The organism is Leptolyngbya sp. FACHB-671 (genome assembly GCF_014695745.1).
Taxonomy (GTDB): domain Bacteria; phylum Cyanobacteriota; class Cyanobacteriia; order Elainellales; family Elainellaceae; genus JAAUTN01.
This window is the reverse complement of the sequence record NZ_JACJOV010000162.1, coordinates 1-94,203: the sequence shown is the minus strand read 5'-3', so window position 1 is coordinate 94,203 and position 94,203 is coordinate 1. Positions and strand designations below refer to the sequence as shown.

89 protein-coding genes, 1 rRNA gene and 2 pseudogenes are annotated in these 94,203 nt (G+C 49.1%); 45 read left to right on the top strand and 47 right to left on the bottom strand.

Annotation, left to right across the window (positions count from 1 at the left end):
- Window positions 1-256: 256 nt before the first annotated feature.
- Window positions 257-1,624 carry a serine hydroxymethyltransferase gene (gene glyA / locus H6F93_RS30410; RefSeq protein ID WP_524538044.1) on the bottom strand — a complete coding sequence of 456 codons (1,368 nt, stop codon included), beginning with the start codon at window positions 1,622-1,624 and terminating at the stop codon, window positions 257-259.
- Window positions 1,625-1,817: 193 nt separating this feature from the next.
- On the opposite strand from glyA, the gene H6F93_RS30405 reads away from it, so the two are divergent.
- Window positions 1,818-2,015, top strand: a complete 198-nt coding sequence (locus H6F93_RS30405; RefSeq protein ID WP_190689294.1) for a hypothetical protein — start codon at window positions 1,818-1,820, stop codon at window positions 2,013-2,015.
- Between the two features lie 124 nt (window positions 2,016-2,139).
- Complete coding sequence (locus H6F93_RS30400) at window positions 2,140-2,631, top strand: Tic20 family protein (RefSeq protein ID WP_190642811.1); 492 nt, start codon at window positions 2,140-2,142, stop codon at window positions 2,629-2,631.
- A gap of 123 nt (window positions 2,632-2,754) precedes the next feature.
- On the opposite strand, the gene H6F93_RS30395 is transcribed toward H6F93_RS30400, so the two are convergent.
- The 3 genes from H6F93_RS30395 to H6F93_RS30385 form a co-directional block, all read right to left on the bottom strand.
- The gene (locus H6F93_RS30395) at window positions 2,755-2,943 is read right to left on the bottom strand and encodes a hypothetical protein (protein ID WP_190689292.1); all 189 of its coding nucleotides are present in this window, start codon (window positions 2,941-2,943) and stop codon (window positions 2,755-2,757) included.
- Window positions 2,944-3,327: 384 nt separating this feature from the next.
- Window positions 3,328-4,992 (bottom strand): Ppx/GppA phosphatase family protein, encoded by a 1,665-nt coding sequence (locus H6F93_RS30390; RefSeq protein ID WP_190689290.1) that lies wholly within the window; start codon window positions 4,990-4,992, stop codon window positions 3,328-3,330.
- A 427-nt stretch (window positions 4,993-5,419) separates the two neighbouring features.
- Window positions 5,420-5,830 carry a thiol-disulfide oxidoreductase DCC family protein gene (locus tag H6F93_RS30385; RefSeq protein WP_190689288.1) on the bottom strand — a complete coding sequence of 137 codons (411 nt, stop codon included), beginning with the start codon at window positions 5,828-5,830 and terminating at the stop codon, window positions 5,420-5,422.
- A gap of 238 nt (window positions 5,831-6,068) precedes the next feature.
- Here H6F93_RS30385 and H6F93_RS30380 point away from each other — a divergent pair, with 238 nt between their 5' ends.
- The 5 genes from H6F93_RS30380 to H6F93_RS30360 all read left to right on the top strand — a co-directional run bounded on the left by H6F93_RS30380 (window position 6,069) and on the right by H6F93_RS30360 (window position 11,114).
- Window positions 6,069-7,133 carry a PstS family phosphate ABC transporter substrate-binding protein gene (locus tag H6F93_RS30380; RefSeq protein WP_190642815.1) on the top strand — a complete coding sequence of 355 codons (1,065 nt, stop codon included), beginning with the start codon at window positions 6,069-6,071 and terminating at the stop codon, window positions 7,131-7,133.
- Between the two features lie 110 nt (window positions 7,134-7,243).
- Entirely contained in the window at window positions 7,244-8,185 is a 942-nt protein-coding gene (gene pstC, locus H6F93_RS30375) for a phosphate ABC transporter permease subunit PstC (protein WP_190689286.1), read from the top strand.
- The gene (gene pstA, locus H6F93_RS30370) at window positions 8,182-9,102 is read left to right on the top strand and encodes a phosphate ABC transporter permease PstA (protein ID WP_190642817.1); all 921 of its coding nucleotides are present in this window, start codon (window positions 8,182-8,184) and stop codon (window positions 9,100-9,102) included. Before pstC ends, pstA begins: the two co-directional genes overlap by 4 nt.
- Window positions 9,103-9,164: 62 nt before the next feature.
- Window positions 9,165-9,971, top strand: a complete 807-nt coding sequence (gene pstB / locus H6F93_RS30365) for a phosphate ABC transporter ATP-binding protein PstB (RefSeq protein WP_190689282.1) — start codon at window positions 9,165-9,167, stop codon at window positions 9,969-9,971.
- A 108-nt stretch (window positions 9,972-10,079) separates the two neighbouring features.
- Window positions 10,080-11,114, top strand: coding sequence for an alpha/beta fold hydrolase (locus H6F93_RS30360; protein ID WP_524538046.1), 1,035 nt, complete (start codon window positions 10,080-10,082; stop codon window positions 11,112-11,114).
- 190 nt (window positions 11,115-11,304) lie between these two features.
- Here the strand turns inward: H6F93_RS30360 and H6F93_RS30355 are convergent, their stop codons facing one another.
- From H6F93_RS30355 to H6F93_RS30345, 3 genes are all read right to left on the bottom strand, one after another.
- Window positions 11,305-12,747 carry an LCP family protein gene (locus H6F93_RS30355; protein WP_524538043.1) on the bottom strand — a complete coding sequence of 481 codons (1,443 nt, stop codon included), beginning with the start codon at window positions 12,745-12,747 and terminating at the stop codon, window positions 11,305-11,307.
- Window positions 12,748-12,956: 209 nt separating this feature from the next.
- Window positions 12,957-13,316 carry a hypothetical protein gene (locus H6F93_RS30350; RefSeq protein WP_190644735.1) on the bottom strand — a complete coding sequence of 120 codons (360 nt, stop codon included), beginning with the start codon at window positions 13,314-13,316 and terminating at the stop codon, window positions 12,957-12,959.
- A gap of 161 nt (window positions 13,317-13,477) precedes the next feature.
- A complete protein-coding gene (locus H6F93_RS30345) occupies window positions 13,478-14,764 on the bottom strand; it encodes a serpin family protein (RefSeq protein WP_190689279.1) in 1,287 nt (428 codons plus the stop codon).
- A gap of 138 nt (window positions 14,765-14,902) precedes the next feature.
- Between H6F93_RS30345 and H6F93_RS30340 the strand changes: the two genes are divergently transcribed.
- The 3 genes from H6F93_RS30340 to H6F93_RS30330 all read left to right on the top strand — a co-directional run bounded on the left by H6F93_RS30340 (window position 14,903) and on the right by H6F93_RS30330 (window position 15,885).
- Window positions 14,903-15,103 carry a hypothetical protein gene (locus H6F93_RS30340; protein ID WP_190644733.1) on the top strand — a complete coding sequence of 67 codons (201 nt, stop codon included), beginning with the start codon at window positions 14,903-14,905 and terminating at the stop codon, window positions 15,101-15,103.
- Window positions 15,104-15,173: 70 nt separating this feature from the next.
- Entirely contained in the window at window positions 15,174-15,497 is a 324-nt protein-coding gene (locus H6F93_RS30335) for a hypothetical protein (protein WP_190644732.1), read from the top strand.
- Between the two features lie 184 nt (window positions 15,498-15,681).
- On the top strand, window positions 15,682-15,885 hold the full coding sequence (locus H6F93_RS30330) for a hypothetical protein (protein ID WP_190644731.1): 204 nt from the start codon (window positions 15,682-15,684) through the stop codon (window positions 15,883-15,885).
- On the opposite strand, the gene mutS is transcribed toward H6F93_RS30330, so the two are convergent.
- The 3 genes and pseudogenes from mutS to H6F93_RS34375 all read right to left on the bottom strand — a co-directional run bounded on the left by mutS (window position 15,869) and on the right by H6F93_RS34375 (window position 19,550).
- The gene (gene mutS / locus H6F93_RS30325; protein WP_190689276.1) at window positions 15,869-18,670 is read right to left on the bottom strand and encodes a DNA mismatch repair protein MutS; all 2,802 of its coding nucleotides are present in this window, start codon (window positions 18,668-18,670) and stop codon (window positions 15,869-15,871) included. The two genes, H6F93_RS30330 and mutS, sit on opposite strands and share 17 nt — an antisense overlap.
- A gap of 39 nt (window positions 18,671-18,709) precedes the next feature.
- Window positions 18,710-18,895, bottom strand: a pseudogene (locus tag H6F93_RS34380) (DUF4351 domain-containing protein); the annotation flags it as partial.
- Window positions 18,896-18,986: 91 nt separating this feature from the next.
- Entirely contained in the window at window positions 18,987-19,550 is a 564-nt protein-coding gene (locus H6F93_RS34375; RefSeq protein ID WP_242043697.1) for an RpnC/YadD family protein, read from the bottom strand.
- 106 nt (window positions 19,551-19,656) lie between these two features.
- Between H6F93_RS34375 and H6F93_RS30315 the strand changes: the two genes are divergently transcribed.
- Window positions 19,657-20,649, top strand: coding sequence for an endonuclease/exonuclease/phosphatase family protein (locus tag H6F93_RS30315; protein ID WP_190644728.1), 993 nt, complete (start codon window positions 19,657-19,659; stop codon window positions 20,647-20,649).
- Window positions 20,650-20,813: 164 nt separating this feature from the next.
- Here H6F93_RS30315 and rpe read toward each other — a convergent pair whose 3' ends face one another.
- Window positions 20,814-21,521: a ribulose-phosphate 3-epimerase gene (gene rpe / locus H6F93_RS30310; protein WP_190644727.1), complete on the bottom strand. Its 708-nt coding sequence runs from the start codon at window positions 21,519-21,521 to the stop codon at window positions 20,814-20,816.
- A 128-nt stretch (window positions 21,522-21,649) separates the two neighbouring features.
- On the opposite strand from rpe, the gene H6F93_RS30305 reads away from it, so the two are divergent.
- Window positions 21,650-23,260, top strand: coding sequence for a S8 family serine peptidase (locus H6F93_RS30305; RefSeq protein WP_524538042.1), 1,611 nt, complete (start codon window positions 21,650-21,652; stop codon window positions 23,258-23,260).
- Between the two features lie 358 nt (window positions 23,261-23,618).
- Here H6F93_RS30305 and H6F93_RS30300 read toward each other — a convergent pair whose 3' ends face one another.
- Together H6F93_RS30300 and recN are read right to left on the bottom strand one after the other, a co-directional pair.
- Window positions 23,619-24,272, bottom strand: coding sequence for a hypothetical protein (locus tag H6F93_RS30300; protein ID WP_190689273.1), 654 nt, complete (start codon window positions 24,270-24,272; stop codon window positions 23,619-23,621).
- Between the two features lie 338 nt (window positions 24,273-24,610).
- Window positions 24,611-26,440 (bottom strand): DNA repair protein RecN, encoded by a 1,830-nt coding sequence (recN, locus tag H6F93_RS30295; protein WP_190689270.1) that lies wholly within the window; start codon window positions 26,438-26,440, stop codon window positions 24,611-24,613.
- A 470-nt stretch (window positions 26,441-26,910) separates the two neighbouring features.
- Here recN and H6F93_RS30290 point away from each other — a divergent pair, with 470 nt between their 5' ends.
- Together H6F93_RS30290 and H6F93_RS30285 are read left to right on the top strand one after the other, a co-directional pair.
- The gene (locus H6F93_RS30290; protein ID WP_190689267.1) at window positions 26,911-28,950 is read left to right on the top strand and encodes an ABC1 kinase family protein; all 2,040 of its coding nucleotides are present in this window, start codon (window positions 26,911-26,913) and stop codon (window positions 28,948-28,950) included.
- A 380-nt stretch (window positions 28,951-29,330) separates the two neighbouring features.
- Window positions 29,331-31,187: a hypothetical protein gene (locus tag H6F93_RS30285; RefSeq protein WP_190689264.1), complete on the top strand. Its 1,857-nt coding sequence runs from the start codon at window positions 29,331-29,333 to the stop codon at window positions 31,185-31,187.
- A gap of 73 nt (window positions 31,188-31,260) precedes the next feature.
- Here H6F93_RS30285 and H6F93_RS30280 read toward each other — a convergent pair whose 3' ends face one another.
- Window positions 31,261-32,049: an ABC transporter permease gene (locus H6F93_RS30280; RefSeq protein ID WP_199314205.1), complete on the bottom strand. Its 789-nt coding sequence runs from the start codon at window positions 32,047-32,049 to the stop codon at window positions 31,261-31,263.
- 204 nt (window positions 32,050-32,253) lie between these two features.
- Here H6F93_RS30280 and H6F93_RS30275 point away from each other — a divergent pair, with 204 nt between their 5' ends.
- The 4 genes from H6F93_RS30275 (at window position 32,254) to H6F93_RS30260 (ending at window position 35,000) form a co-directional block, all read left to right on the top strand.
- Window positions 32,254-32,562: an SWEET family sugar transporter gene (locus H6F93_RS30275; protein ID WP_190644722.1), complete on the top strand. Its 309-nt coding sequence runs from the start codon at window positions 32,254-32,256 to the stop codon at window positions 32,560-32,562.
- A gap of 138 nt (window positions 32,563-32,700) precedes the next feature.
- Complete coding sequence (locus tag H6F93_RS30270; protein WP_190644721.1) at window positions 32,701-33,213, top strand: hypothetical protein; 513 nt, start codon at window positions 32,701-32,703, stop codon at window positions 33,211-33,213.
- A 44-nt stretch (window positions 33,214-33,257) separates the two neighbouring features.
- Entirely contained in the window at window positions 33,258-33,968 is a 711-nt protein-coding gene (locus H6F93_RS30265; RefSeq protein ID WP_190689261.1) for a DUF1995 family protein, read from the top strand.
- Window positions 33,969-34,244: 276 nt separating this feature from the next.
- A complete protein-coding gene (locus tag H6F93_RS30260; RefSeq protein WP_524538041.1) occupies window positions 34,245-35,000 on the top strand; it encodes a metallophosphoesterase family protein in 756 nt (251 codons plus the stop codon).
- A gap of 155 nt (window positions 35,001-35,155) precedes the next feature.
- Here the strand turns inward: H6F93_RS30260 and H6F93_RS30255 are convergent, their stop codons facing one another.
- Window positions 35,156-37,276, bottom strand: coding sequence for a DNA polymerase III subunit gamma/tau (locus tag H6F93_RS30255; protein WP_190689255.1), 2,121 nt, complete (start codon window positions 37,274-37,276; stop codon window positions 35,156-35,158).
- 266 nt (window positions 37,277-37,542) lie between these two features.
- Between H6F93_RS30255 and H6F93_RS30250 the strand changes: the two genes are divergently transcribed.
- Window positions 37,543-38,139, top strand: coding sequence for a rhomboid family intramembrane serine protease (locus H6F93_RS30250; RefSeq protein ID WP_190689252.1), 597 nt, complete (start codon window positions 37,543-37,545; stop codon window positions 38,137-38,139).
- Between the two features lie 46 nt (window positions 38,140-38,185).
- Here the strand turns inward: H6F93_RS30250 and H6F93_RS30245 are convergent, their stop codons facing one another.
- From H6F93_RS30245 to H6F93_RS30240, 3 genes are read right to left on the bottom strand one after another with little or no spacing between them, the layout of a single operon-like run.
- Window positions 38,186-38,923: a 4'-phosphopantetheinyl transferase family protein gene (locus H6F93_RS30245; RefSeq protein ID WP_199314199.1), complete on the bottom strand. Its 738-nt coding sequence runs from the start codon at window positions 38,921-38,923 to the stop codon at window positions 38,186-38,188.
- A complete protein-coding gene (locus H6F93_RS36000; RefSeq protein WP_524538045.1) occupies window positions 38,904-38,966 on the bottom strand; it encodes a DUF6887 family protein in 63 nt (20 codons plus the stop codon). Before H6F93_RS36000 ends, H6F93_RS30245 begins: the two co-directional genes overlap by 20 nt.
- Before the next feature lies 1 nt (window position 38,967).
- Window positions 38,968-40,470 (bottom strand): MFS transporter, encoded by a 1,503-nt coding sequence (locus H6F93_RS30240; protein WP_190689249.1) that lies wholly within the window; start codon window positions 40,468-40,470, stop codon window positions 38,968-38,970.
- 295 nt (window positions 40,471-40,765) lie between these two features.
- On the opposite strand from H6F93_RS30240, the gene H6F93_RS30235 reads away from it, so the two are divergent.
- Complete coding sequence (locus tag H6F93_RS30235) at window positions 40,766-41,284, top strand: phosphoribosyltransferase (RefSeq protein ID WP_190644715.1); 519 nt, start codon at window positions 40,766-40,768, stop codon at window positions 41,282-41,284.
- Here the strand turns inward: H6F93_RS30235 and H6F93_RS30230 are convergent.
- A complete protein-coding gene (locus H6F93_RS30230) occupies window positions 41,241-42,938 on the bottom strand; it encodes a sensor histidine kinase (protein WP_190689246.1) in 1,698 nt (565 codons plus the stop codon). The two genes, H6F93_RS30235 and H6F93_RS30230, sit on opposite strands and share 44 nt — an antisense overlap.
- A gap of 623 nt (window positions 42,939-43,561) precedes the next feature.
- Here H6F93_RS30230 and H6F93_RS30225 point away from each other — a divergent pair.
- Window positions 43,562-44,026 carry a cyclic di-GMP-binding domain-containing protein, MshE-related gene (locus tag H6F93_RS30225; RefSeq protein WP_190689244.1) on the top strand — a complete coding sequence of 155 codons (465 nt, stop codon included), beginning with the start codon at window positions 43,562-43,564 and terminating at the stop codon, window positions 44,024-44,026.
- Between the two features lie 149 nt (window positions 44,027-44,175).
- On the opposite strand, the gene H6F93_RS30220 is transcribed toward H6F93_RS30225, so the two are convergent.
- Window positions 44,176-45,213, bottom strand: coding sequence for an AEC family transporter (locus tag H6F93_RS30220; protein WP_190689241.1), 1,038 nt, complete (start codon window positions 45,211-45,213; stop codon window positions 44,176-44,178).
- A 94-nt stretch (window positions 45,214-45,307) separates the two neighbouring features.
- On the opposite strand from H6F93_RS30220, the gene H6F93_RS30215 reads away from it, so the two are divergent.
- Window positions 45,308-46,120, top strand: coding sequence for a M15 family metallopeptidase (locus H6F93_RS30215; protein ID WP_347277380.1), 813 nt, complete (start codon window positions 45,308-45,310; stop codon window positions 46,118-46,120).
- 3 nt (window positions 46,121-46,123) lie between these two features.
- Complete coding sequence (locus H6F93_RS30210; RefSeq protein ID WP_190689237.1) at window positions 46,124-46,807, top strand: ATP-dependent Zn protease; 684 nt, start codon at window positions 46,124-46,126, stop codon at window positions 46,805-46,807.
- Between the two features lie 83 nt (window positions 46,808-46,890).
- Here H6F93_RS30210 and H6F93_RS30205 read toward each other — a convergent pair whose 3' ends face one another.
- From H6F93_RS30205 to H6F93_RS30175, 7 genes are all read right to left on the bottom strand, one after another.
- On the bottom strand, window positions 46,891-47,271 hold the full coding sequence (locus H6F93_RS30205; RefSeq protein ID WP_190644710.1) for a hypothetical protein: 381 nt from the start codon (window positions 47,269-47,271) through the stop codon (window positions 46,891-46,893).
- 32 nt (window positions 47,272-47,303) lie between these two features.
- Window positions 47,304-49,022 carry an AarF/UbiB family protein gene (locus H6F93_RS30200; protein WP_190689234.1) on the bottom strand — a complete coding sequence of 573 codons (1,719 nt, stop codon included), beginning with the start codon at window positions 49,020-49,022 and terminating at the stop codon, window positions 47,304-47,306.
- A gap of 371 nt (window positions 49,023-49,393) precedes the next feature.
- Window positions 49,394-51,187 (bottom strand): PhnE/PtxC family ABC transporter permease, encoded by a 1,794-nt coding sequence (locus H6F93_RS30195; protein WP_190689232.1) that lies wholly within the window; start codon window positions 51,185-51,187, stop codon window positions 49,394-49,396.
- A gap of 5 nt (window positions 51,188-51,192) precedes the next feature.
- The gene (locus H6F93_RS30190) at window positions 51,193-51,945 is read right to left on the bottom strand and encodes a phosphonate ABC transporter ATP-binding protein (RefSeq protein ID WP_190689229.1); all 753 of its coding nucleotides are present in this window, start codon (window positions 51,943-51,945) and stop codon (window positions 51,193-51,195) included.
- Window positions 51,942-52,856: a putative selenate ABC transporter substrate-binding protein gene (locus H6F93_RS30185; protein WP_190689225.1), complete on the bottom strand. Its 915-nt coding sequence runs from the start codon at window positions 52,854-52,856 to the stop codon at window positions 51,942-51,944. Before H6F93_RS30185 ends, H6F93_RS30190 begins: the two co-directional genes overlap by 4 nt.
- Window positions 52,857-52,998: 142 nt before the next feature.
- Window positions 52,999-53,187 (bottom strand): hypothetical protein, encoded by a 189-nt coding sequence (locus H6F93_RS30180; RefSeq protein WP_190644706.1) that lies wholly within the window; start codon window positions 53,185-53,187, stop codon window positions 52,999-53,001.
- Window positions 53,188-53,324: 137 nt separating this feature from the next.
- On the bottom strand, window positions 53,325-53,837 hold the full coding sequence (locus H6F93_RS30175) for a DUF4347 domain-containing protein (RefSeq protein ID WP_190644705.1): 513 nt from the start codon (window positions 53,835-53,837) through the stop codon (window positions 53,325-53,327).
- A gap of 207 nt (window positions 53,838-54,044) precedes the next feature.
- On the opposite strand from H6F93_RS30175, the gene H6F93_RS30170 reads away from it, so the two are divergent.
- Both H6F93_RS30170 and tsaB read left to right on the top strand, forming a co-directional pair.
- The gene (locus tag H6F93_RS30170) at window positions 54,045-56,003 is read left to right on the top strand and encodes a WD40 repeat domain-containing serine/threonine-protein kinase (protein ID WP_199314198.1); all 1,959 of its coding nucleotides are present in this window, start codon (window positions 54,045-54,047) and stop codon (window positions 56,001-56,003) included.
- 86 nt (window positions 56,004-56,089) lie between these two features.
- Entirely contained in the window at window positions 56,090-56,752 is a 663-nt protein-coding gene (gene tsaB, locus H6F93_RS30165) for a tRNA (adenosine(37)-N6)-threonylcarbamoyltransferase complex dimerization subunit type 1 TsaB (RefSeq protein WP_242043696.1), read from the top strand.
- 9 nt (window positions 56,753-56,761) lie between these two features.
- Here tsaB and lptC read toward each other — a convergent pair whose 3' ends face one another.
- The 3 genes from lptC to metG form a co-directional block, all read right to left on the bottom strand.
- Window positions 56,762-57,919 (bottom strand): LPS export ABC transporter periplasmic protein LptC, encoded by a 1,158-nt coding sequence (gene lptC, locus H6F93_RS30160; protein ID WP_190644702.1) that lies wholly within the window; start codon window positions 57,917-57,919, stop codon window positions 56,762-56,764.
- A 4-nt stretch (window positions 57,920-57,923) separates the two neighbouring features.
- A complete protein-coding gene (locus H6F93_RS30155; protein ID WP_190644701.1) occupies window positions 57,924-58,529 on the bottom strand; it encodes a LabA-like NYN domain-containing protein in 606 nt (201 codons plus the stop codon).
- Between the two features lie 110 nt (window positions 58,530-58,639).
- Window positions 58,640-60,232, bottom strand: a complete 1,593-nt coding sequence (metG, locus tag H6F93_RS30150; protein ID WP_190689218.1) for a methionine--tRNA ligase — start codon at window positions 60,230-60,232, stop codon at window positions 58,640-58,642.
- A 580-nt stretch (window positions 60,233-60,812) separates the two neighbouring features.
- Here metG and H6F93_RS30145 point away from each other — a divergent pair.
- Together H6F93_RS30145 and H6F93_RS30140 are read left to right on the top strand one after the other, a co-directional pair.
- Window positions 60,813-61,532 carry a lysophospholipid acyltransferase family protein gene (locus tag H6F93_RS30145; RefSeq protein ID WP_190689214.1) on the top strand — a complete coding sequence of 240 codons (720 nt, stop codon included), beginning with the start codon at window positions 60,813-60,815 and terminating at the stop codon, window positions 61,530-61,532.
- Between the two features lies 1 nt (window position 61,533).
- The gene (locus tag H6F93_RS30140; protein ID WP_190689211.1) at window positions 61,534-62,373 is read left to right on the top strand and encodes an alpha/beta fold hydrolase; all 840 of its coding nucleotides are present in this window, start codon (window positions 61,534-61,536) and stop codon (window positions 62,371-62,373) included.
- Window positions 62,374-62,435: 62 nt separating this feature from the next.
- Here H6F93_RS30140 and H6F93_RS30135 read toward each other — a convergent pair whose 3' ends face one another.
- Both H6F93_RS30135 and H6F93_RS30130 read right to left on the bottom strand, forming a co-directional pair.
- Complete coding sequence (locus tag H6F93_RS30135) at window positions 62,436-63,161, bottom strand: phycobilisome rod-core linker polypeptide (protein ID WP_190689208.1); 726 nt, start codon at window positions 63,159-63,161, stop codon at window positions 62,436-62,438.
- An 80-nt stretch (window positions 63,162-63,241) separates the two neighbouring features.
- Window positions 63,242-63,715 (bottom strand): bilin-binding protein, encoded by a 474-nt coding sequence (locus H6F93_RS30130; protein ID WP_190689203.1) that lies wholly within the window; start codon window positions 63,713-63,715, stop codon window positions 63,242-63,244.
- Window positions 63,716-64,021: 306 nt separating this feature from the next.
- Here H6F93_RS30130 and H6F93_RS30125 point away from each other — a divergent pair, with 306 nt between their 5' ends.
- Window positions 64,022-64,240 carry a hypothetical protein gene (locus tag H6F93_RS30125; protein WP_190644695.1) on the top strand — a complete coding sequence of 73 codons (219 nt, stop codon included), beginning with the start codon at window positions 64,022-64,024 and terminating at the stop codon, window positions 64,238-64,240.
- Window positions 64,241-64,266: 26 nt separating this feature from the next.
- Window positions 64,267-64,908: an ABC transporter permease subunit gene (locus H6F93_RS30120; RefSeq protein ID WP_190644694.1), complete on the top strand. Its 642-nt coding sequence runs from the start codon at window positions 64,267-64,269 to the stop codon at window positions 64,906-64,908.
- A gap of 53 nt (window positions 64,909-64,961) precedes the next feature.
- Here the strand turns inward: H6F93_RS30120 and H6F93_RS30115 are convergent, their stop codons facing one another.
- On the bottom strand, window positions 64,962-65,642 hold the full coding sequence (locus H6F93_RS30115; RefSeq protein WP_190644693.1) for an ABC transporter permease: 681 nt from the start codon (window positions 65,640-65,642) through the stop codon (window positions 64,962-64,964).
- A gap of 77 nt (window positions 65,643-65,719) precedes the next feature.
- Between H6F93_RS30115 and H6F93_RS30110 the strand changes: the two genes are divergently transcribed.
- Both H6F93_RS30110 and H6F93_RS30105 read left to right on the top strand, forming a co-directional pair.
- Window positions 65,720-67,339 (top strand): Ycf46 family AAA ATPase, encoded by a 1,620-nt coding sequence (locus tag H6F93_RS30110; protein ID WP_190689200.1) that lies wholly within the window; start codon window positions 65,720-65,722, stop codon window positions 67,337-67,339.
- A gap of 45 nt (window positions 67,340-67,384) precedes the next feature.
- Complete coding sequence (locus H6F93_RS30105; RefSeq protein WP_190689197.1) at window positions 67,385-67,792, top strand: DUF1257 domain-containing protein; 408 nt, start codon at window positions 67,385-67,387, stop codon at window positions 67,790-67,792.
- 104 nt (window positions 67,793-67,896) lie between these two features.
- Here H6F93_RS30105 and H6F93_RS30100 read toward each other — a convergent pair whose 3' ends face one another.
- Window positions 67,897-69,210 carry a metallopeptidase TldD-related protein gene (locus H6F93_RS30100; protein WP_190689194.1) on the bottom strand — a complete coding sequence of 438 codons (1,314 nt, stop codon included), beginning with the start codon at window positions 69,208-69,210 and terminating at the stop codon, window positions 67,897-67,899.
- A gap of 39 nt (window positions 69,211-69,249) precedes the next feature.
- The gene (locus H6F93_RS30095) at window positions 69,250-69,777 is read right to left on the bottom strand and encodes a hypothetical protein (protein WP_190689191.1); all 528 of its coding nucleotides are present in this window, start codon (window positions 69,775-69,777) and stop codon (window positions 69,250-69,252) included.
- Window positions 69,778-70,076: 299 nt separating this feature from the next.
- On the opposite strand from H6F93_RS30095, the gene H6F93_RS30090 reads away from it, so the two are divergent.
- Entirely contained in the window at window positions 70,077-70,481 is a 405-nt protein-coding gene (locus H6F93_RS30090) for a hypothetical protein (RefSeq protein WP_190689188.1), read from the top strand.
- 27 nt (window positions 70,482-70,508) lie between these two features.
- On the opposite strand, the pseudogene H6F93_RS30085 reads toward H6F93_RS30090, so the two are convergent.
- The 7 genes and pseudogenes from H6F93_RS30085 to phoU all read right to left on the bottom strand — a co-directional run.
- Window positions 70,509-71,408: pseudogene (locus H6F93_RS30085) on the bottom strand (alpha/beta hydrolase); the annotation flags it as partial.
- Window positions 71,409-71,719: 311 nt separating this feature from the next.
- Window positions 71,720-72,625 carry an acetylglutamate kinase gene (argB, locus tag H6F93_RS30080; RefSeq protein WP_190644686.1) on the bottom strand — a complete coding sequence of 302 codons (906 nt, stop codon included), beginning with the start codon at window positions 72,623-72,625 and terminating at the stop codon, window positions 71,720-71,722.
- A gap of 84 nt (window positions 72,626-72,709) precedes the next feature.
- Complete coding sequence (locus H6F93_RS30075; RefSeq protein ID WP_190644685.1) at window positions 72,710-73,312, bottom strand: shikimate kinase; 603 nt, start codon at window positions 73,310-73,312, stop codon at window positions 72,710-72,712.
- Between the two features lie 82 nt (window positions 73,313-73,394).
- Window positions 73,395-74,294, bottom strand: coding sequence for a LapA family protein (locus tag H6F93_RS30070; protein WP_190689181.1), 900 nt, complete (start codon window positions 74,292-74,294; stop codon window positions 73,395-73,397).
- A gap of 170 nt (window positions 74,295-74,464) precedes the next feature.
- A complete protein-coding gene (locus tag H6F93_RS30065; protein ID WP_190689178.1) occupies window positions 74,465-75,118 on the bottom strand; it encodes a UbiX family flavin prenyltransferase in 654 nt (217 codons plus the stop codon).
- 41 nt (window positions 75,119-75,159) lie between these two features.
- A complete protein-coding gene (locus tag H6F93_RS30060) occupies window positions 75,160-77,559 on the bottom strand; it encodes a ribonuclease R family protein (RefSeq protein ID WP_190689175.1) in 2,400 nt (799 codons plus the stop codon).
- A gap of 615 nt (window positions 77,560-78,174) precedes the next feature.
- Window positions 78,175-78,828: a phosphate signaling complex protein PhoU gene (phoU, locus tag H6F93_RS30055; protein ID WP_190644681.1), complete on the bottom strand. Its 654-nt coding sequence runs from the start codon at window positions 78,826-78,828 to the stop codon at window positions 78,175-78,177.
- A 360-nt stretch (window positions 78,829-79,188) separates the two neighbouring features.
- Here phoU and psaM point away from each other — a divergent pair, with 360 nt between their 5' ends.
- From psaM to H6F93_RS29995, 12 genes are all read left to right on the top strand, one after another.
- Window positions 79,189-79,284, top strand: a complete 96-nt coding sequence (gene psaM, locus H6F93_RS30050) for a photosystem I reaction center subunit XII (RefSeq protein ID WP_190644680.1) — start codon at window positions 79,189-79,191, stop codon at window positions 79,282-79,284.
- 408 nt (window positions 79,285-79,692) lie between these two features.
- Window positions 79,693-80,100, top strand: a complete 408-nt coding sequence (locus tag H6F93_RS30045) for a slr1601 family putative cell division protein (protein ID WP_190644679.1) — start codon at window positions 79,693-79,695, stop codon at window positions 80,098-80,100.
- A 114-nt stretch (window positions 80,101-80,214) separates the two neighbouring features.
- Window positions 80,215-81,003, top strand: a complete 789-nt coding sequence (locus tag H6F93_RS30040) for a hypothetical protein (RefSeq protein ID WP_190689172.1) — start codon at window positions 80,215-80,217, stop codon at window positions 81,001-81,003.
- 187 nt (window positions 81,004-81,190) lie between these two features.
- Complete coding sequence (gene hppD / locus H6F93_RS30035) at window positions 81,191-82,321, top strand: 4-hydroxyphenylpyruvate dioxygenase (protein ID WP_190644677.1); 1,131 nt, start codon at window positions 81,191-81,193, stop codon at window positions 82,319-82,321.
- A 268-nt stretch (window positions 82,322-82,589) separates the two neighbouring features.
- Window positions 82,590-83,207: a transcriptional repressor LexA gene (lexA, locus tag H6F93_RS30030; RefSeq protein WP_190689169.1), complete on the top strand. Its 618-nt coding sequence runs from the start codon at window positions 82,590-82,592 to the stop codon at window positions 83,205-83,207.
- A 378-nt stretch (window positions 83,208-83,585) separates the two neighbouring features.
- A complete protein-coding gene (locus H6F93_RS30025) occupies window positions 83,586-83,954 on the top strand; it encodes a lipopolysaccharide assembly protein LapA domain-containing protein (protein WP_190644675.1) in 369 nt (122 codons plus the stop codon).
- A gap of 32 nt (window positions 83,955-83,986) precedes the next feature.
- Window positions 83,987-84,124: a hypothetical protein gene (locus tag H6F93_RS30020; protein ID WP_190644674.1), complete on the top strand. Its 138-nt coding sequence runs from the start codon at window positions 83,987-83,989 to the stop codon at window positions 84,122-84,124.
- 11 nt (window positions 84,125-84,135) lie between these two features.
- The gene (locus H6F93_RS30015) at window positions 84,136-84,993 is read left to right on the top strand and encodes a segregation/condensation protein A (protein ID WP_190644673.1); all 858 of its coding nucleotides are present in this window, start codon (window positions 84,136-84,138) and stop codon (window positions 84,991-84,993) included.
- A 246-nt stretch (window positions 84,994-85,239) separates the two neighbouring features.
- A complete protein-coding gene (locus H6F93_RS30010) occupies window positions 85,240-86,403 on the top strand; it encodes a nucleotidyltransferase family protein (protein ID WP_190644672.1) in 1,164 nt (387 codons plus the stop codon).
- A 203-nt stretch (window positions 86,404-86,606) separates the two neighbouring features.
- Window positions 86,607-87,158, top strand: coding sequence for an FHA domain-containing protein (locus H6F93_RS30005; protein ID WP_190689166.1), 552 nt, complete (start codon window positions 86,607-86,609; stop codon window positions 87,156-87,158).
- Window positions 87,159-87,184: 26 nt separating this feature from the next.
- Window positions 87,185-89,182, top strand: a complete 1,998-nt coding sequence (locus tag H6F93_RS30000) for an FHA domain-containing protein (RefSeq protein WP_190689163.1) — start codon at window positions 87,185-87,187, stop codon at window positions 89,180-89,182.
- Between the two features lie 33 nt (window positions 89,183-89,215).
- On the top strand, window positions 89,216-89,641 hold the full coding sequence (locus H6F93_RS29995) for a hypothetical protein (protein ID WP_190644669.1): 426 nt from the start codon (window positions 89,216-89,218) through the stop codon (window positions 89,639-89,641).
- Between the two features lie 18 nt (window positions 89,642-89,659).
- Here the strand turns inward: H6F93_RS29995 and H6F93_RS29990 are convergent, their stop codons facing one another.
- The 4 genes from H6F93_RS29990 to H6F93_RS29975 form a co-directional block, all read right to left on the bottom strand.
- Window positions 89,660-90,043, bottom strand: coding sequence for a DUF8817 family protein (locus H6F93_RS29990; protein ID WP_190689161.1), 384 nt, complete (start codon window positions 90,041-90,043; stop codon window positions 89,660-89,662).
- A gap of 48 nt (window positions 90,044-90,091) precedes the next feature.
- A complete protein-coding gene (locus H6F93_RS35995; protein WP_190689156.1) occupies window positions 90,092-91,165 on the bottom strand; it encodes a hypothetical protein in 1,074 nt (357 codons plus the stop codon).
- A complete protein-coding gene (gene menA / locus H6F93_RS29980) occupies window positions 91,162-92,058 on the bottom strand; it encodes a 2-carboxy-1,4-naphthoquinone phytyltransferase (protein WP_190689151.1) in 897 nt (298 codons plus the stop codon). Before menA ends, H6F93_RS35995 begins: the two co-directional genes overlap by 4 nt.
- A gap of 239 nt (window positions 92,059-92,297) precedes the next feature.
- Window positions 92,298-92,480: a hypothetical protein gene (locus tag H6F93_RS29975; RefSeq protein WP_190689149.1), complete on the bottom strand. Its 183-nt coding sequence runs from the start codon at window positions 92,478-92,480 to the stop codon at window positions 92,298-92,300.
- 111 nt (window positions 92,481-92,591) lie between these two features.
- Between H6F93_RS29975 and H6F93_RS29970 the strand changes: the two genes are divergently transcribed.
- Complete coding sequence (locus tag H6F93_RS29970; RefSeq protein ID WP_190689147.1) at window positions 92,592-94,007, top strand: isochorismate synthase; 1,416 nt, start codon at window positions 92,592-92,594, stop codon at window positions 94,005-94,007.
- Window positions 94,008-94,102: 95 nt separating this feature from the next.
- Here the strand turns inward: H6F93_RS29970 and rrf are convergent.
- A 5S ribosomal RNA gene (gene rrf / locus H6F93_RS29965) occupies window positions 94,103-94,203 on the bottom strand; the annotation flags it as partial.

The window sequence follows — 94,203 nt, the reverse complement described above, 5'->3', positions numbered from 1 at the left end:
ACTCAAGAGCAGACTGTTATCCCACTATTTGATTGGGCAACTCAAATCACCCACTCTTGCTATGAAATTGGGCTAAGCTGACCACCACATTTAGTACATCTGCGTAAGTCCTGTTTTCTTTTCCAATGGGGCTTCTTGACACAAGGTGTGGCTTTCTCAACCCCTGAGATGTGTTTAAAAACTTAAATAAAAAAAGTTGATTTTTCGAGCATTGAACACGAAAAATCAACTTTATAAAGCAACCTTGGCTAGGTAATTAGCCCAAGTGGGGATAGAGGGGGAAGCGATCGCACAAGGCTGCAACTCGCTGTCGGCAGTTTTGAGCTACTGCCTCATCTTCTGGGTTTAAAAGGCGATCGGCAATAATATTAGCGATTTCGGTAAACTCTGGTGTACCCATGCCGCGAGTGGTCATTGCAGGTGAGCCAAGTCGCAGTCCACTCGTGACAAAAGGTGATTCTGGGTCAAAGGGCACCGTATTTTTGTTTGCCGTAATGTTGACTCCACTTACAAGTTGGTCTGCCCGCTTACCCGTCATGCCGACAGAGCGCAAGTCAACCAAAATTAGATGATTGTCAGTGCCGCCTGAAACTAGCTTAAATCCACGCTCCTGGAGTTGCGTTGCCATTGCCTGAGCATTGCGGATCACTTGAGCTGAGTAGGTTTTGAATTCAGGTTGAAGGGCTTCACCAAAGGCAACGGCTTTCCCTGCGATCACATGCTCTAGTGGCCCACCCTGAGAACCTGGAAAGACAGCTTTGTCCAGTTTTTTGCCCAGTTCTGCATCACGGGTCAAAATCAAGCCACCCCGTGGTCCACGCAGCGTTTTATGGGTGGTGGTGGTGACGACATCGCAATAGGGTAGTGGATTGGGGTGATGTCCGGTTGCGACTAATCCGGCGATATGGGCAATGTCGGCTAGCAGCAAGGCCCCAACTTCGTCAGCGATCGCCCTGAACTGGTCAAACCGAATCACTCGTGGATAAGCCGAATACCCGCAAATCAATAGCTTAGGACGATGTTTTAGCGCCAGATCTCTTATCTGGTCGTAGTCAAGCTGCTCTGTTTCTGCACTAACGCCGTAGTGCTGCACCTTAAACCACTTGCCCGACACATTGACTGGGGAACCGTGCGTCAAATGCCCACCATGAGACAAATCCATGCCCATGATTGTGTCACCTGGCTCTAGCAGGGACAGGAAAACCGCAAAGTTTGCCTGTGCGCCAGAATGAGGTTGGACGTTGGCATGGGCTGCGCCAAACAGCTCTTTTGCGCGATCAATTGCAATTTGCTCGATTTGATCAACAAATTCACAACCGCCGTAGTAGCGCTTTTGGGGCAAACCCTCTGCATATTTGTTAGTCAATACGGAACCTTGAGCAGCCAGCACTGAGGGAGACGTAAAGTTCTCACTCGCAATCAGTTCTAGGTGATCACGCTGGCGCTGGAGTTCGTTCTGAATCAAGCCAGCAACCGCCGGATCGGTTTTTTCTACAAAATCTAAATTAGTTTGAACGGTCGTTTTAGCTACAGCTTGAGTCACAGACAAACCCCCAAATCCACAATTCAGCACAGTTTCATTCACGGTAGCCGGATTGATGATCAACCGTTCTTGGCTGCTCACAATTCACAAGCTAATTTATCCTGAGTTAATGATCATAACGCTTCACTGCATCGACTTCATGGGTTGGATCAGCCATTCAAGTCTTTTCATTAAGGACTCGTTAAAGTATGTAATACCCTTGACAACTCCTCTAAAGGAGTAGCTTAAGATTAGAGCTAGTGGGCTAGGCTTACCCGCTTAAGGTAGGTGCTTCATGCTAGTCATCTTGATGGAAAATCAGCTGCTCTCTCCCCATCAAGTTTGTCAAACTTGCTTGATGGCTAGTCAAACCGGACAACCTCGCTGGCAGCAAGGTCAGCTTTTGTGCGGTCGTTCTCTTGGTAAGGTGACTGACAGTCAACCCGATCAATTTGAGTGTCAGATGGGATTCCGAATTGCGAACATTGAGTGATTGAATCAGCCCTGTCCTACTCCAAGTACCCGCTTGGACAGATTTTTGTTGACTGGGCGACTGCGCTATCCTGGTCTTAGTGTAGAAATGTAAGAAAGTAGCCCCAATTTGAGGAGAGCAAAACATGAGCTGGCGTGGCTCCACTAACCCCAAGGATCGCTTTTTCGCTTGTCTGCCCTATCTTTTGCCCCTGATTGATGGGCTAGCTTTTGGTATATATTTCTTCCGGCAGTTTCCTGCGCTTGAAGTAATTCTTCTGCCCCTAACTCCAATTTTGCTAGTTTACAGCACCATAGATAGGGCTTTATTTGGATTTGGTGGATTGATCGTATTCTTTGCTTTGTTCCTGCTTGTAGTCAGGAACGAAAGCATTAACCACTTCATCCGGTTCAATGCGATGCAAGCGATCTTGTTAGACATCATTCTAGTTTTGTGCAAATTTATTTTAAGCCTGTTTGGTTCAGGTCTAGGTGGCGGACTGATTATTGAAACAGTCTATAACGTCATTTTCTTTGGCATGATTGCCGCAGTTGTTTACTCCATTATTCAGTCTGCGATGGGCCGCTACGCAGAGATTCCGACCCTTTCAGATGCGGTTTACATGCAGGTTCGCTAGCAAGGCTAGTACTCTTACTGCTCTAAATGCTAAGCGCTGGCCAGATTGAGCCAGCGCTTTTTTGTTGAAGTGAAGTTTACGAGAATGCTTTCCCAGCCCTTGTCACGTTAACTTTGCTGACTTTCACGAAAGCTGTTGCCGTGCCCGCCATGCCAAGGCGATCGCCAGTGCAACACTTGGCAAGAGTACCAAAGTTAAAACAATTGCTGTACTGGATGAAATAGACAAAAGGGGCATAACATATTTGATGGCTACTGCTAGACCCCCCGAAACGATGAATACTTTCAAAATATAAATTGCATTACTATCCATTCAAGGTTTACCTGAAACTGCTTAACCTAACGCGCTAGTCACTTATAGTAATTCTAATTGCGTGGCGTATAGCGGCGGCAGCGGATCGAGCTGTTGCTGTATGCCACGCTTTGTATTCCATTCAACAAGCACCGCTATCAGTTAGGACAAAAAAAGGAGATAGCTAAACTATCTCCTGCTCAGTGTTCTCACCCTATTTCAACTTTTATCAAGCCAAACGACTAAGTCTAAAAGTATTCCTATTGTGCCCACGCACCCCGGTATTGCACACGCAAGGACGGTTGCCAGGAATGGATCGATATTTATTTCCAAGCTAGCGAAGGGCTTTATCTTTATCTCGATACTCGTCTTAATGAGGGCTTTGAAGCAGCTTAAGTTGAGAGATTAGGATGAGGCATTTAACAGCTCAGATTGTTCTAGCTGGGGAATGAGTTTCAGGTTGAACTCGGACTCAAAGCAGCCTTTTTTGTAGTCGAGGCTCCAAAGTTCGAGGGCACAATCATCTCCAGGTTTCTTTGCCTGAAGCAACAGGTGCAGTTCCCGCTGGTTGGAGTCGTACTTGAGGGTGACTTGCCGAACTGCACCTATTTGACGGCGATCGAGCGCAACGGCTAGACGTAATAGGGTACTGAGCTGTTCGACGATGCGACGATGTTGCTTGCTAGTCAGGTTTCGATAGTTTTCGTGCTTTTTCTTAGGGCAACTTTTGCGATGATAGCGGGCCAAATTGGCGATGGTTTCGATTTCGGTTTCGGTATAGCCTAATAAGTCTCCCTGCCGAATTAAGTAATAGGAATGTTTGTGGTGAGAGGAATGATTGACGAAGTGTCCGCAGTTGTGGAGCATGGCGGCCGCCCACAGCAATTCTCGCTCTTCTGCACCCCAGTCGTGTAACGTGCCTTGGGTTTGGTCAAATAGGGTAAGCGCAAATTGGGCAACTCGTTCGCTGTGCTCTAGGTTAATTCCATATTTGCGAGCAATTTTGACAACGCTGCGCTGGCGTACAGAGCTTTGAAAGCGCAGTCGGTCTTCGATCAGCCCGTGGGTTAGCATCCAATCAACAACGACTCCTTCTCGGAGCGATCGCTCGCAAATCGTGACCGTCTCCATACCCAGCAGGGTCATTGCCTCTTGCAAAATGACTGCCCCAGCTACAATGATTTCGGCGCGACGGTCTGACATTCCAGGAATATTTAGCCGTTCCTGGTAGTTCAGTCTACGCAGACGGTTAACGAGTTCTCGCAGGTCTTTCAAGCTGAACTGATAGCCATTGAGCGGAGTGGGAATGACTCCTAGCTTTTCCCGAGCGTGAATTGCGGCTAAAGCTTCAATCGTGCCAGAGGTACCGACTAGGCGAGGCAGTTCGCCAGCGTTTAGGTGAGCTTGTAATTCTTCTACCGATCGCTCTAGCATTCCTCGGACGAAGGCTTGCAGATGGTTAAATTCACTGTTGCTGATCGGGTCAGTGTTAACAATGTCAGCCGTCAGTCGTACTGCTCCAACTTTTGTGCTACTGAGGGTACGGGGTTCGTGCCCGTCGCCCAGCACTAGTTCTGTGGAACCGCCACCAATATCGATGATGACGTGAGGGTGGTTGCCAAACTCCATCCCCGACAACACACCTAAATAAATTCGGCGGGCTTCCTCTTGTCCTGAAATCAGGTTGACCATCAGCCGCAGTTCGCTCTCGATCTGCTGGAGAAAGTCTCGCCCATTTGGGGCTTCTCGGACAGCGCTAGTGGCAACGGCAACGATGTCTTCAGCATTGAGGCTGTGAGCAATTTTTTGGCAGCGCTTGAGAGCATCCATTGCCCGCGTCATTGCCTCTGGAGTCAGCTTGCCTGTCTCTCTGTCGCGATCGCCTAGACGCACTGTCGCTTTTTCTTTAGCAATAATAGTGAATGCAGGAATTGCAGGCTGAATTCGCACTACAACCATGTGAATGGAATTAGTCCCAACGTCGATCGCCGCCAAAATACGATCTTGAGTAACGCTGCTTGATGGAAAACTAAACAAGTGATCTTTAGTCTCGTAAATCGAATTAATCATCCAAACATCCAGGGTTTTCAATGTTGGGACGGACTTCTGTCTAGATCTGAATGAGGTAACAACAAAGGTAATCTAGCCGCAGCACACTAATCCAGACAAACTAAGTTTTGCCTGAACCACCGAGGAACCTTGCTAGATTGAAGTCTTTATCCAGTTACTCCACTGGGATTACAGCGTCCGGAGGCTTCTTTAGGGCTGATCTGTGGCAAGCGATCAAATTCAGACAGAAACACTGGCAACGGGGAGTTACCTGTGCTACCACACTCCTGTTTCACCCCCTATTGTCTACCAGATTGTCGCCAAGAGTCACATCTGGCTGCAGCTAGATCCCAGGAATTTACATAGAGTTTACAGTCTAACGGTTTGGATTTGATTCACGAGCTAAAACAGTGCTATACCTTCATCGTGGCTCGTTTCAGCCCTTCTTCTACTTTCTGCAAGCATCGGTGTTGCAGATTGGATAAGCAGACTCATAGAGGCTAGAGCGTCGGCCAAACCAGGCATAGCGATTATCGCGAACTTGGACGTAGAGGCGATCGCCCCCCCACTTCACCCCAGGCATTGCTCGATACGCATTTACAAACACTTCACCTAGCGGTAGCAAACGCCCAATTTCTTCAGCCGCATCACTGCCCTGCCATCGCTGTTGGGGAACGTTAGCATTGATTAAAAGCATTCCTTTTTCGCAGTCCTGTGACGTAATGCCAAACTGCTCCAGTGTGGCCTGGTCCTGCATTGGTGCATATTGAAATTGCTTACCCTGATCTAGTTTTTCAAGCAACTGAGCTAGCGTAGAGCAAAGATTACAGTTACCGTCATAGATTACGTAATGAGTCATGGCAAATGTGATTAAAAAGTGATCGTCAGTACGTAGAAATGAACAAATTTAAACAAAATTAATACTTCAAATTTAGCCTAAAAATCTCTATTAGCAGCAGTTATTGAACTTTTAACGTATAGTGGACTACAGAATTTCGGGCCAAGTATTCCAGAAGACAAGTTTACTTAACCTTATCTTTACACTCAAACGGTAGGATGCAGGCGTTTCCCAAACAGATTTACAACACCCAAAGATCATGCTGTTTCAACTTCGTTCAAAGCGTTTTGCATATCTAGCCGCCTCAATTGCTCTCACTTTCGTTGTGTCCTCTTGTGCGGGGGGTGGCACTGACACCTCCACCGAAGCGCCCGAAGGCGAAACGGCTGAAGCACCAGCTGAGGGCGGCGGCGATCTGAGTGGCACTATCGCTATTGATGGTTCCAGCACCGTCTTCCCCATCTCTGAGGCGATGGCAGAAGAGTTTATGGCTGCCAACAATGGCGTTCAGGTTACGGTTGGTACCTCTGGTACGGGTGGTGGCTTTGAAAAGTTCTGCGCTGGTGAAACCCAAATCTCCAACGCTTCTCGGATCATTGAGGCAGATGAAATTGCTGCATGTGAAGCAGCAGGTATTGAATTCATCGAACTCCCAGTTGCTCAAGACGCACTGACCGTCGTGGTTAACCCGGAAAATGATTGGGCAGAGTGCATGACCATTGAGCAGCTCAACACCATGTGGGCACCCGAAGCTCAGGGCACTGTTAGCAACTGGAACCAGGTTGACCCCTCTTTCCCAGATGCGCCTCTAGCACTCTATGGTCCCGGAACTGATTCTGGTACATTCGATTACTTCACAGATGTTGTCAACGGTGAAGAAGGTGCAAGTCGTGGAGACTACACCTCCAGCGAAGATGATAACGTGATCGTTCAGGGTGTGGTTGGTGACCCCAATGCACTTGGATATTTTGGCTACGCTTACTATGAGGAGAACGCAGATAGCCTCAAAGCAGTTCAAGTCGATGGTGGTGAAGGTTGCGTTGCACCCAGTGCTGAAACTGTGCTAGACGGTAGCTATGCTCCTCTCTCTCGTCCGCTTTTTGTCTATGTCAGCACCGCAGCGCTTGAAGAACCCCATATTCAAGAGTTTGTTAACTTCTACGTTGATGAGGCAAACGCCTCATTAGTAGAAGAAGTTGGCTATGTACCTCTGGGTGATGAGCTTACTCCACTGGTACAGGCTCGTTTAGAGAATGGTGTAACGGGATCGGCGTTTGCAGAAGCCGCCGAAGGTGCGTCCCTACCTGAGATTTTGGCCCAGTAGTTTGGCTAGTGCCGATCGCCCCCATTCCACTGAATGGAGGCGATCGGCTTCAGTTTAAGCATTCATCTTAGAGAGCCAGTTCCCTGCTTCCCCTCCCAAAACCTGTCATTATGACTACCAGTCAACTACCAGATCCATCTCAAAACAGTAGACTCTGGCAACCAAACCGCAAGCTCAGCAAGACAATGGAAAAGTTAGCAAAAGGCTTGTTTGGAGCTTTTGGCATTCTTTCCATTTTCACAACCGTTGGAATCGTTCTCACTCTAGTCTTTGAAACCATTTTGTTCTTTCGGGAAGTGCCCATCTGGGATTTTCTGACGGATACCCAGTGGACTCCCCTCTTCACCAATTCCCAATACGGCATCATGGTGCTGATCAGTGCCACACTGCTTACATCTGTAATCGCTCTAATTGTGGCGATGCCAATGGGAATTCTGGCTGCTGTTTGTTTAAGTGAATATGCACCTCGCAAGGTGCGTAGCTGGTTAAAGCCAGCCTTGGAAATTTTGGCAGGGGTGCCAACCGTTGTGTTTGGTTATTTTGCTCTCTTCCTTGTAACCCCGATTCTGCGGCCTTTTGTTCCTGGTCTTCAGCAATTTAACGGCTTGAGTGCTGGAATTGTACTGGGAATCGCAATTCTGCCCACGATTGCCTCTCTTAGTGAAGATGCAATCTATGCTGTGCCCCAAAGTCTCCGACAAGGTTCCTATGCTTTAGGAGCAACTAAGCGTGAGACGATTACCAATGTCGTGTTACCGGCTGCTCTTTCAGGGATTGTGGCTTCTTTCATTCTGGGAGTAGCGCGAGCAGTTGGGGAAACGATGATTGTCACCATTGCAGCCGGACAAAACCCAAGGCTGACGCTTGATCCTCGTGTGCCAATTCAGACGATGACTTCGTTTATTGTGCAGGTTGCTGGAGGAGATGCGCCAACTGGTTCAATTGAGTACATCACTCTCTTCGCAGTGGGAATGACTCTGTTTCTGATCACCCTGGTGCTGAATGGTTTTAGTTTCTGGTTTGTTCGCCGTTTCCGGGAGAAGTACGAATGACAGTTACAGATCCAAACGCCTTTTCTCAGGATGATTTGGCTAAGCAGCGGTTTAACCCAAACTTAGCTGGACGCTACAGGCTAGACAATATTTTTAGAATTGCTAGCTGGGTTGCTACCATAGCGGGATTGGTTGTGCTGGCATTTCTGCTGATTGATGTTTTAGTTGATGGGCTTCCTCGGTTAAATTGGCAGTTTCTCACTAGCTTCCCCTCTCGTAGCGCTGAACGGGCAGGAATTTTAGCTCCCTTGGTAGGCACAGTTTGGTTGCTGTTTATCACCGCCCTTGTGGCTTTTCCAATTGGAGTTGGGGCAGGCATTTTCCTAGAAGAATTTTCTACGGATAATCTCTTCACCAGAATTCTTGAGATTAACATCGGGAACCTGGCCGCTGTCCCATCCATCATCTATGGATTGCTCGGCTTGGCGGTGTTTGTTCGCGTTTTTGTAGATATTACGGGTGGTCGTACTGTGTTTGCCGCAGGCTTGACGCTGGCATTGCTAATTTTGCCGGTTATTATTGTTGCGACCCGTGAAGCTTTGAGAGCAGTGCCAGATAGTCTGCGGCTGGCAGGAATGGCGCTGGGTGCAACGCGTTGGCAAACCGTGAGAGAGCATGTGTTGCCCCAGGCGTTTCCAGGTATTTTAACGGGTACGATTTTGGCTTTATCTAGGGCGATCGGCGAAACTGCGCCGCTAATTGTGATTGGGGCGCAGACTTTTGTGCCGTACATTCCATCTTTTCGGGAAGGTGGCTTTAGCGCTTTACCGATTCAGATTTTTAACTGGGTAGGTCGTCCTCAGGCAGAGTTTCACACCAACGCTGCGGCTGGAATTATTGTCTTGATGATAGTGCTGTTGATCATGAATGCAACGGCAATCTATTTGCGAAATCGGTTCCAGGCTGGAAAGGTTTGATCCTTGAATGTGTTGGTATCTTCGCTGGTTCTAATTATTTGAAATAAAAAGGTCAATATTTCATGCAGACTAATCCTTCTACAGCCGTTGGCACCGGCACAGCTTTCCATGTTGATCAAGCCAGTTACTATTACGGTTCTTTTTTGGCAGTTAGCAATGTCTCGGTAGATGTTCCTGAGCGCAAAATTACTGCTTTTATTGGCCCATCGGGTTGTGGTAAGAGCACGGTGCTGCGCTGCTTTAACCGTCTCAATGACCTGATTCCAGGCGCTCACGTAAAGGGTACGATTCAGTATCGTGGGGTTGACCTTTACGATAGGAGCGTGGATGCTACCGAGTTGCGTCGCCGCATTGGAATGGTGTTTCAGAAGCCAAATCCTTTCCCTAAGTCAATCTATGAAAACATTGCGTTTGGGGCGCGGATCAATGGTTACAAGGGCGATATGGATGAGCTAGTAGAGCGATCGCTCCGCAAAGCTGCTCTCTGGGAAGAGGTAAAAGACAAGCTCAGGGAAAGCGGTCTATCCATTTCAGGTGGTCAACAGCAGCGGCTTTGCATTGCGCGGGCGATCGCCATCGAACCCGAAGTACTGCTGATGGATGAACCCTGTTCTGCGCTTGACCCCATTTCTACCCTCCGGGTTGAGGACTTGATGCACGAATTAAAAGAGCAGTTCACCATCGTGATTGTGACGCACAACATGCAACAGGCTTCTCGTGTCTCTGATATGACTGCTTTCTTTAACGCTCAAGCAACTGAAAAAGGCGGCAAGCAGGGTTACCTGGTGGAATATGCGCCCACCCAAAATATTTTCAACAACCCAACTCAGCAAGCAACTCAAGACTACGTTAGCGGTCGTTTTGGCTAAGATCTGTGATTTTGCTGATGCAGCTAAGTTTGAGCGTAGAGGTGATGCTTCTGCGCTCTAATTTTTTCTCCCCTCTAATTTTTATCGAGGAAGCTTGCTTTGATTGGAGTGGAGCGATCGCAGCAGATCTATAATCCTGGTCATGCCTTTTTAGAGATTGATTGGCACAATAAAAAAGTAAAGATTTGTAATAGCCCATTCGTCCGGTGCGATGCGATGTCTCTAACTTCAAACCTCCCAGCTGCTGTTAGCTCTTTTTCACCCTCTCAAACCTGGATGTGGAAGGGATTTCCTATCTGTTATCAGGCTGAAGGAGAATCAGGGCCAGCAGTTGTGCTGATTCATGGTTTTGGAGCATCCTGGCAGCATTGGCGCAAAAACATTCCTGCCCTGGCAGAAAGCTGTCGAGTTTATGCGATCGATCTGATTGGCTTTGGTAGCTCTGCTAAGCCCGTTCCTTTTAGCGAAATCGAATACACCTTTGAAACTTGGGCACAGCAAGTTGCTGATTTTTGCCAAGAAGTTGTTGGTGCTCCCGCCTATCTGGTTGGAAATTCAATCGGCTGTATTGTTGCAATGCAAACTGCTGTTAGTCATGCTGACTCCGTACTGGGAATCGCTATGCTCAACTGCTCATTGCGATTGCTGCACGATCGCCGTCGTGCTACCTTACCCTGGTATCGGCGTATGGGCGCACCGCTCCTACAAAGGGTTCTAGCAGTTCGCTGGTTGGGTCACAATTTTTTTAGATTAATTGCTCGTCCCAATACCGTTCGCAAAATTTTGCTGAAAGCTTATATCCGTCCTGAAGCCGTAACCGACGAATTGGTTGACATGCTGATGGCTCCGGCAGCGGATGCGGGTGCAGCGGATGTATTTCTAGCATTCACCGGTTACTCTCAGGGTCCGCTGCCTGAAGATTTGCTGGAAGTGCTGCCCTGTCCTGCAATTTTGCTTTGGGGAACTCAAGATCCTTGGGAGCCGATTGCTCTGGGACGCGACTTAGCAAACTTTCCTGCTGTTAAAGAATTCATTCCCCTTGAAGGTGTGGGTCATTGTCCTCAAGATGAAGCACCGGAACTGGTAAACCCAATTTTGCAGGAATGGATTTTATCCCAGGCTTCGACCCACGAGACGTATTAAAGCCACTGCGCTAGTTACTTCAGCTAGGACAAAAAGGCAGGACAAAGCGAAGACTTGTCCCGCTTCTTTGTCCTGAGCTGTATGGCTACTTACAGCCATTTCCACTTGGATTAACCACAAATCCCTGTAGGGGTCGTTCGCGAACGACCCCTACGCTATGGCTTACCCATCGGGAGATGGCTGTAATGGGTTAGTATTGCTCGCTGTCATACTGCTCTTCGCTGTATGGATCGTCACCATCAACCTCATCACTGGAGCTTTGCCCTTGTAGCCAATCTCTGCCTAGCTGGATTGTTACATCAGACTCCAGGCTGCCCGTACTTTCAATCCGCACTTCGCCTAATCCCAAAGCCTGCTGAATAGCTTCAGCCCCCTCGACATTTCCCTGCTGAGCAATAATGCGAGTTTCACTGAGTGGCTCACTCCAACTGTTGTCGATGTAGACATTGCTATAGCCCATGTCATAAAGCGCATTGACCAGGTTATCTACTGCGTCTGGATCTTCGGTGCTATCTTGAATCGCAACTCTTAAGTATCCTGGGTCAAAGTCATAACTGCTACCGTAGCTTGTGCCAGTGCCAAAATATTGGCTCACCACTTCGTCAATCTGGTTCAGGTTGGGCAGCCAATAGCTAGCTTCGTAGTCCTCGGGAGCGCTGAAGTCTCCGGGTAGCATCAGCATTTGCACATTTGAGCGATCGCTCTGAGCGGCAAATCCCATCAGCGCCACCAGTTCCTCAACCGCCAGGTTGGTATCCACATGGGATTGGATTACCGAAAGGATTTGTGGTAACCGAGTTAGTGTAGCTGGGCTTAGCGCTTGCTCCTGCATGGAGCGAATTAGGCTTTGCTGACGCTGCACTCGTCCGATATCGCCTTTTTCGTCATAGCGAAAACGCAAAAACTGCATTGCCTGCTCACCGTTGAGGTGCTGTTCACCTTGTTTCAAATCAATGTAAAGGTGCTGGCTCTCATCGGTGTACTTCATATCTTGAGGCACATACACCGTTACGCCGCCCAAAGCATCAATCAACTTTTCTACACCCTGAACGTTAATGCGAACATAGCGATCGATGCTGACTCCGCCCAAGAGATCGCTGACGGATTCTGCTGATAAGGCTGGTCCACCGTAGGCGTTAGCAGCATTGAGCTTGGTTTCACCCAGTCCATCGATGTAAGTGCGGGTATCACGCGGTATAGAAAGCATAACCAACTGCTTAGTTTCAGGATTAAACCGCAGCAGCAGCATGGTATCTGACAGTCCCTCAAAGGAATTGACCAGTGAGTGATAACCCAAATCTAAGGCTTCTTCAGGAGGATTCTCAACATCAGAGCTTAGTACTTTCACTCCCAGCACGAGGATGTTAACGGGACGGGTAAGCTGGGGCAGGCGGAAGTTCATGCCTGTAGAAATGCGATCGCCCTGGTCAAACACTTCAGCTTCTTCGGCTGTAAGCTCACTTTGCAGCAGAGGTGTGCTGGCAAGAGACACTGCTAACATAGCCCCTGCTGTCGCTGAGGCGATCGCCACTCCACCCAAACCCATCGTGAGCCACAGCCAACGTCTGGCAGGTTTCTTTGTAGGGATTCTAGGATGTGGCGAACGGGAGTGATGAGCTTTTGGAGTTGACACAAACTTCCTCAACACGTACTAGGTCTGAAGGTGCAAGTTTATCAGAGAGGGCACATTTCGGGCACAGGTTAATGATGAATTAGGCTACAAAGCGGACGTTTGCAAGAAAATCTACCACTTTGTGAGCAACTGGGGACTGATTTACAGGATTTTCCAGCTATCAGCAGCATGGTACCAGCGTTTTTGCTAAAGGTGGTAGGGATGCCGACTCAAGGTAGGCGATCGCTCACCTGGCTCACTCCTGGCAGCCATATTGCCTTACGCTGCCACAGGCGCACCATCAGCCAAATATTCACAAGAAAATAGCCAGAGGTCAGCAAACTACTGGTAATCAAAAGCGGTAATGCCCAGGCATGAGAAGCGGATGCACCCGTTCCCAGCAACAGATAGCCAAATAGCCAACCCGTTGCCAACGTTACTGCTAGCCGACTCACTGACCGTTGCTCACGGCTGCCCTGCCGTCGATAAAGTGTCCACAGTGCCGGGAAAAAGCCAACCACCGGAATCAGGTAAATGAATGTCTGAATGCGCCTAATATCCTGATTTACAAACGGGTTGGCACGTTTCATGGGAGATAACTACCCTTGCAAGGAACGGAATTACGGAAAATCAAAAAACCGTTGCGGACTTTGACCCATTCAACGGGAAATGTGCGGGCAAGATGCCCACACCACAACCACAGCAGCCTTTCCATCCCTATTCTAACCCCAGCCCCTAACCCCTAATTCCCTTACTCCGGTTCCACCACCGTTCCCATAAACAAAACCGTTTCTGTCTGGTTGTCTCGAATCGCGTAGAAGAAGGGGCGATCGACTTCCATCTGAAATGGAGAATTCGCTGGGGCAGAGGTCAACTGCATCTCTACTGAAGTAACTGCGGCAGCTTCAGTTCCTTCCTCATTTACCTCAATAAATGTTTTGTGCTTCACTCGGCTAATCGACAATGATTCATCACTCATGCCCGAAAAGTCAGCTTGCTCTGCATCAAAGGCTACTGCCATGCCCAACGTTTGCAAGGCTTCATTAAGTTGAGTTTCATATTCCAGTTTGAACCGGGGCAGAGTGATGGCTCCTTCCTCTCTACTAAACTGGCTCATCCAGGTTTCCCAGTTCTCAGCGGTGAGATTTTGCTGAAAAGCGGTCAAGCTGGAGCTTTCACGCGGTAGAAAGACATACATGCTGAGCCGCTCAGACTCACCATAGGGTAAACTCACTGCCTGAAACTGGTCGGTTTCAAGGTAGGCATAGAAACCCCGTTGAGACATGGTGGAGTGCTGTTTTTGACTGCCATCTAGCAAGGTAAAAGAGCGATCGCTCGTCAATTCGGCATTAAACGGCGTTGTCCAATTTCCTTTAAAATAAGTTGCATTAATCAGAAACAGAACCACACTGGGGTTAATTTCTTGAATAACTTCAGAAATTTTTTCCTGTGTATTGCGATTAACCCAACTGTTGATGGTAGCGATCGCACTAGGATTCGTGAAATCCAGGCTAGCCACTTCAGCGCTATAAAAGTCGCGATTTCGCTGCAAAAAGTCTGGGTTAAATGAAGTATCTTCTCTACTCCAAAGGGAATTAGCGATCGCCAACTGCACTTCAGGGTCAGCATTTTCCAGCGCCAATTCTAAAGCTGCATTAGCTTGATTGATTTCTTCCAAGCTCATTCCTTCCAGTTCCAGAGTCTCTGCCATTGCCTGTTGAGTGGTGCCGCTGGCTCCGTTGTAGGTCATCGCGAGGGCGATCGCTACGCTGGTTGGTGAAACCATCAAATTCGTTGGTTCCCCGTTCTGCTCCAGAATTTGAGAGAACAGCTTGAAGCCAAAGCGAGTATTCGCTGCAACCAATCTTGTATCTACGTCTGATCCTTCAGTTTGATTCATGGTAGGAGGTGAAGAGGGTGAAGGAGATTGGGCGATCGCCTGTCTTCCAAACTTAACCGCTGTTCCAAGGGTTAACCCTAAAAGAATCATGCCGCCAACTAAAGCAATCAGAGGACGTCCAAACCACTGCTGACTCATGTCGTACTCCTCACCACGTCAATAAATCTACTGCTCCACAATGGCAGCGGTGGCAGAAAATTTGGCAGAGGTTACGGTTTTAGTAACTCAGTTGAAGCTCAAACTGTTAAATTTCTGTTCTGCTTGTAGCAACACCAGATGCGGAATGTGATTAATGCGATCGCCCAAGAACATGATCAGATGCTCTATGAATCGCTGCTGCAATCAGTAGAAGAACTCTCTACATCCCGTACCATAAATGGAATAATGCTACGTTTTTCGACTGAAGTTGAACACGTCGAACCCAATGGCGATATCCGCGTTTGTGTTGATCTCAGTGGGTTAGCGACTCAGACTTAGTGGAAACCGTCCTATCGTTTCGTGAAACGATAGGACGGCTCAGTCTATTACTAATTCAGGAGAGGAAGCAATGACACCGCAAAACGGAAAAACACAGCAAGTTGTGGCGACTGGGCTGATTTGGGGTTTTGCGACGGGAATGCTAGCGCTTTGCATTCCCCTGGTTTCCCTGACGCAAGGCAGCTTAATTTTGCCGTTAGGGGTAATTACAGGGGCGATCGTTGGAACAGTCGCGATTTGGCGACAGGGAAGTCGATCTTCTACGGGTGATTCAAATCCTTCCAAGAATTTAGAAGAGCGAGTGGCAAATCTAGAGGTGATTCTGGGTAAAGACGAGGTTGATTTGCAGAACCGATTGAAGCAACTGGAACCGAGCGATCGCCAACCCAGCTAAAAGGGTGCTATCAGAAATAGATTCTTTGTTCAAGCCTGTCGTACCAGGACATGGGCAAATTTCGATACTCCTGTGTATCTTCGGATTTCAATGCCCGTCAGGTATGGCAGGATCAACTGAAATGGATTTAAAGATTCTGCAAACCTTCTGTAAAGCAGATTGAAGCATAAAGGCTGAGGTTGCGATGCGAGTTGAAGTGAGTTTATCAGATGCATCGGTTGAGCAAATTGTAGAGCAAATGTTTGCTGCCCGTCAGATTAGCTCTGCCGATCAGTCAAAATTTATGTCATTACTGCTCTCCAAGCAGGTTTTGACTCCTGCTGAGCAGACTCAAGTTAATCGTGTCTTTGATGGGTTGCGGTCTGGACGGCTTAAAGTCGTGGATTGAAAATGTCTAGTTGAGCCAAGTCCGCTGGTTTTTCAGAAACTCTTTTACTTCTACCGTTCTTTTCCTGAACCGAGTTGCCAGAATTGCCTTTGCGTAACCCAACCGCAATATGTGAATGCTTTTCGATTTGACCCATTACCTGCCGCGCTCGCTGAATGACACTAGCAGGCAGTCCAGCTAGGCGTCCTGCCTCAATGCCATAGGAGCGATCGGCTCCACCAGGGCGCACCTGATGCAAAAAGATAATTTGGTCAGGCATTTCTTTTACCGTCACCTGATAGTTGGCGACGTTAGACAAAATAGACGCTAGCTCGTTGAGTTCATGGTAATGAGTCGCAAAAATAGTGCGGGCGCGAATTTCAGTTGCTAAGTGTTCTGCTACTGCCCAGGCGATCGAAAGCCCATCGAAGGTTGCAGTGCCACGACCAATTTCATCCAGCAACACTAAAGATTTTGGCGTAGCGTGGTTGAGAATGTTGGCGGTTTCGTTCATCTCAACCATAAAGGTAGATTGTCCGGTTGCCAGGTCATCAACCGCACCCACCCGGGTAAAAATGCGATCGCACACACTCAACGTTGCCGCCTGAGCAGGCACAAAACTTCCCACCTGCGCCATCAGTTGAATCAAACCAACCTGACGCAAGTAGCAGCTTTTGCCGCTGGCGTTAGGGCCGGTAAGAACGATCAGGTCCGGGGCTAGGGGCTGGGGGCTAGGGGCTAGCGTTTCGGAGGGGGTTAGAGACTGAGACTTTGAATTTTCAAGTTCAAGGTTCGAGGTTCGAGGTTCGGAACTAGCCCCTAACTCCCAGCCCCTAACCTCTTCTAAACCAGCCCCTAACTTTGTGGAATTCGGCACGAAGAAGCCAGTCGGAAGCGACTGCTCGACGACTGGGTGGCGGCCGTTTTCGATACAGATTTGGCGATTAGAGGTGATTTGGGGACGGCAGTAGCCCTGGTAGACGGCGACTTCCGCAAGAGCCGCTAGTACATCTACAGCGGCGATCGCCTTTGCCACAGCCCGAATCAATTCTGCTTGTTCACTGACTTCATCACGCAAGCCGTTAAAAATTTCGTACTCCAGCCGATTCAGATCTTGCTGGGCATTGAGAATGCGGGTCTCGCAGTCTTTTAGGTCAGCGGTAATATAGCGTTCTTCGTTGGTCAGCGTTTGCTTACGGATGTAGTTGTCCGGTGCCTGCTGCGATTTGGCGCGAGAGATACTGATGTAGTAGCCAAAGGTTTTGTTAAAGCTGACTTTTAGGGTGGGAATGCCTGTGCGCTGACGTTCTGTGACCTCAAGCTGCGTGAGCCATTGCTGGTCTACTTCAACCTGCCGTCTCAGGTTATCTAACTGGGGATTTACTCCAGAGCGAACCAGGTTACCTTCGGTGAGGTAGAGCGGCGGGCGATCGACCAGATGCGATCGCAATCGTTGCCCCAACTGTTCTAAAACTGGGGAAACCGTTTGTAAGGCAGTCAAATAGGGGGAACGGGCTGAGGCAACAAGTTGTGCCAAGTCGGGCAGTTTTTCGAGCGAGTCAGCGATCGCCACCAAATCACGCGCATTGGCCGTGCCAGAACCAGCCCGTCCAGTGAGTCGCTCCAGGTCATAAATTTGCTTAAGCAACTGCTGGAGGTCTTGCCGCAGCGCTCCATTGCTGACTAATTCGGCGATCGTATCCTGGCGAGACTGGATACTCGCAATGTCTAGCAGTGGTTGCAGCAGCCAGCGGCGCAATGCCCGTCCACCCATTGACGTAACATTGCGATCGAGTGCCCACAATAGCGAACCATGAAAGGTGCCGTCTCTGGCAGTCTGAGTAATTTCCAGGTTGCGGCGGGTTTGGTGGTCGAGGGTGAGATATTCGGTCAAGGTATAGGTGCAAAGTGGCTGAAGCAATACCTGGTTTTGCTTTTGGGTGTCTTCCAGATATTCCAGCAATCCTCCAGCAGCACGGACAGCTAGCGGCAAGTGTTCACAGCCCATGCCCTCCAGCGATCGCACCCGAAATCGTTCGAGCAAACGCTGTCGAGCTTCGCTTTGAGTAAAGGGAGATTGCGATCGCAAGGTATAGCACAACTGCGGCGGCAAACAGTCCGGCAACTGATCAGACTTTTCTCCCGGTCGCAATAACCCACCTAGATCTGGTGCATTCGTGGGTACCAGAACCTCAGACGGCTGGAGCCGCATCAATTCCTGGGTTAGCTGCTCCAGATTGCTCGATTGCGTTGTCAGAAATTCGCCCGTTGAAACATCGGCATAAGCTAACCCCCAATGGGTTGCTGCAATTACTACAGCCGCCAAAAAATTGTTGCGGCGGGCAACCAACATTCCCTCTTCTAACACCGTACCGGGCGTGATCACACGGGTGACATCTCGCTGCACCAGTCGCCCCTGCGCTTCGGCAGCATCCTCAAGCTGATCACAGATGGCAACGGCATAGCCCTTCTCAACCAGCATGGTGCAGTAGCGATCGAGCGCATGATGGGGAATTCCGGCTAAGGGAACGCGCCCAATTTCTTTGCCTGCATCTTTGCTGGTGAGGACGATCTCGATCTCGCGGGAAACGGCGATCGCATCCTGAAAAAATGTTTCAAAAAAATCCCCCACTCGATACAACAGCAGCGCATGGGGATACTGATCCTTTAGCTCCACATAATGACGCATCATTGGAGTCAAATCGTCCCGGTTGACTACTCGATGGTCGGCATAGCGCACCTCATGCTTGACCAGGCGCTCTGGCAAGTCACCCACAGGATTCGACATAGATGCAGCATCAGTCATGGATCGTTCAGCAATCAGGCGACAGAAGCATTCTAGTATTTACTTCGGGGTTTCGTCTGAATCCAGCCAATTCACTAGGTCTGCTTCACTTATAAAGTCTAGCGATGCTTCCCCCAGTTCAGTGAGTTGAACCAGCGACAGTGCCTCAATTTGAGCTTGAAGGTCAGGATTCAGTTCGCGGAGTTGGCGATGCAGCAAACGCAATACCAAGTTTAGTTGAGCTTGTCCTCCTCCCTGCCCTCCTCTCTGCCTTCCTGAAGAATTTCCTGGTAAATCACAGACTCCCGCATGATGTCCCTCCGAAAAAGCTGTTGAATCAACTGTCTAGAATCAGTCCCGCTAATAGCTGCACACAAGCAGTAATACTTTGCTGTCGAGCCTTTTCTTCAATCATGTTCACTTGTACGGCGACTTGTTCGAGAAGTTGCTGAGGGGAATCAGTTTGCGCCAGAGTCGCCAGGGGCAACAGTCCGGGAGCTGATAGCAGGGGCTCAGGAGGCTGCTTCCACATGCGAATGACCCGATAGCGGTGTGAGGTATTCCGTGCTGTAAACTGCTCGGCAAATGCTAGTTCTGAAGTGGTCGGCTTGAGGAAAATGACGACCTGTTCGATGTCACAGCCATACTGCCGGTGCAGCCTGACCCAGGAGTCGAGCATTCGCAGCGGCAGTGGTGGCGTAGAGGTTGGCAGAGTTTGCACTTCCAAATGCAGGATTTGGCTGGCAGTTTTAAGAAACGTCACGGCATCAGCCCGAATAGGTTCAAGGCTCAGCTCGGTCTTAAGAATTTGAATCTCGTCTGGCTCTGAGCCAAGCAGCCAGCGTACAAATTGATCTGGAAATTGCTCAACTAGATATTTGAGGGTGTTGTCGTAGGTCACGTGGGGATATTGAAAACAGCCATGTTTGTGAGGCAGTACAGGAATTGAGACTCAACAGGTTGAAGCTCAAGATCAGGAAGTGACTTTCAGTAAAACTGGATGAACAATGAGTTTACACAGAAAAAGTAGCCCAAAGGGTAAGTTTTCGGCGATTTTTTCAGTTGTACTGAGTCTGGCGATAGTGGGGATTACGCTGATTGCGCTAGTAAGCGATCGCGGCTGGACTCAAGTCCTAGAACTGTTGTCTCACTTCAGGCTGCAATATTTTCTGCTCAGTCTAATTTTGCTGCTGCTGCTATTTCTAACTCGACGAAAGGTACCTATTCTAATTGCGCTGTTTTGTGTTGCATTGCTCTCCACACCCATACTGCCCTGGTACAACCCGCTAAGTCGAAGTGCAGCAGCAGCAGAACTGAGGGTGCTCACGGCAAACATCAACACTAGAAACCGCAGTTATGAAAAGGTGTTGACGATGGTGAGGGAAGAAAAGCCAGATATTGCAGTGTTTCTGGAGGTCGATGATACCTGGGTAGCGCAACTTCAGAACCTCAAGGATATTCTTCCTTATGAGTTTGGACAGGCAAATCCTTACAACTTTGGAATTGCAGTCTATAGTCGCTTTCCATTAGCAAATGCTGCGATCGACTTCTTTGAAACGGATGGAAATCCTAGCATCCTGGCAAATCTGACAGTTGAGGGCCAATCAATTTCACTGGTCGCGGCTCATCCCTTTCCTCCGGTGCGGCGCAGCTTTTTCCATACTCGCAATCTTCAGCTTGACCGAATTGGGCAGTACGTTCAGCAGCTTGAAACGCCTATTGTCTTGCTCGGAGATTTGAACATCACAATGTGGTCGCCTTACTACAAGCGATTTGTGCGGAATACGGGTTTGCAGAATGCGCGACGAGGGTTTGGAGTCTTACCGACCTGGCCCATGCCAGGAACCTATGCTGTGCTGCCCAATTTGCTACATCGGCTGCTGCAAATTCCGATTGATCACTGTCTGGTTAGTTCAGATATTAAAGTTGCAGCAATTCACACAGGGCGAGATGTGGATTCTGACCATCTGCCGTTAATTGCGGATTTGGTGATTCCTTAATGCAACCCAAAATTAAGGCTCTGAGATGAAATCTACCTGTACTTGCAATCAAGCTTGAGATTGATAATGCAAATGAGAAGCTCCAGCTTCCTAAAAGTTGGAAAGAAGCTGGAGCTTTTGTAAGACAGTTACCAAAATTCTGCTTAATTGCCAGAGTGTAGAGTCTAGACTTTAGCTAGCTCAGGGGTGGGGCGTTTGCTGTTGCGAATATCGGCGATCGCCTCAGCATAATCTTTTGCCTTGAAAACGGCTGAACCGGCAACAATTGCATTTGCGCCTGCCTCTAAAACCTGCCAGGTGTTGTTTGCCTTCAACCCGCCGTCTACCTCAATCCAGGGATCGAGTCCTCGCTCATTGCAGATCTGGCGCAGCTTCTGGATTTTGGGCAGCACTTCAGGAATGAAGCTTTGACCGCCAAACCCTGGGTTAACGCTCATGATTAGCACCAGGTCGCACAGTTCCAGCACGTACTCGATTAGCTCTAGAGGAGAACCGGGATTTAGCACAACGCCTGCCTTCTTACCGAGTTCCTTAATCTGACCCAGAGTGCGGTGCAAGTGTGGGGAAGCATTATGCTCAGCGTGAACATAAATATGGTCAGCTCCCGCCTTGGCAAAATCTTCAACGTACTTTTCTGGCTCAACGATCATCAGGTGGACATCCAGCGGCTTTTGCGTAACCGGCCGAATTGCTTCCACAATCAGCGGACCAATCGTAATGTTAGGTACAAACCGACCATCCATCACATCAACGTGAATCCAATCGGCTCCTGCTTGGTCAACAGCCCGGATTTCATCTCCCAGGCGACTGAAATCTGCTGATAGGATAGATGGGGCAATAACAACTGACTTGTGGGAATTGGCTTGGGTCATGGCTACGATGTCTCCTGCGTCCTGGTCTCGTAATGTTAGTTTAACAAAGCGTGCTCCCAAGCCCTCGAAAACTTGATCCCCAAAGGCTCAGATTCACACGAAATTTATTTTTTTGTGGAGAGACTTCCGTGCAGCAGCGAATGGTGAAAAGGCTGGGATGGTTAATTGGGGGCTTTTCCGCTTCCCTTTTAGCAACGCCAGTGTGGGGTTTAGCAGTTTCGGTTGGGGAAGCAGGCATTGATGCACTCAGGCTGCACGCTGCTCCCTACAACTTGACGGGCAGCAAAATTTCGATTGGTCAGGTTGAGATTGGTCGTCCCGCTCAGTTTGGGTTGGATAAAGCTGCTGTTAATAACAATGTAGTGCAGGTCGGACAAGTCTTTTTTCGAGACGACCGAGCGCAGGCAAATGACTATGTGGATGGTCATGCATCCAATGTTGCCAGCGTCATGGTTAGCGAGGACAAATACCTGACAGGAGTTGCGCCTGATGCAACTCTCTATTCTTCAGCAGTGGGGATCGTTGAGCGCAGCGGGCAGCCAGAAGAGTGTCTGTCATCTCAAATGGTGGCAATGCAGGATGGTGGACAAGTGCGGGCGATCAATTTCAGCTTTGGCGAATCGCTGGTTCAAGATCCGCGCCCGGATGCAGTTTTGGATGGGAATGCGCTGCTGACGCAATGTGTTGATTGGTCATCATCGTTTCACGATGTCCTGTATGTGATCGCTGGAAATCAAGGAACAGGTGGTATTCCGATTCCAACAGATAACTTTAACGGCATGACGATCGCAAATTCGACTCAGGTTAATGGAGTATTCTCGAAAGTCGATTATTCCAACCTGGGTAGCGAACCTGCAACGGTGCTTGGGCGATCGCCTGACTCTGAGAGCAACGTTGGACCACGTCGCTCGGTTAGCCTGGTCGCTCCTGGCACCAACATCGAGATGTTTAACCCTGATGGCAGCATCATCCGGGCAACCGGTAGCAGCTTTGCGGCACCGCACGTTACGGCAGCAGTGGCGCTGCTGCATCAGCATGGCGATCGCCAGATCAGTACCAATCAGCCCAACTGGAGTCTAGATGCCCGTCGCCATGAAGTCACCAAAGCGGTGTTAATGAACTCTGCCGACAAGATCCAAGACAGCGGCGACGGTTTGCGTCTGGGGATGAGCCGTACCATGCTGATGCAAAACAACAAAACCTGGCTTGACTCTGACGCTTATCGCGATCCGTCACTTCCCCTAGATGCTGAAATTGGTACGGGACATTTGAATGTATTCCGCGCTTATCAGCAGTTTAGTCCTGGACAGTGGAGTCCTGACGAACCAGTTCCGGCGATCGGTTGGGACTATCGCACGGTTGGGGACAGCTCAGACGCACGCGAATTTCAGGATTATGTGCTAGAGCAGCCGCTCCAGGGTGGCAGCTTTGTGTCAGCGACGCTGACCTGGGATCGTGAAGTGTCCTTGCAAGATGCAAATAGCAGTGAGGAATATGATCTGGGAGAACTGTTTGAAGATGCAGGCTTAAACAACCTGGATATTTACCTGATGCGGGCTGAAGATGATGATATTTCAGATAGTATCTGGTCATCTGTAAGCGAGGTTGATAGTGTTGAGCACATCTTCCACGAAGTGCCCGAAACCGGACAGTACAAGATTCGTGTGGTATATCGCGATCGCGTCAACGCTCCCACTCAGGACTATGCGCTCGCCTGGTGGACAATGCCTGCCCAGTAGTTTCTCTTGAACAGACAGACCCGTACAAAACCTCGTACGGGCGTTCCGCGCAATGTCCTTAACCGATTTTAGGAACTGTTTTCAAACGTTGATACAGCCTTTGCGGCTACAGCCACATCTTATTCTGCAAAAGCGTGGAGCACTAATCAGCCCCACGCTTTTGCAGTGCTAGTGACTTAAGTTAGGACAAAAAAGGGAGGCAGGACTTAGTCCTGCCTCCCTTTTTTGTCCTAACCTGTATGGCTACACTTTATAACTGAGTAGCTCTAAGAACCCGTTTGGAAAGGATTCTAAAAGGCTGAACGATAACTTGACAAGTTGCTCAAGTGGCACCTTCGGATCTACTGTTCCTCAACCGCTATTCGTTTTCGGTTGGAGGAACTGTAGAGTCATCCGGCTCTGCGGCTGGAGGGCGGTTATCGAGAGGTGCTCCACCAGGAGACATTGTTCCGCCAGGGGACTGCATCATTCCGCCACCTGATGGGTCACCAGGACGCTCTTGTGTACCACCTTCCGAATCGTCTGAAGGAGCATTGCCAGGGTCAAAAGGTGGGTTTGTTGTGTCGGTGTTGGGGTCTGAAGGCGATTCGGGAATGCCATCGTTTGAGCTGTCAGATGGTGTGCCTAACCCATCAGACTCATCGCTAGGAGAAGTCTCCTGGGTACCACCTTCTGAGTCATCAGAAGGTGCATTTCCTGGCTCAACAGGTGGATCAGACGTATCTGTGTTTGGATCTTGAGCGGAGCCTGATATGCCACTACTTCCAGAGCCAGCGGTTCCTTCGCAACGGGAATTGAGTGGAAAGCGCTCACAAAGAATCTCGAAGCCTTCTGGAGAAAGCTCAAAATCATCTCCTGTAGATTCTGCTTGGGCCAGAATAGTGCTAGTAGAAGCATCGGAACTGACGTTGGATTGTGCTAGAGCAGGAAACCCAAAGAAAACACTAGTGCCCGCGATCGCGCCGAGGCTGATCAGCTGTTTAAGCGAAACGAGACGATTTTGGACGCTCATTAATCATTCCTCTCAGATAAGGTGCTAACTGCTCACTGTTGCTTAAAAAAGCAAGCATTTGAATCCATCGCTGGGTTTAATTTAGCGAGAGACTTTTTGCAACCTAAGATGCATTGCCTATCCAGTTGTTGTAGAAATGTGACACCAATACGATTGGATTGCCCCTGAGCAACTAAGTATACGAAGCAAGCTAGATATGTTTGAGGCTTTTCAGGTTGCTTGAGTGTGCATCTATCCAAGGAGGAATTTTGAAAGAAAATAAGCAGATCAAATACTCAAAATTAGAAGTTCTAAAAGCAGTTATCCTAATTTTGAATCTTCAAAGATTCGGCTTTTATCTAAGCTTTTTTGGCGCGAGATTTGCGTCCTGTTCTTGATTTTGGTGGGGAAGTGTTGGAGTTAAGCGATGGGGTGGCGTGAGTTAGGCGGGCATTCGCGGCCTGATTAAGCAGCGACTCAGCAAAGGCGATCGCCTCTTGAGCAGTCTGTCCACCTGCTAGTTGGGCCAATTCTTCGCGTCGCTGCTGGTCGTCGAGTGCAGCAACTCGGACAACCGTTCTGACGTCTTCGGTTTTACTTGTGTCAGCGGCGATCGCCTTGCCATTGCTGAGAATCTGGTCAATCACTTGCTTATTTACTCGGAAGTGAGCGTCTGCCATCGCCGCTACGATAGGCTGGTGAGTCACACAAAGCACCTGATGGTTTTGGCTAAGCTGGTGCAGCTTTTCGGCGATCGCCTGTGCCACCCGTCCCGAAACTCCCACATCAATTTCGTCAAACACCATTGTGCCGACCGAATCAATCTGAGAAAAGCAAGCTTTTAGCGCCAACAAAAATCGACTCATTTCCCCGCCTGAGGCAATTTCAGTTAACGGTTGCAGCGGTTCGCCAGGGTTGGGGCTAAACAGAAACGTAATCCGGTCAGCTCCGGTTGCACTAGGGGAAACCGCAGCAAGGTTCACCTGAAACTGGACTTTGTCCATTGCTAGCGGCTTTAGTTGGCTGAGCAATAGCGTCTCTAGCTGTTGGGCGGTCGTCCGACGCGACTCAGTTAGGCGATCGCAAGCTTGCAGCAACTCTGCCTGACGGGTTTGATAGGTTTGCTCTAAAACTTCTGTAGACTGAGCGCCACCGTTTAATTCTGCCAGGTCAGTTTGGAGCTTTTGACTGTAGGCGATCGCTTCTCCCAAAGTTGGGCCATACTTACGGCAAATCTGCTTCAGCTCAATAATCCGTTGCTCAACAAATTGCAGCCGCTCCGGGTCAGTTTCTAGGTCTTCCCCGTAAGTATTAATTTGCCGTCCGGCTTCCTCTACCTGTGCTAGCGCATCGGTCACCAAGTCTAGTACCGACTGTATCTCGGGGTCATAGCGCACCATGTCTGTGAGTAGCCCCTCGGCTTTGCCCAGCAAATCAGCACAGGCTTCTGACCCAGCGTCATTTTGATAGAGTGCCTGATATACCTGATAGCTTTGCTGCTGAAGCTCAACGCTATGACTGAGTCGTTGGCGTTCTTGCTCTAAGTCAGTCAGCTCATTGGGGTCACTCAGGTTAGCCGCATTTAATTCCTTTGCCTGATACTCAAATAGGTCAAGCTGCTGAAGTCGCTGTTGCTCAAACTGACGACGTTTTTCGAGTGCTTGAAGTGCTTGCTGAGCTGCGACATAAGCAGTCACTACAATTTCCCGCTGTCGCATTAGGGTAGCACCGCCAAAAGCATCTAACCATTCCCGTTGGAGGCTAGACTGCCCCAGCAGCACGGTTTGCCCTTGGGCGGTGATTTCTACCAGGCGATCGCGCAGTGCTTCCATCTGCTGTTTGTTCACCAGCACCCCGTTTAAGCGAGAGCGACTGCGAACATTACCCCGGTTGACGGTCAGTTCTCGGCTACACACCAAGACTGTTTCATCCACCAATTCAATTTGCTGCTCTTTTAACCAGGCAGCTAGAGATGAACTGAGCTTGAAATTAGCTTCGATCAGGGCGCGATCGGCTCCAGTGCGGATTGCTCGGCCCGTCACCTTGCCACCTAAAGCCGCATCTAGAGCATCGAGAATGATTGATTTGCCTGCGCCCGTTTCTCCAGTTAAGACGTTCAATCCTGAACCGAATTTCAGATCCAGGCGGTCAACTAAAGCAAAATTTTCAATCTGAAGAGAGATCAGCATGAATCAAAATTGACCAGAGGGAAAGATGCCACAGGGCAAAGAATTGAGTGATCCTAAAGGGGCTAGGGCTTAGAAATTTGGAGGGGACTGATTTCTGGGATACGAGGTCTCAAGTTCTAAATCAGAGTTTTGGAACTAACCCCCAGTCCCTAACTCTCGATCTCTCGAATGATGTTTCTAAACGCTTGTACTTATCCTGTACTTATTCAGTTTAGTAGCAGTTTGCAGGACTGTAGGTGTTTCTAACGGCGATCCCGTTGAGGTATGGCCAGTCTTTCTAGTACAACCGAAAATTCCTGGAGGCACCGCTTTGATAATGTCTATTTGTTAAAAGAAGATGTAGTTCTTACTAAACCTGTTGTTACAATGCTTTACATGGGCTGTTCTGCCCTGACTCCTAGAAGCATGGATGCTAGACCGACCCCACGTGGCTTAGAGTCCAGACTGCTCACCCTTACCTTCTCTACACTATGCCTACCGTAGTCACTTCCACAGCCCAGGACGTAACCCAGCTAGAGGCGATCGCAATCGAAAATCATCCTGCACCTGAAGAGCATTTGAAATCCGTTCAGGTGAATGACCTGATGGATACAGATGCGGCTCTGCGATACGACCCAGTGGCGATCGCTGCCCACTACCGCACTCGTCCGTTTCAGGTATGGGCAAGGCTGGTTAGCATTATTTTGCCTTTCTTGGGGCTTGGTCTACGGCTATTTTGGGACAAGCGTTGGGGCACTGTTGGGCGCAATCAGTTTCGTCGAGCGGCTCGGTTGAGAGAAATTCTGACAAGCCTTGGTCCGGCTTATATCAAGGTGGGTCAGGCTCTGTCTACCCGTCCTGACTTGATTCCGCCGCTTTATATGGAGGAGTTGACAAAGCTACAGGATCAACTGCCACCCTTTCCTAATGAAGTGGCTTTCCGGTTTATTGAAGAAGAGTTGGGCGATCGCCCTGAGAATGTTTACGCTGAGCTTTCGCCAAATCCCATTGCGGCTGCCTCACTGGGACAAGTTTACAAAGGCAAGCTAAAAAGCGGTGAAACGGTAGCCGTCAAGGTACAGCGTCCTGGTCTGGCTCAGCGAATTAGGCTAGACATTTACATTCTTCGGCAGCTAGCGATCTGGGCAAGCAAGTCTGAGCAAGTGCGCAGCGACTTGGTTGGCATCATGGATGAATTTGGTGCCCGCATCTTTGAGGAGATGGACTACACCCAAGAAGGCAAAAACGCCGAAAAGTTTGCTCAGCTCTACGGACGTTTGCCCGATATCTATGTGCCTCGGATCTATTGGCAGTATACTCAGCGGCGCGTGCTGACGATGGAATGGATTACCGGCACAAAGCTTACCCGTCCCGATGTGTTGCTGAGTCAAGGAATTGATGCCAGATATTTAATTGAGGTTGGGGTTCAGTGTTCTCTACGGCAGTTGCTAGAGCATGGTTTCTTTCACGCTGACCCTCATCCTGGTAACCTGCTGGCAACTACCGATGGCAAGCTAGCCTACCTCGACTTTGGCATGATGAGTGAGGTTAAGCCTTATCAACGTTATGGACTGATTGAAGCCGTTGTACACCTGGTCAATCGAGACTACGAGGGGCTTGCTAAAGACTACGTTAAGCTAGACTTCCTCTCACCAGAAACTGACCTAACTCCGATTATTCCAGCGCTTGCCAATGTGTTTGATGGTGCTTTGGGTGCAAGTGTGGCAGAACTAAATTTCAAGAGCATGACCGATCAGCTCTCGGAAGTAATGTATGAGTTTCCCTTCCGGGTGCCTGCTTACTATGCCCTGATTATTCGATCGCTCGTCACCCTGGAAGGAATTGCGATCAATGTAGATCCAAACTTCAAGGTGCTGAGCAAGGCTTACCCCTATGTTGCCAAGCGGTTGCTCACTGACCCCTCTCCACAGCTTCGATCCTCTCTACGAGATTTGCTGTTCAAAGAGGGTAGCTTCCGCTGGAATCGGTTAGAAAACCTGCTTCGCAACGCTCGTGACAGTCAAGACTATGATTTTAATCAGGTGCTTGACCAGACACTAGACTTCCTGTTCTCAGAGCGAGGAGAGTTCATCCGCGAGCAGCTAGTCGGAGAAATCGTCAAGGGAATTGATGTGTTTGGGCGGAATACCGTCAGCAACCTTGCCTATAGCCTGCGTAAGCGCGTTGGGTTGAATGGGTCAAATGGGGCAAAACCAGCGATCGCCCCCAATGACCAAAAAAATCTGGAACATCTCACCCGCATTATCGACATTTTGCAGGAAACACCTGGGTTTGATCCGCTGCAACTGGTTAGCAAACTACCTCGCCTGATTACAAAACCCGAAACTCAGCAGATGGGTCAACAAATTGCAGGGGGATTGGCTCAGCGTGCTGCTGCCCGTCTGATTCGGGAATTGTTGCTAACCGATGAGCCTGCTACTCAAAACGGTAACGGTCACCGGAATGGTAATGGGACAAATCCTCAGCCCTCGCCTCGTCCAACCCTCTCTCTTCCCGCTTCAACGCGGTAGCTCTCGAAGAGGGCGTGCACCAGATAAACAATCAAATTTCTTGATTAATTCAAGCAGCCACAACTTAACACCATCACTAAAGCTGGGAGAGTAACCTACAGGTTACTCTCCCAGCTTTTAATATCTGTCCTTCTACCTTGTGTAGGGAAACCGAGCTAAGTAAGTGTTGGAATCTTGATCAAAACTATTGGAATCTTGATTAAATCAGTTTAGATTAAGTAGCAAAATTACAAGCAATTGTAAGCAATAAAATATCGCTTCAGCGATCGCACCAGCGAGTTTTAATTGGTTTACCCTGAAATATTAAGCAGCACTGCCTGAATTAGGGTGCGATACCCGTTCTCCAAATTCTCCTTGACCCCAAGCCACGAGTTAGAGCTATGAGTGAAGCAAATCTTCCATCTGATCCATCCCAAAAACAAACACCACCTCATTCAAGTTGGGACAACTCGGCAAATGCAGATCAAACTAATACGGATGGGATTGCAGAAACTCAAGTTGAGGATTGGCAAGACTGGCAAACAGTCGATTTTCCTAATGCCGTGAGCGCAGATGCGATTGAGCGTCAGTCGATCTATTCGTCAGATGATGTACCGCCACTTGATTGGCTCGCTCAGGCAACTCCAACTCCCAGTGCAGCTCATTTATGGTCAACTGGAGCGGGTAACTCGATCGAACCGCCTGAGATCGCCGACCTGATTGCTCTGATTCAAGAGCTAAACCAATGCAATGACGTTTTGCTCGATCGCGTATCACAGCTAGAAGAATCGCTGGAGCGCAGTCAAAAAGCTCAGTCCCAAGCAAATAGATCGTCTCAAGCCTCTGATGCCCATCAGACATCTAGCCAAATCACCCAAGAACTGATTGCCGCCCAAGCTGAAATCACCCAACTTTCTCAAGATTTAGAGTTTGCTCAGCAGACGAACCAGCGTCAGCAAATTTTGATCGAAACCCTGACTGAACAACTAGAGGGCAGCCAAGAACGGGTGGCTCAATTAGAGCGAGAGTGCGCTCTAACTCAGCAGCGCTATAGTGAGCAATCTCATCAACTGACCCAGTCTGAAACTGCCTGTCGTGATTTGCATGCCCGCCTTCAGCGCCAACAACAGTACACGCTCCAGTTCAAAGCAGCACTAGAGAAATGCCTGGAAGTGCCGCCTCCTAGCTATGAGGTAAAGGAACAAGCGGTGGAGGCGATCGCTCCCTCCGAGGACAAACACGACTCCTCTACACCCCAATCTTTTCTGCCTAAAGCAAAACGAATTCAGCCCTGGTCTGCTCAACCGCAATTTTTGGGCGATCTAAGCGATCTAAATGTAGGTGAACTGGAAAATCTAGATGAGATACAGATATCTCTACGGTCTCAGGTAGAGACACAGGATAGCCGCCAGTTTCATCCGCTTGCCGCCGCCGCATTAGACCTTCCCACAGTTTTGGCTTCTATTATTCATCCCGATTCGTCTGCATCAGATGAACCAGCCATTGAATTGCCGACCGAGCCGCCGTCTACAGCGAGTAACGCTGCTACCCCTGTCAACTTGCAGCCTCTCAGCTATGATTTGAAAAAATCTGCGGGTTGGTGGAATGAGGCAGCGTCCCAGCCGAGATCTGCTAACTTAGCGCCAAAATTACCCCAAGCAGACCAAACGCGCTCAGAGATTCAGCAGGTAGATTATCCAGCGACATCCTCAGAAGCCTCAATTTCAGCTCCAATTTCAGTAGAAGCGGCTGAGAACGAGTTGCACACAACCCCAACCTTTTCTGAAGAATCTGTACCGTCGCAATCAAGCGACGCTGAAGATGCACTTTGGCAAGACCTGGCTCGCCTGATCGATGTTTCAACGGATGACGTGGTGAAGGTCAGCGTATCGGACAATTTTGATTCTTTTGAGGCGATCGCCCCATCTTCAGAACCCCAGCCTGCTCCACCACTGAACGATTCATCCGCAGATACCCCTTCAAATCAGCCTCAATCGACATCGCTGGATGTAGAGCAACAAATTGCTCAGGGAATCTCGATAGCCAAACTGCTGCTCTCCTCTGCCCAAGCAACGCCTGCTGAAGAGTTCATATCTGCACCCGATACGTCTGACCTTAAAACCAGTGAATCGGAGCAAAAGGTACCTGCTGCCTTCACCACCCATTCAAACTGGCCGTCACCAATCGTCTATCCCTTGCGAACGTCCAAAAAAATTGAATCTTTAGCTGCGGTTAAACTACCAACGTTTCCCCGCTAAAACCTAAACTTATTGGTTTCCCTCTTGGGACGCGATTCAATCGCATCCCAAGCTTTTGTGGTTGTCCAGAAATTCAGGAAGATGCACTGGTGTAGAAACGCAGAGCAAACCGCCAGAATTGGCGTGAGGCAAAGAGGAGGGCGATCGCCAATCCAGCCGCACCCAATACCCACTCCACCTCGGACTGGTTGAGCAACGCCTCTGCAGGAACTGTTGTCAAGAAAGCAACCGGAATCACAAAGGTGAAGAAAACCCGATAGGCAACTGGATAAGCCACCATCGGAAATCTGCCCGCCTCCAGCAACCCACGCAGCACCTCGGTCACGTTGTAAATCTTGACAAACCAAATACTCGTTGCACCCAGCATAAACCAGAGACTATAAAGGCTCAGAAAACCCAGCAGGATTGGGGCTACGCCTAGCAAATAGTTACTTCCGTCAAGCCCTAAACGCCCGCCCGCATAACCAATTAGAATCACGCCAAAAATCAAGTCCGGCAATCCCCAAGGGGAAACCGTGCGAGTAGACAGCCAGAACTGGGAGCTAATTGGCTTGAGCAACACAAAATCTAACGTTCCTTCCTGAACCTGCCGCACAATCTGATTCAGGTTGGGGGCTAAAAAAGTTGCCGCAAACCCTTGCAATAGCGTGAACATACCCAGTACGATTAGCGCTTCTTCCCACGACCAATCTTCAAAGGTATAGCCCGTTCGGTAAAACAGGAATAGTGAAAACAAGCTGCCCGTCAGACTAAACAAGCTAGTGAGTGCAGCAATTAGAAAATTGAGGCGGTATTCTAACTCGGCTGCGATCGCCGCTCCCCAAAATAGCCGTAGCACCCGCATATATTGCTGAATAGACATAGTCATATTTACGGGCACTCTCACCCTTGCGACGAATTTTCACAATTCTGTAGTTGTGTTTACAATCGATTCTATCGACAAAAAATTTAAGATTGCGGGCAGACTTAAGATCGCAGGCAAACTATAGATTGGTTTGCAAGCTCTCAATTGATCTGCTCACCTCTATACTCACAACCATCCTCTAATCGTTCTTTTAACCCACCTATGGATTTTGCAAAAGTTCTAGAAACGACGGATTTTACAACTGTTCTGGGACTCGTGGCAGGAGCTTTGACCACCATTGCTTATCTGCCCCAGTTAATCAAAACTTGGAAGTCAAAATCAGCCGAAGACCTCTCCTGGAGCATGTTGATCACGCTCTGTGTCGGCATTGTCCTTTGGCTCATTTACGGAACTTACGTTCATGATCTGCCCGTAATCTTGGCAAATATCGTAACCTTGGTCTTGTCCTCAATTATCTTGGTATTGAAATTGCGATACAGCCGAGCTAAGAAAACAACTGTCAAACCATAAATACTCCAGATGATTTGTACGCCAAGGAGAAATTTGGGTTTGACGCTAAACTTCCAAGTCCAAGTTTTTTCTTAAATCAAGCAGCCAAGCTTTAGTATCCTGATTATTAAAGCTACAAGCTCCTATCGTGCTTGAGATATGAACTATTTGATCGCCGTTCTACCAGACCGCATTCAGGCAGAAGAAGCCTACTCCGCCCTTGAAAGAGAAGGATTGCCTATGGAGAAGGTCAGCATTTTAGGCAAGGGCTACAAAACTGCTGACGAGTATGGCTTAATTGACCCCAAGCAGCAGGCTCAAAAACAAGCAACGCTGATGTCTTACTGGCTAGTGCCGTTTGGCTTCATTTCAGGCTTTGTCTTCAACTCACTGACTGGGATTGAGCTATTCAACTGGGCGGGTTCTCTAGGCAACCACCTTATTGGTGGTGTTTTTGGGGCGATCGCAGGTGCAATGGGCAGCTATTTTATTGGCGGTGGCGTAGGACTCGCTTTTGGTAGCGGCGACGCACTCCCCTACCGTAATCGTCTCAAAGCAGGCAAATATTTAGTGGTGGTCAATGGTTCGCCCAACATCACTAACCAGGCTACTCGCATCCTCAAGCAATTCGATCCCGAAAACATCCAGGGCTACGTTGATCCCACTTCCTAACTCCTAATTCCTAGTCCCTAATTCCTAGTCCCCCTTCACCCCCCATGTCCGAACTTCCTAACACCCTTGATGACGCGATCGCTCAGGCGCAGCAAGCGACCCAAGCGGCGATCGCTGCTGGTCGTACCCGGCTTCAGGTAGAACTAGCCTTCCCAGAACTCAAAATTCTTCCTGTTGCCGAGAAATTTATTCCGGCTTTCGAGGATTTGGGCAGTCAACTGAGGGTGTTTTTCCCAGACGCCGGATCAGCAGCTCTGGCACGGCGAGATTGGGGCGAAAAGCCCTACTCAATTCGGGCAATGGGAGAAATCAAAGCCGAAATTCAGCCAGAAGACAAGCTATTTGTTTTTGTAGAACCTTCCGCTGTAGAAATTGCACAAGTCGAAAAACTGTGTAAAACAGCGTTGGATCGTCCTGTTGTTTTGCTCAATCCCCGTCTGGAAGACATTGCCACCATTGGGATTGGCTATGCTGGACGGCAGCTTCGCGATCGCTTGCTCAGCACCTTTGAGTCTTGCTACTACCTCAAACCCCTAGAGGGTGCCGCCCTGTTGCGCTCTTTCCCTGATCCCTGGCAAGTTTGGATAGAAAAAGATACAGGATATCAGTTAATTGCAGAGGAACCACAGAAACCTGTGGGAGAAGCTCTAGATGAAATCTTTGCAAGAGCAACAGGGCAACCGACTGCTCAACAAACTGCCCGAAAAGGGTTGTTGTCTGGTTTACAGCAGTTTTTACGAGCTTTAAGCCAATGAAGATTGAGTGTAGGTATCATATTTAACACTCCAATCGTGATAGTTGTTGATTCTGTTGGGCATAATTGAATAAATGGGGCTTTATCCAGCATTCCTTTTTCCCGGCAAAAACAACGACTGTGAACAATCAAAACTGATTTCCTGAAATTTTCTCGGAAGCGCGTAATTTTTTATAGAGCCGTCGCACTGAGAAGCTGGTTCTGGGTTTCAGAGTGGGTTCATGGCACTTGGCCCCGTGATCCTATCTAGTGTTTTTAGTAGAAGGACTGATTGAGCGTGGTTAGTGGTCGTCGCATTTTTATTGGTGATGTACATGGTCACTACGATGGCTTGATGAGACTGTTGGAGGCGATCGCTCCAAGCTCAGCAGACCAAGTCTATTTTCTAGGCGACCTGATTGACCGAGGTCCAAAAAGTGCTCAGGTGGTCAGTTTTGTCAGGCAAAATGGTTACACTTGCCTGCTCGGAAACCATGAACAGCTTCTGGTTGACTCTTTCCCTCAAGGCAAAGTTTGTTCCAATGCACTTCAAGCATGGCTCTACAGCGGCGGACAGACAACAATCTCTAGCTACAAGCAACCCGAAGCACTGCTTGAACATTTAGACTGGATTCGTCAACTGCCAACCCATCTAGACTTGGGAGACGTTTGGCTGGTTCATGCGGGAGTACATCCGGGCGTGCCACTGGTTGACCAGACCGTGCAGGACTACTGCTGGATTCGGGAAGAGTTTCACAGCATTCAAAAACCCTACTTTCCAGACAAGCTGATTGTTACAGGGCACACGATTACCTTTACGTTGCCGAACGTAACTCCTGGTGCGCTAGCGCAGGGGCGAGGCTGGTTAGACATCGACACGGGCGCGTATCATCCCAAAAGCGGTTGGTTGACTGGAGTAGATATGACCAACCAGCGGGTTTACCAGGTGAACGTATTTCAAGGGGCAAAACGGGCACTGCCGCTTGCAGAAGCCGTTGTCCAGATCGAGCCGGAGCAAATTCTTGCTCGTCGCCGTCAGTTGTTGCAGCTATAGTGCTGATGTTGTGCTGGCTGGCAAATGAGAGTAATGCCTTTTGACCCTAGAAGATGCTCTTATACTGTTTCTACAAAAACAAGCTACAGAATGGAAGGGCACCCCGCTTAGCGGGGTGCCCTTCCATTCTGTAGCTCTAATTTTTGGAAGTGGTATTAAAAGGGAAGCTCATCGTCTTCAGCATCCAGGTCGTTTTCATTGATTCCGGCTCCATCGCCATCGGTCGAGAAAACTTCGGAGCTTTGAGGTAGCTCAATATCGCCCTCTAAGCTAACAACTTGCCCATTAAAAAAGTTGGCTAGACTTTTAGCTGCCTCCGTCACTTTATCCTCTGCTTCCCAGGCAGGTAGAGACAGTCCGACATCAGGCGCATCAACCGAAAATTTTGCTAGTGGCAGATTTGAGGGCTGTTCGAGCGGTTGGACATGTCCATTTTTTGATGGGTAAGTTTGCCCGTTGGTAGGCTCCTTCTGGATGAAACTGGGTTTGGCAGGAGCAGGAGTTGAGGATGGGGGGCTGAAAGCTGCTGGATGGTTTGTGTCTGTATGATTGGCTAGGTTTGAGGGGAGGGGGTGTGAAGCAGAAGAAATTCCTTTCGCGGAGTCTGTATTACCCAATTGCGGTGGCGGCGAACCTGTAGCATCGATTCTGACAACAACTGGATGATTGCAGGCTTTCTGGAAAGCAGCTTCAACTCTAGATGCTCTCTCTTTGACGGTCGGATGCCACTTGGCGCTAATTGCAATCTGGGCAACCTGACCATCGAAGCTAACCAAGTTACCCTGTTGGCGTAAGAGCATCTGAGTTGAGGGCGGCTGCAAGTAGGACAAAACTTCTTGCCAAAGCTGGTTGAGATCTGTTTGCTCAGTAGAGCTAGTGGTAGGTTGAGAAACTATCGGGTCAGTTTCAGGCTCTTCAGAAATTTCTTCTGTAAGTGGTTCAATGTCTTCGACGGGTAAGGCAGCAACCTTCAGAGGTTGCTGCACTGCTTCACCAGTTTCTTGGGAAGGAGCAGCTGTTTCCTGCGCTGCAACTTGTTCCGGTTTAGCAAGATCGGGTTTGACGGGAGTAGGAATAGCGGCAGGATTGGGTGTTTGAGCGACAGGGGCTGTGGATGGCGATCGCCCCCTGTTAACTGGTTGAACTGCTGTACTCCGCTGCTGGACGGGTGCAGCTTGACTGGCGATCGCAGAAGGCAACAGCCCCATCAAAATCACCTCTAGCCAAAGCCGAGGCTGAGTTGTGTTTTTGACCTGTACCTCAGCGGCCCGAAGATGCTGCTGCCCCATCAGAATGATCGCGAGCTCCAGATCTTGCACAAATTCTCGTAGCTCAGCCCAAGTTGGCGGTGTAATGGCAACTAGATCGTTACGATTGGGGGCAGTTTTGGCAATCAGCAAATCTCGATAAAAGCTAGCGAGGTTTTGCAGCACGATCAGCGGCTCCCGACCTCGATCCATCAGGTGACGCGCTTGGTCTAGCAGCCTTGCAGGATCATCCTGGGCGATCGCTCGCACCAGCTCTAGTAAATCTCGTTCTGGCACTGCGCCTACCAGTTCCCAAACCCGCTCAACTGTGATTTCGCCTTCCAGTAAGCTCAACTGATCGAGCAAGCTTTCGGCATCTCGCAGTCCGCCTTGAGAGATTTGGGCGACTAGTTGCACGGCATCAGGAGCGATGTTGATCTGTTCCTTAGACGCAATTACGCCTAAGTGCTCCACCATTGCCTCTAGCGGAATCCGGCGAAAATCGAACCGCTGACATCGAGAAATGATGGTTGGCAGCACCCGCTGTGGATCGGTCGTTGCTAACACAAACACAACGCGATCGGGCGGTTCCTCCAAAGTCTTGAGCAAAGCGTTAAATGCTGCTGTGCTAAGCATGTGGCACTCATCGATGACGTAGACCTTAAAGCGACACTGAACTGGAGCAAACTGGGCACGTTCGATCAGTTCACGGATGTTGTCTACGCCTGTGTTGCTAGCTGCGTCGATTTCGATCACATCTAAAGCTGAGCCTCTGGCGATCGCCCGGCACACATCACACACGCCACAGGGTTTGGCCGTAGGCACATCACTTTTGATGCAGTTCAGTGATTTTGCCAAAATTCGGGCGCTGGACGTTTTTCCCGTTCCTCTAGGTCCAGTAAATAGGTATGCAGGGGCAATTCGCTGTTGCTGAAGGGCATTGCTAAGCGTGGTGGCGATCGCCCCCTGTCCTACCAGTTCTGCAAACGTCTGCGGACGATATTTGTGATGAAGCGGTTCGTAGGACATAGAGCGTTTGTAAGTTCCCATCCTTTAGGGTAAGCGATCGCCAAGACGAACATATGAACTATTTTCTCGTACAATTTTGTGAATTCACGCCACCCTAATTCACTTCGCTAAGATACAAGCAGCCAGCTTTGGAGCGATCGCCTTCCTCTCCCTGCTTGCTCCCTGCCCTCAGTCAAACCTGGATTCTAGCCTTCCTAAAATAGAAGCAAGCATACGCTTGAGCCTGACAGAATTGCTGCTCTGCTGTTCTCAACCGAAACCTATAGATGTTAGAACTTAACCGACCTGACCGAAAGCAAGAACGTTTTTATAATGGCGTTTTTGCGCTGATTCTGATCAATTTAATCCTGTTTGTGCTGGATCAGGCTTTACCGCTCCAGTTTCTTTATCTAAACCATGCTCGCCCTGTTTGGTATCAGTTTTTTACGTCCATGTTCCTTCACGCAAATTGGGCGCACCTTTCAGGCAACCTGTTTTTTCTCTACATCTTTGGCAAGCTAGTTGAGGAAGAAGAAGGGATTTTAGGTGTTGTTGCAAGCTATCTCGTTACAGGGCTGGGTGCAAACCTGTTGAGTGTGCTGTTGCAGCCTGGAGCAACTCTTTCTTTGGGGGCTTCTGGCGCAGTATTTGGCTTGTTTGTGGTCAGTGTCCTGATTAAGCTGAGCTGGAGCTGGCGCAAAATTCTAGAAGTTCTGATTTTGGGGCAGTTTGTGATTCAGCAGGTGGTAACTGAATTGCAGCAGGTTGGACTGCAAGATGGAGTTAATCGGATTGCTCACATTGGTGGGGCATTGGCGGGAGTTGCACTGATTATGGGACTGAGGCGACTGACGCACGATAAAAGAATTGATTCTCAATTGTAGGGTAGGTGCAGGAGCGATCTCCCCCTCTGCTTTCCGGCAAACTTAATCAGATCTCCCAGCACCTTAGCTGATAGTCCGGCCCTTCTACCGCAAGGGCTGCTTTGTAGCTAGCCGAAAGATCGAGTAGCTGTAACGACCAGAGGTTTGCTGTTTCAGAACTGCCTAAAACTTTCTGCAGTTGAACCCTTGGAGTTAGGGCAAATTCGATTTGATCCATAGGTTGGCTCAAACCGCTGCCGATCGCCTTTAGGTAAGCCTCTTTACAAGTCCAGTAGGTCAAAAAAGTTTCTTCAGGGCTGTTTGAATTGGTGAGTGAGTTTTGTTCTTGGGGGGAAAGGCAACGTTCTGCAAGCTGATGAACTTTGGGCAGCGGGCGAATTTGCTCAACATCAACCCCGATTTGGCGATCGCGTGTTACTCCGCACAATACGAGTTCCCCAGAATGCGCCAGGTTAAATTGCAGTCCGGTGTTGGTAAGAGAACCTGCTAATGATGGTTTTCCGTGAATTCCATAGCAAAACTGAATTTGTTCAGCGGAAGTATTCAAATAACGGCTCAAGATTTGCCGCAATCGTCCTCGGCTAATGGTGAAGCGGTGGCGATCGCGCTCAAAGTGGAAGCGATCGGTTCTTGCTTGCTCGTCGGCAGAGAGAATTTGTCGAAGTTGGGGAACGTGGGCGATCGCCTGATCAACCCAGGTTAGCCAAAGGTGAACCTGATCTTTGTCTAGGACCGGGTGAAGCGGGGGAGAACCCCAACCAGAGCTAATAGAATGCCTCATCATCACAATGTGAAAGCAGATAAGCCCGTAGCTCAGCAAGGTTCATCTTAAAGTCTGGTTTCATCTTCTGTCGGTTCATCGCTAGCTAGTGGAGGCTGAGGCAATTCGTCGGAAACGGCTTCTGCAATTGCGAGTTGGCGAGCTTGCTTGCGCTGGTGCAACTTTAGAAGGATTTCAGCGTGCTTTTCACGGGTAATTGGATAAAAGTAAGCCAAAATCACGCCTAAAATCAGTGACACGGTAGGCAATGGCCCGATCGCCACGCGAATGGCCAACAGCGCAGATTCAGGTTGCACCGGAAGCGGCTCTCCAGGAGTGGCTTCGATGAAACCTGATTGCTCCAGTGCGATACCCACCAGAGCCAGTCCGACTGCTAGTCCAATTTTTTGCAGCAGGGTCATAAACGCGTAGAAAACACCTTCTCGCCGCTGCCCGGTTTCTAACTCGTCTAGCTCGATCACGTCAGGCAACATCGCCCAAGGCACTAGATAAGCGGTAGCAACTCCAAAACTGGCAGCAAAACAAAGTAAATACATCAGCCCAACCTGACCAGGCTGCACAAAGAATAGACCTGCCTGAACAATAATCCACAAGCCCATGCCCATGAAATAGAGCGATCGCTTACCAACCCGCTTGCTAATGGCGTTGCAAACAAACAGCATGATAATTGCCGTTCCCTGGACGGCCGCTGCTACCAAAAAATAAGAGTCCAGCCCCATCCAGCTCACAACAAAGTAGGGAATGATTGCAGCCGTAAACTGGAGTGCCAGCCAGGAGAACAGATAAATACCAATCACATAGAGAAAAGGACGATTGCTTAGGGCAACTTTGAATTGCTCTAGAATCGGCATCGATTCTGCATCGTTTTCTGGCTGCAAGCTGGCTTGCTGCATGTTTTGCCGCGTTCTGCCAATAGTGCCCCAAATACACCAATACAGCGTCAAGATCGACAGGACGGCGCACACAATTCCCGTGACCCAATATTGTTGTCTGGCATTAGAGAAAACTTCCCCCATCACGAAGCCCAAAACCAGGGCTAAGACTGCACCACCCAGTGAAAAGGCAAGCCTAAAGCTGTTTAAGCTGGTGCGCTCGTCATAGTCCTGAGTTAGCTCCGCAGTCAGAGCAGAGTAAGGTACATTGACCACGGTGTAAGCTGCGTTAAAAAGAATGCCAACCAGGACGTAATACCAAAACTTGAGTGTGATATTAAAATCTGGCACTAGCCACATTAGGCAAAAGCTCAACCCCATTGGAATGGTGCCATACAGCATCCAGGGATGACGACGGCCCCAGCGAGGAGAATGGGTGCGATCGCTCAACACCCCCACCGCAGGATCGTTGAATGCATCCCACACTTTGCCGATCAGCAATACTTGCCCTGCCAAAGCTGGATTTAACCCAGCAACATTAGTGAGAAAAATCAGCAGCGACCAGGCCTGTAAGTTTGCAGTGATGCCTCCACTCATATCTCCAGCGCCGTAGGATAGCTTGGTGAAAAGGTTGAGCTTTTGAGATGGTTGAGTGTCAGCAGGTGCAGATTGAGTCATGTCGAATTTAAGGCAGGCTGAACGATAGGGAACTTAGGCAAGCGTTTCCTCTGGCAAACCTATAACAGCAGGTTAGGGGAGGTATAGCAACAGCGCGCTGATACAAGTGCCAGTATTGCGTCTGGTTATGTGTCAAAACAGTTACCATTTGCCATCATCTCAGGGTGTCATGATTTTGTGGAATTTTGAAGTTTGATTTTTGAAAGTTGTACGGTGAAGGGGACACAACCTTTCAAAAATTAAACAAGTTTCCTATATGATGCTTCTCATCTTTGCAATCTGAATTGAGCCTGTCATGCCAGACCTTCACGTTTCCTGGGCAGATTACTACCAAAAAATTGAGCAACTCGCGGTCAAAATTCACCAGTCCGGTTGGAATTTCAACCAAATTATTTGTCTCGCTAAAGGTGGACTACGAGTTGGAGACGTTTTGTCTCGCATCTATGACAAACCCCTGGCAATTCTGGCAACTTCCTCCTATGGTGGTCCCAATAATCAAGTACGAGGCTCAGTCACCTTTTCTCGCGACTTGACGATGACAACCGCCAATCTAGGCAGCCACGTTCTGCTAGTTGATGATTTAGTCGATTCAGGTGTGACTTTAAAGCGCACTCTGACCTGGCTCGATCGCCACTACGGGTTTTACACCGACGAAGTGCGAACTGCCGTGTTGTGGTACAAAGAATGCTCGGTCATTGCTCCTGACTACTACGTTGACTATTTATCTGACAATCCCTGGATTCACCAGCCGTTTGAGGGGTATGAAAAAATTAGCCCAGCAGAACTGGCTGCGTCTTTTGAAGCGGAATCTTAACTGTGAAAGTCGTGCCTTCCCCAAGCTGGCTGGTAAAGCTGATCTCCCCCTGATGGCGGAGCACACACTGCTGAGCGATCGCCAGTCCCAGTCCTGTTCCTTGAACGGCCTCTACATTGCCAGCCCGGTGAAATAGCTTAAACAAATGAGGCTGATCTTCAGGAGGGATACCAATTCCGCGATCGCGCACCGTGAAGGTAGCTATCTGCTTGTGGCAAACTAGCTCAAAATCAATGGTTTGTCCGGTTTTAGAGTACTTCAGAGCATTTGAGAGGAGATTGATCAGAATAAAGCGTAAAAGCTTTTTGTCTACACACGCTGGTTCGCCATTCATTTGACTGGTGAATGTGATGACCGGACTGCTGCCTTCTTCTGGCTGCATCTCTGCTGTAATCTCACGACAAAACTGCTCTAGATCCAGTGAAATTGGATTGAACTCCAACTGTCCAGCTTCTGCCTGATTGGCAACCAAAACATCCTCAAGCAACTGCGTCATATTCTGAATTGCAGTCTGCATTCGGCAAAAATATTGCTGCTTTTTCTCTTCGGTTATTTTTTGCCCATAGTGTTCTAGCAACTCCGTAGAAGTTTTGATTACAGTCAACGGAGTTCGCAGTTCATGGGAAACCATCGCGACAAAGCGAGATTTGAGTTCACTTAGTTCTTTCTCCACCTGTAGAGCATGACGCATTTCATTTTCTACCAGTTTGCCTTCACGAATTAACTGCTCACGGGTACGGATGCTGGTAATCATCAGGTCAAATACCTTAGCAAGAATGTCCATCTCATCTGGGAAGCGGCTTTGCCGAGAATAGGACAGTCCCTGCTCATAGTTTCCTGCACCGATGAATTCGGCTGATTCAGTGAGCTTCGTCAAATGTTTCGTCAACTCGCCCGACAAAATGTAGACCAGCACGAAGATGATGCCATAGGTGGGAATGAAGGAGATTAAGAACTGGTGGCGAATTGCTTGTTGAACTTTACGCACCTCATCAAAACGAAAATCAACTCCCAAAGCGCCAACCTTTTCACCTTGTAAATTAGTAATGGGTGCGACTCCAGAAATCCAGGTTCCCCATTGATCGGTGAAGGATTCGGTGCTGATCGTCTGACTGGATAGCCCCTGGTAAAGAATTGAGCCTTCGGTTGACCCTTCCTCTGCTTCAACGTCGTAATACTGAAGGAATTTTGCTCCGTCGATCCTATGGTTAATGGCACTGCCGCTACCGATAAAAAAGATTGCCCCTGGTTCTGGTGCGGCTACATAGGTGTAGGTAAAGGCTCTTGGTTCAATGCTCTCTACGGTTGCCAACCACCTGACATGTTGCCAATAACGTAAGTCATTGCTGTAGCCATCTTCTCTACGTTTTCCTTCCCGGTACAAAGATAAGAATGTGTCGCCATTGACCTGGTTAGCCGCAGCCGTTAGGGTACTAGCCAAATCATCCTTGATATGGGAGATGGCTTGCTCTGTTGCAAGGCTATAGGCCCGATAGAAAACACCTGCCCAGACAGCCGCAAACGCCAAACTGCACCCCACTAACAATTTTGTTCGCAGGCTAATAAATTTCGGTTTTTTAGGCGTGGGTGTAACGGTAACAGTGTGAGGCTGACGACCAAACCACTGAAGAGGCGACATATTTGGCCTTGACATGATGAGAAAAGTCGATCCGTTTGATAGAACTTTTTGAATGGAAATGAACAGCTTTCAATTTGGTGATGGTTTTGCCGCTGCTCGTCTCACTCCACACGAGGTTGAATCGGTCTAGCTTCAAGCTCTAGAGTTGCTGGCTGTATCTGTTTATTATTCCCTCTGCTTTTCTGCTCGCTGGTCGAAGGGATTGAGAGTTCTCAAAAATTTTAAAGAAATTTCAAGACAATCTCTAAAGCTCAGCTATGTTAAGCAATCAGTCAGTAATGTCAGGAAAACGATGAAGAAGCCATGAAGAGTATAGGAAGGAGAGCGATCGCCTATGGAAATTCTCTAACATGGCTGGAACAACTCCGTAGTCTTCTTTGTCAACCTATAAACAGGATTCATGAAGCTTGCATAAAATAGTTGATATACTGTGGAATTACGCTGTAGTAATTAGGACATCTGCATCCTTTGACCACTTAAAGTACGTAATTGCTTGAGATGCCCCTCTAACATCCAGCAAGTACGAGTATCAGTAAATACAAGGACAGATGGCTTGGTACGTTTCACCCTCCTTGAACTGTCGATTGACTGTTTCGATACCTTCCTCACACCTTTTACAGTGATTTCTGGAGCTGAGCATGCAAGACAAGAGCGATCGTTACCGGGTTAAAACGGTGCCAACGCTCACTGGTACGAAGCGAATAGGCAGTTATCTAGTCGATGCGGGTTTGTTGACCGCTGGTCAAATCGAAGTCGCTCTCAACGACCAAAAGGTAACTGGGATGCGGTTTGGTGAAATTTTGGCCGCGCGTGGCTGGGTCAAACAGCAAACCGTTGACTATCTGATGGAAAAAATTGTGGTGCCAGAGCGCCATTCCTTTAAGCAACGGGTAGGTCAGTCAAAATCTAGAACTGATGGGCTGAGCGCAAACCAACCTTCTAAGGCAACCGGAGATGAAATTTCTTTGCCACCTCGCCTTTCTGTACCGGGTCGTCAGTCTAGCTCCACCGAAGGGCAGTCTTCTGTCCGCAAAGATTTTCCGATCTCTAAGCCTCTACCCTCAGTGGGGACTTCTGATGGAGATGTGAATTGGGTCGGATAGGTAATTTAATCCTTGATGAAGCTAAAAAATCCGAAAAGGAGTGCAGCATTGTTTGTCTTCCTTTTTTGTTAGACCTTCTGCACGAATGGAGGCGCGCCTTCATTCATGCTTCAAGAAAGGACTCATGCAGAGAGTCTATTGAGTTTGAGTCAGTTTGAGAAGAGCCATAACCAGATGGGGAGTGTTAGCAGTAAGCCCAGTGAGCCGACGGCTAATGCTGTTACCGTTAACTCTCGGTCAAGATTGTAGGCTTCAGCAATCACTAGAGTTGCGAAGGCTGGAGGCATGGACATTTGTAGGACGATCGCCAATTGAGGTGGTCCTGTTACCCCAAAGTATGACAGCCCAAACCCGACCATTAAGGGGACAATCAGCATTTTGATGCCCAAGCTGATCGAGGCGGGTTTGACGCTTTGCCATGAGGTGAGTTGGCTCAGTCGCATTCCTAACAACAGTAAAGACAGAGCAATGACCGCCCAACCGCAGCCCTTTAATGCCTGCTCTGCTAGCTCTGGTAATGGAATAGTGCGGAACCCCAAACCCAACCAAAAACTCCATAAAGCAGGGTTCTTCAATAGGGCTTCAATCAGTAGTCGTTGCCCCTGTCCGCCCATACCAAATCGGGCTGCTAGCGCAACCCCTAACCCATAAGCTCCCAATGTACTGCCGAGGGTGTCATAGAAAATCGCCCAAGCAAAATACTGCGGTCCAACTAGTGCTAGCGAAACGGGATAGCCCAAGTATCCTGTATTGCCTACCATTGCTGCTAGTAAAAAGCTGCCTTGAGTAGGTTTGCTCCAGTTTGCTTGGGGCGATCGCCTCTTGCTCTGTGCAGAATTTCTCTGTGTAAAATTTCTCAGTGCAGAATCTGCCTGACTGCCGCTGTGCAGAGTTTGCTGTTGCTGCCAGTGTTTCCAGTGCGATCGCCCTTGTATCCAAATCCAGGCTAGTCCTCCTCCTAACAGCATCGCTGTCCAGGCAGCAATGGGTGCTAGCCAAACCGACTCCGATAAATCTGTCTGACGTAGAAAAGATACAATGCTAAGCGGCACTCCAACCCAAAACAGGAACTTGCCGAGAAATAGGGGAACGGCTTTAGGCAGTTTGTGCCCCAACAGGACACCCAGACCAATCCACCCGATTAGGGGAACATAGAGTTTTAACAGACTTATTTCCAGACCCGGCATATTTATCAGAAGTTAAATTAGGTTGGGGGTGTCTCAGTTTACAATCGCTTCTACAATCACTAATGTGAGGACTTCTAAGTATGGGAGTTGGTCTGTGAATAATGCGGGTTCGCCCAGAAAGCCTCCAGGGCTATCGGCTCATGGGGATGATATTCCTGAAGCATTGCGCGAAACTCCTGCTCTTAAGCCTAAGCCGACTCGTTCTGGCTGGCGGCTATTTTGGTGGGGATTTATGGGGTTTGCGATCGCCCTCATTGCAGGTGGTCTGGCGGCCTGGCTGACTCAGTCGATCAGCCCTGGGTCCCTCACTGGTGGTGCAGCTATTCCTCTACAAGCTGGGCTTCAGGCAGCTCTAGCTCCCGCTGGCACTCAGTCTTCTGATCTGCTGCTGGGTCACCTTCCCTATGAGGAAGCACCCGAAACAGAACTAGCACCCATCACCACAGATGGCAGCATCCGTTTGCGGCAAGCGGCGGCAGAGCGGTTTACTGAAATGAGCAATGCAGCTCGTGCCGATGGAGTTGACCTGGTCACCATCTCTGGTTTTCGTACCGTTGAAGAACAGCAATATCTGTTTTTTGGCATCCAGGCTGAACAAGGGCAGGCTTCAACCGAGCGGGCTGAGGTCAGTGCCCCACCAGGTTACAGTGAACACCATACAGGTTATGCGGTTGACGTAGCAGATTCCTCTCAACCAGAGACAGATTTAGAGATCAGTTTTGAAAATACACCCGCCTTTAAGTGGCTCAAGGAAAACGCTGCTTACTTCAATTTCGAGCTATCTTTCCCTGAAAACAATCCTCAAGGGGTTAGCTACGAACCTTGGCATTGGCGCTTTGTGGGCGATCGCGACAGCCTCGAAACCTTCTACAAAGCCCGTACCCCGACTGCCAGATTGGGAAGCTAACCGATGAGTCAAACTGCTCTAAATCTAATTGCAATCACAATTTTTACCCTGGTGATGTCAAGTTTGCTAGGACCACTGGTGAACTTATCACCCGTGGTGCCTGCGATCGCTGTTTTTGGGCTATTAGGGGCAGCAACGCTGGACACACTGAGTTGGCAGGGGCGTGGGGGTACGTTGCTGCTAGATTGGCTGGCTCGCTTTTCACCCCAACACCGAGAGCGGGTCATTCATCATGAAGCTGGGCATTTTCTGGTGGCTCATCTTCTAGGAATTCCAATTACGGGCTACACCTTAAGCGCCTGGGAAGCTTTTCGACAGGGACAACCGGGTCTAGGTGGTGTGAGTTTTGACAGCCAGGAACTCAATGCAGAATTGGAAAAGGGCATACTTTCTGCTCAGTTAGTAGACCGCTATTGTACGGTCTGGATGGCAGGAGCGGCAGCTGAGAAGCTAGTTTATGGGAATGCCGAGGGAGGCGCTGACGATCGCCAAAAACTACGCATCCTCTGGACACAGCTTAAGCGACCCCTGAGCGAATGTGAAACGAAGGAACGCTGGGCATCTTTGCAAGCGCGATCGCTACTAGAAGTCCACCGCTCTGCTTATGAAGAACTAGTGATTGCCATGACTCAGGCTGAACCTGTGAGTAAATGCTACGAGGTACTTGAGCAAGTAGCCATCAAGTAAAAGCATCGTTCTAGATGTTCCTGCGCGAATGGGGGGCAAGGCTTAGGCGTGCCCCCCATTCGCGCTTCAAGAAATGACCCAATTTAGTTGAATAGGTCTAAGTCCAGTGCTTTAGAGCCACCTTTTTCGAGCTGTACAAGAATACTGCTGAGTTGATACCACACCAAAAGGCTGATGAAAGCGGTGAGGGGAAGAGCGATCGCATACGCTAACCAAGTAGGGAAGCCAAAAATCTCCAGCCCCGATGAGAGAAACACACAGGCTCCGATCCCAATTCCGACAAAGGGCACAAGCAGTTGAATTCCCTGTAAATTTGCTAAAGTGCGAGTCGAGCGATTTCGTGACCACTCCTGGACTGCCTGCTCAAGCGTCGTCTTAAAGGCAATTCCAGAAGCGATTCCAGCCAGAAGACCGGCAAATAGCAGGAAATAAGGCGGAGAATAATAGTATAAGGGTACGGGCACGGGGTAGATCCTTAAAAATGCGAGTAGTTTGTCTACTTAATGATTTGCCCTGTTCTGAAATCCTGAGAAGGCTGCACAAAGGTTGGAAGTAGAGCAACTTCCTCAGTGGATAGTCCGGTCAGTGCTCCTAAGGCTGCGTTTAATAAACGCGAGGGCTTAAAGTCTGGTTTGATCAAATTCCACAGCCGTCGTACTTCGTCGGTATGCAGGCGATCGTCTTCAACTAATGCCAAGACAAGTTGCCGCCTCAAAAATTGACCTTCATCAGACAACAGGTATTGTAAACCTAATTGAGCCGTTGGCAATATGTCGAAGTTTTGGTCAGAACGGGCGATCGCAATCAGATCCTCTAGGCGCTCCCACTGGAACTTGCCATTCTTAAACAAGATCTCAATCAGCCTGCGCCGTAGTTCAGGCGATTCACCGGTGAGTAACCGTCGAGCCACATAGGGGTAGGCAACCTCAACAATTTTGAAATTGGGGTTAAGGCTAAGCGCCAGACCTTCCTGAGTTACCAAAGAGCGGATAATCAGCGCAAACTTAGCAGGTACCCGAAACGGGTATTCATACATCAGTTCAGAAAACTGATCAGTAATAGTTTTGAAGTTAAAACTGCCAACGCTTTCCCCAATTGCCTTACCCAAGACCATTTCTAGAGCTGGGACAATTTCCCAGATGTTGGTTTGCGGTGTAAGGAAACCAAGCTTTACAAAGTCCTCTGCAAGTTCGGGGTAATCTTTATTGACGAGATGAACCAAGGAGTCAACCAGCGTTTCTTTCATCTCCTGGCTGAGTTGATCCATCATGCCAAAGTCGATATAAGCCATCCGACCATCTGGCATCGCAAACAGGTTGCCAGGATGTGGGTCAGCATGAAAGAAGCCAAACTCTAAAAGCTGCCTCAGCCCCGAAGTGACCCCAATTTGAATCAAGGTATCTGTATCTAGACCAAACTCCTGAATTTTCTGCATGTCAGTGAGCTTAAAGCCGTTGATCCACTCCAGTGTCAGGACATGAGTGCTGCTGTAGCGCCAATAAATGGCAGGAACCTTGACGTTAGGATCATCCTGAAAGTTGGCAGCAAACTTTTCGGCGTTTCGTCCCTCGTTTAGATAATCAATTTCCTCAAACAGTTTGATACCAAACTCATCCACAATCAGAGTCAGGTCATGCCCCAAATTTAGAGGCAGCCAGGGAGCAATCCAGCCCGCTGCCCAACGCATCAGGTACAGATCTAACGTCAGAGTTGGCAGCAGGTTAGGACGCTGTACCTTAACCGCTACTTCTTCGCCGCTGTGCAGCTTAGCTCGATAGACCTGCCCTAAACTAGCAGCAGCAATAGGTTCTGGCGAAATCTCGCTAAAAATTTCACTGATAGAACGGTTTAGCTCAGTTTCGACAATGGGAAATGCTTGAGCAGTAGGGAAGGGAGGTAACTGATCTTGCAATTTGATCAGTTCTTCCAAAAAGTCTTTACGAATAAGGTCAGGTCGAGTGGAGAGCGCCTGACCAACTTTGATGAAGGTTGGGCCCAATCGGGTCAACAACTGACGTAGCTGAACGGCACGCTTAGACTTATTTGCCTCAACTCGGTGCTGCCACTCATCCCACTTCAGTCCCAGGATGAATCCACCAAACGCTAACATAACCATCAGAGAACGCCACCAGGTTTTCCAGGGACGGTAGCGATAGTGTTGGGCGATCGCGCCCGCATCATAGCGTCTCAGCCGATTTAATGGATGCTGACTCACGCCTCTCTATACCTCTCAAACTGGGGATTTGCGATTTAGGTTTTGCGTAGACTAGACTCAATATCTGCTGAGGCATTGTCTCACTGACATTGCCTACTAAGACCCCGTGGGGCGTTAAACACCAGCCACCATCTATGAGAGACTACCCTACGACAGCTACAGTTCCAGGCAGTCTACAGGGGGCAGAAGACAAAGTCACAAACCTAAATCCCTTTAGATTGCCCAGCTTTTCTTTTATTAACTATAGTATAGAAAACTACAAATATTTTTATCGCTTGTTAGTTCATCTATTAAATTTTGTAACAAGTTGATATTTGAAGACGCTAATCCATTATGAATGCGTGTGGGCAGAGCAAAGGTTTAATTGAAGGTTAACGCAGCGATCGCCTCATCCTGCCGCTGACCCAATCCACAATAAACGTAAGGACAACAAAACTGCTCAATGTCACGATGACACTGCTGTAATCAAAACTGCTCAACTGCTCAGTCAACAAACGCCCCAATCCGCCAGCGCCGACCAGCCCGACAATGACAGTTTCTCGCATACAGACCTCCCAACGGTAAAGAATGTAAGCCAGGAATCGTGTCATTGTGGTAGGCAACACGCCATACAGAAAGACCAGGGAGGCAGGCGTTCCCTGCGCTTTCAAAGCTAGTAGCGGTCGCTGGTCCAGGTTTTCAGTTACTTCTGCCATTAGCCGGCCAAGAATTCCCAGGTTATGTAATCCCAGGGCGATCGCCCCTGGCAATATTCCTGGAAACAGCACAAATAGTGCCACTAGCGCCCAGATTGGCGCAGGCACTGCACGAGCAATCAGCAAAACCGATCGGGTTAGCAGCAGCATTCCCCAGGCAAGCAGACAACCTAATCGACTGGACTGTGTAGGATTGAGCAATCCACCAGGCAAGAAGAAGTTGTGAGCCGCTGGAAAGGAAAGCAGAATTCCGCCGATGCCTGCTGCGGCGATCGCCAAAATCGACATCGCCAAAGTTTGCCATGAGAGCGCTAGCAGTTGAGGAAGCTGCTCTCCATCAAAGTTGGGTGGCAGGGAGGATTGAGTGATATCTGCCAAGAGCTGCATTGTGCGCGGTGACCACAGCTTGCTGAAATCGGCTGACACATACCAAAAGCAGAAAGGAATGAGCAACACTGCTCCCAAACCTGCTACCATCACCCCGCGATCGCGGGGTTGTCGCTGTTGCTTAGGCATAGAAACTTGATCAGCTGCATTTTGAGTGGGATGGGACTCTTGCCCGTCCGAACTGGTGGAATAACCATCCCGCAACTCCTCTAATTTCTGGCTTTTAGATCGATTGTCCCGCCGCAAGTTTAAATCTAGGCGACTAGGTGACCCTAGACGATGACGTAGGACAGCGCTGGTGAGATCGACAGTGCCGTTCAATACAAATAGCGCATAGAAGAGTGTCCAAAGTTGCTCATAGCGAAGGGACTGAAGGCTGAGCAAAATTTGATAGCCTAACCCACCTGCACCGATGATCCCCAACACTGCCGCTGACCGAATCGAACACTCAAAGCGGTAAAAACTGTAGGAAAGCAAATCTAGAAATGCTTGGGGTAAGAGACTGTAGGTAAAAGCAGTCAGCGGCGCAACGCCACTGCTTAAGAGCGCCATTAACGGTTGACGGGGCGTTTCATCTAGAATTTCGGAGAATACTTTAGCAACGATCGCCCCATAGGGAATGGCGATCGCCACAATTGCCACCAGTGGGTCTAAGCCAAAAATATTGATTAAAAACAATCCCCAGATCAGTTCGTGAATTGCCCTGGGTATTGCTAAACCTGCTCGAATCGTCAGCCAAATTGAACGTTGCTTTGCTTGGCGAGGAAAGACGGACTGCCACCATACTTCTGAGACGAGCACACCACCGATTAACCCAAACAGCAGACTAAGGCACGTTCCACAAACCGCGTAAGCCAGTGTGATGACTGTGGCATCCAGGGTCAAACGCAAAAACTCTGGGCTGAGGTCGGGCTGTACGCTAGCTTGGAAAAATCGCCCCAGTTGGGACAATCCACCCAGGTTGAGCCAGTCCCGCTGAAACAGTCCTGCTTGGTAAAGGGAAAGGGCGATCGCCCCCAACGCAACCAATCCCCAGATGGCACGCTGATTTAGCAATGAGGGACGTGATAGCGGCTGATCCATCCCCTTTACTCCTTCAGCCGATAGAGGGCATCGATCATTTCAGCTGAAACAGAAGCGGGTGGTGCATCAAATAGGATTCTGCCGTTTCGCAGCCCAATGATGCGATCGCAATGGCTTCGCGCCAGCTCCACTGAATGGAGGCTGGTCACAAGCGTCTTACCCGATTCCTGCACCAGAGTTCGCAATAAACTCATTACCTCCTGGCTAAGTGCTGGATCAAGGCTAGAGACAGGTTCGTCTGCCAGAACTACTAGCGGATTTTGGACTAAAACTCGTGCGATCGCCACCCGCTGCTGCTGCCCCCCTGAGAGCTGATCTGTTCGGGCATAGAGCTTTTCAGGAATGCCAACTCGATGCAAGGCAGCAGCGGCAGTTTTCACCTCCAGCGGGTAAACCAGGGATAGGGCTGCCCGCCAAAATGACCAGCGCCCCAGATGACCAGCGTTCACATTGTGAATCACTCGCAGGCTATCAACTAACTGAAACTGCTGATAAATTGTGCCGATCTGCCGCTGCACACGACGCAGTTGGCGAGAAGAGAGGCGACTGAGATTTTTTCCCAACGCCCACACTTCTCCTCGGTTGGGCAACAAGGTTCCATTGAGCAAGCGCAATAGCGTGCTTTTCCCAGCACCACTGGACCCCACCAGTGCTACCCGTTCACCAGGATAAATTTGCAGGTTAATGTCATCGAGTGCCAGGAAATGTCCAAACTGCTGAGTTACTCGTCTCAGCTCAAAGATGGGATCTGAATTCATTGAATCTTGCCGATCGCCCGCCCAACGTCCTCAATCTGCTGATAGTTGGAATTCTCCGTCTCGATAAACTGATTTGCCCCAAACAACTCTAAAATTTCCTTTTGCTCCGGCACATTGGGGTCAAGCTTCAGCAGTGCTGCCTGCACCTGCTCGACAAAGTCTTCCCCGTAACGCTCTTTGACTTGAGGGTTGATCACCCAGTGGTAGTCAAAGTATGCGGGCGATCGCCAAATCACATCCACCTTACTCAAATCAACATCGCCTGCCTCAACCCGGCTGTTCCAGACTTGTTCATTAAGAACGCCCACTTCATACGTGCCAGCTTCCACAAGCTGGATTGTGGCATCGTGTGATTGTGAAAAGCCAACTTCTCCACGGAAATCTTCCAGGCTCACACCTGCTTGTTCCAGGAAGTATTGCGGCATCAGCCGACCCGACGTAGAAGACTCACTGCCAAAGGTAAACGTTCGCCCTTTGAGGTTGGTCAGTTCATTCAGGTCATTGAGTGGAGCAATGCCAGTATTTTTGTTGGCGATGAAGACACTGTGAAAGTCAGCATCAATGTCACGCTGGGCGATCGCCTCCGATCCCTCAACCTGCAACCGAGCCTGCACCCCAGTTAATCCGCCAAACCAGACCATGTCTAAGTCACCTACTCGAAAAGCCGTGACCGCTGCTGTGTAGTCCGTGACGGGCTGATATTCGACAGGTACTCCCAACTCTGCCTCCAGATAATCTGCCAGCTTGCTGTAAAGTCGCTGGAGCTTTTCTGGATCTTGGTCAGGAATTGCACCTGTGACAAAGGGTTGGGCAACAGAATCCTGTGGCGATGAAGCTGTCTCTGAACCAGGTGAACAAGCAGCCAAGGGCAGCATCAGCACCAGCAGAGCAGACAGCAATGTTCTTTTCATTAGCGCACCAATCTTGTTTCTTTAGCAGAAATAAACCAAGAGTTGATGGTATCGCTAAATCTACCAGAATAGGATGCACCGGGAGGGGAGCAAACAGGAAGGCAGACAGAATGTGGGTCACGCAAACTGTATGTCAGCCAGACTATAGGTGAGGGGAATTATCGGACAAGCTTTCAAGCTGCAACATTACCTGAAGCACCCGTTCAGTTTCTGCGGCTGTAACAAACCGCTTGAAAAGTTGACGTGCGTTCTTCTTCTGGCGTAACGTTGCCCGGTTATACCACAGCCAAAACAGATCTCTTGGGCTAATGCAATCAGGAATGTCGCACATGATGAGGTTGCACTATTAAGGTCGTACTTCCACCAGAACTATTTGCAGAATGCCCGATAATCTTCAGTTTTTATCCCTCAAAAGCAAGAAAACCCTGATTATCAAGGGATCATGAAGCTCAAAGGCAAAGTTGTGAACTAGGTACTAGAAGCGATGACATCTACACCTGTAAGTTGACTGAAGCGGTGTACAAACTCAAAGCCATGACTTTCAGCTACAACAGTACAGCCGTAAAGAACAATCTTTCCGCTACCTGTGGCAGAAAAGGAACTGCACCAGTCTTGTAAATCCCAAGCGTAGCGATCGAGGTTGTGGAGGCCCAGTTTAGTACTGCCCAGACAGAGGTGGTTGGACGTTCCGCTAGAAATGATGTGAAGTCCAAAGATTTCAGAATGTCGATCAAGGATTTGGGTGATTTGCTCAACTCCATCTGAGTCGGGATTGAGCAAAAACTTCTTGGTTTTGATTTCAGTCTGCTTCATCCAGGTGCGGTGGTTCTCAATACTGGAATCAACGATCACTAGCTTCTGAGGTGACTCTAGGATGGAGGATGGGAAATAAAGCGCGTTGCCATGTAGGTCTTTGACGGGTAGCGATCGCTCCAAGATATCGGTGCTACATGCCGCACCCTGGCCGTTTGCTGAAACCATAAGATTAGAACTCCAGATTCTTGTGAGCGAAGCTTGGCTTGGTGTCAGACTGAAAGGTTTTAAAGCAGCTTTCAGCCTGGTTCAGAAAGTAAGCTAACAAAAGTGACTTTGACTTTGAAATGCAGGAAATACGCAGTCTTTGGACGGTTTTGTAGGACTTGCAGTATTTAGACGGAGATGGAACTGCACAAGTTAGGAAAGTTGTTCATGATCAAAGTAGGTGGTTTTTTGCCTACACCGCTCTCGTTGCCACTCTTTCGCATGAGTTACTGTTTCAATCCTGCTTGTCAAAAGCCTTATAGCCCTACTGAGGCGAAGTATTGTCAGAGTTGTGGCTCAAAACTGCTAGTGGGCGATCGCTACCGGGCATTGGAACCCATTGGGCAGGGCGGCTTTGGCAGAACTTTTTTAGTCACAGACGAGCAAGACCCAACGGATCAGCGCTATGTAATTAAGCAGTTTTTTCCACAAACGCCCCACCTGCGCGATAGTGACAAGGCGGCGGAGTTATTTCGTCAAGAGGCTTGCCGCTTGGATGAGTTGGGCAAACATGCTCAAATTCCAGCGCTGATTGCTTACTTTGAACAGGAGCAATCTCAATATCTGGTTCAAGAATTTGTAGATGGACGCAATTTGTCCGAAGAGTTGTTGGAAGTAGGCTGCTTTGATCAAGCTCAGATTCGCCAGCTTTTGATTGCGATTCTGCCTGTACTGAAGTTTGTCCACAATCATCAGGTCATTCATCGAGACATTAAACCTGAAAATATGATTCGGCGTAGGGTCGATCAGCAATTGGTGCTGGTTGATTTTGGTGCCGCTAAACGCGCCTCAGAAACTGCCCTGGCTAGAACTGGCACCATGATTGGCAGTGCCGGATATGCGTCACCAGAGCAGACGGTTGGCAAAGCCGGATATTCAAGCGATCTTTACAGCTTGGGGGTTGTGTGTGTGCACCTGCTGACCGGAATGCACTTGTTTGATTTGCTGAGTGTCGGAGATGATGCTTGGATTTGGCGAGATTATTTGAGTTACCCAGTGAGCGATCGCCTCGGTCAAATTCTCGACAAGATGCTAGAGCGGGCAACCAATAAGCGCTATCAGACTCCCGATCAGATTCTCCAAGATTTGTACGCTGCTGAGTCTTCGCCGTCGGTATCTTCACTTGAGTTAGTGGAACAGGCAAAAACGATACAAAGATCGCGAGCTGTTTCCATCGCCCCACCCTTGCATCGGGTTGAGCAAACCTCGCCTGTCGCATCCACCTGGCAGTGTACCCGCACCGTGCAGGGGCAGTGGAGCGTTTTCACGCCAATTCTGGCGCTGGCTTTTAGTCCTGATGGGCAAACGTTAGCTAGTGTGGGTCAGGACAGAAATGTGAGGCTGTGGAATCCCCAGCTTGGGCAAGCAAAACTGACATTGCCTGGACACCTAGATTTTGTAAGCGCTGTAACCTTCAGCCCAAATGGGCAGTTTTTGGTTAGCGGTAGCTATGACCACACAATTAAGCAGTGGGATTTGAAAACTGGCCCTAAGATTCGTACTTTTGCTGGACATTCCAGAGCTATAACTACTGTTGCAATTCATCCTGATGGGCAAATCTTGGCTAGTGGTAGCGATGATTGCACAATTAAACTCTGGGATCTTCGTACAGGAAAGGAAATCCGCACGTTGAGAGGACATGTAGGTTGGGTTAATGGAGTGAAAGCGATCGCCTTTAGTCCAGATGGAAAAATTCTTGCCAGTGCTGGATATGACTGTGTGGTTAACCTGTGGCAGGTCGATACGGGGGAATTGTTGCTTACGCTAAAAGGGGTTTTAGAAATTGTTTATGCCCTTGCCTTTAACCCGGATGGAAAAACGCTTGCCGCCTGTTATGCAGATACGATTAAACTTTGGGATTTGGGTACAGGAGGGGTTCTCAATACATTTTCTAAAGAAGCTTCTGGTGGCGCAGGCATCCGCTCTATTGCGTTTAGCCCTGATGGGGCAAGGCTCGTTAGTGGCAGTGGCAAAAAGGTAAGAATTTGGCGGCTTGAAACTGGGAAACGGTTATGTGACCTTGAGGGACATACTGGAAACGTAACGGCGATCGCCTTCTCGGACGGAAGAATGTTTGCCAGCGGCGGCTGGGATCGGAAAATAAAGATTTGGCAGGAGGATAGGTAAGCAGGATGAGGGGTGAAGAATTCCTTCTGATTTATCACTTACCGTTTAAGCATGAAAGGGAGCAATAACAGTTGAGCAGCTATGGATTGGCGATTCATACTAGTAGTTCTGATTTAGGGTTGGCGTTAAGCAACTTTGCTGGAGAAGGGCGATCGCAGCATTGGGATTTGGGGCGATCGCTCTCCAGTCACCTACATCAATATTTGATCGACTTTATGCAACCTCAAACCTGGGCAGATCTACAGTACATTGCTGTTGCTAAAGGTCCAGGCGGCTTCACTGGAACGCGAATTGGTGTCGTTGCCGCTCGAACTTTGGCACAGCAGCTTAATCTTCCGCTCTTCGGTATTTCATCTCTGGCAGCAGTAGCGTGGCATGGGCGATCGCAAACGATTGGTTTAAACCCTGCCAGCGTTGAAGCTAGTTCTACTGCTTTGATTGATCAAGCTAGTAGGACTGATGTAGCCGTACAAATGCGTGCCCAGCGAGGAGAGCTGTTTGTTGCCATCTATGGCATTAGTGATGCAGGACTAGTTGAGCTTCTGCCAGATACCGTTATGGCGGAGGAAAAATGGCAGCAGATGTTACCGACCTGGACACGTCCCTATCGCTTGATTCAAGCTGAAGGCGGTTTAGGAATGACTGCTACGAGTTTGCTGGAGTTAGCTCACCTTGGCTGGCAACAAGAATTGCGCCCTGACTGGTCAACCGTCTTACCATTTTATGGACAGCATCCTGTTTCTGCTTAATGAGCTAACTCAATTAATACTTCCAGGAATAATCTCTGTAACGACTCGCCCACCGCTCACAACAACTGTTCGGTCCTGAAGCCTACCAACGGCTCTAGGACCTCGCAAATTCAGCGGCGGATTAGACTGGTTGTAGGTTACGTTCCCTTCAGCGACAACCTGTTGGTTGTTCATATTCCACGTCAAGCTATCTGAATCCAGTTCTGACTGGTTGCGCTGGCTGACTGCTGTGACGTTGCGATTCAGGTAAACGATTTTGCGGTTGATGTCCATGCGTCCCTGGTCAGCCGTTAGAGTGATTTGCTGTTGACGCTGCTGCACTGTGACAGGTTGGGTGGAAACTAGAGTCTCGTTCTGCAGATTCCACACCAGTAGGTTGCTGGTGACTACCACTGGAGGGTCTTGCAGAGCCAGGTTCGCTCTTTGCCTGAGGGTAGCAACTTTGGTTTTGAGATTGACTTCTGCTCGATCGGCGTTTGCTCGATCCGTTACTCGATTGCCATTCAGACGCTCAACCTGAATGCGGCGATCGCTCACAATCCTTTGGTCTTGTAGTCTCCAGGTCAAATGCTCAGCATTGAGCCGCAAAGCTGGGTCACGTGAAGTCGCAACCACTTTGCCTAATAGCTCTACTCGGCGATCTCGACTGTAGGCTCGCGCTTCTGTTGCTGAAACTCTAAGCTGAGGATGGGTTGCACTGAGATTGTTTCGCACAACCAGCAGATCCTCCTCAGGGCGCCACTCTAGCTGATTGCCCCGCAACACCATTCCATCCCGCAAATCTGTGGCTACAATTTGTCCGTTTAGAACAACTTTTTCCCCATCTTGCTGTACTTCTCCGCTCTGGGCACGGATCTGGAAAACGGCTTTACCGTCTTGAAATAGCTCTCCCTCGGGGTTTTCAACTCTAGCAACCTGTTGATCCTGACTGTAAGTCGCTTGATCCGCTTCAATCTTCCAGAGCGTTTGCCCTTGGTCGTCTGCCTGGTTTAGGGTGATGTTGTTAAACGTCAGGTTACTTTCCAGGTTTTGCACCGCAGAACTGTCTTCTGCGAGTTGTTCAGATGCCCGATTGCCCCTCCTGCATCCAGGAAGGGTGACCAACAGCATTAGAACAACAAGCGACCACGCTACGGACCGACTCAAGGGCAGTGGTTTGAGACGCATTCTTTTAACCTTCAGTCTGGTCGTCTGTAATGCCGATGCTAGAGAGGGGACGGTAGGTGTAGTTTTGTCGGGGCGTTTTCTGGATATCTTCTTTGATGTTATCTAAATCGATGTAGCGATCGGCAACATTGATCAAACTGTCGCTAGTCATCGAGCGAAGACTAACAACTTCGACGCGTACTCCGCGATAGCTGACTGCATCAACTGCATAGGCAAGATCACCGTCGCCGCTGACGAGAATGGCTGTGTCATAAGCGCCAACCAACGCCATCATATCTACTGCGATTTCAACGTCCAAATTTGCCTTCTTTGAACCATCGGGTAGTTGTACTAAATCCTTGGAAATTACTCGATAACCATTACGGCGCATCCATAGTAGAAAACCCTGCTGCTTCTCATTGGTACGATCAACTCCGGTGTAGAAGAAAGAGCGCAACAGTCGAGAGCCAGCCGTCAAACGGCAAAGCAGCTTAGTGTAATCAATCTCAATTCCCAACTGTAGGGCGGCATAAAACAAATTCGAGCCATCGATGAAAATGGCTACTCGTCCGCGATTTTCTAATACCTGCTCTGGTGTAAAAACAGAGTCATTTTCTACATTATTAAACATGGTTTTAAGACCTCATTTTATGAAAAAGTGAATAGTTTATAGAGCTGAAAGAATTTAGGCTGATAGGGGCGATCGCTTAATATAAAGCAGAAATCAGGTCTAAAGTGGATCTAAAGCGGAGGCTCAAGCCGTTGAAAAATGGGTTGGGGATCACCGAGCAACTGATTAGCTGGTAGAGCTCCCCAATCGGTGTGGATCGTAAACGGGACAAGGGCATTTGTATCCCGATTGTTAAAGTCAACAGAAAAACCGAGCTGTTGGTAGATTGCAGTACTGATGTCAGGAATAATGGGCGACAGCAAATAAGCCGCCAGCCTAACGGACTCTAAAACGCTGTACAGCACCCGTTCGACCGCAGCCTGATCCCCCTTTTTGTAAAGCGTCCAGGGGGCTTGCTCATCTACGTATTTGTTGCTAGCTCGAACTAGAGCTAGGATGCTGTCGCAAGCACGGCTAAATGCTAAAGACTGATACGCCTGAATGACCTGATTACCAAGAGCTAAACCCTTCGACTTGAGGATGTCTTCGATAGAGATATCTTCAGCAGAAACGTTGGGAACGCGGCGATCGCAATATTTCTGCGCCATCTTTAGAGTGCGATTGAGCAGATTGCCCAGATCATTGGCTAAATCAGCGTTGAGGATATTGATAAATCGAGTTTCGTTGAAGTCACCATCCCGCCCAAATTCAATTTCCTTAAGGAAATAGTATCGAACGGCATCGGAGCCATAACGGTTGGTCAACTCTACCGGGTCAAGCGTGTTTCCCAGCGTTTTACCCATCTTCTGCCCGTCCTTGGTCAAAAAACCGTGACCAAAAACTTGTCTTGGGATAGATACCCCTGCCGACATTAACATAGCCGGCCAGTAAACCGCATGAAACCGCAAAATGTCTTTGCCAATCAGGTGCAGATTCATTGGCCACCAGCGAGACAAGGCGTTGTCTAGCGTTGGCTCATCGTCGGGCTCAAGCAGAGCCGTAATGTAGGCTAGCAGCGCATCAAACCAGACATAGATCGTGTGCTTGGGGTCAACGGGCACCGGGAAACCCCAATCCACGCTGACTCGGGAAATTGAGAAATCCTGAAGACCACGTTCTACAAAGCTCAGCACCTCATTGCGACGACTCTCAGGCTGAATGAAATCAGACTGCTGTTGGTAAAGCGCCTCTAATGGACCCTGATATTTAGATAGACGGAAGAAATAATTCTGCTCATCGCGCCATTCCGCTTCCTTGTTGGTGTGAATCGAACAGCGGTGCCCCTCTAAAAGATCTCGCTCTTCCTTGAATTCTTCACAAGAAACGCAATACCAGCCCTGCTGCTGTCCCATGTAAATATCGCCATTCTGCCAGACGCGATCAAAAAACTCTCGCACAATCGCCTCGTGGCGGGGTGAGGTTGTGCGAATAAATCGATCGGGCTGGATGTTTAACAGCTTCCAGAGGTCTTGAAAGCTACCTGCAATCAAGTCGCAATGGTCTTGGGGCGATCGCCCTAATGCTTCGGCAGTACGTTGAATCTTTTGTCCATGCTCATCCGTACCCGTGATCATCAGGGCAGGAATTCCTTGAAGACAATGAAAACGAGTAATCACATCGGCTGCAATCGTGGTGTAAGCACTGCCAATGTGAGGTACATCATTTACATAGTAAATCGGTGTAGTTATTGAAAAAGTATGATTGCCGGTAGCGGTAGAACTCATGGAAATCTTAAACCGTACTCCTAAAAGCCGTCATCAGCTATTAAACAAAGAAAACTAGTACACGGATGCTGTATCGCTTATGTTTACCTTAGCTCTTCCAGCTTAGACGCATTGAACTGACACTAGGAGTAGCACGTAATTCAATGTGATAGTTGGAGTGTAAACATTCTCATTTTATGCGTAAACTTTACTCAAAATAATGCAAAAAATCTTAAGTTAACTCAGTCACGGTAACCGGATGCTCAGATATTGCTCAAATTAGAGTCAACGAGGACTAATATTGCTCAAAATAGGACGAGAGGTTGTGGAAGGGTATGAGCAATTTAAAAACGGATGAAAATCATTCCAGAGGACTAGAGCAAGAGCTTGAGAATCTATCGATCTCTAGGGCTAGAGGTTAATTTGATAGTGTAAATTAATATTAAGCTCGTACTAATTCTAGTGCTTCTGTGTTGAGGTTGAAAGTCAAAGTTGCTTTTTTCTCCGTCTTAGCCTCCTCAAGCTACTGAATTCATGGACATGGTAGTTGATTCCATGTTTCGCCAGCGACGAGTTAGCAGGATAGTTTTGATGGTTACGTATGTTGCTGCATGATCCTCTGTTCATCTCCCGCCAACTGCTTACTGTCCTAGGAACCCGGCTGTTTGCATATCACCAAGATCGGGTTCCGCAGAGTAGTGCGATTCTAGTTGTGAGCAATCATCGCAGCTTTATGGATGCGCCACTGCTGATGGCGGCGATTAATCGCCCGATTCGGTTTGCCTGTCACCACTACATGGGGCAAGTACCTCTGATGCGCGAGGTGGTGACGCGAATGGGCTGTTTCCCTTTAGATGCACCCCAACAGCGTCAACAGGCGTTTTTTGATCAGGCGACCCGACTTTTGCAAACTAAACAGGCTGTAGGTGTGTTTCCAGAAGGGGCACAGCCGATGATTCAGGTCACAGCAGCAGAAAAGTTAGGGGAGTTTCATCGTGGCTTTGCTCATTTAGCTTTACGTGCCCCAATTCAAGAGCTGGCGGTTTTGCCAGTGGCGATCGCCTCTTACGAGGAAAGTACCAATTCTGCAGTTCCACTCAAGCTTTTGAGCTGGTTTGACCCATCCGAACCGCTATTTGACCAGGACGGTTGGCACCCGATGGTGGTTTACCAGCGGGTACATATTTTGGTGGGACGACCTTTGTGGATTACAGCGTCTCAGCGCCAGAGTTATCAGGGAAAGCAGGCAAGAACAGTCGTCGCAGACTTAACCGCTCATTGCCATTCAGAAATCAGCAGCTTGTTAAGCCAGGGTTATTAACATGTCAGCAATTCCTCGTCAGGTTTATTTCCGCACTCCTCGCAAAACTAAACCTGAAGCGCCTTTGTTTGTTTTCCTTCCCGGTTTAGATGGCACGGGTGAACTGCTGCGTGTGCAGACCGAAGGCTTGGAACCTACTTTTGATATTCGCTGTTTGGCAATTCCCCCAACCGACATGACAGGCTGGGATCAGCTTGCCGAACAGGTTTTGGCACTAATTCGGACGGAATTGGAAGGAGAGCATCACCGCCCAATTTACCTCTGTGGAGAATCGTTTGGCGGCTGTCTGGCAATGAAAGTAGCGTTGCGATCGCCCCAATTGTTTCATCGAATTATTCTAGTTAACCCTGCCTCTTCTTTTGCCCGTCGCCCCTGGATGCAATGGGGATCGCTAGTTACTCAATGGCTGCCAGAGCCTCTATATGAGTTGTCCTGCTATGGATTGTTGCCTTTTCTGTCATCGTTAGGGCAAATTGAGGCAGGCGATCGCCGTGCCCTAATCGAAGCAATGCTATCAGTTCCCCAGCAGGCATCTATTTGGCGGCTGTCGCTCTTACGCGAGTTCAGGGTTACTGCCAATCAGTTAAAGCAGCTAAAACAGCCTGTTTTGCTAATTGGCAGTCGGCGCGATCGCCTTCTGCCTTCTGCCTCAGAAGTGCAGATCTTGGCGCGACATCTTCCGAATGCAAGAGTCTTGATTTTGCCCAATAGCGGTCATGCGTGTTTGCTAGAGTCAGACATCAATCTATATCAAATGATGCGAGACCGCGATTTTATGAAGGACAGTCACTCTATGAGCTTAGAAGGCTCTACGGCTGTGTTCTCTGCTGCTTCTTCGTAGCTTCTGCAAATGGCAGTGCTTCTTTGCCCCTACTCTGATTTATGGGGCTACAGCGACTAATCCTAAGTTCGCAGCGATCGTCTCAGCAGTTCTCGCTGCTGGGGTGACAGGGAGCCAATGATTTGTTTTGCTTGAGCAACGTCCATCTTTCGTAGCAGTGATAGTAGCTCTGCTTGTAGCATTTCCGCAGTTGAGGAAACGGGTATATGTGACTCATTAGCTTCTGGGTGTCGGCATACTCCAGCGTCACAATTTAGCCCAAACTGTCGCCAGTAAAGCGTTGGTACAACCCAGCCCCGTTGCCCAAAATATTCATGATTCAGCAGACTCGACTCCAGATATGCCTTAGGAGATTCGTACTGCTTTTGCTGCCGGGGATAAGGAACGGTAAAACAGCCAAACGCCTTGCGATATTCTTCCGAATCGAGCAGGGCCATAATGACTTGTTTTACTCCTTGCTTTAGCAAAATGTTGCTGTAAAGCTCAATCTCCGCCTGGTCAAACGGTGCGCGACCCATGAAATGCTTAAAGCACCAATCCAGGAATTTTAGGTTAGAGCAATTAAAATAAAACGCTTTAAGATAAGCTTCAGACTGACCTAATTCTTTAAGAAATCGCCGTACTCCAATCTTATCGGTGAGAAAGTTTTTCTCTGCTTGCGCCAGACTTCTTCGCTCGAAACTGTAGGGCTGTCGTTCGAGAACTTGTTGATAAATCTGATGCAGCGCAGATTGCCGTTCTTCAACTGGAGAATGGCGACTAACTGTAACTGGGGTAACATTTTCCATGCGAAAGACCGCTCCATTGATTGCGTTTAGGGTTGAATGGAATGGCTGAAGATCGCAGGTGTGGTTAGGAAAGCGTAAATTTAAGCGTGAGATTGGAGAGAGGTAATGACGCTCTCTAAGTAGGGGCGAACCAAGCTACTGCTTATAGCGGGTAAGTTGGTGTGAATCGCTTCTTGAAGATAACGATAGGCCACCATACATTGAGCATTTTTCTTGTGGGCCATGAGAATGGTGTCCAACCAGGACATCATCTGCTCTTTGAAGAAAATTTCATCGTCCCGTAAGATTGATAGAGCAACATAACGAAGCACTTCTGTCATGTCGTATTGACAGCGCTGCCCATGTTTCTGAATCAGTTCTGGATAAACTTGGGCTAGTTTTCGCAGTGCTTGTAAAACCAGCTTTTGGTTTTGGTCACGTAAGTACTGATAAGTTTCCAGGCGAGTTGTATAGCTTTGAAGATAGTGCTCTAGGGGTTGAAGCCCTTGAGCATCAAGGTAGCTACCATCTGCCTCTAAAACTTTTTGCTCCAAAATTCGATTGAGAGTATGCATAACAAGCTGAGATCAAGTGAAGAGTGTGATCCAAACTGAGGGCTAAAGACCCTACCTGCAAATGCGGGAAAGGTGGCTAGTTAAAGCGACTCTAAGTTTAGGGGATTAGCTAGATAAGAGGTTTAAATTTAGGCGGAGCGTGATAATTCTGTCGCTTATTTTCTAGACTGCCCTGGAGAGAAAGGCATTGCTATAAATTGATGTGTTTCTAAACAAGTTGATGCGATTCTTAATACGGGTCTTTGCCATAGGATAAAGTGATGGACGTGCCGGTAGAGCGATTTGGTAGAGCGATCAGGTTTTAGAATGCATTCCGATTCAGGCAAGCAGCAGGTTGTGATCAAAATAGAGGCTGAGCTTTTAGAGCGGTTAGATCGGTTGACGGGCGATCGCAATCAAGCGATTGAGTCTGCCATTCGGCTCTGGTGCGACCAGCAGTCTGACAACGTGGGTAAGATACTGCAACGGTCAGCTCAGGTGCATCAGCAGCGCCATGACAATGACGAAACAGGCTGGTTAGTGTAGTTGGTCGATGTAGAGGGAGCGCAACCGTGGAAGTGTTTGCTCAGGCTTACGAATATGCCGCTACCAACGTAGGCGAGTTAGTTACTGCACTGAGACAACACTTTTTGCTGGTGCTGGTGCCGCTGGCGATTGGACTGATTGTGGGTTTGCCGCTGGGGTTGTGGAGCGCGCGATCGCGTTCAGCGTCCACGGTTCTGATCAATGGCTTTAATGCGCTGCGGGTGATCCCCAGTCTGGCGATTCTATTTCTGGCAATTCCCTATTTTGGGCTGAGTTTTCAGTCAGCGGCGATCGCCCTTACCCTGCTAGTCATGCCCCCCATCTTAATTAGCACCGATGTCGCCTTTCGTAACATCGACCCGATGATCCGAGAAGCTGCTTACGGCATGGGAATGGCTCCGGGACAGGTACTTCGCCTGGTCGAGATTCCACTGGCGTTGCCCGTGATTATCGCTGGGATCAAAACAGCAACCGTGGAAGTGATTGCTAGCGCCACCCTTGCAGCTTTCATTGGAGCAGGCGGGCTAGGAAGTTTCATTGTCTTAGGATTTGCCCTTTACGACAATTCTGTTTTGTTGGTTGGAGCGATCCCAGTTGCGCTTCTGGCACTATTAGCTGAAATCGGGTTAGGAACATTGCAAAGATTTCTACAGCCACCTACGGGTTGAGCTGAATCACAAGCAAAGATGCGATTATCAGCAAGTGTTTGCGTGAAGGATCTCTAGCTCGGATTGGGCAACTTATCTAACTGTCTCTTTTGAGCACGAGTAGTTTGTTGAATGCGTCTACCGGGATTTGCTGCCCATTCTAGGGCTAGCAATGCACCATTGATGATGAAGGCGAGTAGGGAGACGGCGATCGCCCCTGCCCAGATTTTGTCGTAGCGCCCAGCCTGGTTGATTCCGTCAAACAGCAGGGTGCCTAACCCGCCTGCCCCAAACTTTGCGCCAATGGTGGCAATGGCGATCGCTACGATCGCTGCAATTCGCAGCCCCGCCAAGAAGATGGGCAAAATCAGCGGTACCTGAACTCGCCACCAGCGCTGCCAAAGACTCATTCCCATGCCTCTGGCTGCTTCTAAAATGGCTGGCTTAATCGATTGCAGCCCGACTGCCAGATTTCTTACCAGAATCACCTGTGTGTAGATCACCATTGCCGCAATGACTGACTGTGCGTCCAGTCCAAAAATCGGCACCAGCAGAATAATCAGTGCCAAACTGGGAACCGTGTAGAGAATCCCCAGCACTCCCAGAACTGGAACGTTTAGCCAGCGATAGCGGGTGATCAGCAGCGCTAAGGGGAGGGCGATCGCCACGGCAATAACCAGCGTCAAACTCGTCATCTGGAGATGCTGTAGCACCAGATTCCAAACGATTCCAGGGTTTTTGAGGATGTAGCTCATGGGTAGAAGCTAGGATAGGTTGGCGCTGTCCAGTGGCTAAATTCTAGGCAATCCTAAATTCTAGGCATCAATGTTCAATGACTCATTCTCAGCGTTCGGATTTCAATTCCTACAGTCCTCACCAAGATTTGGTCGAGCAGCTAGATTTGCTGATTCGGGCACGCTACCCTTTACTCTACATCGTGGCTGCCGAAGAAGAACCCGTTGAGGCAGTTTTGCGTCAGGTTGCGGTTCAGGCTCAGCCAGCGCGAAAGCTGTTGCTGTGGGATATTGTGCGCGGTTGGGAGGACAGCGGCTCAGACAAGGGTTCGCTCATGGGTGCGCTAAGTCGAATTGGCAAGGCAGATGTCGAAGAAGTCGCGATCTTTGTGCTGCGAGATCTGCATCCATTTCTAAATAGCTCAATCAGTGAAAAAAGTGCGCCCATTGTACGAGCGCTAAAAAATCTAGCGCGAGAGCTAAAGCGCAACCGTAAAACCATTGTTTTACTCAGCCATACGCTAGCTTTGCCGCCTGAGCTAGTGCAAGAAATCACTGTAATTGATTTTCCATTGCCCACTGCCCAGGAAATTGATTACCTTATTTCACAAGGAATAGCGCCCGAAAACCTAAAGATTTCAGGTTTGTCCAAAGAGCAGCTTGTAAAAGCTTGTCTGGGTTTGAGCCGAACTAAAATTCAGCGGATTTTGGCAAAGGCTATTGCTGCAAAAGAGCAGGTGAATGAGACGGACATCGTGCATGTGCTGGAGGAAAAAAAGCAAGCCATTCGTCAAACTGAGATTTTGGAATTTTTTACAACTCAGGATTCGCTCAAAAGTGTCGGCGGGCTAGAAAATCTAAAGCTTTGGGTACGGATGCGACAGGGGGTGTTTACTGAAGAGGCTCGGCGGTTCGGCATTCCTAACCCCAAAGGTGTGCTATTGGTTGGCATTCAGGGTACGGGCAAGTCGCTCTCTGCCAAAACGATCGCCCACGAATGGCGCTTACCCCTGCTGCGGTTGGACTCTGGACGGCTGTTTGGCGGTATCGTAGGCGAAAGTGAGAACCGGACGAGACAGATGATTCAGCTTGCAGAGGCGATCGCCCCCTGTGTTCTCTGGATTGACGAAATCGACAAAGCCTTTGGCAACATTACCAGCGGTGCAGATGGAGACTCTGGCACTAGCCGTCGCGTCTTTGGCAGCCTGATTACCTGGATGCAAGAGAAAACGGCTCCTGTTTTCATCGTCGCCACGGCAAACAATGTGCAAATTCTGCCTGCTGAACTGCTGCGAAAGGGGCGATTCGACGAAATTTTCTTTCTGAATCTGCCAACTGAGCCAGAGCGTGAGGAAATTTTTAAGGTGCATTTGCAGCGACTTCGTCCCAATCGGCTGCGAGAATTTGATTTGAGCCTGCTAGCTCGGCAAACCAAAAACTTTAGTGGTGCAGAAATCGAACAGGTGGTGATTGACGGAATGCATCGGGCATTTGGTCAGGGTAAACCTGGACAGCGACAGGACTTCACCACAGAAGACATTATTATGGCGATCGAGGAAACGGTGCCTCTAGCGGCGATCGCCCATCACCAAATCGAAGCACTCAAACGTTGGGCTGCTGAAGCTGGAGCCAGAACAGCCTCTAAAGATGTGCAGCTTACCGAAGAATTGAAGCGATATACCTTACAGCAAGGGATTCAATCTTTGGAAGTCGATTGAGCTATTTTGGAACTGAGTTTTAGTTCTTCATTTCACTTCTTTGCTATGTCACACTTTACCTGCATCAAAACTCAGCTCAAGGATCAAAATGCACTGATTAAAGCTTTAGCAGATATGGGTTTAGGGCAGGTTGAAGCGTTTGACACTGCCGAGCATCTTTATGGCTATCGGGGCGATATTCGTCCACAAGCGGCTGAAATAATTGTTCGACGACGCTACATTGGTCCGCTTAGCAACGACATTGGTTTTCAGCGTCAAGCTGACGGCACCTTTGAAGCAATCATTTCTGAATACGATCGCTCCAAATATTCTCAACAGTGGCTCAACCAATTAACCCAACGCTATGGCTATCACACCCTCATAGCAACTGCTCCCACGCAAGGTTTCACCATTGAAGAAGAGGAAATTCTAGAAGACGGCACGATTCGAGTAGTGGTTGGAAAATGGGTGTAGGAGATTTCGTAGGGGCAACGCATTCAGTAAAGATGTGCTGCAATCATCAAAATTTTGCGGCCGAATGCTTCGCCCCTCCCCGTCGTACCCCGCCTCAAACGGCTCTAACCTTGTCGAGCAGCTACTCCTAGCTGCTGGAACAGCATACTTGGCAGGTAAGCCCCTCCGCCGACCCACTCTGGAGTACTTCCTAGGTCAGCCAGGTGTTGGAAGGCTTCAAAAATATTACCTGCGACCATCGTATTTTTGACCCGACCGACAATTTTGCCCTTTTCCACCTTGTAGCCCAAGTCCAGGTTGACCGAAAACTCTCCAGCAAGCTGGTTTGACTGTCCTGCACCCAAAACCTGATCGACAATCAGTCCTTCATCCATGCTGGCAATCAAGTCTTCGGTAGAAGTGCCACCCGGAGCAACGCAGAAATTCACCATATCAGGGCCGGGACGCGACAATCCACCCCGAAAGCCATTGCCAGTCGGCTCCGTTTCAGTACGGGCAGCCCAGCGACGATCCCAGTAAAATCCTTTGACTGTACCCTGGTCAATGTAAGCTTTGCGGCGAGTCGGCGTACCTTCATCATCAAACGCACAGGCAGAAACGCCGATCGTGGGATCTTCAAACACGGTCAGGCGCTTGTCAAACAGCGTCTCGCCAACTTTATCGGCTAGCGGTGAAGCCTTTTGTGCCACAACCTGACCCGAAAGCACCGTTTCAAATAAGCCACCTAGCGAACTGGCTGCTGCTCTGGGGGTAAACAGCACCGGGAAAGAGCCGCTGGTAATGTTGGCATTTTGCTCTGCCCAGCGATATTTCTGCAGCAGTTCTGCCAGAATGCGGTCATAGTCAGGGATGCGATCGCGCCCCACATCGTAGCTGTATGCCTGAAGAAAGTCTTCACCGCGCACTAAATTTCCTGAAATGCTGGCGCTGGTCGTCTGGCTAGCCCGCTCTGCATACACGCCCTTGCTGGTAGCGATTTTTGCTTGCCCGGAGCGGACGTGAAAACCGACGTCTACGAGAATCTCTGAATTGTAATCGTGAACCGATTGGATCAGGCGATCGCCCACTTCCACCAGTTCCTGAGTCGCAGGCGGCACATAGCCCGCATCACCCGCACCATTCTGACTATGCAGTTCATCAGCAAAGTCAAACTCAGCCACACTGCCAATTTCTGCCGTTTGCACCGCCGCATCGACCAAATCTTCGAGGCGAGTCAGGTCAGTTGAGCTAGCAAACCCCAACCTGCCATTGCAAATTACCCGCAGTGCTACACCTTTTAAGGCTTTGGTTTGCAGTGCTTTCAGCCGATTATTCTCAAACTCAATTGGCGTGTCTTGGCTAGACAGGTAATACACTTCTGCCGACTCAGTTCGTGGGGCAGCCAATTTCAAAATTTGCTCTAAGGTAGAATCGCTCACAATGTTCGGGGGGTAATGGGCAAGGGAAGTATTCAGATCTTAACTAAACCAAAGCAGGCTCCCTATAGTGAGGGCGATCGCCGCTAGCGCCACCCAAATGAAAGCATTATCTTTGGTGTTGACCTGACTCAGATCAATCGGTTCGGGGTCAGGTTGAGGGCGCGGACGAGATGGACGTTTGGCAGGAGTGGGATAGCTTGTGCCGCCTTTGTTGCCTTCAGACTCGTCTAGGGCTGCCAGGTCAGGAATTTCGCTCAGCCATTCGGGACGGGTCTTGAGTAGGGGGGCTTTGAGAATGTAGAGCAGGCGCTTGCCTTGCTTACGGGTTTCATAGTCGGGATGGCGGCTGACCGTTTCACAAAGGGCGATCGCCTCTTGGCGCTGTCCTGCGGCCTCGTAGGCAGTGATTAGCCAGACCAGCACCTCCCCACCAAAGGCGGTGTTTCTCGCTACCAGGCTGGCAGCTTTCTCTAAACATTGAACCGACTGGCGGTATGCCCCTCGCTCGAAGGCCGCTTTGCCCGTCTGGTACTGCACTTTTGCAGCTTCTAGGTTTTCTGAACTCACGATTTACTCAGTCAAGAATTCGGTTAAGGATCGAGTCAATGCGATCGCTACTTCAATTTTAAAGGGCAACGGATTTTAGGTTGGGGCAGGCAGTTGCCAATCTAAAACCTAAAATTGAAATTAGGGCGAACTCTACCCGATGCAAAAACTCGTTTCAAGGCTTCGTCTTGAAATGGAGGGTGAGAAGCTCTGCCTCCAGGAACCAAATGGCAGAGAAACTTTAAAGGCATTCCCAAGTCAAGCTTGGGAACGGAATATTGAAGGATCGTTTTTTGTTGATGGACTCTTGAGGTAGACCAATGCTCCAAGCTCTTAATCCGTTCCGCTCTAGTTGGCATAAGCCCTTGCTAACTCTCAGTACTCTAGCGCTGGGTGCTGCTGCCTTCACTATTGATGCCTCCTCCGCAGTGGCCGACACAGTTATCATTCGCAGGAATGGCACGATTCGAGTTAGACCTTCTGTAATCTACGATGACTACTCGTCTCGGACGACTATCCTTCGCACAGAACGCTACTGCTATCCCTATTACGGCGTGACTCCAATTAATGAGCGTCCTACTTCAGGGCTGGTGAACTGCTCTTCTAGCGGCTCGACGTTAAGGAATCCAGTCATTGTTGACTCAACGATCATCGACTCGACATTGATCAATCCAGTCATCATCAACTCTGACCGGGTTAACACTAGAACGATTCGGATACGTTAGCAGCGTAGGTTCAATCAAGATAGAACGTTAGCGATCGCCCCTAGAGCGAGGACCCCGGGACATGGCGATCGCCCGTTTATCTACCATCGTCATCATGGCAGGCATATCGCGTGAGACTTTTTGTGCCAGGTTAAGCTCCGATACGGCTATGTCAAACGTTTTGCCGCGAGTCATGCAATAGCCAATGTCCTCCACTTCTGTCCAGGTTAGGTCGCTCTCGATGTAAGCTTTAGTCATTGCAATCAGGAGATCCTGGTAATTGTTGCCTTCCTCCAGCGTCAACATCGTGTGAGGAATATCCAAAATCCGGTCAAATCGCTGATACCAGCATTTGGGCTGATATTTAACGCCTGACTCAAATAGCGATCGGTGATCATGATTGCCCACTGCAATATCACTTTCACTAGAAATTGCAAACGTGGGGGCGATCGGACCTCGACGCGATCGCTTCAAAATATCCGTTCCCATCAACAAGAACACTCGCAGCGCCGGAATCATAAATCCGTTGTAGCCATATCGCGCTGCCTCAGGCTTGGGATTCACCCACTCGTTGTAAGAGTCGAGGTTGCGAACAAACAGGTCAATTACTTTACTACTACTGCTGAGAAATGCAGCATACAAGATGGCACGAGAAATCACTTGAGGACGCTCTACGGCTAGCCAACCCGCCAACGTTCCCCCGCCCGACAAGCCACCCACTACAACCTGCCCACCCAGCGTTTGGGCTAGCTGAAGCCACTGCAAAGCAAACTTTTGGTAATCTTCGGCTTTGGTAGGTAGCGGTGGCGGATTATCTTTACCCCAATCACCTGCCAACCCGTGTCCTGGCATTCGCGGAATTAGGACGTTGTACCCAGCCCGAAACAGTGCTTCTGCCATTGGCACAAACTGATATGGTCCAGCCGTAAAGCCATGAAAAAACAGACAGGTTTTGGCAGCAGGCGCAGGTTGAAAATAAAAGCGAGAGCGACAGGCTTCATTGCGGACGGGCAATGCATCTTCACGGGCTTTGATGTCACGGACTACAGCTGAGGTGATAGCAGAGTAGCTGGGCATAGGGAAGTTGAGGAAGAGAGGGGTAGAGGTGATGAATTGCCGTTCTGGTCACACTCGCCAGTCGCGAACGTGATGCACAACTTGGGAAATGTTATAAATTAGACCTCCATCATTGTATGAAGGTTCTAATGGAACGTCTTTAGCCGTTTCGGGCGATTCTCTCTAGCCTTGTCGGAGGATGCTCAAGACATAAATTCTGATGCAACTAGCATGGAGCCAATTCCAGCGTCAGTAAAGATTTCTAGCAGCAGAGCGTGGGGAATGCGTCCGTCGATGATGTGGGCCGCTCGGACTCCTTGAGCGAGCGATCGCACACAGCAATTCACTTTAGGAATCATTCCGCCTGACACGACCCCCGATTCAATTAACTGACGAGCTTGTTGAATATCCAGTTTGGCAATCAGGCTAGACGGATCGTGATAGTCCTGCAAAATTCCGGGTGTGTCAGTCAATAAAATCAGCTTCTCTGCACCCAGTGCTGCCGCCAGTTCACCTGCCACGGTGTCAGCATTAATGTTGTAAGCCTGTCCCGTATCATCCGCTGCCACACTAGAGACAATCGGAATGTAGCCGGAATTCACCAAGGATTCCAGGACGCTGGCATCAATGCTGCTGACATCCCCTACAAAACCGATTCCTGCGTCATTTTGGGGACGTGCCTTAATCAGATTGGCATCCTTGCCACACAGCCCGATCGCAGAGCCTCCTGCCTGGTTGATCAGGGACACAATTTCTTTGTTGACTCGACCGACCAGCACCATTTCCACCACGTCCATTGTGGCAGCATCCGTTACCCGCAACCCGTTCTTAAATTGCGGCTCAATGCCTAATTTGCCCAACCAAGAGTTGATTTCGGGTCCGCCACCGTGAACCACAACAGGACGCAAGCCGACGCAAGCCAGAAACACAATATCTCGCATCACTTTGGCTTTGAGCATGCTGTCTTTCATTGCTGCGCCGCCATACTTGACCACTACAGTACGTCCGGCAAACTGCTGAATGTAGGGCAGGGCTTCACTCAGGACTCGGACACGAGTTGCTTCGGCTTTTTGGATATATTCACTATCGAGATAGTCTTCGCTGATCATCGGCAACTGAATTTTGTGAAGGGGTTGAATGCAGTTTAGAGGAGGTTGCCACACTCAACAATGTCAGATTTAACTTTGTCGGATTTAACTTTTAGGTGAACGGCGATCGCTCGGTTTGATTGTTTTGTCTATTTCTTCCAAAACTCGACTGGCGACATAGCTAGGCGGAGCGCTGCCATTGATTCTGACGCGCACGTCAGCCTGAGCATAGAGGTGCTGTCGCTGTTCCAGGAGGGTTTGCAGCTTTTGCATCGGGTCGGGGGTTTGCAGCAGTGGGCGGGTCGTGTTGCCCTTGAGCCGCAGGTAAAGCTGATCGATGGGCACGTCTAGCCAAACCACAATGCCGTGATGCAAGTAGCTCCAGTTTTGCCGCTGAAGCACAATGCCACCTCCGGTGGCGATCGCCAGTCTTGTGTAAGCCGATAACTCTGACAATACCTGCGTCTCAATCCGCCGAAATGCTTCTTCGCCTGACTCGGCAAAGACTTCCGACACTGACTTTCCAGTTAACTGCTCAATCATGGCATCAGTATCAAAAAAGCGATACTTCAGCCGTTTTGCCAAAATGCGTCCGATGGTTGTCTTGCCTGCCCCCATCATGCCAACCAGATAGAGGTTGACCCCCTTCAACAGATGCTTCTCGGTCACATCGCTGAGTGGGTTAATTTCGTATGAAGATCCTGCCATTGTTCCTGCCACAGCAAATTCTTAAGATTTAGTTTATCGAGATTATGGCAAGATTACAGGTCGCTTTTGTGGGCATTAGGGATTAACGACGGGGGCGATCGCCTTCATCCTCAAAATCGTCCTCAAAATCCCAATCTTCCTCGTCCAAGTCTTGACGGGAAGCAGGTTCATTATCCAGTTCATCGAGCGATCGCGCGGGCGGAATGATTACCCGGTAGTCTGCGTCATACACCGATTCGGTTTTACCCACGCCAGAGTCACTCGGCTCTCGGTAGCTATAGGAATAGACCGAACCCGACTGATAGCTAGTCTTGGGATCTCGGCGCACCTCATAGTCCGTTTGCTGCGGCTGAGCAGGACTTGGGGGAGGCGCATCCGGCTCCTCTTCCCAGTCCTCCCACTCCTCCCGTTCCTCTGGCTCCTGAATATAGGTTTGGGAATTGTAGGACGAACTCGAATAGGATGAACTCGCTTGAGGACTTGCCTGAGCAGGTGGCGTATCTACAGGTTCCTCATAATCCTGCCAGTCTTCCCACTCTTCTACAGGAGCACCAACATTTTCCCAATCATTGCTAAAGTCAAAGCTTGATTTAGGTTTAGGCGATGCTGACTGGGTGTAGCTGGTGGTTGTGTCAGTGGAGGCTGCCGCTGTAGCAGCAGTTGAATAAGACGAATTCTGCGATTCAGCCCAGCCTTTGTCCCACGATTCATCGGCTGAAGTAGAACGGCTGGTTTCGCGTGGGGCAGCAGGACGGCGAGTGCGCGGGGCAGAAAAAGTACTAGAAATTCCAAATAGTGCTGCGATAACCAGTGTAGTGAAGGCTCCAGCAGCGATCGCCCCTACCATCCACGCTGCCAACGGAAATGCCTGCGTCTGCACTCCCAAAATCACCAGCGGCACCGCAGGTGACCAGTTTTGCAGAGCAAATAGCGTTAACCCTCCCAGGATGGCAAGCAGCAGCGCAAGGCGAATTACTGGCACGGCTTATCCTCCAGTGGGCGATCGACTGTGAATAATCGGACAGCGGGCAGTAGACGGTAGGTATTCACAATCCTCAGTATAGGATTGATGGCGCAACCGTTGCATCAAGGGAAGGAGGAAGGGGAGCGATGCGAAGCGATTCCCCCTTAGGGGGAATCGCTCCTCTACATCTACGCTTCATCTCCCAAGTGTCCTTCCCAGCGCTTGATTGGTACACAATTGATGTCTAACTGATCGAGCGCTCTAGCTACAACAAAATCGACTAAGTCCTCAATGGTTTGAGGATTGTGATACCAGGCAGGAATGGCAGGAACGATTCTAGCTCCGGATTCTGCCAGAGTGGTTAGGTTTCGCAGATGAATCAGGCTAAATGGTGTTTCGCGGGGCACCAGCACCAGTTTGCGCCCTTCTTTAAGCTGCACATCTGCCGCCCGTTCTAACAGGTCAGAACTGAGTCCTGCAGCTAGTTTGCCAATGGTACTCATGCTACAGGGCATAATCACCATACCCAGGGTGCGGAATGAACCACTGGCAATGTTTGCACCAACGTCGCCCCAGGGATGACAGTGCAGTTTGCCGCCCGTTTCAACCTGGGCTTGCGATCGCCAAAACTGCTCTTGCTGAACAGCTTCTAAAGGCATTCGCACATTTTGCTCAGCTTGCCAAACCATGTAGGTCGATTTGGAGGCAACTAACTCAACCGAGTAGTCTGCCTCCAGCAAATATTTCAGGGCACGAACGGCATAGATTAGTCCAGAGGCTCCAGTAATTCCTAAAATTAGCGGTTTGTTTGAAGTCGATGTTGCAGGTGAAGTTAGAGACACGCAATTACACAGAGCAATGACACCAGGGAATACCCCTGTTTTTAATCATAAGCCTCTGACGGTTGCTCGTTTTCTGGCTCTAGCTCCGGCTCAAGGGGTGAAACATCATCTACATCGTCATCGGTGGCTTCACTGCCGCCACCGACCGCCACTAGGTCAATCTGCTGACGATAGTAGTCCACGCTCTTGACTTGAACTTCAACGCGATCGCCCAGTCGGTACTGCTTGCGGTTTTTGCGGCCGACCAGCTTTTGCTGACGAGAACGGTACTCATACCAGTCATCCTTCAGGGAACTGACGTGTACCAAGCCTTCGACTAGCAGTTCCTCGATTTCCACAAAAAAGCCGTAGGACTGCACTCCAGTGATTAGACCGTGGAACACTTCCCCGGTATGCTCCTGCATAAATTCGGCTTTCTTCAGCCCTTCCAGGTCAGCTTCAGCTTCCTGAGCCAGTTTTTCTCGCTCACTCAGATGCACCGCAACTGCCGAGAAATGTTCCTCTAGCTCACTTTGAATTTCGGGCGGCAGCACATTCCAGGTGATTTGCCCGTGACAAGAGCTGCTGCGGAGATCCACGGATTCTTTAGAGCGAGTTGAACGGCGATCGCGCCCAAATTCAAACACCGCGTTCAGCACCCGGTGCACCAGCAAGTCGGGATAGCGGCGCATCGGCGATGTGAAGTGCGTATAGCCCTGCTCTAGCGCCAATCCAAAATGATTTCCCGGCGTAGTGCTATAAATTGCAGGCTTAAATGTAGACAGCAGCAGGTAGGTCAATACTTTCTCTGCTCTCGATTCAGCAAACTCCCGCAGCAACCGTTGATAGTCACGTGGATGTACCGCATCCTCTTCTTCCAGGTGAGTGTCGATACCCATATTGCCTACCAACTTCAGCAATTCCTGCACATCAGCAGGGTCAGGGGTACGGTGAACTCGATAAATTCCTGGCACCTGGAGTGCCTGAAGGTGAGATGCAACCACCTGATTTGCCAGAATCATCAGTTCTGTAACGATAGAACGGGCTGGCAGTAGGGACGAAACCACCATTGCCCCTAACGCTCCCTCGTCGTCATACTGAAACTTAGGCGAAAGGTATTTGCCGAGTTCTGGATTGCTTTCGTTCGGAAAGATTTTTTCGGGCAGGTTTAGCTCAAATGCACCCCGCTGCCGTCGCTGTTCTCGAATGGCTTGGCTCAGAGCAAACAGTTGATCTAGCAGTTCAAAAACGGGCGTAAACTCCTGTAGCTCCTCCAGAGAGGGCAGCGGATAGCTCAATGTTGGATCTGTTTCAGGAGATTGGTTACGCTGCAAAATCGCCTGAACTTGCTGGTAGTTCAGCTGATGGTGAATTTGAATAGCGCTGGGCTGGATTTCAAATTCGAGCAATTGTCCGGTCTGATCCACTGTCAGCAATACCGAAATCGTGAGGCGGTCCTGATTCGGTGCTAGAGCACAGCAGCGGCGAATTTGCTCTGGAAACATTGGCAACACGGTTTCGCCTAGATAAACCGACGTGCCTCGCCGCTGAGCTTCTACATCTAGCGGCGACTGAGGTTCTACATAGAAAGCGACATCAGCAATGTGAACGCCAATGCGCCAGCGATCGCCATCGAGTTTCTCCAATGTCAAAGCATCATCGATTGCCGGTCCGGAGGGTGAACTTGGTCCATCAATGGTAATTGCAGGCAAGCTACGCAGGTCTAGCCGCTTCTTTAAATCGCCTTTACGCAGCTTGGTTGGCAGGGCTTTAGCCGCTTCTATCACCGTTTCAGAAAAGCTACGCGGCAAGTCATGTTTGCAGCAAACAATGTCAATGTCAGAAGCCGCCTGAGCATCACTTCCTAAGATCTGAGCAACTCTGCCAAGGGGCGGCAGTTGCCCCAGAGGGTAGCGCAAAATTTCAACGTGAACCAGCTGATCAACCGCATCTTCCAGTTTGCCGCCATTCGATTTAAGGTCAAGCTCAAACAACAGTCGATCATCCAAAGGAACAGCGCGATAGCTGCTGTCTGCCTGTTTAACCCTTGCCAAGACTGAAGAGTTAGCCCGCTCTAAAATCAACCGCACCTCTCCTTCAGGGCTGCGTCTGCGACTACCTTCCTTAGTCACTTTGACTAGGACGCGATCGCCATTCCAGGCTGTATTCAGTTGGCTCTCGCGAACGTAGATATCCTCAGCCCCTTCCTTGTCTTGAATGGCAAAGCAAAAACCTTTACTAGAGCAGCGCAGCTTGCCCTCAACGACATCTTCTTCAAATACGCGGCGGTATTTGCCTCGCTCCTTCACTAAAATGCCGATCTTCTCCAAAGCATCCAGGGCAATTTGTAGCTTACGGATACTGGCATCATCCTCACAATTGAGCTTTTTTTCTAAAGCTTTGGGGGCTACTAGTTTGTCATCCGTAAAGTTTGCCAGCAGCGACGCGATCGAAAATTCCATGCAGCGATTGATCCTTCTCTGTAAGTTTGGTGTTTTGACCTTGTTCTTTTGCTGTCTGAGTGAGCCACGAGCCTGTCTTGAGTAAGCTCATTGCCCTCTTTAATGCTCTCACGAGCCCAATCTGAACTTGGCGATCGCAGTATCAAGCAGCTCAAAGTCCTGCTTCTGCGTAGCCAACCTTCTCACCGCTGTTGCAGCTTTCCTTGCAATCAGGGCATGAAAATCAAACAATGACCCGAAAAGCGATTGCATCGTTCGTTCCATCAGTTTGCTGAAAATGCTTTAGCTCCGCAATCTGAAAATGGGAGCAATGACATCAGTGACAGCAATGAGTGGGCGACAGTGCAGCTAAGGGGGGACAACGGTAGCTAACACCGAATTAGGTCAACTATGTTGGAGAAGTGCAAAAAATTTCGGCTAATTTGCACTCTGTACACTGTATTTATATTTCGTAATTAGCGCGAAGCTGTCAAATCCTGCCGAAAAATTTACTTAGATTCATAATATATCTATCTTGAAGTTCTAATTAGAGTGCGCCTCGCACAGCCGATTCACCCTGCATCTAATTCAGAACTAAACATATAGCGATAGTCGGAATAGCCGTGACTCCAAAACTCACCGTTGTCCAGTCACGATATACGCTACACGCTTACCAATATTTGTAGCGTGGTCTGCCATCCGCTCCAGGTGACGAATCACTAACACGAGCAGCACAATTGGCTCGATCGCCCCCTGAATGTTGGTTTGGTTTGCCAGCAGGGTATACAATTCCTCATAGTCTGAATCAACGTCATCATCCTTAACCTTGATATCCAAACCTGATTCTGCATCCAGATTGGAAAGTGCTGCTAGACTCATCGCCAGCATTGCCCGACAGCGATCGGACATCACCTGCACCCGATCCATACAGGGATGAACTGGGTAAGGAAACAGCTTCATCGCAATTTCTCCCAGATCATCAGCATAGTCGCCAATTCTTTCCAAATCGCGCACAAGCTGCATGAGAGCACTAAGCAATCGCAGATCTTGAGTCACAGGAGCCTGAAGCGCCATCAGATTCACGCAGTCAAGCTCAATCTGTCGGTAAAACTGGTCAATCTGTTTATCTTGTTGGGCAATTTGCTTGGCCGCATCTAGATCTCGCTCAAATAGAGCTTTGCGGGCAAGCCAGCAGGAATTTTCGACTAGCGCACCCATACGTAAAACGTCACGCTGTAAGCGTCTGAGCTGTCGTTCAAACTGAATTCGAGTAGGTTGAGAAGCGTTCAAGGAGATTCTCGCGAAGCTTAGGTGCAGTAGATACAGAAACGGGAAAATTCACAAATCACGAAAATTGGATGATTTGATAACCCTAAAAGTCCCCAAATTTTAAGTTTTCAAACCAGTATAGACATTTCAACAGGAAGAGAGCAGATAAAAATGTATGGAGCAAACAGAACCGAAGCAGACAGGGTAAAGCCGAGAGGGGTTTTAGCGGGTTAGCGATAAGACAGCACAGGTGAAGCTTGCCTCTGTTACATCATGTGACAAATTGTTCAAGAATGACGTGATTTAGCCGACAGTGATGAACGTTGGCGCAAAGCCTACGAAGTAGAACATATTGCCCATCAAATCAGGAGTTTTTCAGCTATGTCATTATCAGATACCCAAATCTTTATTGCATTGGTCGTTGCTTTAATCCCTGGCGTTATGGCGTTTCGGCTCTCTACAGAGCTCTACAAGTAACGCTCTGTGGCGCGAAGCGCTACCCCGTTCATAAATTCTGGGCGTAGAAATTTATTTCCGCGTCCAGAATTTGTATAGGGAGACTGAAATCAGTTAGAGATAAATGGATTGTGAGAGGTACATTTTTTCAGTGTAACGCTCACAATCCATTTGAAGTTGCTATACTTCAGCTCACAACGGCTCACAGAGTTATAGTCATTTTCTAGAAATGCCCGAAAGCTGTCTTTAATTTTCAAAAGGAATTTTCAAAAGGGTTGCTTTTACTGTCCCATCTGATCTAGCCTCAACCTGTTAGTTCAGCTCATACCCCTTCGGGGTGTTTTGATTCCTTTTCCGAGGCGAGTATGCTCTCAATTAGGGGTTTTCTCGGATTCGGCAGTCCCCTTGGATAGAGCAATATTCAACATCATGAACGCAACCCAGCCCTCTAGACCTCCACTCCACATCGCGCCCCCCGCTCAACGCTCTGTACCTCGGACAAGGCGACAACCGCAGCAGCGCCACCAACCCCATCAAGTTGTGGCGACTGAAGTTGGAGTAAAGCTGGCAGTGAACGTGGTTTTGGCGATCGCTGCTGTTTCTGCTTTGGTCAAGCTCATTCCCTACAACCTGACCCAGCAAGCAAAGCTGCGTGAGCTAACGACTGAGGTTGCTGCGGTTGAAGGGCGTGTTGATCAGATCCAGACAGACTTTAACCGACATTTTGATCCGCGTCAGGCGACTAGTGTGATGCAGGAGCAAACTAGCAGAATTGAACCTGGGCAACGTCCTATCGTCTGGGTTGATCCGCCTAGCTCCGACTCTAGTGCGCAATGACACAACAAGGGATTGGGAGATTGAAGGGAGTCCCTCCCTTGGCACGGGTAGTATGTCTCTAGTAGCCTTGGCTACACAGGCAGCTATTCTGTTTTGACAGCCCCCCTTTCGGTCATGGCGATTCAAAAATTTCCGCTGGCAACTCTGCAAAAGGTTAGACAGTACATCAAAAATACGTTACTCCTACCCAAGTCGGAGCAACATTGGACTTGGACTAGTTCTAAGTCGGCAGATAAATTGCCTGAACCAAATTCTTTAGATGCTCTAGGCGATTTGTTTAAGTTTGGGGGAGTGATTGAAAGCCAGTTGACCTCTCCTAGACCTTCTGGTCATTGGCTAGTTAGCACCCTTAACCCAGGCACCGCCCTGGCAAAGCTGCCGGGATTGAAGCTCAAACCAGGATTTCGGCTCATTAGCTATCTCTACCGAGCTGAGGTAGACGGTGCGGGGGTTGTCTGGGCAATTCCAGAAGCGTTTGGGACGACAGCCCAGCTTGAAAAGCCGATCGCCATGGCAGGTGCTCTCGATCAACCGCCTAAACCCGAATCGGCCCTGACAAATTTTATGCAGGCGATTGAGGGCGATCGCTCTCCTCAGTCTTTTATCATCGCCTCACTCCTACGGCGAGAATTGCTAGAAATTGGGGCACTAGGTCAACACCGCAACTGGAGCCATCACCGTTTAATCGATGAGCCACCTGCTCAGGTCAACTGGCAGTGGAGCACCGAGCAGCCCAAAGACCTCTCGCCTAAAGTACGGCTCTTGCCAGACCAGGCAGCAGTCGAGTTTTTTACTTGTCGCACTGTTGCCCCTATTGCCCTGTTTCGTCACATCGACCAATACTTGCCGGGTCAATACAAGGCTAACAGCATCGATCGAGTCGTGGCGATTGCACAACGATAAGGAATGCAAAATTCAACTATTGCTACAAAAGGCTAATATTTAGCCAGAAAGCCACTTGATTTTGGTGATTAAACCGAAATAGAACGATTTTCTACCTAGAGAATGACTTACAGCTCAGCTTAATGATGCAAAGTTAAGTTCATAAGCAACAGCAACCCTCGCTTTGGGGACGAACTTTTCAAACAGTATGAACATCGATCACGTTCATTTCTATGTTGAAGACGCAATAGCGTGGCGCGATTGGTTTGTTTATACTCTTGGCTTCTACTCAATTGCAGGGCACTCTACGCTTCACACTCACACAGAGGTTGTTAGAAACGGCAAAATCTATTTTGTCATTTCGTCGCCGCTGACCGATTCTAGCCCCGCCTCTGACTATCTCAGCTTGCACCCTGCTGGCATTGCAGATGTTGCTTTTCAGGTTGTGAATTTAGAGCAGGCGATCGCCACCGCAACCGCTCACGGAGCGCAACTGCTGCACCCCATTCAAACAGAACAGCAATCTCAAGGCTGTTTGAAATGGGCCAGCATATCCGGTTGGGGCGACCTGACGCACACTTTAGTAGAGCGATCAGGATTTACATCCCTACTCCCTCACCGGGCTGAGCCAGGACAGGAAGTTGAACAACTCATCAGGCTGGATCTGAGCCAGTATCTTTCCACCCAACAAGAGGTGTTACCCAACTTCATTGACATCGACCATGTCGTGTTGAATGTTGCAGCCGGAAGTTTAGCAGACGCTGTACTTTGGTACGAAAAAACATTGGGATTTGAACGACAGCAAACCTTTGCAATCCAGACAGAACGTTCAGGTTTGTCCAGTCAGGTTCTAGTTCACCCCGAAAGTGGGGTAAAGTTTCCAATCAACGAACCTGCTTCAGCAACCTCCCAAATTCAAGAATTTTTAGATGTTCATCAGGGTTCTGGAGTACAGCACATTGCCCTCCAGACTGGGGATATCGTGCAGACCATTGCCCATCTGCGCCAACGGGGGCTAAACTTTCTGCCCGTTCCCCTCACTTATTACAGCCAGTTGCGCCAGCGACCTGGGTTTTGCCTAGCAGAATCAGAGTGGCAGGCGATCGCCCAACAGCAAGTGCTAGCAGACTGGTCAGAAGACACCCCCCAGGCAATGCTGCTACAAGCTTTCACTCAACCAATCTTTGAGCAACCTACCTTTTTCTTTGAGATCATTGAGCGCCAAACCTACTGCTACGCCGAACGTTTGACCCAGGCAGAAGGATTTGGGGAAGGTAATTTCCGAGCCTTGTTTGAGGCGATCGAACGTGAACAGATTAAGCGTGGTAATCTTACTTAGAGTGAGGAATTAGAAATTCAAAATTTCAACTAAGAGACTTCCCCACCCTAAGCCTCTAAAAACTTCTAATCTTGCAAGACATCTTCAGCTCTAACAGCTAGACCTTAAGAGCCTGATAGAGAAGAGCTTAATAAGGTGCAAATCGTCAGAAGTATCTTCAGCTTTTCTTTAAAGTTTTCAAAAAGGCTAGACAACACTAGGTTTTGGTGGTACAAATGTTCTATGGAGTGATCCGTCGCTCTTAGCCACCGCTCCCAACACTACTCCTATGGAACGCCTTACTGAAGTCCAGCAACAGCTTTATGATTGGCTAGCCAGCTACATCAAAGAATATCAGCACTCTCCTTCTATTCGGCAAATGATGAAAGCGATGGGGCTTAAATCTCCCGCTCCTATTCAAAGCCGTCTTGAGCATTTGCGAACCAAAGGCTACATTGATTGGACAGAAGGCAAGGCAAGAACAATTCGGCTGATCCATAGCATTGCTCAAGGTGTGCCAATTAGGGGTGAAGTTTTTGCAGGGGGTGCGCTTGAACCTGCTACTGATGACGACACGACCTATCTTGACATTGCAGGGCTACAGCTTCGTCCCCAAGACTATGCGCTAAGGGTCACAGGAGACAGCATGATCGAGGCAATGATCGCCGATGGTGACTTCGTCATCATGCGCCCTGTGCAAGAACCCGACCGCCTGAAGGATGGCACCATTGTTGCTGCTCGAGTAGAAGGAGAAGGCAATACGCTGAAATACTTCTATCGCGAACAAGGTCATGTTCTGCTAAAGCCTGGCAATTCTAAGTATGACGTGATTAAAAAACCTCTAGAGAGGGTTACAGTTCAAGGCGTCTTGGTTGGTGTATGGCGTGATTACAGTTCCATAAAATAGTTGGAATAGCTCTGAGATTGGCTTCTGACTGAGATTTGTTGGAACAAGTATGTGGCTTAACAAGCGGGGGATCTGCTAGCAGATCCCCCGCTTTCTAGATCTAGGTATCTAAGAGGCGAACGGCTTTACAATTCTTTGAACAAGAGGGTCTCAAGCATCAGGTCGCGTAGAAAATCTTTAACTGATGACTTTCCTTAAATCCTTATTCCTTACACCCTCAATTAATTCTCATGTCTTCACTCATATTGGATCAGACGTATTACTATCATTAAGCTGTTAGACTCTGTTTCAAGGTTGTTGCTTTCATGACTACCTTGACGTGTGTTCTACCTTACTGGCAATTTGGATTGGTCATCCGCAAGAGTGAGGTTTTAACCAATGCGCCAAATTAACTTTGTAATTATCTTTGTCTTCTGCCTGGCTCTCGTCCTGTTTGGGATTGAGAACACAGAACCTGCTGTCATTCATGTTGTTGAAGGAGTTGAGCTACAAGCGCCCCTGTCAGTTGAGTTGCTTTTGGCAATGGGAATTGGGGCAACATTAGCCTGGGTCTTTAGCGTTTGGACGCAGATTCAGCGGGTGTTGGAATCAGGGAAAGAAATTCGTCAGCGTGACGTTCGAATTGAAGAGTTGGAGCAAGATGTACAGCGCTATAAGGTAGAGCTAGAAGAGCAGCAACGGCTTTTGCCTGCCTCCCAATCTCGAACTGAAGATGTCGAAGTCACTGAGGTATTTGCAGCTAAATAGCTTGTCTACCTTGCTGGATGCTGTTGACGATAATGCTACCAATGCTATTGATGATGAATGCTTCTGCCCTAATTGATCCGCTCAGCCCTTGGAGCTTGTGGGTGCCGCTTTTGTTTCTCAACCTGATTGTGATAGCAGCGGTGTATTTTGTCCGAATTCGTATCAGGTAAGCTTCTCTCCTATGACCCAATCCCTGGCACAAAACGCGATCGCCCTGCTGATTGACCTGGCAGAGCGAGGAGAAGTAGATCCCTGGGATGTGCAAGTGATTGAAGTCATCGATCGGTTTCTGAGTCAACTCAAACCAACGCAAACCGTCGAGTCAGGTCGAGCACCCTATGAGGCTGACCTATCGCAATCAGGACAGGCTTTCCTGTATGCATCGATGCTGGTTTTGCTGAAGGCAGACAGTCTGGCTCGCCTGGAGGCAGGAGCCGAAGCAGAGATCGTCGAAGAACCTGAATTGTTAGATGAGGCAGGGGCAGGTCAACCCTTGCCGCTGCATTTAGAGCGACGGATTCGGCGACGGGCGGTGGCCCGTCCACCCCAACAGCGGCGGGTCACGCTCCAGGAGCTGATTGCTCAACTTGAGCTAATGGCGACTGCAATGGTGGATCAAAAGCCCCGTTCGCGGGTGCGCCGCCCTCGCTCACAATCTCGCTCACAGGCGGTGCGGGCGATCGCCCAGCTTGCTCACCAGGAAAACCTGTCAGAGGTTGCAGCCGCAATTGACCAGTTTCTCGCTGAGCATTGGGATGAGATCAGTCAGGGGCAGGACTGGCTAGATTTTGAGTCGCTTCTAGACGTTTGGATTAATCCAACCGGAAATGGAGTGGCAGAATTTACTAAACCTGTTGATTTGCACAGTCATTCTCCTCAGGGTGATCGGGTTGCCGTGTTTTGGGCACTGCTGTTTCTTTCGTCCCAATCCAAGGTGGAGCTATCTCAAGAGGAGTTTTACCAAGATTTGAAAGTTCGGAGCTTAAGCCGTGATGCAACAACTGAGCCAGAATTCCCAGCGATCGCCTTGCCAGACTGAAGCGATCGCTAAATCTTTCACTCGCTGCGGGTGATATTGAACGTCGTGCAACTGTCTTGCCTGTAAGCTTTTCTGCAGTTTCCATTAAGTAAATTCCGGTTTTGCTAACAGGCTTAATGTAGATTGTGCAAAATTGCTATTTTGTATCCAGTAATTCCCAGAGATTATGGAAAACTGGAACAAGTTGACCAAATCGACATCAACTAAGCAGAAGCTAACCTAGCCCAGGATTGAGAGAAAATACTTATGAAAGCCATGATTCTGGCAGCAGGTAAGGGTACTCGTGTACGCCCTATTACCTACACCATCCCTAAGCCAATGATTCCGATTTTGCAGAAGCCAGTAATGGAGTTTTTGCTGGAACTACTGCGTCAGCATGGCTTTGACGAAATCATGGTGAACGTCAGCCATCTTGCCAACGAAATCGAAGGCTATTTTCGAGATGGTCAACGATTTGGCGTTCAGATTGCCTATTCCTTTGAAGGGCGAATTGAGCCAGACGGAACTCTGGTTGGCGCAGCGCTCGGCTCCGCTGGAGGAATGAAGCGCATCCAAGATTTTTCTCCATTTTTTGATGACACCTTTGTGGTGCTTTGCGGCGATGCCCTAATCGACTTAGATTTGAGCGCAGCTGTGCGCTGGCATCGTGAGAAGGGTGCGATCGCCACAGTCGTTATGATGCCCGTACCCCGCGAAGAAGTTTCCAGCTACGGTGTGGTTGTCACAGATGAGGAAGGGCGGATCAAAGCCTTTCAGGAAAAGCCCTCCGTTGAAGAAGCCCTAAGTACTGACATCAACACGGGTATTTACATTTTTGAGCCAGAAATCTTAGATTACATTCCCTCTGGTGAGGAATACGATATTGGCGGACAACTTTTCCCCAAGTTGGTAGAAATGGGTGCGCCCTTCTACGGCATCTCAATGGACTTTGAATGGGTAGACATCGGTAAAGTACCTGATTACTGGCGCGCAATTCGCAGTGTCTTGCTGGGTGAGGTCAAGAACGTAGATATTCCGGGACATCAGGTTGCCCCCGGCATTTACACGGGGCTAAATGTTTCAGTGAATTGGGACAAAGTTGACATCAAAGGCCCGGTTTACATCGGCGGCATGACTCACATTGAAGACGGAGCCACAATTATTGGACCAACAATGATTGGCCCAAATTGCTACATTTGCAGCGGCGCGACCGTAGACAACAGCGTCATCTTTGAATATTCTCGCCTTGGCCCCGGAGTGCGCTTAGTCGATAAGCTAGTGTTTGGTCGCCACTGTATCGACAAGACTGGAGCTGCCATCGATGTACAGGCAGCCGCATTAGATTGGTTGATCACCGATACTCGTCAAGTTCTCCCCTCGCAACCCCCTGCCGAGCGACAGGCGATCGCCGAGCTACTAGGGAAGGGATAAGAGAAGGGATTAGGAGCTAGGAACTAGGGGCTAGAGGGGGAGGAGATAAATTATCTTCTGGGTCCTCCATAACCCTAGCCCCTAGCCCCTAGCTCCTAGCCCCTATTAAGATTCCGCCCATATTTTCTGTTTCTCATGCAAGATCATGTTAGAAATCAGAGAATAACCTGCTGTAGCAAGTCTTAGCATTGAGCATTGGGCGCATGAATCAATTAACGCTGCAATGGGTAGAGGCAGGTCACGTCAAGACCTACACCATTGCTGATAAACAGCAGTCAATTAACTCGTCTGGAGGCATTCGGATTGGGCGTGATCCGGTGCGATGTGACCTGGTATTGACTCATCCAACAGTATCGGGTTTGCACGTCGAAATTTTTTATAATCCCCAGCACGGCGGGTTTTACTTGCGAAATTTGCGAGATACAAACCCTCCCCTTGTCAATCGGCAAAAGCTGACTGAGGGTGAAGTAGCGCTGCGTCAGGGTACCAGTATCTATTTGGGGCAGGTTGAGCTTCAGGTGGTGGCGATCGCCTCAAGCGTTGCTAATACGGTCGCCGTACCGCCACCTACTGCAACGACACCAGTACAACCGACGGAGCATCCTGCGGCTTCCCAGGCAAGCACATCGTATGGACTGAAGTGTCCTAGATGTCATCAAGTTTCGCCCTATGAGCGGCTTAGTCTTGGCTGTCCCTGGTGCGGCACGTCTCTAGCTGCTGCCGTTAGCGTGCTGATGGTTCCGGGAGAAAAATAATCGCCTAAGTCCTATCCTTCTACCCTATGAATCCCGGACTTCTGCAAATTCGCTTGCGTTGGGATGATCCTGCCACAGGAGAACGACGAGAGCCCATTCTGTCCGTGCCAATTGCTCTAGGGCGGGAATTTGCCCAGATGCCTGCTTCCTTGAGGGAACAGCGAGTTGCGCGGATTATGCTGGACAGTGGCCAGGTTTCGCGATTTCATGCGCTGATTGAGCAGGATAGCGTGGGGGTGGCGATCGCCGACCAGAACAGCAGCAATGGCACCTTTGTCAACGGCACCCGCCAAACTCGAAGCTTCCTTACCAATGGCGACACCATTCAAATTGGTCCTTACCAAATTTCCGTTTTTCTAGATATTCAGTCGGCTGCCACTCCAATTGGTGATTCGACCATCCTGTTTCATTCTGAAACAGACCTGCCTGTACCTGATGCTACATCCACCCTATCCGGATCGACCCCAACGGCACCTGCGGCACGCTCAAACTTTCCACCCCCCTTCTTTCAGGCTCAGCAAGTATCGATGCGTGACCTGATGGACACCGAGTTGATGGTGCATGAGTTTGACTATGCAGCAATTGGGGCAGGACTGGGCAGCTTCATTTGGGTAGATTTGCTGCGGCTTTGTGGGGCACGGTTGAATCAAGTCGTGGCGATCGGCATGGAACCACAGCCCTACGCCCGCTACCAACGCCTTTGCCAGAATTCCCAAATTCCGCTGCACGAACGGTTGCGGTCAAACTCTGATTCTTGCCCCGATAACATTTGGGGATTTCCTAGCTACGCCTTTCGAGAATCGTGGCACAGCTTTCGCCAAGGGCAAATCGGTTCTGCACTGAAATATCTGTGGCAGGTGTTTGCCGAACCAACCCTAGCAGAAACCTATACGCCTCGCTCTGGCAATGTGTTTGCCTCAATTGACCGAGAGGCACAGCGAATTGGCTGGCAGCAGATTTTTCGCTATGGGCGTGTTTTATCAATTCGCCAAACGAATGATGGACGGTATGCGATCGCCTATTCCCGCTCGACCGCTAGCCACCGAGAACATGCCTTCATTGTGTCGCGCTACCTGCACCTGGCAACAGGCTATCCGGCAATTCAATTCCTCCCTGACTTGCAGGCTTACCGTGAAAAAACGGGCGACTTCAAATCTGTCGTCAATGCCTACGAAGAACACGAACACGTTTACCAGAAATTAGAACAGTACGGCGGTACCGTGCTAATCCGTGGTCGTGGCATTGTCGCTTCCCGCATTGTTCAGCGCATCTATGAAGCCCGGAAGAAAAATCCTCATATCTCGCTGCTGCATCTGATGCGATCGCCCAAACCGCAAGGCAACAAATTTGGTAAAGCTCAGCGTCAGGTCAAACATCACTACGAATTTCAGCCGTTTAACTGGCCCAAAGCCTGCTGGGGTGGAGAGTTCCGCGCTGTGCTAGAGTCCGCTGACCCACAGCAGCGATCGCGCCTGCTCGCTGACTGGGGCGGCACCACCACCGCCGACCGCCACGCCTGGCAGCGTATCGTCCAGGAAGGGCTAAACCAGGGCTGGTACAAGATTGCCTTTGGTGAAGTCGAGCGCGTCGAGCAAGACGGGCAAAAAGGTACCATCACCTACATTCAGGAAAAGGACTTCAAAGGCAAAACTCAACTAGAGGCAGACTTCATCATTGATGCTACTGGGTTGGATGCCAAAGTTAACGCCAACCCACTGCTCGAAGATCTGGTAACACACTACGATCTGCCTATTAATGCTCTGGGTCGTCTCAGCGTGGCTAATGATTTCGAGCTAGTCGAAATGCGTTCCTCCGGGCAGGGGCGCGTCTATGCCGCAGGAGCAGCCACTCTGGGTGGACCTCACGCTGCTGTCGATAGCTTTCTGGGACTACAGTACGCCGCCCTCGCTGCCGTTGATAGCCTCGTCTCTACCCGCGCTCCCAACCTCCGCTACCTCAACGGACTCACTTCCCTGACTCAATGGCTTAGATGGGTCACGAATCAAGCTCCCAACCAACCCTAGCTCCCAGCCCCCAGTTCCTAACCCCTTTCCCCTATGACCCCCACGCTTCTCGGTCGCTGGCAATCTCGACTGTTACTCCTCGCTACAGTTGGGCTATTGGTAACGCTACCCTTCTCAATGGGTTGGATTGTGCTCGGTTCGTATCCAGTTTTTCTGTGGGTGTTGGGCTATGTTGCCGTCTTTGGAATAGGGTGGGACCTGCTCTACGATTATCTACAAAAATTTCGCTGGGATCGAGACTGGCCAGCTGCGTTTCAGCTCTTAGCAGGCATCTGGGAAGCAATATTTATTCTCTTACTGTTTAAGACAATTGGATTGCCAGGAATTGCCAGAACTACCCCAATCGGTTGGTTTGCACTGCACTATAGCCTGGTCTGGCTAGCAGTCTTTACAATGTCACAAACTTTGATGCGAGTGGTATTTTTGCGATCGCGCTTTCGAGGCGGACAGTGGCTATAGAAGAAGGACAGGAATTGTTTAGTTGCTGTCTGGTTCATAAAAGGTGATACAGACCCCAGCTAGATCAATGACAGCAAACTCTTTTGTTCCCCAAGGTTTAGTTTGTAGTTTGCCATTGGGATGAATCATTATTCCCCCTTTTGCTTGAAACTCCTGATAAAGCTGTTCAATCTGTTCAACTTGAATGCGAAAGGTTGTCCATTCTGCTAAATGTTTGTCGTCATTTTGCTGTAGAACAATTTGGGCTGAGTCACGTTTCACGATCGCCATTGTGACAGGCGCACCTTCCCGATAAACTGTCGTAAATCCAAGCTGCTGTTCATAAAAGGCGATCGCCTTTTCTACATCCTGACCTGCTGGAATAAACGGGCTAATGTTGCCAAGCTTTGGTGAAGTGGTCATAGATTATTCTTCCTAACTGAATTGTGGCGATCGCTTTTTTGTTAAGAACTAAAGCATCCACTCCAGCACAATTCCCACTCGGCTGTCTTTATTAAACGAAGAATTTTGCTTTTGAATATCCGTTGAAATTCTCAAATCTTCAGTCAGCGCATAGCCAACTGATAGCGTTGTTATTCCTACTTCCTCATCCCGACCAGGTGCCACCCAAGTTTGAGTCAATGAAATATCAGCCGCTCCTGTACGTGAGAGGGCAAGCAAAAAGCGCAGTCCTAGGTTGAGGTCGTCGGTAGTGTATTCATCGGTTTCCAGGTAGCGGTAGCCAATCACAGGAGCGACGTTGATATAGCTACCCAATGGACGAATGTAGTAACGCAAATCGGCACCGTAAGCCTGGCGATCGCCCTCGAAGGTTGCTTGATAGTCAGCGCTGACCGTCAGCCCCGTTTGACCGATGAACACGTCCTCAATGCCGACATTAAACCCACCCGCCTGATCGGTAGAGGGAAACTGCGAATAGCCCAGCCGCAGCCGCGTCCGAAAGCTTGGATCGCTGCGAATCTCAGACAATACATCGGGAATGTCTTCCAGCCAGCGTTGAAGAACTGGGCTATTTTCGATCGTCTCTGAATCTAAATCCACTTGTTCGGTCGCGTCAGAATTGCTTGAATCATCAGAATCTTGTGGTTCAGACGATTCTGGTGAAGGAGAAGTTTGGGCGATCGCTTCTATTTCTGGCAATTCGACGGTATAACCGATTTCAGCAGCTTCAGCATTGGAAGCGATCGCACCAAAAGAGTCCTCAGTAAAAGAAGCCTGAGTCAATTCGCCTGAAAATCCTAAATCAGCAACTTCTCCTAATGGCGGCAGCGTTGAAAGATTAGCGATCGCAGCAGATTGAGGCACTCCGACTTGAGAAATTGCATCCAATTCAGCTATTTCGGAAGTAACGACCTCTGATGTAACCAGATCTAGATCCGATGTGGCTACAGCAGTCATCTCTGCAGACTCTATGCTTGAAGTTTGAAGGTCTGCCTGCACTTCAGGTGCCAATGCTAAAGCGGGAGCGATCGCTAAAGGAAACCAGCACATCGCCATTCCCGCAATCCGGTTCACATTTCTCACAAGACAAATCCTAGACCTAGCAATAGCCCACTCCAGAAATGCAAGGTAACCGCAATAAATTTGCAGTTGCTTACTTGCTCTGGCTGGCCGTGGTGTTGAGCAACATGACGGCAAAGTTTGAACGCAGGTGGCAGGCTGAGGAAAATTAGCAGCGTCCAACTCGGAAAAACCTGCAGCGCCACACACAACCCCGTCAACCCGTAGATACTGCCACAAAGCCAGGGCAGGAGGCTAGCCCCTCTGGCAGTTCCCAAACGCACAATAGGCGATCGCTTACCTGCCGCCAGGTCATCTTTAACCTGATGGAAGTGCGAGCAAAACAAAATCAAACTGGTGCTGATGCCAATAATAATCGAAGCAACCAGTGCAGAAATCGACCAGGACTGAGTTTGGCTATAGTAAGCAGCAGCGATCGCAAGCGGACCAAAGCAAACAAAACAAATTATTTCACCCAATCCTTGATAGCCCAAGCGAAAGGGCGGTCCTTGATAGCTATAGCCCAAAGCACAACAGAGCAAAACAATACCAGGAATAGTGAAGTCACGCTGGAGCCAGGCGATCGCTAAGACTCCAGATACGCCTAGCCCTAAAAACAAGTTTCCTAACCAAAAAATTAGAGATTTGTTGCCTGTCAAATTAACCAACGAATGAGCTTTGTTTTGATCAATTCCTGTTTCCGAATCAAACACATCGTTGCTCAAGTTTATCCACGCCACGATTAAAATAGCCGCGAGTAAAAAAGTTAAAAATATTCCGCTTTGAATCGTTCCTGTTTCAGCAAATGCAATGGCTGTTCCAACCCAAATCGGAATCACTGCAACACTATACATTGGCGGCTTGATGGCTGCTAGCCAGAGCTTAGATTTGGGGTAACTAAGAGACTTTGTGGTCATGGCTTAAAACTCAGCAACTTAAAACTCAGCAAGAGACACGGACAGCTTGTCTCAAACATTCCTTGTGTCCCTCCCGCTCGCATTCTCGGAATCCTACCGAGGTGTTGAGGCGAAGAACACGGTTACGGGAATCGGAGACAGAGATAGGCAGGAATAACTGTTTTTCCTCCCAAATCCACCCTACGGGAAGCTGAGCAGCAGTGCAATGTGTCAGTTTTCAAAGATTTGTGACTCTTGCTCTAGCGAGCGAAGGCAGCTATGTCAGGCTGGTTCAGTCCACAAAATGCCGCAGGAACCATGCCAGAACTCGGCTTTTTACGATAACCTAACCGAGAAACTGCTTGACTGCTTGCTCTAAGCCCGCTGCTCAGAGAATCGGGTGCAGTGGTTACAGCAATTGGAAGTGTGCTACCTGTATTCATAGGTAGTCTAATCGGATTACACTAAACACTTCATCCAAAAAGCGCTTAGTTTAATCATTTCTATCTACTTAAAGCTGATCCATTTTGGGAAAATCTGACCTTTTTGCGTCCATGCCAGTCATACCCCATTCTGTCAATCTCTTTCAGAACTGTAAGCAGTTTTTTCAATTTCTTTCAATTTGTCAGCAGAAATCAATTGAGCAGAATGAGACGCAAATTGCTAGTATTTCCTTAAAAGTTGATCGGGTTGATCCGCTTGCTGTGTTACACGAAATTGCAACACCAGATCAGCTTCATTTCTACATCGAAAACCCCGCCGAAGATGAAGCGATCGCTGCTATTGGAGCAGTTTCATCTCTAAAAACGTCAGGGAAAACACGTTTTTTTCAAGCTCAAAATTTTACTGAATCCTGTTTCAATCATCTAGTTTCAGCCACTTCCTCAAACCATTTATTACCACGTTGCTTCTGTAGCTTTAGCTTTTTCGACCAGGGCGCTACTTCAGAATCCACTTTCTCAGAAGCCACTATCTTTTTACCAAAGTGGCAAGTTTCTTCAAAAGCGGATCAATCAATCGTGATTTTGAACCTAGCAATCCACGCTAATTCTAATTTGGAGCTTTTGATTGAACAAGTTTGTCGTGAATTTCAAAATATTTGTCTAGCAAAGTACGGAATTTTTAACCTTTCAAGCAACATTCAATATAAATTGAATCACTGGAACGTAAATGACACCAATAACTTTAAAGTAGCCGTAGCCTCAGCATTAAAGTCTATTCAAATTCATCACTTAAATAAGCTTGTATTAGCCCATGCAGTAGATGTAGTTTCAAAATTCCCTTTTCAATGGATCGACTCACTACATCACCTCCGCAAAATTTATCCTGATTGCTACACTTTCTCAACAGGCAATGGCAAAGGTCAAAATTTTATTGGAGCTAGTCCAGAATGCCTTATCAGAATTTGCGATCGCCAGCTCCATACAGACGCCCTAGCAGGTTCTGCACCTAGAGGTAAAACAGTGACAGCAGACGCAGACCTGGCGAATCGATTGCTGAATAGCTCCAAAGAACGGCATGAGCATCAGGTCGTAGTAGACTTCATTGCTCAACAACTATCTCGCTTTGGACTTAACCCCCAAATCCCAGCCGTACCAAACTTGCGCCAGCTAACCAATATTCAACACTTGCACACTCCGATTCAGGCAACTCTCCCAAAATATCTGCATCCACTAGAAATTCTGGCTCAGCTCCACCCAACCCCTGCTGTTGCCGGGATGCCCAGGGACTTTGCTTGTGAAGAAATTCGACGTTATGAAAAATTCGAGCGATCGCTCTACGCCGCTCCACTTGGCTGGATTGATGCTCAAGGGAATGCTGAATTTATCGTCGGAATCCGCTCTGCCCTCATTGACGGACATCATGCTCGTCTCTACGCTGGAGCAGGAATCGTCGCAGGTTCTAACCCAAACCGAGAGCTAGCAGAAGTCAAACTGAAGCTGCAAACTCTACTTCAAGCACTAGTTTAGATAACCAAACAACATTGTTTAAGAAGAACAATATGTTTAAAGAGCTAAAGCCTCCTTCGCTTTGTTGAAGGAGGCTTTAGCTCTTTTAATTAATAACCTGGCGCCGAGCTATTTTTGCGGAGGGCAACCCCTCAACTATCTTTGCCGCAGCGATGTTTCACGACCGAGTTCGGGATGGGTTCGGAGTGGTTCCATT

Excerpts from the sequence above, each read along its gene's own strand:
- H6F93_RS30265 (WP_190689261.1), top strand. The coding sequence starts at position 33,258 with ATGTCCGAACTTCCTAACACCCTTGATGACGCGATCGCTCAGGCGCAG.
- H6F93_RS30005 (WP_190689166.1), top strand. The coding sequence starts at position 86,607 with ATGAATCAATTAACGCTGCAATGGGTAGAGGCAGGTCACGTCAAGACC.
- H6F93_RS30000 (WP_190689163.1), top strand. The coding sequence starts at position 87,185 with ATGAATCCCGGACTTCTGCAAATTCGCTTGCGTTGGGATGATCCTGCC.
- rpe (WP_190644727.1), bottom strand. The coding sequence starts at position 21,521 with ATGACCCAAGCCAATTCCCACAAGTCAGTTGTTATTGCCCCATCTATC.
- H6F93_RS30025 (WP_190644675.1), top strand. The coding sequence starts at position 83,586 with ATGCGCCAAATTAACTTTGTAATTATCTTTGTCTTCTGCCTGGCTCTC.
- H6F93_RS30015 (WP_190644673.1), top strand. The coding sequence starts at position 84,136 with ATGACCCAATCCCTGGCACAAAACGCGATCGCCCTGCTGATTGACCTG.
- argB (WP_190644686.1), bottom strand. The coding sequence starts at position 72,625 with ATGATCAGCGAAGACTATCTCGATAGTGAATATATCCAAAAAGCCGAA.
- pstA (WP_190642817.1), top strand. The coding sequence starts at position 8,182 with ATGACAGTTACAGATCCAAACGCCTTTTCTCAGGATGATTTGGCTAAG.
- H6F93_RS30285 (WP_190689264.1), top strand. The coding sequence starts at position 29,331 with ATGAGTGAAGCAAATCTTCCATCTGATCCATCCCAAAAACAAACACCA.
- H6F93_RS30405 (WP_190689294.1), top strand. The coding sequence starts at position 1,818 with ATGCTAGTCATCTTGATGGAAAATCAGCTGCTCTCTCCCCATCAAGTT.
- H6F93_RS30155 (WP_190644701.1), bottom strand. The coding sequence starts at position 58,529 with ATGTTTAATAATGTAGAAAATGACTCTGTTTTTACACCAGAGCAGGTA.
- H6F93_RS30380 (WP_190642815.1), top strand. The coding sequence starts at position 6,069 with ATGCTGTTTCAACTTCGTTCAAAGCGTTTTGCATATCTAGCCGCCTCA.
- H6F93_RS30350 (WP_190644735.1), bottom strand. The coding sequence starts at position 13,316 with ATGAAACGTGCCAACCCGTTTGTAAATCAGGATATTAGGCGCATTCAG.
- H6F93_RS30390 (WP_190689290.1), bottom strand. The coding sequence starts at position 4,992 with ATGATTAATTCGATTTACGAGACTAAAGATCACTTGTTTAGTTTTCCA.
- H6F93_RS30175 (WP_190644705.1), bottom strand. The coding sequence starts at position 53,837 with ATGGTTTCAGCAAACGGCCAGGGTGCGGCATGTAGCACCGATATCTTG.
- H6F93_RS29990 (WP_190689161.1), bottom strand. The coding sequence starts at position 90,043 with ATGACCACTTCACCAAAGCTTGGCAACATTAGCCCGTTTATTCCAGCA.
- H6F93_RS29970 (WP_190689147.1), top strand. The coding sequence starts at position 92,592 with ATGCCAGTCATACCCCATTCTGTCAATCTCTTTCAGAACTGTAAGCAG.
- H6F93_RS30125 (WP_190644695.1), top strand. The coding sequence starts at position 64,022 with ATGCATTCCGATTCAGGCAAGCAGCAGGTTGTGATCAAAATAGAGGCT.
- H6F93_RS30115 (WP_190644693.1), bottom strand. The coding sequence starts at position 65,642 with ATGAGCTACATCCTCAAAAACCCTGGAATCGTTTGGAATCTGGTGCTA.
- lexA (WP_190689169.1), top strand. The coding sequence starts at position 82,590 with ATGGAACGCCTTACTGAAGTCCAGCAACAGCTTTATGATTGGCTAGCC.
- H6F93_RS30130 (WP_190689203.1), bottom strand. The coding sequence starts at position 63,715 with ATGCATACTCTCAATCGAATTTTGGAGCAAAAAGTTTTAGAGGCAGAT.
- H6F93_RS30245 (WP_199314199.1), bottom strand. The coding sequence starts at position 38,923 with ATGATGAGGCATTCTATTAGCTCTGGTTGGGGTTCTCCCCCGCTTCAC.
- H6F93_RS30400 (WP_190642811.1), top strand. The coding sequence starts at position 2,140 with ATGAGCTGGCGTGGCTCCACTAACCCCAAGGATCGCTTTTTCGCTTGT.
- H6F93_RS30315 (WP_190644728.1), top strand. The coding sequence starts at position 19,657 with ATGAGTTTACACAGAAAAAGTAGCCCAAAGGGTAAGTTTTCGGCGATT.
- H6F93_RS30075 (WP_190644685.1), bottom strand. The coding sequence starts at position 73,312 with ATGGCAGGATCTTCATACGAAATTAACCCACTCAGCGATGTGACCGAG.
- H6F93_RS30140 (WP_190689211.1), top strand. The coding sequence starts at position 61,534 with ATGTCAGCAATTCCTCGTCAGGTTTATTTCCGCACTCCTCGCAAAACT.
- H6F93_RS30210 (WP_190689237.1), top strand. The coding sequence starts at position 46,124 with ATGAGTCAAACTGCTCTAAATCTAATTGCAATCACAATTTTTACCCTG.
- H6F93_RS30300 (WP_190689273.1), bottom strand. The coding sequence starts at position 24,272 with ATGAGCGTCCAAAATCGTCTCGTTTCGCTTAAACAGCTGATCAGCCTC.
- H6F93_RS29975 (WP_190689149.1), bottom strand. The coding sequence starts at position 92,480 with ATGAATACAGGTAGCACACTTCCAATTGCTGTAACCACTGCACCCGAT.
- H6F93_RS30270 (WP_190644721.1), top strand. The coding sequence starts at position 32,701 with ATGAACTATTTGATCGCCGTTCTACCAGACCGCATTCAGGCAGAAGAA.
- mutS (WP_190689276.1), bottom strand. The coding sequence starts at position 18,670 with ATGACTGATGCTGCATCTATGTCGAATCCTGTGGGTGACTTGCCAGAG.
- H6F93_RS30145 (WP_190689214.1), top strand. The coding sequence starts at position 60,813 with ATGTTGCTGCATGATCCTCTGTTCATCTCCCGCCAACTGCTTACTGTC.
- lptC (WP_190644702.1), bottom strand. The coding sequence starts at position 57,919 with ATGCGTCTCAAACCACTGCCCTTGAGTCGGTCCGTAGCGTGGTCGCTT.
- H6F93_RS30340 (WP_190644733.1), top strand. The coding sequence starts at position 14,903 with ATGCGGAATGTGATTAATGCGATCGCCCAAGAACATGATCAGATGCTC.
- H6F93_RS30230 (WP_190689246.1), bottom strand. The coding sequence starts at position 42,938 with ATGTCAAGGCCAAATATGTCGCCTCTTCAGTGGTTTGGTCGTCAGCCT.
- H6F93_RS30105 (WP_190689197.1), top strand. The coding sequence starts at position 67,385 with ATGTCACACTTTACCTGCATCAAAACTCAGCTCAAGGATCAAAATGCA.
- H6F93_RS30020 (WP_190644674.1), top strand. The coding sequence starts at position 83,987 with ATGCTACCAATGCTATTGATGATGAATGCTTCTGCCCTAATTGATCCG.
- H6F93_RS30190 (WP_190689229.1), bottom strand. The coding sequence starts at position 51,945 with ATGAATTCAGATCCCATCTTTGAGCTGAGACGAGTAACTCAGCAGTTT.
- H6F93_RS30385 (WP_190689288.1), bottom strand. The coding sequence starts at position 5,830 with ATGACTCATTACGTAATCTATGACGGTAACTGTAATCTTTGCTCTACG.
- H6F93_RS30180 (WP_190644706.1), bottom strand. The coding sequence starts at position 53,187 with ATGTGCGACATTCCTGATTGCATTAGCCCAAGAGATCTGTTTTGGCTG.
- H6F93_RS30290 (WP_190689267.1), top strand. The coding sequence starts at position 26,911 with ATGCCTACCGTAGTCACTTCCACAGCCCAGGACGTAACCCAGCTAGAG.
- H6F93_RS30255 (WP_190689255.1), bottom strand. The coding sequence starts at position 37,276 with ATGTCCTACGAACCGCTTCATCACAAATATCGTCCGCAGACGTTTGCA.
- menA (WP_190689151.1), bottom strand. The coding sequence starts at position 92,058 with ATGACCACAAAGTCTCTTAGTTACCCCAAATCTAAGCTCTGGCTAGCA.
- H6F93_RS30185 (WP_190689225.1), bottom strand. The coding sequence starts at position 52,856 with ATGAAAAGAACATTGCTGTCTGCTCTGCTGGTGCTGATGCTGCCCTTG.
- H6F93_RS30170 (WP_199314198.1), top strand. The coding sequence starts at position 54,045 with ATGATCAAAGTAGGTGGTTTTTTGCCTACACCGCTCTCGTTGCCACTC.
- H6F93_RS30330 (WP_190644731.1), top strand. The coding sequence starts at position 15,682 with ATGCGAGTTGAAGTGAGTTTATCAGATGCATCGGTTGAGCAAATTGTA.
- H6F93_RS30110 (WP_190689200.1), top strand. The coding sequence starts at position 65,720 with ATGACTCATTCTCAGCGTTCGGATTTCAATTCCTACAGTCCTCACCAA.
- H6F93_RS30090 (WP_190689188.1), top strand. The coding sequence starts at position 70,077 with ATGCTCCAAGCTCTTAATCCGTTCCGCTCTAGTTGGCATAAGCCCTTG.
- H6F93_RS30235 (WP_190644715.1), top strand. The coding sequence starts at position 40,766 with ATGCCAGACCTTCACGTTTCCTGGGCAGATTACTACCAAAAAATTGAG.
- H6F93_RS30220 (WP_190689241.1), bottom strand. The coding sequence starts at position 45,213 with ATGCCGGGTCTGGAAATAAGTCTGTTAAAACTCTATGTTCCCCTAATC.
- H6F93_RS30240 (WP_190689249.1), bottom strand. The coding sequence starts at position 40,470 with ATGACTCAATCTGCACCTGCTGACACTCAACCATCTCAAAAGCTCAAC.
- H6F93_RS30045 (WP_190644679.1), top strand. The coding sequence starts at position 79,693 with ATGAACGCAACCCAGCCCTCTAGACCTCCACTCCACATCGCGCCCCCC.
- H6F93_RS30345 (WP_190689279.1), bottom strand. The coding sequence starts at position 14,764 with ATGAGTCAGCAGTGGTTTGGACGTCCTCTGATTGCTTTAGTTGGCGGC.
- H6F93_RS30335 (WP_190644732.1), top strand. The coding sequence starts at position 15,174 with ATGACACCGCAAAACGGAAAAACACAGCAAGTTGTGGCGACTGGGCTG.
- H6F93_RS30010 (WP_190644672.1), top strand. The coding sequence starts at position 85,240 with ATGAAAGCCATGATTCTGGCAGCAGGTAAGGGTACTCGTGTACGCCCT.
- hppD (WP_190644677.1), top strand. The coding sequence starts at position 81,191 with ATGAACATCGATCACGTTCATTTCTATGTTGAAGACGCAATAGCGTGG.
- metG (WP_190689218.1), bottom strand. The coding sequence starts at position 60,232 with ATGAGTTCTACCGCTACCGGCAATCATACTTTTTCAATAACTACACCG.
- recN (WP_190689270.1), bottom strand. The coding sequence starts at position 26,440 with ATGCTGATCTCTCTTCAGATTGAAAATTTTGCTTTAGTTGACCGCCTG.
- H6F93_RS30395 (WP_190689292.1), bottom strand. The coding sequence starts at position 2,943 with ATGGATAGTAATGCAATTTATATTTTGAAAGTATTCATCGTTTCGGGG.
- H6F93_RS30225 (WP_190689244.1), top strand. The coding sequence starts at position 43,562 with ATGCAAGACAAGAGCGATCGTTACCGGGTTAAAACGGTGCCAACGCTC.
- H6F93_RS30060 (WP_190689175.1), bottom strand. The coding sequence starts at position 77,559 with ATGGAATTTTCGATCGCGTCGCTGCTGGCAAACTTTACGGATGACAAA.
- pstC (WP_190689286.1), top strand. The coding sequence starts at position 7,244 with ATGACTACCAGTCAACTACCAGATCCATCTCAAAACAGTAGACTCTGG.
- H6F93_RS30280 (WP_199314205.1), bottom strand. The coding sequence starts at position 32,049 with ATGTCTATTCAGCAATATATGCGGGTGCTACGGCTATTTTGGGGAGCG.
- pstB (WP_190689282.1), top strand. The coding sequence starts at position 9,165 with ATGCAGACTAATCCTTCTACAGCCGTTGGCACCGGCACAGCTTTCCAT.
- H6F93_RS30195 (WP_190689232.1), bottom strand. The coding sequence starts at position 51,187 with ATGGATCAGCCGCTATCACGTCCCTCATTGCTAAATCAGCGTGCCATC.
- H6F93_RS30250 (WP_190689252.1), top strand. The coding sequence starts at position 37,543 with ATGTTAGAACTTAACCGACCTGACCGAAAGCAAGAACGTTTTTATAAT.
- H6F93_RS30135 (WP_190689208.1), bottom strand. The coding sequence starts at position 63,161 with ATGGAAAATGTTACCCCAGTTACAGTTAGTCGCCATTCTCCAGTTGAA.
- H6F93_RS30275 (WP_190644722.1), top strand. The coding sequence starts at position 32,254 with ATGGATTTTGCAAAAGTTCTAGAAACGACGGATTTTACAACTGTTCTG.
- psaM (WP_190644680.1), top strand. The coding sequence starts at position 79,189 with ATGTCATTATCAGATACCCAAATCTTTATTGCATTGGTCGTTGCTTTA.
- H6F93_RS30040 (WP_190689172.1), top strand. The coding sequence starts at position 80,215 with ATGGCGATTCAAAAATTTCCGCTGGCAACTCTGCAAAAGGTTAGACAG.
- H6F93_RS29995 (WP_190644669.1), top strand. The coding sequence starts at position 89,216 with ATGACCCCCACGCTTCTCGGTCGCTGGCAATCTCGACTGTTACTCCTC.